The organism is Agrobacterium sp. OT33, assembly GCF_017313365.1.
GTDB lineage: Bacteria > Pseudomonadota > Alphaproteobacteria > Rhizobiales > Rhizobiaceae > Agrobacterium > Agrobacterium rhizogenes_A.
In genome coordinates, this window is the sequence record NZ_JAFLMZ010000010.1 from 57,672 (window position 1) to 173,014 (window position 115,343).

Here is a 115,343-nt window from a genome sequence, read left to right on the forward strand (position 1 = left end):
CGCCCATGATGATGATCGGCAAGGTCTTGAAGGTGATGAGCTCGCCCATGCCGCCATAAACGCTGACATTCACCGGTGCTGTCAGAACACCCGACAGGGCAGCAAGCGCCGCACCGAGGATGAAGGTTCGCAGTACCACCTGCGGCACGTCGATGCCGACCACGCCGCAGCACTGGATGTTCTGCGACACCGCACGCATGGCCATGCCGAGGCGGCTGTAGGTGACCATCAGCTCCAAGCCGATGAAGACCAGAAGGCAGACAACGAGAATTATGATGCGTTGCTGCGCCAGCGAGAAGCCGAGGATGGAAACCGGCTCGATGTAGCCGCCGGCAAAAAACTTGTAGCCGCCACCGAACACGAAGATGACCGTGTTCTGCAGGATGAGGGCAATACCGAGGGTGGCAAGCACGCCGGACTCCGCCGGCGCGCCCACCATCCTGCGCATCACGAGTTGCCCCACCACATAGGCAACGACAATCGTCGACAGGACACCGACGACGATTGAGGCTTCATAGGAAAGACCGAGATAGTCGATGGCAAACCATGCCCCGAACGTCCCCAGCATGTAATATTCGCCGTGAGCGAAATTGATGGCCCGCAGCACGCCGAAGATCATCGTCATGCCGACGGCGACGATCGCATAAACGGAACCGGTGACGATGCCGTTTATGACCTGCTCGATGATTGTCGAGAACATGGTTGGTCTCCCTCCCCGTCTATCAGTTGGCCGGGTACTGGATTTCCGCCGTATAGGCGCCCTTGATGCTCGGCTTGCCGTCTTCGATCTGCAGCAGGATCATCGGCAGGCGCGCCTGGTTGTGATCGTCGAAAGTGACCTCGCCGACAGGGCTCGTATACTTGATCTTGGACAGCGCCTCGCGGACCTTCTCCTTATCCGACGTTCCCGCTTCCTTGATGGCCTGCGCCAACAGGTTGACCGTGTCCCAATGAACATAGGCGTGGTTGTTTGGGGCTTCCTTGTAGGTGGCGTTGAACTTCTCGACGAAAGCCTTGCTGGCCGGGCTGTCATATTGCGGAAGCCAGGCTGCCGCCTCAACCGCACCTTCCATCGCCTTCGGCGCGGACTTGATGGTCTTTTCGGTGTTGAATTCACCGTTGCCGATCAGCGTGACCTTGCCGGCCAGACCAAGTTCCAGCATCTGGCGCGCAATGATCGGGGTCGTATCCGCCAGGCCGTACAGGATGATCGCCTGCGCACCGTTGTCACGGATCTTGGCCAGAACGCTGCGGAAGTCGACCTCGCCTTCCTTGTAATAATCCTCGCTGAGGATTTCGCCCTTGAAGTCGGGGAGATATTTCTTGGTGAAGGTAATCGCCGAGCGACCGTAGTCGCTGTCCACCGAAAGGACCGCGAACTTGGTGAAGCCGCGCTGTTCGGCTGCGTATTTGGCCACGACCAGTGCGCGATTTTCATCGGTCGGATAGTTGCGGAAGGTCCATTTGAACCCACCGACACCTGCCTGATATGTGATCTTGGGGTTTGACGAGGCGGCGTTGAGAAGAAGGACTTCGGCATCTTCCGCCACCGGCTGCATGGCCAGCGTAACCGAACTTGACACGTCGCCGATTACGAAGCTGACACCATCCTGATCGATCAGGCGGCGCGTTGCCGAAACACCTTCGACCGGCGTGCCCTGGCTGTCGGCATTGAAGAGTTCGATCTTTTGGCCATTGATGCCGCCGGCATCGTTGATGTCTTTCACCGCCAGCTCGGCGCCACGCATTGAAAAAGCGCCGTATCGGGCATTGGGACCGCTCATCGGCGCGACGACGCCGACCTTGATGCTATCGGCAGCGCTGGCATGGGCGATCGGCTGAGCGCCGAAGGCCGAGATAGCTGCTGCGGAAATCAGAAGAAACCTGCGTGTAATTCTACGTGTCATGTTCCCACTCCGTTTTTCGGATTTATCTTTCCGGCCCTGATGTCCGGTCGCCTCCTGCCGCTTATGCGGTTCTTGTCGATTAACGTCTCGCTAATCTTTCGGGCAGAGTAGGTTCATGTCAGGACTTTTGGCCAACACAACTCCTTTCTGCCGCTATAGCGTTTCCTTATGCCGCGACTTGACCTCGCCCGCCAGCGGCCGATCGGCACCCCCTCCCCGAAACTGCGATGGCGGACCGAAAGAACATGAAAACAGTTGATTAACCAAGTGTCTTTCCAAAAACACGGATAGCGCGGCGTTGCATGAAGGCCGCAAAGGACCTTCAAGCTGTGCTCCGCAGCAAGCTGCGTAGTCATCTGTTTCGAGCTGACAGCGGAGAAGTTGGGCTTAGTTGAGCTCTTGATGGGATGTGAACCATCGACCCTCAAATAACTCCACGTAAATCATTGATTATCAAAAATCTAAACTGATCTTATCTCTTTTTGCCGAGCAGAACCATTGCTCATGGCTTGACGGCATCCACAAAGGTAACCGCGTCACTTTTTTCACACGGCATTTAAACATGCCGTGTCGCGCTTGAACGAAAAATGCAACCATATGAATGGGGTCGGCGAATCGGCACTCGTGGGGATGCGCATCGAAAATGACACTCAGTTTGGCGGCGACGGATCATGACCAACTATGTCATGGGTGGTCTTGGGAGATCGAAGACGAGGACGAACTTGTCGATCAGGTAGCCCGCGTCACGCTCGGACAGTACCGACACATCTCCAAGGTACTGCAGCGACTGGCCCCAAGGCCGCCAACGACGACCGCCGAGCACGTTGCGGACGCGCTTGACAAGCTCGCACTGGACGCAGATGGCTCTTCATCGAAGCGCGATGGTTGGATTTTCCAAGTAATCTCTTGGATTGCTGCCAATGCTAACCGCGGCAACGCGTTCATTCGAGCCCCCCATATTCGCAAGGCTGACCACGGTTTCGACGGCATGCAGCTGGAGATGTCGGCAGACGGTAGCACGGTGTCGGCGATCGTGATTTTCGAGGACAAGGCCACGACATCACCTCGAGACACGGTACGCAACAAGGTCTGGCCTGAGGTTCAAAAGCTCGAAATCGGACAGCGGATCACGGAACTGACGCATGAAGCGACTTCGATGCTTGAGGCCCTCCATGGCTCCGCATCCGATTTCGCGATCGAGGAAGCCATCGAAAAGATAATCTGGAAAGACGCAAGGCGCTACCGGATAAGCATAACCGTCAAAGACAAGCATCTCGATGACAACGTCCGCAAGGGACTTTTTAAGGGCTACAATGATCTTGTAACCGGCAATGTAAACCGTCGTCGTGCAGAAACAATCTTTATCCCGAATATGAGGGGTTGGATGGAGGCTTTCACCGACAAGGTCGAAACTCGCATATCCGAGCTCGCTCCCCATGTTTGATGCCTCGACTGTATCTCTAATCGCCTCAGGCCCGGAACTGGCGGGCGTCAATCTTGAAGAGCTCCCTAAGGAATTTACCAAGGCGTATGCGGAGATAGTCGCGGCGAGATTGCGGTTTACAGACGATCAGGACGAGAACCTTTCTCCAGCACTGATAGGCACGCTTCGCCGGATGAGACGCCTCTCGGCGACACACGAAGCCCTAGTTGCGTTACTTCCGGACCGTGAGAATCGGGCCGCAGCGGCATTCATTTCGGGAACGGCGCACCAAGTTTATGCCCAAGGTATTGCACTACGGCAGAGTCGACCTCGGCAGAGCTTCATCACCAGATCCTCTGTTTCGCCCGAAGTTTGCGCAACGCTTCTCTTCATGATCGCTGACTCTTTCGCGGACGCGGCCGAGGCTTCCAAAGCGATCCTCCCTGATCAGATAAGAGCTACCAAAATCGAGGATGCTCTGCTTCTCTCCATCCGTTGCCTTGCTAAGGGTGAGCTGAACAATATTCTGGATATGGACGACCCAGCGTTTGACGAAGATGCGCCACTCGATGACCAGGCACAACAGGCACTCCTTCTCCATCTGTTCATTGGAGTTAGGAAGCTAGCCAGGCAGCTCCTCTTGAGAACCGATGATGAAGATTTAACCGAGGGAGAAACTGCTCAGGCGACATTCGCAAAAGTAAAAGCCTTAAGCGTTGATGAAATTGCGGACAACGCGGTCTATAGTCTTTTCTCCGGCCCTCTTCACCTTGCAAACCTCCTCCTTGCCGTTGAGCGGGATCTTATGGTTACAGCGATCGCCCGCACTCCGACCCCAGGCGGCGTCGGAGAGCCGGCTTGGCGGAAAATAGTTAAGAGAATGGCGGCGAAGCGCCCATATCTCTGGCGAAACCACCGGGATGCGATTGATAAGGGCTATCTCGAACAGGGGGTTTCGGCCGCGATCAGCTTCCCGACAGGCGGCGGGAAGTCCACGCTGGCCGAATTGAAGATCGCGGCAGCTCTTTTACGCGGCGAGCAGGTGGTCTTCCTCGCGCCTACCAACGCTCTGGTCGACCAGACTGCAACGGCGCTTGCAAAGACATTCCAGGATTACGAGGTTGTCAGCGAACTTGAGGACGAGGTCACTTTCGCTGACGTCGTGGTGCTACCCTCCGTGATAGTCACCACGCCAGAAAGATGCCTCCTTCTCCATTCGGTCCAGCCCGAGGCATTTGAAGACCTCGGCCTCATTGTTTTCGACGAATGCCATTTGCTCCATCCAAGAGATGACGACAGAAGCCGACGCGCTGTAGACGCGATGCTGACCGTCCTCAATCTAACGGCGACAGCACCATCTGCCGACGTTCTGCTGCTCTCTGCGATGATGAAAAACGCAGGCGAAATAGCGTCGTGGGTGCAGAAACTGACCGGCCGCGATTGCCTTGCTCTGGATTTGACGTGGAAGCCGACACGCCAGATCCGAGGGACCGTCGTTTATCCCGCGAACCGCATATCCGAGCTATTGAAGATTTTGATCCAGGCGCGGCAGGACTATCCGCAGAAAAAAAACGGCGCGCCGGCAAAAATAGAGCGACAGCTGAACGCGCCGCCAGTCGGCCTCTTCTCCTTGCACCAGACTTGGGCCAGTACGGATACGGAAGAATACACCTTATTGAAATTGATCGACAACGCGCCGCATTTCAGTACGGCAGTGGGCAGGCAACGCCAATGGCGACTCACACCCAACGGTAATAAACTGAGTGCTACCATCGCTGCGGCGTCCTCGGCGAGCGGCATCAAGACCTTGGTTTTCGTTCAGACAACTGTACTTGCGAATGCCGCAAGCCGCGATTTCCACAAACTCCATCAGTCTCTGCCTGTGACGCTGACTGAGAGTGAGCGGAAATGGCGAACTATTGTCGTCGAGGAGATGGGCGGATCGGAATACTGCTATCTGCGTCTCGACGAAGACGGGACCTTCAGTGGCGGGGCGGCAAGCCATCACGGCCTCCTTCTCAGGGAGGAACGCCATCTGCATGAATCACTCTTCAAAAGGCCAGACGGCATCGGCGTGCTTTTCGCTACCTCGACCCTTGCGCAGGGTATGAATCTTCCTGCGGAAATCGTGATAATCGCGGGCGATAGCCGCTTCGATCCGGCGGCCAACAGGATGGAAGTCTTGGAAGCGCACGAGGTGCTCAACGCCGCCGGGCGGGCCGGACGGGCCGGCGAGCGCTCTCAAGGACTCGTATTGGTCGTCCCTAGCCGCGTTATCGACTTCGACGAGGCGACCGGCGAAATAGGCGATCACTGGGAAACTTTGCGAAACATCTTCCAGCAGTCGGATCAATGCCTCGAGATCAATGACCCCCTAACAGAGCTGTTGGATCGAATTCATGTCAGTGCGGTGGAAGGTGGCATGGCTTCTTATCTAGTGAGCAAGCTGCCTCTATCTTCTGGTGAAGACGAGTTCGAGGGGGCGAGAACATTGCTCTCTCGCTCTTTTGCGGCGTACAGGGCACGCCGGGACGGCAACGAACAATGGATCGAGAGCCGTATCGAAGCAGCACTAGACGCCAAGGCTCTCATGGGCGAATCGTCAGTACGAGGGTGGATGGACCTCGTTTCTGGATCGACAGGCGTTTCTGTGCAAAATCTGCGTGAGATCCAGACACTGCTCGACAACGGCATTCTCGAAGGAAGCGCGATCGAGATTATGACGAAGTTGCTCAAATGGATCGCGGAAATCCCGGATCGACTGCTCGACTTCGTCAGGCCCGAAAACCTCGAAGGGCTTTTTGGCGAGGCCTACAAGAAACTGCCTTCGGACGAAGAGCGGGGGGAGCAAGGCCTATCTGCGCTTCTAAATATTTTGCCCCTCTGGATGTCTGCGAGACCTCTATGCGAAATCGAGCGGCACTACACGGGTAGCCAAGACGTCGGTAATTGTAAGTTTGCGCGGCAGTTCGCGCTAAGGGTTGTCCAGGATTTGGCATTCATCGCGGGCCTTCCTGCCAGAATCCTGATCGCCCGAAATGTTGCTGGTGATCTCGCAGGAGAACCGACCACACCCATCTCAACTGTATTGTCGACACTCGCTGCGATCGTACGCGAAGGATGCGATAGCCCCGACTCGCTCGCAAGTCGACTGGAAGAGGGCCGCGCCATTTCGCGGGTAAGGGCAATGGCACTTTATCATGCCTGTAGACCGTATATTGAAGATGGCGGCGCATTCGAAGATTTCGACGACACGCGGGACCGGGTGAGGCGCGGAAAAGCATTGTATAACTTCCTAGAATAAAGCGACTGATTTGACGGCCGTGGGTCGAACCTGATTCACTCTTGTCGACGGAGCGATTAACTCCAACCTTCAAAGCTGACCCGTGTCCCTTCACGGGTGCTTTTCTGTTCCGTAGAAATTTTATGCCAATCGCCTGCGATATTTGATGCCTCAGCAACGCCTCAACTTAACCTCGTGGAAATCCGACTCTCTGCACTGGAAATTACTGTATAAATAATACTAAGTTGGCAGTACAAATTCGGGGGGGAGAAAGGCTTGCAATTGGCCAACCAGTACGATGCATCCGGTTCTCTTGCCGGTTATCTTTATCAGTGCAGATTGGCATTACTTCTTGCGATACGCGAAATGAAGGTCAAGCCGAATTGCCATGTCTCGATCGAAAAGTTTGACGATATAGCGTTTCACGAAGAGGATCTGGCGCACTGTGTCGTTCAAGCTAAACACCATATCGGTCCAAAGGATGTCACCGATAATAGCGTCGACATCTGGAAAACCCTCCGGATCTGGATTTCGCAGCTGAAGGCAGGTTCCTTCTCAAATGCCGATACTCGTCGGCTTCTGATCACAACTGCGACGGCGCCGGCTGGGGGGGCGCTGGCAATGCTGCGAACTGGCAGCGGACCTGATGACCGCAACGCAGCACGAGAGCGGCTCTCAGCTGCCGCCCGCGCATCGACCAACAAGACATCGGAGCCGGGCCGTCTCGAGTTCCTGTCCTTGACCGACGAAGAGGCGGACGTGCTACTTGCCTCCATTGTGGTATTGGATGGCGCGCCGGACCTGCACAATGTTTTCGATGAGGTGGAAGGGGAGCTTCGTATCCTGTCGGCCACCTCGGCTGACAAGGTCGCGCAATCGCTTGAAGGTTGGTGGCTGGGGGTGGTTGCGAAGCGTCTCGTAGGGGTGGAGACCTCGGACATCCCGGTTCAGCACATCGCAATAAAGGCACAGGAATTCGCGGCACTTTATGGGCCATCCGGCCTGCCTGTCAGCGATCCTACCGAGTTCGGTGAGCGACCCTACTCAATCGAGGATGAGGGCGAGACCTACGTCAAACAAATGCGTCTGATCCAGCTATCGGACAGGGCGATAAAGCGCGGCATCCAGGATTTCTACCGGTCGAATACCCAACGGTCGAAGTGGGCGCGAGAAAATCTGCTGCTCGACGGTGATGTTGCCCGCTTTGAGAGCAAGCTGCAGGATTCTTGGGAACGCAAATTCGAAGAAGAGTGCGGTGAAGCTCAAACAGCCGACGATGCTTCTAAGAACGCGATGGGTCGCAAGGTCTTCCACTGGGCAAGCCAGCAGCAAATCGAATTTCGCAACGTGATCGAGACTTGGATCACTGCGGGATCGTTCCATGGCTTGGCGGATCGGGTGAAGGTGGGCTGGCATCCCAACTTCCTCGACCATCTCACGGTTGGAGCTGACGATGGCGCGGCTTGACCCATGGATGAGGCGCCCGCCTGAAGAAGCAAACCTCTTCGGTCCTTCATTCCTCTGCGCGCTGTCCCATGAATTTTTGCGCGACTTGACCAAAGATGGCCGCGAGGGCGCGTCGCTCTTTTTGCTGATCCTTGCGTTATCGACTACTCTGCACCGTAGCAGCCGGGAGCGGCTGCCCTATTCAACGGTGACGTCACTTTATGCCTGGGTGCAGGAAAACGAGGATCTGCTCATTGGGTTTGCCTCAAGAGCAAATAACTTAACGCCATATATCAAGGAAGCGATCCTTTTCGGAATCGCGACAAAGACGATCAGTGTCGATGACATGGGAAATCTCCGCCCTGGGGAACGTCGAGCAACCTTTCCCAAATCATTCTTGGACGACACCACCGCAGAAACCAAAGAAATCATAGATAGATCGAAGTTCATGGGTAGATGGCTTGCAAAATCTGGATCTGAAACCTCAGTCGCCGCGGCGCTGGGAGTTCGCCCATGAGTTTCATCATTAAGGCAATCGTCGTTTACAGCCATTCCGGTGATCAGCAGATCGTGACTTTCCGTGAATCTGGATTGAACATTATCACGGGCAAGTCGAAGACCGGTAAATCGGCGATTATTGACATCGTCGATTATTGTCTCGGCCGCGGTAGCTACAATGTCGCCGAAGGGACGATCCGGAAGAAAGTCTCGTGGTTCGGCCTGCACATAGCCAAGGGTGAGGATGAAGTGTTCATCGCTCGCGACAATCCGGGTCCAGGGGCCAGCACTGGGTCTAAGGTTTTCTTCCAGCGCGGCCGGAGCCTAACTTATCCATCACTCGATGAGATTTCGAAAAACACCACTGAGGAAAGTCTCAAGGAGTTCGTCACACGGTTCGCAGGTATTCAAGAGAACGAGCACCGGCCGACCACAGGCTCTCGCCCACCATTGGAAGCTGATATCGGCCACGCTCTTTTTCTCTGCTTTCAAAAACAGAACACCATCGCCAGCCAAGATCAGCTCTTCCATCGAATGAATGAGCAGTTCCTTCCCCAGGCCATGAAGGATACCCTTCCGTACTTCTTAGGGGCCGTTGATGAGGACCACTTCCGGCTCTTCGGGGAGTTGGACGAGTTGCAGAAGAAGCTGCGGCTCCTCGAAGCGCAACAAGCCAAGCATATACAGGCCGTAGACGTCAGCCGGTCACGTTTGACAAGAATCCTCAATGAAGGGAAGAAGGTTGGACTGATCCGCCAAGACTATCAGCCCGTGGACGACAGTGTTTTTGCCTTCCTCGCAAGGGTGAGCGAAAGCGCTATTGATCAACCCGACCTTACCTCCGATTTTGGCGAGACTATCGCGCGCCTCCGCGGTGAACAAAGCACGCTGCAGGAGCGACTAGGCGATCTCAATCAAGACATTCGCGCCGCGCGAGCCTTCTTCTCCGACCAGACCGAGTATTCACGTGAGGTGACCGAACAAAGATCCCGCTTAAAAAGCATCGAGCTGTTTAAGAACGACATCGAAACGCCGGAACAATGCCCCTTCTGCGACTCTCATTTGGAGTCCCCTATTCCCCGCGTTACGCAAGTCAGGGAGTCTTTGCGACGAGTCGGCACACAGCTCGAAGGCCTCTATCGCGACAATCCGCATATTCAACGGCACATCGCTGATCTCGAAGGAAAGATCGGCGAGGCTACTGACAGCTTACGGCTGGTTCAAAGAGAGCTTCAGCGCGCTATTCTCGATGATGAAGCCGCCAAAGCACGTCAGGACCTGATCGTCTCGCGCGGCCGGTTTCTGGGACGACTTGCAGAATTTCTTGAAGCCATGACGCCAGATCGAGACGATCTCGAACTCGCTTCAGACATCGAGCAAGTGAAGAGCCTGATCTCAGCTGTTCGCTCACGCATTAACAGTGACGATATAGAATCGCGCCTGCAAACAATAATGAGCTTCATCAGCCAGAAAATGACGGACTATTCTGGCCAACTCGACCTAGAACACAGCGGTAGCTCGCTGCGCCTGGACGTAAAAAAGCTTACCGTGGTGGCTAATACCGTCGATGGACCGATCCCGCTCAATCGAATGGGGAGTGGTGAAAACTGGGTCGGATATCACGTTCTGAGTCACCTAGCCATTCACTGGTGGCTGCGTGAGCGGGACCGTCCGGTGCCTGCATTCCTTATTTTCGATCAGCCGACACAGGCCTATTATCCACCGGACATATCCGAAGGTGGATTGGATCAAATCGAGAAGGATGCGGACCGCGCCGCTGTAAAGTCGCTGTTCAAACTAATGGCGCATGCATGCCAGGAAATAAAACCTGACTTCCAGCTGATCGTACTCGATCATGCCCACCTCGCTGATGAGTGGTTCGAGGAGGCTATCATCAGGGAATGGCGTGGAGAGGAGGCGCTTGTGCCCTACAACTGGCCGGAGCGATGAGCAATGCTGGAAATCCCTCTGAACTATAGTATCAACCTGTCTGACGACGAAGCTGCTGCTTTGGCGGACACGTTTGGCTGCGCGCTGGAAGATGTCGGCCAGAATCTTCAGCTTTTTGCCAAAGCAGCGCTGAATGAGTATGTCGATATGTTTGCGGGACAAGCATTGATCAACGTTTCGGACATGCGCGAACGCCGCCTTGTCGCTATGCTTCTCGCTTTGCCAGCTGCAAATTTTCCGACCGACGAGCGGATCGCGCGTTTGTTCAATCTGACCATCTCGCAGGGCCGCGCGCTGTTGCGCGCCACGCTCTCTCGACATCGGGCTCGACTCAAAGGAGTAATGGAAGGTGCGGCTCGACGGTTCATTGCCGCATGTCAAGGCGAGGACGGAGCCGAGCGCGATGCTCGATTCCCGAACGTAGTCGTGATCGAAATGCTCAACGCGCAACTGTCTGCGGCAAGCAGTCCTCGTAGCCCAATTCGCCGCAAGCCAGGAACGTTCGACACATATCTGGTCGCGAATGGGGCTTTTATCGAACTCCAGAGCCTCTACCCATGAACCCGTCAGAACATTTACCTGACGTGATTTCGGCAGCAAGTCTCGTGCTAGCTGTCCTTGCGGCTTTTTACACCCTCTGGCTTCCAGCTGTGACAGCAGCGCTCAACGTCAAGCCCGCTACCGACGTAGACGATCGTGGACCTCAAAGAACCCAAATCATGAACGCGCTGTCTACCAAAGCCGTGCCGCTCGCCTTTGCGACGATTGCGTCAACGACCATTCTTGCGCCACGCGGCATCGCAATCATCGCTGAAATATGGCGCCACCACGCCGAATGGTCATTCGATGATGTTAAGGCGATGTTCGTTCTCACTCTCGCACTCATGCTTCTACTTACAATCGTTTCGGTGACTCAGGTCATTCGGCTGTTCGCCAAACGTCGTGAGGTAACTCCTAAGCAGCGAAGAAAATAGCCTCTAACGGCATAGGCATGGCAGAGATGCCCCTCAGATCAAGCCCCATGCCCGAAACCTCCCCCTCCCCGTCATCTCGCGCAGGCCGAGTTCCAAAACGATCCGCCGCGCCGCCTGCGGCGTCACCTCGAGCGTTTTCGCCACCATTTTTGCCGACACCAATGGCTTTGCCATCACCAGTTCCACTAGTTCCGGCAGCTTTGACGACGTCCGCCGCCCCTCAAGCTTTCGCTCAAACATCGTCTTCGCCAATCTAAGCCTGTCGTGTTCTTTCATGCCGATCTCGGGGGCCGCCAAAAGCCCGTGAGCGATGGCGAGCAGCCGGGTTTCACGATCGCGATGCCGGCGCCGATCGACGGGGATGGTTTTGAGGCCGAGATTGATGGCGGCGAGGTGGCCACCGGTGGTGATACCGGCTTCCCGCAGGATCGACGCAGCTAACAGCCTGCCAAGCCAGGGCGCGTGCTGCAGCACCGACAGTTCGTTCCAGGCATCGAGGGCAATGATCGCCTGCAGCACAGCCGGCATCTCCTGGGCGTGGCGCAAGACACCGCGCCATTCGTCGAGCCGGGCATCCTCGTCCCAGTCGAGATCGTAGACGAGAGGGTCTCGTTCGCGGGTGTCGGCGCGTCCTGGCCGCCTCGCTTGCTCGATCGCGGCCTCAGAGCGGGCCAGCACCGCATCGATGGCGGCGTAGTCGACGCCCGGCAGATCTTTGGCGTCATCGACATCGTCCCCCTCCCCTTCCCCGTCGATCCTGACCGCGGTCCGAGAGACGTCGGCCGGTTTGATCACCTCCGTGCCGGTCGGTGCGATCTCCGATGTCTGCCGGAGCGTGCGAATGCCTTCCGGCGATAGCGCCCAGTCCGGCAACTGACCAGAAATCCGCCGGCGGGTGCGCAGCACGTCGCGGGCGATGGTGAGTTCGTGGGTGGGGGTGCGGGTATCGCGAAGGGCGTCGTGGAGGACGAGGTCTTCGAGATGGACGAGCTCGCCGTCGATCCACAGGGAGGCGCAGGCATCCGCGAAATTTTGCCGTTCGAGAAAGCCGGCGCCGACCGGCGAGCGGGCAATGCGCTCGTCGAGACGGGTGAGCGCGATACCGGTGTCGCTTTTACTTTGGAATTTCAAACGGCAAAACGTCATACGTTTGTTAGAGTTAGCGCGCAAAAATAGCCCAGATTTTCGCTAACGACTTCGACGGGGCAGCGCATGCCAAAGCCACTTCAAAATCGTGGAGCCGGCCCTTTTCCTTCCGAGGAAGACTGGTTGAAGGCGCGGAGAACCGCCCGCGAACTCGATCGTGTCTTGGATGCTGGACGAGCCAAGAAAGACGCGATTGCCAGGGCAGCGGCTGAACTTCAGCTAACATCCCGACAAATCTATAATCTCCTTGCCCGGTATCGGGTTGAGCGAACGATAACAGCATTATTGCCTCGGCTGCCTTCCGAGCGGCGCAAGCGGCTATCGGAGAAGGCAGAGGAGATCATCCAAACAACATTGCGCGAGCAGTGGATGACACTTGAAGCGCCGCCTCTTGCGCCGGTTGTTGCCGAGATCCGCGCCCGATGTCAGGAAGCCGGCGTCGTTATCCCTTCCTACGTCACGATTTCCCGGCGAATCCCGTCATTATTCTCCGTGGAAGAGATCGCCAAAAAACGGTCGGCCAATCCTAAGCATCTCATGCGGCTCAAGCCGCGGCCGGGTTATATCCACGCACCGCACCCGCTTGATGTCTGCCAGATCGACCATACTCCGACCGACATAAATTTCGTAGAGGTGGTCAACAACGGCGGCGTATTCATCGGTCGACCGTATCTGACGATCGTCATCGATGTTGCGACCCGCGCCATTCTTGGCTTCTGCCTTACCCTAGAAAAGCCCTCTGTCTTGTCTGTTGCGCTTTGTCTGGCACACGCGATCTGCCGGAAAGACGAATGGCTTACCGCTCGGTCGATACACCATGCATGGCCAATGTTCGGCCGTCCGAAGCTTCTGCTCACCGACTCGGCCAAGGAATTCAAGGGAAATGCTTTTCAGCATGGTTGCGACGACTACGGGATTCGTATTCGCCATCGCGACCGCGGTAGAGTTCATCAGGGCGGCGTTGTCGAGCGGCTTTTGGGCAAGCTCAATGGGGTGCTGTCCACATATCCCGGTTCGTCAGGAAGTTCTGTGGCCGATCGCGACGAATATCCGTCACATCAGCGCGCTTGCCTGAGCTTCTCTGAATTGGAACGCTGCCTGGCGTTGGCAATCCTTGATCATAATAGACAGGAGAATTCCAAAACGCTGAAAGTGCCGGCCGCAGAATGGCTACGCGGTAGCGCGGGGTCGCCCGAACACGAGGACGAGCCGCAACGAGTACTTCTGTCATTCCTGCCCAGCGCTGGCCGACAACTTTCACCACAGGGATTGAGCATGTTCGCATTGCATTACTATTGCTCCTGGCTCGGGTCTTTCGTTCCAGAACGCGACCGGCTCGGTAAGCTTGAGGTTCGATACGATCCCCGTGATATCAGCCATATCTATGTTCGTGATCCAGATACCCGATCGTTTCGACCCGTCGGACGCCGCGATGGCCGCATTGAACCGGTGACCTTGTGGGAGCATGATGCGGAACGCGCTCAATTGCGCGCTATCAACCAGCGCTCAAGCATAGAAAAAGTGGCTCTACGCCGTGAGATATCTGCCATCGCTGATGCTGCCAAGCTCTCCAAACGGGAGCGTCGGGACGCGGTTCGTAGAGCGCATGCCACGGCAGCTAAAAAGCCCTACGCCTCAATCGCTCCAGGCGAAGCACCGGCCAACCGGGCTCACCCCAAGAGACAGAAGAATCGTCTGCCGGTGGAAGACTGGTGAGCGGCATGTCTGATCATTTATTTGACCACGTACGTCCCATTCTCGACCTCGGAGATGACGAACGCGTAGCCTATATGCGGGCGCCGAGGTGGATTGGCCATCAAATCGCGAAGGACACCCAACAACGACTGGCTGACTTGCTGGCCCGACCTGTGTCACTGCGGACCCAAGGGCTAATGCTCATAGGCCCCTATGCAAATGGGAAGACCATGATCGCGGAGCGGTTCGCGGTGGAGCACCTTCGGGCATCGCCGAACCAACGAGTTTGGATTGTTCAGACACGTGAAGGAGCAGGACTTGGCCATTTCTATGCCAGTATTCTTCAGGCGTTTCATGCGCCTGGTGGCGATATATGGAATGTTAGCCGGAAGGCGGAGCAGTTGGATCACTTGCTGGCGAGCATCAAACCCAGGGTGTTGATATTTGACGAATTCCACAATGCTCTACGGGGAAGGTCCCGCGACGTCGAAGGGGTGTTTGCCTTTCTCCGCCGGATCGGCCGGCAGTATGATATCTCGCCTGTGCTCATCGGCGAAGTCGCCATCTACGATTTTCTCAACGCCACAAGCGAGATGGCAACTCGCTTTGACCTCGTTGCAATCCCGAGGTGGCAATATGACGAAAGCTACCTGACCCTCCTCGACAGCCTCGAAGCGGCTTTGCCTCTCGCGAAGGCCTCTGATCTATCGGATGAAACATTGGCTCGACGAATTTTCAGCCTATCGGAAGGTTTGATCGGAGAGATTGTCTCCGTTGTGACCAAAGCTGCCGTGGGGGCGCTTCGTTCTGGAGCGGAACGCATTACCAAAACCGGTATCGATGAGCTTGGCTACACCCCCATTTCGCATCGGCGCAATGCGGCGTTGCGCAAGTGTTTGATATGACCCGCATAGAAATCGACGCACCACTCATCGACATCCAAGAGCGCTACCTGGATACAATTTCCACACGTTGGCCCATCACTGTCATGCCACAGCCAGACGAGCTATTGTCGAGCTGGCTACACAGGCTTGCCTATGCCAACGGTGTACCAGGGCGCTCTTTCGCCCGAGTACTGGGGCTCACACCTGGAATGTGGTCGGCCAGGCTTGATCTAAAGCTTTCCATCACCTTGGCAAAACAGCTGCAGACGTATGCGGTTATCACACCTGAACAGCTAACCGCTATGACACTGCCGGACAACCAAACAAGGCAGCTTTTTTTACCCCTCCGAAACCTTCACCGGCGGCAGGGGTCGACATGGCTACAATTCTGCCCGCGATGCCTGGCCACTGATGCGCACCCATACTTTCGGCGAGAGTGGCGGCTGGCAACACGGCTTACCTGCGAAAAGCATAGCAACAGGTTGCGAGATCGATGCACATCCTGCAATCAGCCCGTGGCAGCCTTTGATCAGAGCGAACTCAAACCGCACCACTATTGTGCCCGGTGTGGTCACGACTTCCGTCGTGCCTCGACCATCTACCTATGCCCGGCGGTGATAAAGCTTGACCAATGCATCCATGAAATCTTTGGCAGCGGTTTCATTGCCGGATCCCCGATCGACAATCTGCTCGTCCGGCGGTTAATGGACATCCCTCAATTGACCGGCGTCCATCAGCGAAAGTTGTTGACTGGTTTGTCCGCGTCATTTCGTGCACGATGCTACGAGCAACTTGTATGCCACCCATACGAAGACGGCACAGTCAGGCGGCATGTTCATGGGGTTGGTCGGGCTCTCGGATCGCCAATCGCGAAAGATGGTGGCAATAATGTCCTAATCCGACTGCTTACGGATGCGCTCGCCCGTCAACCGGGGCGGTCGGCGGTTGGCGGTAGCCGACCATTTGTCGATCTTACGCACTTCCTTGCAACCGCTCAGAAAATGAGCCGGGTTTCGGTGACGTCGCCGTCGCGCAGGAGAGATGCAGCCGCGATCGTCCGTTGCCAGTGTTGAAAATTCACTTCAAAGCCTGTGCCTCGGGAGCATCTTTGAAACGGGCGATGGAATCGATCTCGGCAATTTTCTGGAATTCACCAAGATATTCCAGATGATCTTTTTGAAATCAACGGCTGAACATTGTCAGGAATTTTGGCGACGTACTCGCGCGCGAACGAGATGTAGACGTCGAGCTTGAAGCCTTCCGCCTAACCGTTTCGACAAGATTAGGCGGAAGCTGCGTCAATAGAGTGGGGATACAGGTATCAGTTCAGATTTTTAAAACTCTTCCCAGCTATCGACCTTCGCAGCGGTGTTGCCACGCACGGCGTTAGAAACGCGTGCCATCAGACGTCTTGCCGGAGACGGCGCTGGTGGTGTTTCCAGATCTCTGCGAGGACCGGTGGCTGCATGGGTTGAACCAATCTCGAAACTGGCGATCAGTTGGAATAGTGCCTCCGCTTCCCTGGCCAGCGAATGGCTTGCCGCCGTCGATTCCTCGACCATGGCGGCATTCTGCTGAGTGCCCTGGTCCATGGTGTTGACGGCAGTGTTGATTTCCCGCAGTCCCGTCGCCTGCTCCTTAGCGCCTTCGACAATCGCCGTGACATTGGTGCTGACACCCTGAACTTGCGCGACGATCTGTTCCAGAGCTTTGCCGGTTTCCGTCACCAGTTCGACGCCATTCTTGACCTGCACTCCCGATTTGCCAATCAGCGCCTTGATCTCTTTTGCAGCTTTTGCAGAACGCTGCGCGAGTTCGCGCACTTCCTGTGCAACGACGGCAAAGCCTTTGCCCGCCTCGCCCGCCCTGGCGGCTTCTACGCCGGCATTCAGTGCAAGTAGATTGGTCTGGAAGGCGATCTCGTCGATGACACCGATGATGTTGGAAATCTCATTCGACGAAGTCTCGATCTCGTGCATCGCGGTGACAGCTCTGCTGACCACCGCACCTGAGTGCTCCGCCGATTGGCGCGTCTGCTGGACCATGTTGCCGGCCTCTTCGGCACGCCTGCTTGAGTCGGTGACCGTCGTCGTGATCTGCTCCAGTGCCGCTGCTGTTTGCTCGACCGATGCTGCCTGTTGTTCCGTCCGCTTCGAGAGATCGTCGGCCGCCGCACGGATCTGATTGGACCCGGCTGCAATTGCCTGGGCATTCTGGCCGACGCGCCGCATGGCGTCTTCGAGCTTTGCGACGGCATCATTGAAGTCGAGACGGACCTGATCAAGCCGGTCTGCAAAGGTTTCGGTAATCCTGTAGTTCAACTTGCCTTCAGAGAGACGGCCTAGCGCACTGCCGATGCTATCGACTGCAAAGCGAACTTCCGACGCCTCCTGTGCCTGCAGGCGTTCACGGTCAGCACGCTCCTGCTCGGAAAGCGAACGGTTGGCTGCGGCTTCCTGTTCAAGCCGAACCCTATCACGTGCGTTATCGCGGAAAACACCGACCGTGGACGCCATGGTACCAATTTCGTCAGAGCGTCCTTCGCCATAAATGGTGACGTCGAGATTGCCCTTTGCTAGGGCGTCCATCGCGCCAGTAATGGCGTTTACAGGACGGATAACGCCGGCAATGACAGTCCAGATCGAAAAGGCGGAAACGGCGGCAGCCATTGCTGTCAGCGCTATCATCAAGGTTGTCAGCATAGACTTCAGGGCATTGCCTTCCGCCAGCTTTTCCTTGGCAACACGGATCTGTACCTCGACTAGCTTGGCTATATCTCCACCCAGAGGATCGATTGCCGGATAAAGTTCTTTGTCTGCGAAGCTGGCGAGCGCAGAAGCATCTTTCGACGTGAGGATACCGAGAAGCTTTTGGACGTGGACGTCTGCCTTCCGGCGCGCTTCTTCGAAGTGATCGGCAAGCTCCTTTTCTTCACTTGTCAGGGTGGTACCTGTGTACGCCTTCCAATGATCGTTCACATCAGTCAGTGCGGACTGAACATTCGCTGTCCCCTGCATCGGTGACAGGACCCCGGAACGGGTCTTGTGAACGGTATCGACAATGTTGACCGCATAGCGATCACCGATGATTTTCAAATGTTCCATCGGTTCGACGCGATCAACCACGATGGAGTCAGCAATTTTCGCTTCTTCTTCCATCGCGTAGAAGGAAAAGGCAGCAATCATCATAATTGTAGCGGTGAGCACCGAGATGCAGGCAAGCAGTTTCACACGGATAGTCATTACATCCTCAACCAGGCAATAGAGACGCACGTCTCTGGATAATTCGGCAACTGTTCGGGGCTGTCTGGCAGGATGATGCTTCGCTGAGGATCCCCATCCTCAACTCGCCGAGGATTGGACAATCATGGGCGCACCCGTTAAATCTAGGGTCAATCTGTTTATGAATTATAAATAACTGGATAGAATAGCCTAAAAATTAGCCATCGCGAGTAAATATCCGCCATTCAAGTTAAAGTTGAAGCCGAAAGATGAGCTATGCGCAAACATGCCGGACTAGCATTATTGGGTTTGAGCATAGCCACCACGGCCATAGCGGCGGACGGAGCAAAAGCACCAGGAGTGTTGGTCAATCCCAACGAGCCGGCTTGCCTGAAGGTGCCTGCGGCCGATATGGAGCAGTTCGTTGGCGCTCCGGCACGTGTCCGGGAAACGAACAACGGTCTTTGTTCCTGGGAGGGCAGCAGATCGGGTACTTATGTAAAGGTCATGTACTTCAAGGGCGAAAGCCTTGGTATCCCCGCTGGAGCGGAGCGGGCTTATTTCGATCAGGGTATAGAAATCATGAAGGCCGAAAACAAGCCGGGGGAACTCGTGGAGATTCCTGCGTTAGGAGATAGTGCCTGGGGGTTGAAGATCACCGAAAATCCTATGAATTTTTACTCGGTGGACACGTTCAAGGGCAAAAACAGCATCACCATCATGTCCAATGGCGTCGGTTACGACGCGACCGTCAAGATTGCGCAGCTTGCGGCGTCGCGTATGTGAGATCTCACTATTCGACTATCGGTCGGTTGATGGCGGTGGAACTCTGAATGAATACTGATGGCGCCGATCAAGCTCCGTCACAAAACAACGTGGTGATCAGAATGCTGTGGACGCGTTTGCGCGTAGACTAGGGATAACGGGCGGCAACCGACCAATTGCCTACATGTCTCAGCCATTTGGACAGCTTAACAAGACGACAGTGTGTTATCGACACCACGTCACCCTTGACGACTCAGTTCCGAACGGATGCTCTCAGTGTCAAGTTAAGTGCAGCGGAGGATTATTTATCTACAGCCGGCTTGTTAATCGTCATCGTCACCGTAGCCAATATCGGCTTTTGCATCATTACCAGCCTGTTCCGCAGTTCGCCTGCTCAGAAGCCCTGCATCCTCCAGTGCCTCGATATTTGGAAGATCACGAAGGGTTTCAAATCCGAACACGGACAAAAACAGTTTTGTTGTTACATATGTATACGGCGCACCGGGTGTCGGGCTCCGAGGCCCCGAAACAATAAAGCCGGCATCCCGCAGCCCGGCAATCGTGTCACGGCTAATCTCTCTGCCGAAAATCTTCGACAGCTCCGCCCGGGTGATAGGCTGAAAATAGCCTATGGCAGTCACGACCATCGCCTCGGTTTCAGAAAGCGACGCCGCTATGGACTGTGTCGGGGCGGTCGAGGCGCGAATAGTTTCGGCAAACCGCGGGCGAGTGCGGTGCTGCCATCCGCCAGCCACCGACACCAGCTCGTAGGGACGGTCCCGCAACTCCTCGACAAGGTCATCAATCAACAGGTCGATGCTGCAGTCTGTACCGACCACCCGCGCAAGAAACTCGCGGCCCACCGGTTCAGTTGAGGCAAAAATAACCGCTTCAACCCGCAGCATCCACTCCCGCCAACGCAGATCAGGTGGCAGATCCTCCAACTCGCGATCATACAGGACGTCTTGCTGTCGTCTTGATGGTCGTCTTACGGATTTGGCTGCTGGAGACTTGCTCATTGTCACAACCCAAATATTCGGAATGACGGACGACCTGATAGCTCGTGGACCGCGTCAAAACTCTCCAATCGATCGAACAGACGAGTGGCTGCCCAGCGTGACAGATGACTACCCGGCGCAGATGCCGAAACAGCGTCCTCGCTGAGGAGCTTCTGAATAACTTCATTGGCCCCTTTGGTCCGCACCTTCGGCGCTGCAGCTATCAACCGTGCCGCGCGGCGATCAATGTCGGTACCCGAACGTAACGCCGCCTCCACGCCCGCGACCACTGCCAGGCAGATCGCCCTCGAATAAGCAGGCTCGCCCGGCCGCACACGTCCTCTACCGCCGATCGTGCGGAATGCAGGCCCAAAACGCTCGGGCAGCAGCAGCGGCACAGGTTTGGGCCATTTCAGTTTTTGCGCCAACACCATATCGGCGAGACCCAACGCCAGAACTTCCGCATCGGCACGGGCGGTGCAAATTGTTGCTATCAGATCCGCCGCGACGAAAGGCGGCGCGCGTGCGGACTGGATCGCGGAATCGACCTCATCCGGGATCGAAGCAAGGGCGTCATCCCATCGAAGCTGCAAAAGATCGGCAAGTTCCTTCACGACAAGTGACCCAATCGGGCCGGAACGGCGCACAAGCAATCGTGTGGCGAGAAATATCTTTCCGGCAGGACCTGGATCGTCACCTGCACCAGTGAGCAATACCGCATCGCGAATGGCACTTTCTTCCTCAGCGCGACCAACCATTTTTGCCGCAACCTCAGCCGATTTCAGGGCGAGGCGGTCGCGCCAGCAGCCGAGCCATGGCAGGTCTGCTCGGATCAAATCATCTATTAATTTCAGAGCGATACCGGCAGCAAAGGCAGCGCTTGCTTCATCCGTTTCCCGACCGCGGGCCAGCGCCCAACCGGGCAGGCTGGGCAACCAAACATGAGGGGTCGATAGTGCGGGCGTCGGAAAATCCATGCAGGGATCATAACCGGACTGTGCGGTTTAGGCCAGATAATTGATTTAAAACGCACAGCATGTCGGCATAATATTATGTCCGATAATGTTGCATTATCGGACGTCTTGCTCTTTATATAGAGAATGGCCCAAATCATCGAGCAGAACACCGAAATTCATGTCGAGGACAGCTCAGCGCCGTCTCTCGGCACGGGGGCTGGCCGTGATCTTTCCGAGCCGGAGGTGTCGGGCGAAAGCCCCCTCCCCTCTGTCACCGGCGAGGACCAGACGCCCGCCCATCTTGCAAGCCTTGCTGATCGCGCCCGGGGTTATGTTGAAGCCGCCAGTTCCGCCAATACGCGCAAAGCCTACGCCGCCGACTGGAAGCATTTTGCTGCTTGGTGCCGGCGGTCCAATCTTGCTCCGCTCCCCCCGCACCCGCAAACAGTTGGGCTCTATATCACCGCCTGCGCCTCCGGGACGGCCGAGAGAGGAGCCAAGGCCAATTCCGTTTCCACAATCGAGCGCCGCCTTTCCTCCCTGTCATGGAATTATGCGCAGCGGGGGCTCGCCCTCGATCGTAGGGACCGTCACATCGCAACCGTTATGGCCGGGATTCGCAACAGCCATGCCAGGCCGCCCGTGCAGAAGGAGGCGGTCATGGCAGAGGATATCATCGCCATGGTCGAGACCCTTGATCGCGGTTCTCTGCGTGGCCTGCGCGACCGTGCCATGTTGCTGGTCGGCTTTGCCGGTGGTCTTCGCCGCTCCGAGATCGTTGGCCTTGATCTGAAGGCAGACCAGACCGAAGATGGGCGCGGCTGGATCGAAATCCTCGATAAGGGAATGCTCGTCACCCTGCGCGGCAAAACTGGATGGCGGGAAGTCGAAATTGGCCGCGGTTCTTCAGACTCCACCTGCCCGATCGCGGCAGTCGAGACTTGGGTCAAATTCGCCAAGCTTGCGCACGGTCCCCTCTTCCGTCGCGTGACGGGACAAGGCAAGGCAGTTGGGCCAGAACGGCTGAATGACAAGGAGGTGGCGCGCCTGGTGAAGCGGGCCGCGATGTCGGCCGGCGTTCGCGGCGATCTCAGCGAGATTGAGCGTGCGTTTAAGTTCTCCGGTCACTCCCTTCGTGCTGGCCTCGCCTCTTCTGCCGAAGTCGATGAGCGGTATGTCCAGAAGCAACTGGGGCACGCGTCCGCAGAGATGACCCGCCGATATCAGAGACGACGTGATCGCTTCCGTGTGAATTTGACCAAGGCTTCAGGGCTTTAGCTGGCCCCCTCCCCTGCCGTTCAAGCGCTTGCAGAAAACCCGCTAGCGCATTATAGTCACTATAGTCATTTTGGTTATGGGTGAAGCGATGCAAAAATCAACGCACGACGATATGAGCTGGACGGTCGCAGGCGCGAAGGCAAAGCTTTCAGAAGTCATGGAGCGCGCGCAATTGGTGCCTCAGACGATTACCCGCAATGGAAAGCCTAGCGTCGTGGTTGTTTCCGCAGAAGAATGGCAGAAGAAGACCGCACGCAGGGGTTCGCTAGCGGAGTTTCTGCTGGCATCCCCTCTGCGTGGTGCCGATCTGGAGATCGAGCGGCAACACGACGAGCCGCGTGACTTGTCGTTATGAGATTACTTCTCGATACGAATGTGCTGTCAGAAGTTACCAAACCTTGGCCCGATGAAGGTGTTCTTAAATGGCTCCACGGGCTAGATGAGGACCGCACATTCATCAGCATCATATCGATCGCTGAAATTCGCCGCGGTGTCGCTTTGATGGATAGTGGGAGAAAGCGCGACGCCCTCGCCGAATGGCTCACGTATGATCTGCCTCAACGCTTCGAAAATAGGATTATTCCAGTGGAGGCGCCTGTCGCTTTTGCTTGCGGCAACCTCATGGCGCTTGCCAAGCGTAGCGGTCGAGGGCTTGCCTCGATGGACGGTCTGATTGCCGCCACAGCCGTTGCTCATCAGTTGACGCTTGCGACGCGCAACACCAAGGATTTCGAAGGCTTCGGGATCGATATCATCAACCCATGGGCGGCTTGATCAACCCCATGTTCGTCGACGGAAAGGATTAGTCTGCATGCTTTCATACACCTTGCTCAAAAACCACGCTGGCATCCTGCTCGTCGGAGACCACACGTCTCTTACCTGGTTGCACCAAGTCGTCCACGAGGTGAATGATCGCTCGCCGGTTATTATCGACAAGGAAGGCTCGTTTCTGGGCCTGGCCTACGATGTGCGCAAAGCCCTTGAGCGGCAACGTGAAGTTATCCCGCCGCCAAAGCATTTTGAAGAAGTTGGTGTTCGATACGGTGTCCAGATCCTCTGGCCAGTTCTTCTGCTGCAACAGAGGCTGTTGAGGCAATCCCTCGCGTTCCTCAGCCATACGGCCAAGACCCAAGCGATCACCTACGCCTTGGAGGCCGTCATTGAAGATGCGCTGCGAGAGGATTTTGGTGCACAGGCTGAGCGCATCATCGGTCTCTGGCAGCGCGTTGATCCGGCACAAGCTCAGGTCTTCGACATGATAAATAGCCGCGCAGGGATCTTCTGTTCATGGACAAAGACCCAACGGAAGTCCGGCTTTGCGCAGCTCCTTTCTAGTTTCGATCCGATGTATGACAGCTTCTACTCTATGCGATTGAAGAACGGCGAGAAGAACCTTATCTCCCCGGCAGAATTCGCTGCATGGGAAAATGCGGAATGGCCGGATCCTCGGTGGTAAATTACTGGCGCACCAATAGTCATATCAACCGGATAGGTCCCCCTCCCCTACACTCTGTTGAAACCACAAGCTCAAAACTGAAGGCAGAGTTTTTTGCTTAGCGATTCAATTGAAATCGGGAGCTAAAAGCCACATCGGATCTCGCCTATCTCGAAGCCTGGGGGATGGCGGCGACCGGACGATCGCTGCCCTGGCCGGCGCCCGAGGCGCTGCTGCTGAAATTCGTCGCCCAACACCTCTGGGACCCGCAGCGGCGGGAGACCGATGCCGATCACGGCATGCCGGCCGACGTCGACGACAACCTTCGAAGCCAGGGTTTCCTCAAAACCGTCGGTCCACACGCGCCATCAACGGTACGCCGTCGGCTGGCGAACTGGTCGACGTTGACCAAATGGCGCGGCCTGGAAGGTGTTTTCGCCTCCACTGCCCTCAAATCAGCCATTCGGCTGGCGATCCGAGCCGCGCCAAGACAACGTCTTCGCAAGAGCGCCAAGGCGGTCACCGGTGACGTGCTGGCAAAGCTGCTGGCGACCTGCGCCACCGACAGCCTGCGCGACCTGCGTGACCGGGCGATGCTGATGGTCGCCTTTGCGTCCGGCGGCCGTCGGCGTAGCGAGATCGCCGGGCTTCGTGTGGAACAGTTGACCGTCGAGACACCGATAGACGTGCCGGATGGCCCTCCCCTCCCCTCTCTTGCCATTCATCTGGGGCGCACCAAAACCACCTCCGGCGAAGAAGACGATGTCGTCTATCTCACAGGCCGACCGGTGGAGGCGCTCAACGCCTGGATGACGGCCGCCAAGATCGATAAGGGAAGCGTGTTTCGAGCGATCGGGCGATGGGGCACGGTTTCGCGGCGGGCGATCGATCCGCAGTCGGTCAATGCCATCCTTAAGCAGCGGGCGGAAATGGCGGGGCTGGATGCGGGGGAGTTCTCGGCGCACGGATTGCGATCTGGCTATTTAACCGAGGCTGCCAATCGCGGCATCCCTCTTCCCGAAGCGATGGAGCAATCACGCCACCGGTCAGTGCAGCAGGCCTCGAGCTACTACAACAATGCGACTCGACGAAGCGGGCGGGCGGCGAGGTTAGTCTAAACCGAGCCGAACTTGGGGCCGGCATATATATGAAGTTCGCCTTCAAACCGGCTTAGATCGGCAAGCCCTTGTGCCGCAGGCCCGAGAAACCTCCCTATCGCCCACCTCTACCCTTTGGCTTGGACTCCGTATTGTCACGTTCAGCCGGGCTAGTTTTCGGCTGCTTGGTCGACTTCATATGTCGCAGAGTTTCAGCTTGGATCTTGAAGAACTTCTCGTCCTTCACCTGGAGCCGCGCCTTCTTGTTCGCTTCCAATAGGTTTTCAAAACCGGGACCATCGTTCGTGGTGACGTTCAAAATGTCAGCGACTTCGTACTGTTGAAGCAAGGTCTTCACCGCCGCCTCAGGGTCAGAAAAAACTCTCACGGCGGCTCCGCTCAAGGCTGTTGGGAGATTTGCCGCAAATAGTGCAAAGTCGACGGCCGTTCCGGCGCCGAAGTCGACGCCGTACAGGTCCTTATGAAGATTGCGGCCGAATGTGCCTACGCTGAATTTGCTTAGTCGCTCATCTACGGGACGGTTTAGCGCTACTTCGTCCCAAATCTCGTCCGCAGGGCGTATCGTGCAGGGCACATAGGGATGCCCATCGCCACCGTCATCAGTGTGATAGAAGAGATAGTGACCCATGCCGCTTGACGTGATGCGGTCAAGTTGTAGGTGGTCATCGTCGGGGCGATCGACGCGAGCTGTGCCGCCGGACGTCGTCATCTTCTTTCCTTGAATGAGAGCGACGACATATCGATTTCGTTCGCCAATCACTGCGTGAGCGATGAGACCGAAATCAGCGCCCAGCAACTTTTCCCGCCTCCCAGTTGAGGCGCAAAACGCACTCGCACTGGACTCGAAAGCCACATCGTCTTCTTCGACCGCCCATCGAAGTTGAAGGACGTGGGAAGCTACCGTGCTGCAAATCTGCGCATTGATATCCGGCTCGGTAGCATTCGCGTAGCGCGTCATCAAATGCCGCATGCCGCTGGCAATTCCCGAATAAAGGAGACCAGTCGATAGTCCGAAAAATGCCCAGGGTCTGTGCGAAAATTCTTCCAGGTCCGAATAGGCATTTCCGGATGGTTCGTAATCTCGAGGATCGGCCAGTAAGTCCTTGAGCAGATATTGGTTGCATCGATCGTATGCACCAAACTCTATCCCAGCAGTACCAGGAAAGCTCCTGCCCAGTGTCGAAAGACGTTCAAGGCGTTTCGTGAGCGCACTCGGCCCTTTCTCAAATCCATACATTTCGTTCTTGCTTTTAGGCACCTTCTTCCCCCCGATCGTTGTAGCGGTGGTCATGTCACGCCTCTGCAAATAAACCGATACCGAATTTGGTTAACCGGTCCCAGCGGCACTAATCTCCTCGGGTCTTTTGCCTGCCCATCTCACCTTGCGCAGCGCTACACTGTCGCCCCATGCGTTGTGCGGATTGAAGATCGGCCAAGGCAAGTTTGGGGAACGGCGGATCGTTCGTTCCGTCGAGGTCAATTCCCAGAGATGTATTGAGCACCCGCCTCTTGATCACACCTTTTTCACGCAACCATGGCTTCACCGCGCCAACGTCCAATCGTTCCCCCGGTCATGGTTGCCAACGGGTTCGGGCGACGCCATAGATCACGGCAACTGCAGATCCCACCAGGGCCGAAACCGAGATTGCCGCAATGCCCCAAAACCTACAAAAAGCCGCATACCAAGCGCTGACCTCCTTCGAGGCCGAAGCCGATAAGTTGATGGGGGCTCTCTCGATATGGGGACTGCCCATTCGATCGATTTACTCGAGTGTGATCCTCGGCGCCGACGTCGCTTTTAGCGGCGGGCGGTTCAAGGCAGATCACAAGCCGGATGGGGAGAAAGGTGCTACCATGCTGGCACGTCTAACATATTGGCGTCCATATTTGAGTACGGCTACTGCAGAACTTGGCCGTGACCTCCAAAACGCGTTGGACGTCGTAACACCCGAAATGCACGCGGAGATCAGGCAAGCCCTGATCTACGCACATTTTTGCGAGCTGATGCCGTTTGCCCATCGTGGCGCCTTTAGGATCGAGCAGACGGCGGATGGCTTCCGGTTGTCTTACCCAAATGAGGACGCTGCACACTATGAAGCTTTAGACGTGATCGCCAGCGAGCTCGCCCTGACTGCCTTGGAGAAACACTTCCCGTTCGATCCGGCACCTTATCTGCGCATGATCGAGACGTGGCCGCGTTTAGATGGCGATTTCATCAGCGCCCTACGGGACGCCTATAATTTCCACTTGAAGAATGTCCATGAAGACATCTTTATCGGTGCCGAAGCCTATGAGCGCGTACTCGGCTTTACCCATGAGGAGTTTAAACGCGTCCGGGCGGCACTGATGGCTTATGGGACATGGTGTCTCGGCATGGCGAATGCCGCAGAGGCCGGTGCCATGCAGGATAAAAGTGAGCGGCATACCTATTTTGCCAAGGAGTGCCTAGAATGGCTAGCGCCGCTTCACGTCTCTAAAATGGTGCTCGGGGTGACCGACCAAATTGCCGGAGTGCCGCGCGACCGGGTGGACAAGATCCTCCGATACTTTCAGGAGCCCGCGGTGGCGGGAGCGACGATCTCAGGCGAGGGGTATCTCGCGCCGATCCAGGTCCTTGGCGACTCGTTTCTGCTGTCGCCGCGCGCGCTGCAGCTCATGACGCCGGAGCGCAACATCCTCTACGTCCTCAATCAGGTTGACCGAAAGCAGTTCGACGAGCTGGTGTCCGGCGAGCTAGAACCCTCTTTGCTGGTGCACGCTCGTCCCATATTCGAAGCCCTGCCCGGCGTCGAAATTAAGACCAACGTGGTCTGGGCCGGTCGCGAAATCGATATCGTCGGTTATTGCCCCAAGACCAACTCTGCCGTTCAGGTCCAAGCAAAAGCAGCAATTCCTGCAAATGGCGCCCGTATGACGCGGCAGCTGGAAACCAATACACTGAAAGCCGTCGAGCAATTGGAGGCGTTCGAGAAACTTGCGCCGGCCGAAAAGGATGAAATGATTCGCGCGACTTTCAAGGTCGATGCCGAGAATGTTCGATGGTCGTCGGCGGTCCTGTCACGCTCCTCCTTTGGAACCGTGCGTGCTTGGGAGGCGATGCAGGGGCGCGGCGCTCTCAATCTGCAACTGCTACAGGGCATCGTGAACGATGTCTCGGCCGAGGACGCCTTTGATCTTGCGACCCTCCCGGACCGCGCAATGAAGACGATGAGCAATATTGCCGGTAGAAGCTTCAAATCCTGGCGGGAAGAAACGCTCGACGTTTTCGGAACGAAGATCACCATCCCGCTTCTCGATCTCGACGAACCCGAGATCGGCCGCATCCGGGCCGCGTTGTTGCGCCGCTAAACCCGCGGCAGGCGGGTCCGCGGCCTGCCGTTTCGCGTCAACACATCACCCGGCCGAGGTGGCCAGGGCGACGCAGCTGGGCGATCTCTCCCCACGGGGTAGCAACCCGAAGCAGAGGAGCGTTGTCTATTGAGTGACTTGAGTGGCTAATAGCGGAGAACTTTGAGATTTACGTTGGCCAAATGACCTGAAATCCGATGTCTTCCTCTGGCCACGCCAAACCGAACCCGTTTCCTAAAGCCAAAGCGCGATCGTCGGCCCCGGTTACCGGGGTCTCGACAACGATCAGTTTTCTACCCGTCCATTGCTGGTGTTGTTGATAGTCCAACAGCTGGCCCATTGCTGTTCGGATTGCGTACCTTACCGTAGCTGCTTCGGTCGGTTTGATCTCCACCATGACGACACCGCCCTTCCCGTCGTCGTAACGCAGATCGTCGCAAAACGTTGGTGGGAAAGTTACGGACGGGTGACCTTTGCGAAGGTAAGACTCGAACCTCTTGTGCAGGTCGTTATGCCGTGGACTGATAACGGCCTCGTGCGCTTTCACGTAGCGCCGGTAGCCGTCTGCCGTCGCAGCCCCTGCCCTCTTTTTGCCTTTGCGTTTGTTCGGGTTGTGCGCCGGTGTCTGCTGCCGCCCGTCGAGAAGCTTTCGGATTGACCGAACAAAGCGTCTGGCTTCAGGGTCTTGCGTATCATCTGCGTACCACCAACTTGCTTGCCCGCTCCACCCCGGTCCACGCTCGAGCATCAGTGAACTCGCCCTGTCTTTCGGGTCGAGTAAGTACGCGTTCTCGATACGTGTCCTGCATCGAAAATTGTCCATCTCGTCTCGCTGGTGCTGCTCGGAGGGGTAGACCCCGTTGAAGAACTGCCGCTTGCGATAAAGGCGGGCGTGTCGATACCAGCCAATGACGCATCGCGGGTCGTTGCCCTCTACAGGGGCAGTCCAGACTATGTCGACGTCGTCTACGTAGTCATCCGTCCGGCTCACTCCCAATTTCTCGATGGCGACCTTGCGGTCGATTTCGCCTTTGATTGTTTCGAAGTGCCCGTAAACGCATCCGTCGTCACAAGGAACGAAGTTGAGCTCCTCCCCGCAATAGCCCTGCTTTCGCGGAAAGCCGCCTCCACCCTTGGGTGGATCCTTCGGATCTCGTCCAGCGTAATGTTTCATCCAAGATATATTGCAAAACAGAAGAGGCATTCTGATATCCATCGCGAGAAGTAATCACATCAATCTTCACTCCCTTCATCGTTCCCGCAAGGGACTGAACCATTCGGAAACACCATGATCCAGATTTTCATCGACGACAGCGGAAAATCCGATCAGTCACCCGTTCTTGTTCTTGCAGGATATCTTGCCTCAAAGGAGAAGTGGCAGGTCTTTAATATCGGCTGGAATGCGATTTTGGCCAAGCACGGGATGACCAGTTTTCATGCCGTGGATGTATGGCGGTTAGGTTATTCCTCTGGGGTCAAGAGCCCCCTCGTCCGAGGCAGTGTTTTCGTGCAGCTGATCGATTGCATAGCCAATCATGTGGAGCATGCCTTTACTGTCTCTATACCGTTTGAAAGTCATGAGCACTGGTTCGCGCCAAAGCAGTTTCCCGACTTACCCTCACTTCGGGCTTACAACATGGCGTTCAACGTGTTGCTTACGCAAATCCACCAACACATGTTCAAACGACGCTTTGACAAAGAACTTGAGATAATCTTCGACGAACAAGGCGGCGAGTCGATCGCAAGTGTCCTTAGTGGAATGCAGGAGTTCTCTCGCCTTGCCGCCAAGGATTTCCCGGGCCTCACCGTTGCCACACCCAGGTTTATGTCGGACGACAACTGTCCCGGTCTGCAAGCGGCGGAGATGCTTGCATGGCTTTTGAGAAGAGACGCGCTCAACGCTCATCGTCAGGTAGATCGCTCACAGACCGCTGAAGCATTGATGTTGGCTCAGGCCCTGTCGATGCCCTCCTCGCTGAAGATATGGACGGACGACGATATGAGAAAAGCCTCCGAGAAGGTCACCAGATCGTTAAACCTGCTGCATAGCGGCGCCAATTAGATCCTGTTTGGCGATCCCATGCCCTTTCCCTCAAATTCGATAAGCCCCGTCAGGCAGTTGCTTTAAAATCAACGAGTTAGTTTGTCGTCAGCTGACTACATTGGGTACCAGCCGCCAAAGTCTGGCGCTTGGTACAATCCGAGGGTGGTTAGGCTCGCATCGCTCCGCCGGAGTTCGCCTTCAGCAGGGCCATAAGCATCGGTCCAAGCGAAAACTCGCCGCGACGCGTTCGTGACGTTAGGTCACGGAGATATCCGCCAGCCGAATTGATGTGGCCCGCTCGCTCGAGTATCGCTGCCATGGCAACTGCAGCGTTTTCGGCCCCCATCGCCTCGCAAGCATCCTGATAGGCCGACGCACTCACTCCCAAAGCCGAGCGGACAACCACGGCGGCCGACATAAGGTCCTTCCAATTTCGGATCTCACCTCCCGGGCCATAGGACGCTATCTCCGGGCACGCTCGCATAACCAATCCAATTGGGAATGCTTTAAGCGTTTCGGCCTGACGGCTAAGATTTTGCATCGCCGTTTCACCCTGCTCTTTTTCAGAGCGAGGTTCAAGTTCAGTTATAGATTCGGTATTTGAATTCTGTATGTGCTGACGGATTTCGTCACCATTGGTGTCGGATTCTGTAGAAAAAACGTGGCATTCCAACACATTGAGTACTCCTTCGCGCAAGAGCGCTATCTCGTCGAGGATTGCTTCGAAGTCAGCCGTCAATTTAGCGTACCGGAGCTTTGCCACTGCAGCGACATACATCGACTCCATCATCTGCCAATCGCCAGGAGCGCCATCTTCTATAGCCGCTGTAATGAGTTTGCGAACGTCCCTGCGAGCGATCGTCGTCCGTTCCTTGATGACCTTCAGTCGTCTCGCATCTTCAGTCACTTGCTGCGCCATGAGAGCAAGCTCGTCTGATTTGGCAAGTAAGGGAGCGAGACTGAAGCCGTACGCTGTTTGCACGGCGCCGTCCTTGGTGCGCCTCACGTAACGCTTGCCGTTGGGACTGTCGTTGCGGTTGATCAGCCCCGCATCCACCAGCACAGCCAGGTTCTCTCGCAGGGTTGTTCCTGCAATCCCGTTTGCACGGGCGATCAGTTGAGCGTTGGACGGAAAGACAATGAGATTCTCATCTTCACTAAGTTCGGTCTCTGGATAAAAAGACAGAAGCGCGTTGAGAACGGCAAGCGCACGATCACGCAACCCGAGGAGCGAGCGCGCATCACACGCATCACGGTACACTTTCCATTTGTCGACAGATTTTCCTTCGCGGATATCTGCTACTTCGAACTGGGCCTTGACTAACGCAAGCGTCATCGGCCGCCGCCCAAATGGCGTCGTTACACTTCCACTTTGCATTTTTCTCTCACCTTTCGATCGGCAAAAGAAATCCACTCACCAAAACGGTGCCAAAGACTCTTGACTGGGATTCATGGAAATGCGATTCTCAGGTTGCTGAGACCAATGAGAGAGGCTTCCACGACGGCGTCGTTTGGGGGCCTTTTTCTTTTGCTGTTACGTCCTTTTCTAGCTTTCGGATTCCGAGTGCCTGAAGTTCGCGTATAGACTAGGGATCTGGTCCATCACGAATTTGGCAAATGCCTCGTCACGATCTCTGTTAATCTGAATTTTGCAAACCTTTCCGGAGATCGCCATCTTGGCAATCTCGACACCGTCAGTGGACTTTGCAACCAGCGCATCGGCTGTCATCTTGGCAGGTTTATCGATGGCCTTGATAGCTCGAACGACCGCAATAAACCTGTCATCCGAAGACTTGTGAGCGAACGACTTATCCTCAGTGGCCTTGCGCGCTTTGTTTTCCGAGCCCTCGTCTTTCAGCAGGTCGGCAAGTTCCTGCCACCGCGGCCGGCCGATTTTTGGTGCTCGACCGATTACCTCAACCAGCCAGCCCGGTATCGCCCGCGCCACAATGATGAGCTTTGAAGCTTCTTGCCGATCGACACTTAGAGCTGTTTGAATAAGCGACCTTTGAAAGCCACCTTCTTCGAGCTTCAGGGAAAAAGCCGCCCGTTCGATGAAAGTAAGATCTTCTCTCGCGGAATTTTCAATGCCCTGTGCAACGACAAGACGATCGTCGCTGAGATCTCGCACATAAGCCTTCACCGGGACAGCGAGCTCTTTCGCAGCTCTTACTCGACGGTGCCCATAGGCGATCTGGTATCGACCTGGCTCGGATGGATGTGCGCGTACCAGGATTGGAATTTCCTGGCCATGCTCCAGGAAAGAGGCCTTAAGTGCCTCGACGGCAGTGACATCCTGATCGGCAAACCGGTCAGCAAAAGGGGAGGGGTCCACAAGTGTCGGATCGAGGTCCAGCGGCAGCGCCCCGTCAGCTACTCTTTGCTTTAGTTCTTCGTAGTCGCGTTCGACCTCTGAAAATGTATCCTTAAGCGACCGAACTGCGCCTGAAGCCACCCGCTGCATCGGTTGGCGCGACTCTGCGGTCGGTGCAACGTCGGGACCTGCGGCAAAAAGATTGCGAACGGATTGGGTGCGCTTGCTCATCTATAGTCTCCCGGATCAGAACGTTTCTCGTCTCGCAGGATTAACGAGGTGTCGTCAGCTGACAACAAGTTAAACGCTTGATTCCATTGAGTGAGAAGCATGATCATCTGCCCCACACTTCGTTAATGAGGCCGACTGCTTCATGGTTGACGGCATTGATGGATTCCATCGCGCGATCATAGGTGGTTCTACCCACCGCCCCGCGCGACAATTCGTAAAGTGATTGCTTCGTCAAACCGGCATTCGCTATCGCGGTCGACTTCCATGCTGCGGCAGCCATGACATCGCTGCCGAAGACATCGCGAAGTAAGCCAACGATCTCCTGTTCCGGAACATCACGAGGATCATGACGCGTAACCAGAAACCTCAAGAAATCATAGTCAAGCCGCCCGCCCGCTTCTTCGATAACCGAGACAAGATCGGACGTCATAAGGAGGAACTGGCTCATCGACGCCACGTCCACCATCTGTGGGTGGACGGTTACAATCATTCCTGTCGCCGCATTGAGGGCGCCCATCGTCAGGAAGCCCAACTGCGGAGGGCAGTCCACAACAACGATATCGTAGTCGTCTTCAACTTGCTGGATTGCGCTGGCAACGCGCCTGAAGAACAGGTCCTCTGGCCGCCCACGGTTCTGAATCATGAAGCGCGGCGTCTGATGCTCGAACTCCATTAGCTCGAGATTGCCGGGAACGATGCTGATCCCGGTGAAATAGGTTGGACGGATCACATCCCTCATCGCCACGCGCTGGTCATCATATCTAATCGCGCCGTAGATGGTGGTGTTCTCGGCAACGTCAAATTCAGGCTGATATCCGAACATTGCGGACAACGAGGCCTGGGGATCGAGATCTATTGCGAGAACCCTGTATCCCTGAAGCGCCAATCCCTGCGCAAGATAAAGGGATGTCGTCGTTTTCGCCGATCCGCCCTTGAAGTTGGCAACGGTGATGATCTGGAGTTTGTCGCCGTCTTTTCGGCGGGGCCAGAAGCGCGCTGCTTCCTTCGGGCGCGCTTCCGCCAAATACTGTCGCAATCCATTAATCTGCTCAAGGGTATAGGAGCGCCGCCCACCAGTCCCGATATCGGGTGAAGGGCCAAGCCCGTCCAATGACAGTTGACGGAGGTAACCGTCCGATACTCCAACGATCTCTGCGACCTCGCCTGACGTGAACGAGCGAAGCGACTTCTGCGCCGTTGGAGGAAACGCTCGCTCTCCAACTGCACGAAGTCGCGCAGAAAGCGCTTCTGCGCGCTGCGTGATATGTGCAGACGTAGCTGCTCTGTTGAAGTGTCTATCGATCACGTTCACTGTAGCCTCAAGTTCAAGACGGTTTAATGGCGTCAGACGCGCTATTGCCGTCTCAAGATAGCGCACGATTCCCACCTCGCCGCAAGAGAAATAAGGTTAACAAGGAGTTAACGCATTTGATCCAGATTTTGGACCACGACTGATTCATCGTTGAATCGTAATCGTTTAGCCCACGACATTACCAAAAAGCAAAAAGGCTGTAGGTGCAGATTTGCACATGAAATCAACGGTGCCAGATAGCGATTGGGCTCGAAAATCGCTCGTTGAACACCCGACTCAGGAGAATCACCGAGTGCAGATCTGCACATAGCCACACGCTGAACGAGATGTTTTCTCTCCGCATCGTTTGTTGTTGCGGAGATCAACATGCTGATTCTGACCGTCTCGCCCGGCCAATATGAACATCAGATCCACTACCTGAAGCAAATGCACCGGCTTCGCGCCGAGGTGTTCAGAAATCGTCTGGAGTGGGATGTCGCAATCGAGGAGGGCGGCGAACGGGATCAGTACGACGACCTCAGCCCGACCTACATTCTCGCGACGCTCAGTGGGCAGAGGGTGGTCGGCTGCGCGCGGCTTTTACCCGCATCAGGCCCGACCATGCTGGAGAGGACGTTCCCGCAATTGCTGGCAGCCGGCTCTCTCAGCGCCACCACGGCAATGGTCGAAAGCTCACGCTTCTGCGTCGACACGACATTGCCGACGAGGAGGGCAGGGGGCCAACTGCATCTCGCGACGCTCACTATGTTCGCCGGCATCATCGAATGGTCGATGGCAAACGGCTACGACGAAATCGTCACGGCAACCGATCTTCGCTTCGAGCGCATCCTGAAGCGCGCCGGTTGGCCGATGACGCGACTGGGCGAAGCCGTCGCGATCGGCAACACCGTCGCCGTCGCCGGACATTTGCCCGCCGACCGAACGAGTTTCGACCGGGTCTGCCCTCCGGGATACCGTTCGATCATCGCCGATGGTAACGGCCGCCCGTTCAGGAGTGCCGCGTGACCCAGCTTCGCTCCCATCCGCGCCTTGTCCGCAAACTCCAGGACGCGCTCGGCGACCAGCTTTGCGTCGCCCTTGATGACGCGACAGTCGTCGAGATCATGCTCAATCCCGACGGTCGACTGTTTATCGAGCGGCTCGGTCATGGTGTAGCACCAGCCGGCGCAATGACGCCTGCCGCGGCCGAAGTCGTGATCGGCAGTGTTGCCCATGCCCTGCAGTCAGAGGCTGACGATGAGCGGCCTATCATCTCCGGCGAACTTCCTATCGGAGGACACAGGTTCGAGGGCCTGTTGCCACCGGTCGTATCCGGGCCGGCATTTACAATCCGGCGGAGGGCGTCGCGCCTCATACCTCTCGACGATTATGTGAAGTCCAGAGTGATGACCGAAGCCCAAGCGTCCGCCATCCGCAGCGCGATCGATTCCCGCATGAACATTGTCATCTCAGGCGGGACGGGCTCCGGCAAGACGACGCTCGCCAATGCGATCATTGGCGAGATCGTCGCGGCCGCTCCGGACGATCGCATGGTCATTCTCGAAGACACCACTGAGCTCCAATGCGCCGCCAAGAACGCTGTCTCACTGCATACCAGCGATACGGTCGACATGGCCCGCCTCCTCAAAAGCACGATGCGCCTGCGTCCCGACCGCATCATCGTCGGCGAGGTTCGTGACGGCGCGGCCCTAACGCTGCTGAAAGCGTGGAACACCGGCCATCCCGGCGGTGTGACCACGATCCATTCCAACACCGCCATGTCGGCGCTGCGTCGGCTTGAGCAGCTGACGGCCGAAGCAAGTCAGCAACCGATGCAGGAGGTGATCGGCGAAGCCGTCGATCTCGTCGTCTCCATCGAACGCACGGGGAAGGGGAGGCGGGTCCGCGAGGTCATCCATATCGAAGGATACCGCAACAATCACTACCAGACCGAACATTACGCCCAGATCGACGAGGACAGCCATGTCGCGTAAGACCCATCTTATTCTCACAGTCACAGCACTGGCCCTCGTCTCGCTCGGCTCCCTGGATGGGGCACTGGCATCTTCCGGTGGCGGCAGCCTTCCCTGGGAATCCCCACTGCAGCAGATCCAGCAGTCGATCACCGGTCCTGTCGCTGGCTTCATCGCGCTTGCGGCCGTCGCCATCGCCGGTGCGATGCTGATCTTCGGCGGGGAGCTAAACGACTTTGCCCGACGGCTTTGCTACGTCGCGCTGGTCGGTGGCGTGCTGCTCGGCGCCACGCAGATCGTTGCCCTGTTCGGTGCAACCGGTGCCTCGATCGGCGAGGTACATTCACAGATAGATCAGACCAGTGTTCGCTCATCGCTGGCTTCCGTCAAAAGAGGGGAGCGGGCTCATGGCTGAGGCTGGTTCCTCTCTCGTACGGTCGCGGGTTCATCGCGCCTTGTCGCGCCCAAACCTGTTGATGGGTGCCGATCGCGAACTTGTGTTGCTGACAGCGCTTGCTGCCATCATCCTCATATTCGTGGTGCTGACCTGGTACGCGGCTTTGTTCGGGATCGGGATCTGGCTGGTCGCGGTCGCGGCCCTTCGCATGATGGCGAAGGCCGATCCGCTGATGCGGCGCGTTTATGTCCGCCACATCTCCTACAAGACATTCTACCGCGCGACATCGTCGCCGTGGCGCAAGTTCTGAAAGGGCCAAGATGGTTGCCCTCAAATCCTTCCGTCATTCCGGGCCATCCTTCGCCGATCTCGTGCCCTACGCTGGTCTGGTCGACAACGGCGTCATCCTGCTGAAGGACGGCTCGCTGATGGCCGGCTGGTATTTTGCTGGCCCTGACAGCGAAAGCTCGACCGACGCCGAGCGCAACGAGGTGTCGCGACAGATCAATGCCATCCTGTCGCGGCTCGGTTCCGGTTGGATGATCCAGGTCGAGGCCGTGCGAGTGCCGACCGGTGACTACCCGGCTGAAGCCGACTGCCATTTCCCCGATCTTGTCACCCGCGCGATCGATGCGGAACGGCGGGCACATTTTCAGAAGGAAAGAGGGCATTTCGAAAGCCGGCATGCGCTGATCCTGACCTGGCGGCCGCCGGAACCGCGGCGCTCAGGCATGACGCGCTATATCTATTCAGACCCCGCCAGCCGGTCCGCTACCTATGCCGACAAGGCGCTGGACAGCTTCCTCACCTCGATCCGCGAGGTCGAACAGTACCTCGCCAATGTCGTATCGATACGCCGGATGATGACGCGCGAGACGTCGGAGCGCGGCGGCTTCCGCATCGCCCGATATGACGAGCTTTTCCAGTTCATTCGCTTCTGCGTCACCGGCGAGAACCATCCGGTTCGCCTGCCTGATATCCCCATGTATCTCGACTGGCTGGTGACGGCGGAACTCCAGCACGGGCTGACGCCGCTCATCGAGAATCGCTTTCTTGGCGTCGTCGCGATCGATGGCTTGCCGGCGGAAAGCTGGCCCGGCATCCTCAACGCGCTCGATCTGATGCCGCTGACCTATCGATGGTCGTCGCGTTTCGTCTTCCTGGACGCGGAGGAAGCGCGGGCAAAACTCGAGCGCACGCGCAAGAAGTGGCAGCAGAAGGTCAGGCCTTTTTTCGACCAGCTATTCCAGACCCAATCGCGATCGCTTGATCAGGACGCCATGATGATGGTGGCCGAGACCGAAGACGCTATCGCCGAAGCGTCATCGCAACTCGTCGCCTATGGATACTACACGCCGGTCATCGTCCTGTTTGATGAGCAGCAACCACGGCTTCAGGAAAAGTGCGAGGCGATCCGCCGTCTCATCCAGGCCGAAGGGTTCGGTGCCCGGATCGAGACGCTCAACGCGACCGACGCTTTCCTCGGCAGCTTGCCGGGCGTGTCATACGCCAACATCCGCGAGCCGCTGATCAACACCCGCAATCTCGCTGACCTCATCCCGCTGAACTCGGTCTGGTCGGGGAGCCCCATCGCACCTTGCCCGTTCTATCCGCCGGGATCGCCGCCGCTGATGCAGGTGGCCAGCGGCTCGACACCGTTCCGGCTGAACCTGCATGTGGATGATTTAGGCCACACACTCGTTTTCGGCCCGACAGGCTCCGGCAAATCGACATTATTGTCTTTGATCGCCGCACAGTTCCGACGCTATACGGCTGCGCAGATTTTTGCCTTTGACAAGGGTCGATCGATGCTGCCGCTGACGCTCGCCTGCGGCGGTGATCACTACGAGATCGGCGGGGAGGCGCCTAAAGGAGGGGAGGGGGGCTCGCCGCAGCTGGCCTTCTGCCCGCTCGCACAGCTTTCGACAGACGGCGACCGCGCCTGGGCGGCCGAGTGGATCGAGACGCTCGTCGCCCTGCAGGGCGTCACTGTCACGCCCGACTATCGCAACGCCATCTCCAGGCAGCTGGCACTGATGGCGGAATCGCGCGGCCGCTCGCTTTCGGACTTCGTCTCCGGCGTGCAGATGCGTGAGATCAAGGATGCTTTGCACCATTATACCGTCGACGGGCCGATGGGTCAGTTACTCGATGCTGAAGAGGACGGACTGGCGCTCAGCGCCTTCCAGTGCTTCGAGGTCGAGGAGCTGATGAACTTGGGCGAGCGTAATCTTGTCCCGGTCCTGCTCTACATGTTCCGGCGTGTGGAGAAGCGGCTGACGGGCGCGCCCAGCCTCATCGTCCTCGACGAAGCCTGGCTGATGCTGGGCCATCCGACGTTCCGCGACAAGATCAGGGAATGGCTGAAGGTCCTGCGCAAGGCGAATTGCGCGGTCGTGCTCGCCACGCAGTCGATATCCGACGCAGAGCGCTCCGGTATCATCGACGTGCTCAACGAGTCCTGCCCAACCAAGATTTGCCTGCCCAACGGCGCGGCTCGAGAACCAGGTACGCGGGAGTTCTATGAACGCATCGGCTTCAACGAGCGTCAGATCGAGATCGTCGCGACGGCCACGCCGAAGCGCGAATACTACGTCGCCTCGCCGGAGGGCCGCAGGCTCTTCGACATGTCGCTCGGGCCTGTTGCGCTCTCCTTTGTCGGCGCCTCCGGCAAGGAGGATCTGAAGCGCATCCGCGCGCTTCATTCCGAACACGGGGCAGATTGGCCCCAGCACTGGCTCCAGCAAAGGGGGATCGCCTATGCCGATACACTTTTCCCACCCGCTTGAAGCGGCGCGCGCCGCCATGATCACGGCCATCGTGATCCCGGTCGCTCTACCGTTTCCCGCCTATGCCGGTGGTGTGACAGGCCAGGCCACAGAGTGGACGCAGATCGCCAACAATGCGGAGCTCATCAGTCTCGTCGGCAAGTCGGCCGAGCAGGTGAACAATCAGATCACCCAGATCAGCCAGCTTGCAGAGCAAATCCAGAACCAGATCAACATCTACAAGAACCTGTTGCAGAACACCGCGCAGCTGCCGAACCATATATGGGGTCAGGTCGAGAACGACCTCAACAAGCTCCAGACCATCGTTGAGCAGGGACAGGGCGTCGCATTTTCGATGGGCAACATCGACGACGTCCTGAAGCAGCGCTTCCAGAGTTTTGCCGACATGAAGAGCAATCTGCCTGATGGCACGAGCTTTTCGTCGACCTATCAGAACTGGTCCGACACCAATCGCGATACCATCGCCGGCACGCTGAAGGCGGCAAACCTGACGGCCGAGCAGTTCTCCAGCGAGGAATCCACCATGTCCTCGCTGCGCTCGATATCAGAGAGCGCCGACGGCCAGATGAAGGCCCTACAGGTCGGGCATCAGATCGCCACCCAGCAGGTGGCGCAGATGCAGAAGTTACGCGGGCTCGTCTCCCAGCAGATGACGATGATGGGGACATGGTTCCAGTCGGAACAGGCACAGAAGGATCTCGCCCAGGCCCGGCGCGAGAAATTCTTCAACGCACCCACCAATGACATCCGCGGTGGCCAGACGATGGAGCCACGATGGTGAGTGCGCGTATCCTCATCGCCCTCGGCGTGGCGGGTGCGGTCGCCTTCGGAAGCGGCATGATCGTCTGGGTGCTCGTCCAGCCGGGCGCCACGACTGAGACATCGACGGGGACGTCGGGCTCGGATGCGGCGCAGCGCGAGCATCGGGAGCGCTTTTTCGGCGGCGATCCGGATGGGGACGTGCACGGTGGACAGGAGATGAAGCCACGATGGTAGTCGTCCGTCCCTCCCACAAGCTCGAAATCGCCTTCATCGTCATCGCAATCGTGGTCATGGCCACCGCGCCAGCTTTCGCCCAGCAAGGGTCCGTGCTGACCACGCTTGAGAACCAGGTCGTCACCGCCGCCAAAGGCTGGGAGACGACAATCATGAATGCCGCTCGCTCTCTGTTCTGGATCCTCGCCGGTATCGAGATCGGTATCGCCGCCGTGTGGCTGGCGATCAATGCGGCGAGCCTCGACGCCTGGTTCGCCGAGCTTGTGCGCCGGATCATGTTCATCGGCCTCTTCGCCTTCATTCTCGATCGCGGGCCGGCGCTCGCCAAGGCCGTCGTCGATAGCCTGTACGCGATCGGCGCCGGCGGCGGTTCGGCTTCTCCCGCCAACATCTTTGACGCCGGCATTCGCGTTGCGTCGAAGATGGCTGAACAGGCGAAGTTTGGACTGTGGGAGGACAATGCGCTGGCTATCGCCGCGGTCTTTGCGATGATCGTGGTCGTCGTCGCGTTCTCTCTCGTGGCAGCGATCTTCGTCGCTGTCATGGTTGAGATGTATGTTGGCTTGCTCGCCGGCATGATCATGCTTGGCCTGGGCGGAAGCTCGTACACGAAAGATTTCGCGATCCGCTATCTCATCTATGCCTTCTCCGTCGGCATGAAACTGATGGCGCTGGTCATGATTGCCAAGATCGGCTCCGACATCCTTATCGGGCTGGCGGAAGCGCCGACGGCGACCTCCGACCAGTTTATCACGACGATCGCCATCGCCGGCATCTCGGTCGTTGTCTTCATCATCGCCATGTATGTGCCGCCGATCATCCAAGGCGTGGTGCAGGGCGCATCGATCGCTGGCGGTATGGAGGCGATCCGCCACGGCGGTCAGGCTGCAACCTTCGCCGCAGGGGGAGCGTTCCTCGGCGCAAGTGCAGCCATGAAGGGCGCGCAGTCAGCAAGTTCCGCGAGGGCAGGAGGCTCTTCGATGGCGGGAGCAGCCCTGCGCGGCATGGCGTCGGGGATCGGCAATGCCGGGTGGGCCGCAGCCTCAGCCGCGAAGGAAAAGTCGATAGCCTCTCCAGGAGCTTATGCAGGCTCGTTACTCGGCCTCGCCAATTCCAAGCTCGACCAGACCCGGCAATCCGGCAGGCCTTCGACGCCTTCCCCGGCCCCACCCATCAACGAAAACAAGTAAAAGGCTGACCCGCAAATGGCTGGACGCATCCCGCCCGACAATCCCTATATCGCTGCGAGAACGGAATGGAACGAGCGCTACGGCTCCTATGTGAAGTCGGCGGCTGCATGGCGCCTGGTCGGCGTCACCGGGATGACCATGGCGGTGATCGGCTTTTCCTACGCGCTCTTCCAGAGCACGCAGATCAAGCTGGTGCCATACATCGTGGAGGTGGACAAGCTCGGCACGGCCTCAAGCGCGGGATATCCGCAGCAGATCGAATATGCCGATCCGCGAGTGGTGCGCGCCACGCTTGGGAGCTTCGTCTCCAACTTCCGGTCGGTGACGCCGGACGCGGTCGTGCAAAAGCAATATATTGATCGGACCTATGCGCTGCTCCGGACTTCGGATCCCGCGACCGAGAAGGTCAACGCCTGGTTCCGCTCATCCTCACCCTTCGAGAAAGCACGGAACGCCACCGTCGCCATCGAGGTCAACAACATCGTGGCGCTGTCGAACCAGTCCTACCAGATCGACTGGACGGAGTTTGAGCGCGATCGCCGTGGCAAGGAGACCGCCGTGCGCCGCTTTCGCGGTATCGCAACCGTGACGCTCACCCCGCCACAGGACGAGGGTATCATCAGACTGAACCCGATTGGTCTCTATCTCCGGGATCTCGAATGGACCGCGCAGCTTTGAAAGGCATGAGCCCTCATATGATTATCAGAACCAGAACGAACAGGCCCGCGCTGATCCTCACTATTGCCGCAGGCATCGCCGCGAGCCCAGGATTGCTCCCGGACGCACGTGCGAGCAGCGTCACCGCCAACGAGGCGAAGGGCATGGGTATCTCCGGCCAGTGGCGCGGCAAACGCGGTCTTGTGACGAAAGGACCTGATGGGAAAGTCATCTTTCTCTACGGCGAGGTCCAACCGTCCGTGGTATGCTCGCCCTTGCAGGTTTGCGACATCGAGCTTCAAGGCGGTGAGGTCGTCCGTGACGTGCTCGTCGGCGACACCGTGCGCTGGAAGGTCGAGCCCGCGACGTCGGGCGCGGCAGGCGGGCAGGCGATTCACCTGATCGTCAAGCCGTCAGAACCGAACCTCGTTACATCTATGGTCGTGACAACGTCGCGACGCACCTATCACATCCAGCTCAAATCGCATCAGACCCAGTACATGGCACGCGTTGGCTTCGAGTATCCGGAGGACGTGTCGGCCAAACTGGCAGATGTCAACGCCCGGATGGAGGCCAGTACCATCCCGGGTGCCGGGATCCCGGCTGAGCAACTCAATTTCAGCTATTCGGTCTCCGGCCGCGCCAGCTGGCGGCCGACGCGGGTCTATAGTGACGGGCAGAAGACCTACATCCAATTCCCGCGCTCGATGTCCGGGCAGGACGCTCCAGTCCTCTTTGTCGTCTCCGGCGGTCAGAACCGCGTCGTCAACTACCGGATGAAGGGAGAAATGATGGTGGTCGATTATCAGGTCGACCGTGCGGTCCTCGTCTCGGGCGTCGGCTGGAAACAGGAGAAGGTGACAATCCGGCGGGGAGGGCGGTGATGCGAGGCTTCCCGACCCACTCGCGCCGTTCGCCGCCGCGCCGCAACCTAACTACCGCCTGCGCTCTCGCGCTTCTCCTTTCCGGATGTCAATCGCTCGGAACGGATGGCCTGGCCACCAGTGATGCGCCAGCTGATATCTCTGCGCCTGCGGCGAGTGCGATAGCCGGGGACATGGTGAGCCGCCTCGCCGAGCAGATCGGTCCCGGATCCGCGACAGTTTCGCTGAAGCAGGACAGTTCTCCCTTCGGGCAAGCGCTGGAAGCGGCCGTGAGAGGTTGGGGCTATGCCGTCGTGACCGACCAGAAGACCGATGCTGCTGCGCGCCCTGTGCCGCTCGCCTATGTCGTCATTCCGTTCGAGGGAGAAGTGCTGGCGCGCCTGTCGACCAACAGTGTCGAACTCGGCCGCGCCTATACTGTCACCACGACAGGCGCGAAACCGGTGAGTGCGCTCTCTGTCATGAAGCGTGGTTAGGGGAGGGCGGTCATGGTTCAATCGCTCAAGCTCGGTGGCACGTCGAACGAGGAGGCCGGCTCTGATATGCGCCGGATCAACCGCCTGCCGGTTATTATTATGGTGGTTCTGGTTGTCGCCTTCCTCGCCGTCATCTTTTATGGCCTGACCTCACGCGGACTGTATTTCCGGGGGGACACAGGGCCGGACACAAGCTCCGGCAATCCGGCCTCGACCTTCGCCGACCAAATCAAGCGGGGCGTGTCGGACGGCATCATCGGAGAGCCGCAGCAGGTGACGACATTGCAACCGACGCCTGTTGAAATGACGGAGGAGAAGCGCTCCGTCAATCCGTTCACACCCCAGCCCGGTCAAAGGGAAGAGGTACGGCCGACCGATGATCTGGAGGCCGAACAGGTCTGGCGCGCTCGGTTAGCACGCGAGCAAGAAGAGCAGGTTCTCCGCGAGCGCCAGCGTCAAAGAATGGCCCGGCTCCAAGCCAATGACGCCGCCTATGACTCTCCGATCGCTATCGACCGAGGCAAATTTGGGGTCCGCGAAACGGATACGTCGGACACTCCAGCCCGAACCACGAACGGAAGCTCCACGGCGTCCACAGCTGGCGCATCCGACCTTTACGCAGCGGCGCTTCGTGCAGGCCTCGGTGGACAGAATCTTGATCCGAATGGCCAAAAATCCAAGGAGGATTTTTTCAACGCAGATCTCAAAGACCTCGGCTATCTGCCCAACCGTGTTGTGCCGCAGCAGTCCCCATACGAACTCAAACGTGGATCAGTCATTCCCGCGACACTGATAACCGGCATCAATTCCGACCTTCCCGGTCGCATCACCGCACAAGTGAGCCAGAACGTCTATGATTCAGCAACAGGACATCGCCTCCTAATCCCTCAGGGAACGAAGCTTTTCGGCCGGTACGACAGTAAGGTCTCGTTCGGCCAAAGCCGTGTTCTGGTGGTCTGGACAGACATAACTTTCCCAAACGGCTCGACGCTTCAGATCGGAGGGATGGCCGGAACCGATGCGCAAGGCTACAGCGGTTTCCGTGACAAGATCGATCGGAAGTGGCTGCAGACTTTCGGCTCAGCGATCCTCGTTGCGATGATCGGGACTGGGATCGATATGGCTGTTCCAGAGAGTTCAAATCTATCCACGCAGGACACAGCGTCGGACGCGGCCAGAAGGAATTTCGCCGAGACCTTTGGGCGCGTGGCCGACCGAACGATCCAGCGCAACATGGATGTCCAGCCAACGCTAGAGATCCGTCCGGGATACAAGTTCAATATCCTTGTCGATCAAGACATCGTTTTCCCGGGCATTTACACAGCAGGCTTCGTGGCTCCGTAATTCACAGTCAACCGCAGCTTCAACGTACTTCGTGCTGAAAAGGGGGGCCTTCACATTTAGCATGAGCAACGAGTCGACGGGCGGGGGACGACGATGCGGCCTAATGGCTGCTCCATACGGAAAACGACACTACGAATACACCCCCGAGCAGGCCGAGAACCATGGCCCTTGCACATCCTCTTTTGTGAACGGAGCACGATTGCTCCCGGCCAGTCGATCTTTCATGCATCCGGCCTCGTGTCGTGCATGTGAAGCGAACCTATGCCGACGGGCACCCTATGGTATTCGACGTTGTTGATACAGATAGCGGTCGCCCGTCAAACTCCGGAAGACTGTCCCGGGTAAAGTGCGCAAACGAGGCTGCCGAAAAAGGACCGGAGGTCATAAGAGAGAAATCGAATGGGGCAGGCCGGTCAGCATCGAGAACATACTGGCGGTGTACGCGCAGAAAGTCCCGTCGAATTCTCCGATAGCGATCCGGAAAGAGCATGTGCTTTATTCGAATGAATACAATGCGCGCCTGAGGGGCAATTGGATGCCCCGAAAGCGCCACCACTGGTGCTTTGTAGAAGTTGATCGCATCCGTTAGGCACTGAACATCCAGCCAGAATATCTCCTTCTTACGCGCGACTACGCCTACACGATCCCGTAACACCCTCGCGGATCGCAGTAGAGCACATTGCAGTACCGCTCCTCCAAGGGTGACAAAGACGACACGCTTCCCGTTCACTAATTCCGGCTCCCTGGCCAGCAGCATGCCGACGACATGCACGGCGACATTGGAGCCCATGCTGTGGGAACTAATAACGTATTCATCAGCTTCCTCGGCAAGCGCCGTCCTCGCCGATGCTGCGCAGTCCTCCAACCAATCAAGCAAATAGTGCTGGTCGAGACGGGCGATAGCGACTGCCATCTCCCAATCAGAAAACAAATGCAAAGTGTGAAGTCGATCTGACCATGGAAGGAACACGGTGAAGAAGAAGAAATGAGCCAAGGCCATGGCAAGAGGATAGTGCCACAAATCCATGCCTAGCCAGTATGGGCATGAGGCGATTGCCAGGCTTGCTGTCATAACCAGTCCGACCAGCAGGAACGGAAAGACAAAGAAGAGGCCGAAGCGCCAGGCGTGCCTGAAATAGCCCAAGGCTCCACCCTCCACAACGACGCGGGCGGCGCTCAGGTAACCGTTCAACAAACGTCTGGCAAACGGCCTCTTGGTGAGCCTCTCTACCAAATCGTTGTGGTCGAAAATATGAATCCGTGTCGACGTTCGCCAAGCTTCACCTTCGCTGTCGACGTCGAAATACAGTCCGCCCTTGTTACAATTCAGCGCACTGACATCCGCTGTGAAGTTCCAGAGCTTTGACGTCTTCAGCACTGATCGTTCGTACCGCGCCCTATGCTTGCGCGCGTTCAGCGGCTCGAAGCCGGGAAAGTGCAGGACGACACGTCGCGTGACAGGCCTTGATGGTATGGTCCCGGGCATCGGGATACCCTTTCGCAATAGAGAAATTACACGCCGCTCGGCAAAAGAGACGGTATGTTCGCGGCGGCGACCGAGATCTGTTCCACGAATGCCGCCCGGTCGAACAAACAGGTGCGCTGGCCCGTTTCCTCATCCGTCCACTCTCGAATGAACTCCCGGATGTTAACGAGCGGCAACGCCGAGATATGGCGAATGGGCTCGATTGCTTCTGTCACTGTAACAATCGCGCAAAAGCCATCAAACCGCATTGCATCCTCCAGCTCCCTCAGAGTGCTTGTGGTCGTAACGGCAAAGCCCTCTCGAGTGAGCGCTTGGCTCACAAGCACAAGCGCCCTCTGATTGGACAGGCAGACCAGGACTTGCAACCTCACTGTGGCGGCGGGGCGAGCATGCTTCATAGGTATTTCCTTCTCTAGTCGACTACCTTCCTGAATAGTCCGTTCGATGTCAGATGTTGTTCTTTTGTGTTGTGATTTGTTGCGGGCGCGCGGCAGGTCGATCCCAGCCCGGGGGACGCTTAGGGCGCACCTTTGCCAGTTACGTTGCCGGCAATGATTTGCCTCTCTAGGCCGACCACAGCCGTTTGAGGCTTTGCGTGAAAGCGACCAAGTGTGGCGGGTGTTTGCCATAGCCTCTGCCAGTGGCGTTGTTCGAGCCACACAGTCCGCCTGGCCGATGGTCAAACGTCATCAATACCTTGCCCGCCGACGGGCACCTTGGTCTCGGCGCGGTCGTACAGGCTAACCTTCCGGAGACCAGGCTTACTGCATGAAGCGTACGCGACGAGCGCGACCCCATGCGCCTTAGCCCCGCGCCTCCATCACCGTGTACTATGTGATTAGGACGCCGGTGCGCGAGCCCCGCGTCGTACCGGCTGAGAAGTGAGAGAGATTTGGCGGGTATTTCACCTGATCACTTTGTCGTCGCAATATTTCGCAATATTTCCAGACAAAAAAGAACACAACCACAGCTTGATTAACGATACTTGTATTAGTGAAGTGTTCGCTTATTCAATAGCTCACCGGGGGGTGCGGTTTTGCAATTTTTGCGGGTATATTTTCACCATCAGGAAAATCATATCCTGAAAAGTGGTGTTCGACGATGAGGAAACCCTACGTCTGGACTCGCCAACGCTGGTAAATCCAACAACGCGACCATGCGTCCGCCGCCCTCGGATATAAAACCGTAGGCTGCAAAGAAAAGGTGTGTCGCCTGGGATGCCAGGTTAGCGCCTTGGTAGACAGTAACAAAGTGAACGCAAGGGAGGTTTGCTCGAACCGCAAACCCGACGTCCCGCCGGCATTTGCGCGAAAGCGCAATCAAGCCCGCGTCCCTTTTCCGTGGAGCGTTGAATGCAGCATTGGCTCGATAAGCTGACAGACCTCGCCGCAATTCCATTCGACGAGAGTAGCTTTAAGGACGCACTTGCGGCTATCTCAGAACAGAGCGGTTACTCTGGCTACGCCTTTCTCCACATCGAAGCTGGCCACATCTTCGCTGCTTCAAATTATCACCAAGACTGGTGCTCAATCTACTTCGAGCGGAAATATGCTGCCCTCGACCCCGTCGTCAAACGCGCGAAATCGGTTCAACGTATCTTCACATGGAGTGGTGAGCAGGACACGCAAAGGCTCTCAAAAGCTGAGCGTTCGTTCTTCTCGCAAGCAGCCGATTTTGGAATCCGGTCCGGTGTTACTATTCCGGTGAGGACTGCGAATGGTTCTATATCAATGTTTACGCTGGCTTCGCAGGCGCCAACTATTGAACTGCAGCGGGAAATCGACCCCATTGCGGCGGCAGCCGCTGTAGCGCAACTCCATGCCCGTGTGTTGTTTCTAGACATGAAGCCAAGTGTCGAAGAAACGACAAGGCTTGATCCCAAGGAAGCGATCTATCTACGCTGGATGGCCGTCGGTAAGACCATGGAAGAGGTCGCTGACCTGGAGGGCGTAAAATACAACAGCGTACGTGTGAAGCTGGCCGAGGCGAAAAAACGCTTCAATGTTCACACCACCACTCATCTCGCCGCAGTAGCGATCCGAAGGAAGCTGATTTAGGAACTTGCGACCGCTCCTGCCGACCGGTTGGAGTGTGCGTGCCGAAGCAGTGCCTTGTCATCTCACAGACGCCGCCGGGGTTGCAAACCATTGCCAACCTCCCTTTGCCTCTCTCTTCACACGGTAAAGCGCCTCATCGGCTCGCTTTAAAAGCTCCATCAGATCCTGGCCATCTTGGGGAAACAGACTGGCACCTATGCTTGCACCGACTGTATAGCTGCCTTTACCGCCTCGTATGGGGCGCGCTAACGACGCTTCGATCCTCCAGCAGATTTGCGGGATTCGTTCGTGGCTTGCATTTTCATGAATCAGAACGACAAACTCGTCGCCGCCCAGGCGGCACACGAGGTCCTCTATCCTTACATTTTTCCTTAGACGTTTAGCGACCGCGACAAGAACGTCGTCGCCTGCATCATGTCCGAACCGGTCATTGATCGCCTTGAACCCGTCGAGATCGATCAGGAGCAAGCCCGAAATCCGTTGGCTCGATTCTACCGATGCCAAGCGTTCGTTCCAGAATTTCTGCAGCATTCGCCTGTTGGCGAGCCCGGTCAAAGTATCTTCGAACGCGAAACGGTGGAGCTTCTCCTCCATAATTTTACGTTCAGAAATATCGTCAAATGTGGCGATGGCGATATTGATTTCATGCAGCAGCATGCCGCGGTGCTGGACAGTCCTGATGTCTCCGTACGAACACCGTACTTCGATCTCGAACGAATCGATTTCGCTGATACCCGAAGACTTCGCCGTCCAGAGACTTTTCCACTGTTTACGCGCCTCAATGCGGTCCTCGTGGCGAACATAAGCATTTTCGATCCAATCTTCGACTGTTGCGAAAGCATCTTCCGGATAACCGAACAGTGTCACAAACGCACGATTGACAAACTGGATTTTCCCATCCGGAACAGTGGCCCAGGACAATGGTATAGGCAGGGCGTCAAGTATTATGTGCAGATCGCGGTATGAAAGGTTTTCGGCGTTCGCTCTTTCAAGAAATTCTCTCATGCCGTCCAGCCCAGTGTTGTTGCCTTCCTACCTTCACTAGCGACCATCTATTCCTATCCGGTTGCAGCCTTAGAGATATCTCCTTTAGCATGCAAATCTTTTCCCTGCGTTACCGCGAGGTGAGCTTGCGGACCTCTCACTTAGATCGAGTAGTGCGCAGGCTGTCACGTATTATTGGAATAAGCGAAATCTCGATGACCATTCATGTCGAATAGATAACATTTGCATTGCGCCTCGCGCGTTTTTCTACTCTCCAAGCGCTGGCTTATCCAGGGGAATGCCGTTCCCTTCAGGAGCCTGGCTTGAGCGGTTTCTCTGTGTCAAACCAATGACGAACACGAAAAACACCGGTACGAAGAAGACGGCAAGAACCGTGGCTGAAATCATTCCTCCCATGACGCCCGTGCCGATGGCCGTCTGACTACCAGAGCCAGCACCGCTGGCAACGACAAGCGGCACTACGCCCAGCGTAAAAGCGAGTGATGTCATAAGGATCGGACGAAACCGAAGGTGGGCTGCTTCAACGGCTGCCTCGAACAGAGGCTTCCCCTCCGCTCTCAGATCTTTGGCAAACTCAATGATCAGAATAGCATTCTTCGCCGACAATCCGATGATCGTGATCAGTCCCACCTTGAAGTAGACGTCATTCGGCATGTCGCGCAGCATCACCGCCGCGAGAGAGCCAATGATGCCAAGCGGGATGACCAACATGACGGAAAGAGGAATTGCCCAACTTTCATACAGCGCGGCAAGGCAGAGAAAGACCAGCAGGCACGATAGCCCCAACAGCATCGGCACTTGAGCACCTGACTGGATTTCCTGCAACGACTGGCCGCTCCACTCATAACCGAACCCTGTAGGAAGAAGCGATGCGATCCGCTCGATCTCCGCGATGGCATCACCGGAAGAATATCCGTCCGCCGCCTGACCGCTGATGCGTATCGCTGGGAAGCCATTATAACCGACGAGCTGTGCGGCACCTTTCGACCATGTGTAGCTGGCAAACGCCGAGATCGGTACCATTCCGCCTTCGGAATTTCGAACGTTCATATTCATGATGTCAAAAATGTCGCCACGCTTTTCGGGATCAGCCTGCACAGTCACCCTTTGCATCCGCCCCGAGTTGGGGAAATCGTTAGCATAGGCGGAGCCAATATTGGTGCTGATGGTCTGGTTGATCTCGGCAAATGTGACGCCGAACGCATTTGCCTTTTCCCGATCGATGGTCAGGACTGTCTGGGGAGCGTCAGCCAAACCCTCTTCACGTACACCGACCAGTACAGGGCTCTTACGCGCCTCGGCCAGAAACTGATCGCGCGCAGCAGCAAGGGCGCCGATGCCACGTTGACCTCTGTCCTGAAGGCGGAACGCAAAACCGTTTGTCGTTCCCAAACCAGAAATGGCCGGAGGTGAGGTTGCAAACGCCATCGCGTCCTTGATGGACTGGAATGCGCCGTTCAGCGTTTGCGCAAGGGCAGGGGCAGCCTGCTCGGCTGATCGCTCACCCCAGTCCTTCAACGTCATGAACACAAGAGCGGCATTTTCACCAGCGCCGGCAAAGCTGAAGCCGTTGATCGCGACGACGCGGGTAACAGCGTCATTGTCCATGACGATCTTTTCCATAGCCTCAACCGATTCCGCCGTGCGCGAGGCCGTGGCATCGGCTGGCGCCTGAACCTGAGCAAGCAGCGTGCCCTGATCTTCGACAGGCAGGAAGTCAGTCGGCAGCCTCAGGAACATGTAGCCGGTCGCACCGACGACGACGAGATAGACAAGCATGACCCGGCCACTTTTGCGAAGCAGCTTGCCCACCCAGTTGCTGTATCCACGGGAGGAGGCATCGAATTTGCGATTGAACCACCCAAAGAAACCGGCCTTGGCATGGCCGTGACCCTTCTTAACCGGTTTTAGAAATGTCGCGCAGAGCGCTGGTGTCAGCGACAGAGCCAGGAACGCCGAGAACAGGATTGACGCGACCATCGTCAGTGCGAACTGTTTGTAGATCACACCCACGGCGCCCGGGAAGAACGCCATGGGAATAAACACGGATGTCAAAACAAGCGTAATACCGACCACCGCGCCGGTGATCTGCGTCATCGCTTTTTTGGTTGCCTCCTTCGGAGACAATCCTTCCTCCATCATGATACGTTCGACATTTTCGACGACGACGATTGCATCATCGACCAGAATTCCAATCGCCAGGACCATGCCGAACATGGTCAATACGTTGATGGAAAATCCAAGAACAAGCATGACGGCACATGCGCCAAGAAGGGCAATCGGAACAACGATCGTCGGGATTATGGTGTAGCGAATATTCTGCAGGAACAGAAACATCACAGCGAACACAAGGACCACAGCTTCCAGAAGGGTGTAGATGACCTTCTCGATGGAGATCGAGACAAATGGTGTGGTGTCGTAGGGAATCGAGTATTCGATATCCTGCGGGAAAGACGGTGAAAGCTCTTCCATCCGCTCGCGTATCGCGGTTGCTGCCGAAAGCGCATTGCCGCCAGGGGCAAGTTCTATCGAAGCTCCAGTCGCCGGCTTGCCATTGATCCGCACCGATGTGTTGTAACTTTCCGCGCCCATCTCGACGCGCGCCACATCGCGCAACCTTACCGTCGAGCCGTCGGCCTGCGCCCGTAGCACGATCGCGCCAAACTCGTCGGGCGACGTCAACTGGCCCTTGATGAGGAGCGAGCCTGTTGTGCGACGATCCGCTCCGGCAGGAGCTGCGCCAATTCGACCAGCTGCTACTTGCGCATTTTGAGACTGGATTGCCGTCGTGACGTCCGATGGCGACAGGTTGAATCCGAGGAGCTTGTCCGGATCGACCCAGACGCGCATTGCGCGTTCGCTTCCGAATTGCTGTACATTACCAACGCCCGGGATCCGGCGGAGCTCACTTGCGATGTTCCGGCTCATATAGTCGCCAAGAGCAATGCCGTCTGTGGATCCGGACTTGGACGTCAAGGCGACAAGCAACAATGTTCCGGCGCTTGCGGCATCGACGCTGATACCTTGCTGGACGATAGATGCCGGCAGTCGCGCCTCCACCCGCCTGACCCTGTTCTGGACCTCGACCGCTGCCGTATCGACATTGGTCCCGGCTTCGAAGGTCACATTGATGGTGATGGCGCCGGAAGCATCGGATGTCGACTCGTAATACAGCATCCCAGGAACGCCATTCAGCTCGTCCTCGATGAGACGCGTAACACCCTCGTAAGTGTCTTCAGGCGACGCGCCCGGATAGGTCGCAGCGATCCTGATTTGAGGCGGAGCAACGTTTGGGTACTGCGAAATTGGCAGCATCGTCACCGATATTGCGCCCGCCAGCATAATGGCAATCGCTAGAACCCAGGCGAACACCGGTCGGTCAATAAAAAAAGCAGCCATTAGGTTCAGCCCTCTTCTGGAGTGTCGCCAACAGCTACGGGGCTGATCCATGGCTCAGCTTCGACAGTTGCGCCCGGCGCTGTGCGTTGAAAGCCCTCAACGATGACCCGATCTCCGGCAGCAATGCCCTTGACGACAACCCACCGCCCATCAAGCAACCATCCCAAAGATACGGGACGGATTTCGACCTTGTTCTCAGCACCGACAACAAAAACTTGAGCAATCCCTGCGGTATCACGCTGTATGGCCTGCTCCGGGACAGCGAGCGCATTATCGAGTGCCGCCTGCTCCAGCCGGCCACGCACGTACATTCCCGGAAGGAGGTTCATTTCGGGATTTGGAAACTCCCCTCGCAAGATAACCTGACCTGTCGCCGCGCTTACGGTCGCTTCGGAAAACAACAGCTTACCGTCATGGGGGTAAAGACGTCCTTCGGCGGAAACGAGCTTCAGGTGTGCACTGCCTGATGCGTCTGCCTCGAGTTTCCCCTCTGCAACAGCATTCTTGAGCCGGATCATGTTATCAGCGGGCTGAGTGAAATCTGCATAAACCGGGTCGATCTGCTGAATGGTCGCCATCACGTCTGATGTCGGGCTGACGAGCGATCCCTCGGTCACCAGGGCCCGGCCAATACTGCCGCTGATCGGTGCCCGAATTTCAGTATACTGCAGCTCAAGTTGCGCCGTTCTCAAGTCAGCTTTTGCACGCTCCACATCCGCGTTGCTCTGTGCGAACTCTGCGACAGCTGTCTCGCGATTTTCCAGACTGGCGACACCGTTTTGTGACAATTGTGTCTGGCGGTCGGCTTTCTGCTGCGCCAATTTTTGCGCGGCAATCGCGGAATCAAGTGTCGCCTGTGCAGACGCCACCTTTGCTCGGAAAGGTTCCGGGTCAATGACGTAGAGGATATCGCCCTCTTTGACCGAGGTGCCTTGTTCGAAAACTCGCTTCAGCACCATACCCGTGACACGCGGCCTCACGTCAGCCGTGACCATTGGAGCGACGCGTCCGGGCAGTTCCGTCACCACCGGCAGCTTTTCGGCCCTGACTTCGATGACGGCCACTTTGACAGCAGGCGCGACAGGCGACTGCGCCTGTTTTTCGTCCGAGCAACTCGCCAGCGACACAGAAAGGCTAATCACGAGTAGGTAAACTGCACTCTTTCTGGCGCGAAGCATTTATAGTTCCTTGATTGTTTAGGTGATCCGGGCTGACCGTATTTTGATCGGTTCCGCCCGCACTGGATTTTTGCCGACGCCAAGTCGCAGCCCAGTCGCTTTCGCCACCGGACCGCCGGGAGCATTCAGCGGCAGTTAAAGATAGGGGGAGATGCATTCTGCTCGTTCGCCAGCGCGAACGATGAACGTGTTGTCGTACGGCCGATAAGAGCGATATCGAGACGAGCACCAGTCACGGTGGCGGGCATTGGTGCCTGATCGAAACTCTCGGTGAGTAGCGGAAGGGTGTCTCCCGATTACTGAACCACCACCAAACGCTGTCGGGGGATACCACCATCCATCGCTGTGTCGCCTGTAGCCCCGGCGCTGCTCCCGATAGCCTTGATGGCCATTATACCAACCGTGGCGTGGGGGGTGACGGCGAACCTCAGAGTTCCGACGATCCTCTCGATACTGAACCGGGATCAGCCCATTTGCGAAAACGATGCTGTTCGAGGCAAAGGTCGCTGGGGCAGCAATTGATGGGGAATTCCCCATTACCGCCGTCAAAGCCGCAATGGCCACGGCAACAAATTTTCGCAAAGTCATCCTCCTCGAGTTCCTATTCGAACTGCTGAGGATGCATGAGCTTGGATACTGTGTCAACAGGTGTTGACACAGCTCTTCACGCGGAAATATTTAGAAATGTTGCGGCAGTTTATATCTGACCCGTGAAGACATCTTCGACTTCAACCTTGCACCTGCCCGGCTGGCTACCGGGAAAGCAATACAGGGACGACCGGCGCGCTCAACAACGTCTGTGTTCCACTGCCAAAGACAAACTCCGTGATCTTCGGTTGGCCGTACGCACCCACCACAAGCATATCAGCTCCAGTTTGTTCCACTTTTGAAAAAAGCAGGTCTGCTGCATTTCCACCGTCCAGACGATCGAGAACAACCGGGATGTCATATCTGGCTAGGTGCCGGGCAATGTCGGAACCCGGATCCTCACCAAGCAGACGAGCAATTTTGGGTTCTGGCACGACGACGAGATGAACCTCCTCAGCCATCTTCAGGAACGGCATCGCGTCCGAAACCGCCCGGGTTGCTTCACTGCTGGCGTTCCACCCAATCACGATCTTCTTCGGGAACGGTTCACTGGACCAGTCGACCGGCAGAAGAACAGAGGGACGGCCTGATGCAAATATGACGTCTTCGGACATTGTCAGGGCAGTGACCTGGCGTTCGGGTTCTCGAGAGGATCCGAGGACTGCAATGGCCGAATGGCGAGCATGCAGCATTAGTGTCTCGCCACGCTCGCCTTCGCATAAACGGAACTCCCAGCTGATATCAAATTTTGTCCCCGCGGCCTGAAGGAGCTTGCGAGCGAGTTCCTCGGTTTCCGATCGCCGTCGCTCGAAAGCCGTTAACATGCTGATGGTGGCTGCGCCGCGGGTAAAACCTGCATGCAGGTTTAGAGAAAGATCCTCTGGTGCGAAAGCGACGACCAGATGTGCGCCCCACCCATGAGCAAGCGCCGCAGCGTACTCAATCCTGGAGCGGAAGGCTTCCTGAGCGGTACTATCAATATAGACCACGATATCCTTAGGGCTTTGCATGACGAAACTCCGGTAAGTTTTGCTTGGCTGAGATTGCCAGCCAAATGTGCTGCATAAATTTGGATTTCGACGCTGGGGCATCATCGTTCAACCCCACGCAAGAAATGTTGAGATCAGCAGGGCGTTGACGATGTCGATGAAGAAACCGCAGACCAGCGGGACAATGATGAAGGCTCTGTGTGCGGCTCCATATTGCTGCGTCACCGCCGTCATGTTGGCGATCGCGGTGGCGGTCGATCCCAGCGTAATGCCACCGAAGCCCGCCGACACGACAACCGCTTCATAATTGCGGCCCATCAGGGGAAACACGGCAAGTCTGATATAAGCTACGGTGAGCAAGACCTGCGCGGCGAGCACAGTCGTTATGAACAGAACCACACCCTGCAACTCCCAAAGCTGCAGGCTCATAAGCGCCATCGTCAAAAACAACCCCAGAGAGATGTCCGACAGAAGCGTAAGGCCCTCGCCAACACCCGGCCAGAATTTCAGCACGGTCCTGCCAACAGCGAAAGGCACGACGTTGCGAATGAGGATCCCAGCCATCAGGCAACTCACAAATGCAGGCAGAGTGAAACTGGATTGCTCGATGATCGCGTGGATGCCAAGGCCCAGCATGACCGTCACATTCAATGTAAGAATTGCCCAGAGAACCGAAAAGTAATCCATCCTGGGATTTGGGTCGTCGTGGGTCGTTCCAACATCGAGATTGTCACTGCCCGACGCTTCGATCGCGTAACGTCGTATCAGATAAGCGGCCACAGGCCCCCCAATTGTGCAAGCCGTGATCAGACCGATCGTATTGGCGGCCACGCCCAGTTCCAGTGCGTTTCCGACGCCATGCTCGCTCACCAGGATCGGAGCCCATGCAAGCGTCGTTCCGACGCCGCCTGTCAGGGCGATCGACCCCGTTATGAGGCCGGCATTCGGGTCTAGGCCGAATGCTGATGCAATCCCCATTCCGGTAAAATTCTGGAGGAGAATGAATAACGCAGCGAGAACGACGAGGAGAGCCAGCGGGGCGCCACCTCTCAAGAGCGTGCGAACATCGGACTTCAGCCCGATACACGCGAAGAACAGAAGGAGCAGGAAATCACGCAGATCAAGCTGGAAGCTAACTTTTACCCCTGACACCAGATAGACGATCCCGATGAAGCCAGCACAGAGAAATCCACCGGCGACTGGCTCAGGTATGGAATATTTGCGAAGAAGCGAGACGTTCATCGTCAGGATCTTGCCGGAAAGCAACAATACGACTGCAATGGTGAAGGACACGAACGGATCAATCGTCATCTGGTGCGATCCGCCATGTCGATTGCCTCGCGCAGGATCATCGCGCTGCGGCGGAGCGCTTCTTCCTCGTCCGGGTCAAGCGAGGGAATGAAGGGTTGAGACGCTCCAGATGCGTCGACGATCTGCGGCAACGAAATGCAGGTGTTCTCGACGCCGAGAACGTTATCCATGTATGTCGAGACGCTAAAGACAACGTCCTCGTCATTGACGATAGCGCGGGTGAGCCGTGCGATACATCCACCAATACCGAAGTTGGAAACGCCCTTGCCCTGTTTGATACGGTAGGCGGACGTGCGAACCTCACGCGCGATCATCTCATAATCATCGGGCGCCATCGGTCTGCCACGCTTGATCGCGAATTCCGCGAGGGGCATCCCGGCAATCTGCACTCCACTCCAGTGCAGCACTTCGGAATCACCATGCTCTCCGAGCACATAGCCATGAATGGAGCGTGGCGACATATCGAAGTGACGGGCCAGACGGTCACGAAACCGGGCGGTGTCGAGCGCGCACCCGGTTGCTATTGCTCGCCCTCTTGGAAATCCAAAATGCCGAACCGCCAGGGCCGGCATAACATCGACCGGATTGGTGGCGAAAAGTAGGATCGCGTCGGACGCCACCGCTGAGACTTTTTCCAGCACTGTGGAAACCACGCTCACATTCTTCGACAGGAGATCGAGACGGGTTTGCCCATGTTCGAGGCTACTGCCGGCGGTGATGACAATGACATGAGCTCCTGTCAGATCGGAATAAGAGCCAGCTGTGATCTCTGCCGGCGTTCCAAACGCGGCGGCATGAGCGATGTCTGCCGCCTGAGCATTGGCGCGATCCGTGTCGGCATCAACGAGAACAATTTCTCGAACGCCGGGAACGGTCGCGAGCAGAAAAGCCGAGGTCGCACCAACCTGGCCAACACCTATGATGCCTATTTTGCCTGGCATCATAGCAAACCCATCATCGGCCATATCGTCGCTGAAAACAGGACAAGCAACAGCAGCCCGGCGACGGTGACAGCTAGCCCGACCTTTGCAAATTGCCCCGTCGTAAACGCACCCGTCGCGTAGCACAGCATGTTTTGCGGGGCATTTGTCGGCAGGATGAAGCCGAAGGAGACAACGAGGCTCTGGATCATCACGATGCCGAACGCCACCTGTTCACCGTGCGGGATGGTCTGAGCAAAGGCGATCATGATCGGGATAAGTGTACTGGCCAAGCCGGTCGCTGACGCAAAACCCAGATGCAGCACAATACTGAAGGTCGAGAGCACACCGATCACAAGAAACACGGGCATGGCCGAGATGCCCAGATTGTTGAGCGTGATCCCGGCGAGCCAACTGGCCGCTCCGGTTCTAGACAGCAACATACCAAGCGATATGCCGACCGCGAACAACACGACCGTCCCCCAGGGAATGTGCTTTTCGGCTTGCGCCCAAGTCATGACACCGATGCGCGGCATCAGGAGAAGCGCGATACCAAGCTGTGTTGAGGTTGCAGTATCGAGCGGATTGATCCATCCCTCGGTTGCCCAGAGGGCGAGAAGAAGGGCTGCGACCAGCATCAGCCGCTTCTCTGGGGGCGTAACCGGGCCGAGCGTTGCGAGCTCAGCCGCCAGCCGACTGTTTGCTTCCTCGGTCGGCGGCACCTGCGGTCGAAGCAACACAAGTGACACGATGAATAGCACGATGCACATCGACACGGTGAAGGGCAGGGCGGTGATAAACCATTCGCCCCATGTCACCGACCTCCCAAACGCTTCTTCCATGAAGCCCAAGCTGATCAGGTTCTGTGCTGCACCCGTCTTGACGGCCATGTTGAAAATCGAGCAGGCCTGAGCCGTCACGATCATCAGGGTGGCACCGAGGCTGCTGGTGACCGGTAGGCCGAGTGCGGTGACGACACCGACCATGATAGGGATAATTGCGCCCACCCTTGCAGTGGCGGAGGGAATGAAAAGGGCCAGTACGAAGCCGACGATCATCGCCCCGACCGTCAGGCGGGCAGGTGATACACCGATCTTGCTCATCACCAACAACGCCACACGTCTGTCCAGCCCGGTCAGTTTGAGGGCAACTGCCAGGAAAAGTGCGCCTGCCACCAGCAAGACTGCCGATGAGGAAAAACCTGTGAGCATTGTTGTGAGTGCGTCAGCTGACGTCATGGGACGCGCGTTGCCGGTGAGCGGCTTGCCGATCAAGCCGATAACGGCAGCACCGGTCAAAACGATAGCGCTTGCCGCTGGCGAAACGCATTCGCTGACCCACAGAATGACGGCCAGGATCAGCAAGCCGAGCGCGACTTGTCCTGACGACGACAGATCTGCGGGCGTCGGTAGAATGAGGATCAGGCCATAGGCTGCGAGTGCCGCGATGAACAGGACAAGCTTTCGGTTGGAGGTTGGCTCCGCCGGGGACGATAAAAGTGCCATATAGACGCTCCTCAATGCACGTAAAAATTCATTTCAGAAATGCTCGAAAACGTTTGAGAGAATAGGCGAACAGCGCGGCCCCGATCAGAAGCAGCATCAGGAGTTGCGGCCAGACGACCTCAAGCCCCGCACCCCGGAACAGTACGGACTGGGAAAGGATGACGAAGTGGGTGTTTGGGGCTGCAAGCATGATGTTCTGGACAATATCAGGCATGCTTTCGCGCGGAGTCTGCGCACCTGAGAGTACCTGCAGCGGCAGAAGTACAAGCATCAACAGCAAACCGAATTGCGGCATCGAGCCAGCGATCGTCGCCAGAAATATCCCAAGCGTTGCTGTTGCAAACAGGTGCAGAGCGGCTCCGCACAGAAATAAAACGACGGACCCCTGGACCGGGATCTGCAACAGGCCCTGTACGATTACGATCAGCGAGAACGACGACGCAAGCAACACGACCAATGCCGTTGACCAGATCTTGCTCACCATGATTTCAAAGGGTGTCACCGGCATGACCAGCAGATGCTCGATCGTTCCGTGCTCGCGCTCGCGGATCAGCGCAGCACCTGCGAGCACGATCGACAGCATGGTAATGCTGTTGACGATACTCATGATCGCGGCAAACCACCCCTTGTTGAGTTCAGCGTTGAAGCGGGCGCGCAGCATCAGATCGACAGGGACCGCGGTTGATGCCCGATAACGGTTGAGAAACTCACTGACTTCGCCGCTGACGATGTTTTGGACGTAACCGCCACCACTGAAGGCCTGTGTCATGCGCGTCGCATCCACGTTCAGCTGGATCGTCGGCGACTTCTGCGCCAGCAAATCTCGCTGGAAGTTCGGGGGTATGTCGAGAGCGAAGGTATCGAGCCCGTTGTCCATCCGCCGATCCATGTCAGCGATCGTGATCGTTTCGGGTTTGGTGAAATACGGTGCGTAGAACGACGTCGCGATGCGGCCAGACAGCGGAGATTGATCTTCGTCTACGATCGCGATCGTTGCTCGGTTGAGCGTCTCAGGCGAACCGGTCGCCGATGTGTAGACCGAAAAAGTGAAGGAGAAGATGATCAGAATGAGCATCACCGGGTCACGAAGCAGGCCGCGAATTTCCTTGATGCCCAACTGTACGATGTTTGATGACAGCATCTTCACGTCTCCTGCTTCTTCATGAGAAGGGAGCCGATCCCGAGCAGAACCGGAACCGAGAGCATCAGCGGCAGAAGCGTCCCTGACAGTTCCTCAAAACCGAGGCCCTTTGAAAACACGCCTCTGGAAACGGTCATGAAATAGGTTGTGGGATAGATGTTGGCGATGAGTGCCCCAACCCCGTCGAGTGAAGAGACCGGATCCGTGAAGCCCGAATACTGGATCGCCGGGAGCAGCGTGATCAGCGATGTCGCAAAGACTGCAGCCAACTGGCTTTTCATAAAAGACGAGATGACGAGCCCGATTGCTGTGGCAGCCGCCACATAGAAAAGCCCGGCGATCGTGAAGATAAGGAAACTTCCGGTGAACGGCACCTGGAAAAGAAAAATGGCAGCGCCAGCCAGCAGGAAGAAGTTCACCATGGCCAGCACCACATAGGGTATCTGTTTTCCGACAAGAAACTCCAACCTCGTCACCGGCGTGACGTAGAGATTGGTGATGGAGCCAAGTTCCTTTTCCCGCACGACGCTGAGCGCTGCCAGCATTGACGGAATGAGGAGAAGTAGAAGCGGAATGACACCGGGCACCATCGCGACCAGGCTTTTGATGTCGGGATTGTAGCGATAACGGATTTCGAGATTGAAATCGGGCTGCGTGGCGCGACTGCCGAGGGCCTCGCGTGCGATCGACGTCAGCCAGCTTGCATGCACGCCCTGAACATAGCCGCTGACCGTCTCGGCCCGCTGCGGATTTGATCCATCGATCCACCCGCCGACCTGGACATTTGTGCCCCTCAGAATATCACGTCCAAAACCGGGCGGTATTTCGAGAGCGAGATTGAGCTCACCGTTGCGCATGCGCCGGTCGAGATCGTCGTAGCTGGTAATGGGCTCTTTCTCGACAAAGTAACGCGACCCGGCGATTTCCAGAGCATAGCTGCGACTGATCGTCGAATCGTCTCGATCCAGAACCGCAAAGGTCAGATCCTCGACATCGAGATTGATGCCGAAGCCGATCACGAACATTAAGACGACGGTTCCGATGACCGCGAGCGTCGCGCGGATCGGATCGCGTTGTAGCTCAAGCGTCTCTCGCTTTGTGTAGCTGAACATCCGCTGGAAATCGAAGATGGGGTAGACGGATGGTGCCGGCGTCAGTGGGGGCGTAGCGTCGGCACCATCCGCCATGTCAGTCTGCCCGGGTTTGGTTTGGGGGGCAGACTGATTGGCTGCATCTCCTATTGCTTCCTCAAGATAGGAAATAAAAGCGTCTTCAAGCGAAACCGCCTTACGGGTCTGGGCTATAGCCGAAGGCGTATCGCTGATCAGCACCTTGCCGGCATGCATCAGCGAAATGCGGTCGCAAAGCTCGGCTTCGTTCATGAAATGGGTAGAGACAAAAATGGTGACACCGTCTTTGCGGGACAGGTCGGCAAGAATTTGCCAGAAACGGTCGCGAGCAACGGGGTCCACACCCGAGGTGGGCTCGTCTAGGATGAGTATATCTGGCGAATGGATCATCGCAACGGCTAGCGACAGACGCTGGCGTACACCGAGCGGCAGGGAAGCTGGCAGAAGGTCCATCTCGCGGTCCAGATCAAAGCGACTGGCCATGTCACGGACACGCTCAGGAATTGCGGTCTCATCAAGTTTGAACAGTCGGGCGTGTAGTTCGAGGTTTTGTCTGACTGTCAGCTCATTGTAGAGCGAGAACGCTTGGGACATGTAGCCAACACGTTTTCGAACAGCCATGTCATTCGCATCGACCGTCTTTCCGAACAGCCGCGCCTCTCCCTCGCTCGCCGCAAGAAGTCCCGTCAGCATTTTCATTGTTGTAGACTTGCCGCAACCGTTTGAGCCCAGGAAACCAAAGATTTCACCGCGGGGAATGCTGAAGCTGACATTGTCGACGGCAGTGAAGTCGCCAAAACGCATGGTCAGGTTTGTGGCTTCTATGGCGGGTTGGCCATCGAAGCTTGCGTCGCGGGGAGGGATGATGACGTTCTGATGCCCTTGCCTGTCCTGTTCGGGAAGAAGCGCGATGAATGCAGCGTCGAGGTTGTCGGCACCCGTTTGACGTAAAAGTTCGTCAGGACGCCCGGAAGCGAGAATTTTTCCCGCGTTCATTGCCACCAGCCAGTCGAACCGCGCGGCCTCCTCCATGTAGGCGGTGGCGACAAGCACGCTCATGCCTGGACGGCTTACTCTGATCCGGTCGATCAGTTCCCAGAACTGCCGTCGCGACAGCGGGTCCACCCCCGTTGTGGGTTCATCGAGGATCAACAGGTCGGGATCATGGATGAGAGCACAACAAAGACCGAGCTTCTGCTTCATGCCTCCCGAAAGCTTACCAGCCGGCCGGTCACGAAACGGCGCAAGGCCCGTGCTTTCGAGAAGATCCGTGACGCGCTCTTCGTGCTCCTTACCGCTCTGATTGAACAGGCCGGCAAAAAAGGCGATGTTCTCGGCGATGGAGAGGTTGGGATAAAGGTTCTTGCCGAGCCCCTGCGGCATGTAGGCAAATCTCGGGCAGATGAGGCGCCGGTGGCTGGCCTTGCGCATATCCCCGTCGAACACCGAAAGGGTGCCCTGTTGCATCGAGCGGGCGCCGGAGATCAGAGCCAGCAGGCTTGATTTACCGACACCATCAGGTCCGATCAGGCCAACCATCAGACCTGCGGGGATATCGAGCGAAATGTTGTCCAGAGCTGTTGTTTTGCCGTAGACGAGCTCGAGTTGATCAAAGGATACGATCGAAGCACTGGAATCCGGGCTCATCGCACCATCTTCTCTTCCAGGAAGATGGGCCACTCCGTACTCGGGTCGAGGCGCACATAGGCCATGCCCGGCAAGCCGGTTTTTACCTGCTGAATGTATTTCTGAAGGAGCTCCGGTGCGATCCGTGCCCGGATCCGGAAGGTCAGTTTTTGGCGCTCGTCGTCGGTCTCAACGGTTTTTGGCGTGAACTGTGCAACGTCGGCGACGAAGGAGACTGTGGCCGGGACCACGACCTCAGGCGCGGCATCCAGCACCAACCGGACTTCCGTTCCCATCGCGATACGGCCAGCCTGCTGGGTCGGCAGGAAAAAGGTCATGTAGACATCCGGAACGTCGACCATGTTGATGACCCGGCCACCGCTGGATAGCACCTCACCCGGTTGGGCGACACGATACTGAATGCGTCCATCCCTCGGCGCTTTCAATGTACTGTCGGCAATATCGGCATCTATACTCTCGATCGCTGCCTTGGCAGCTTCCACGGACGCTTGCGCATCAACCACCTGCGCCTTTGCGGAGTTGATCGCCGCGTCGGATGCCGCAAGCGATGCCTGTGCAGCACCAACTGTCGCCTGCGCACCGCGCTCGGTGGCCCTGTCGTCGTCCAGCGACTGCTGAGAGATTGTGTTGCCGCGCGCAAGCTGTTCGGATCGTGTCAGCTTTTGTTTGGCGGCATCGAGCTCTGCCTCGCGTTGCTGGATGACGGCTTCTGCCGCCCTGCGTTCTGCTTCTCTCTGAGCAACCAGACTTTGTGCCGTATCGATGCCGATCTCCGCACGCCGCAGCTCGGCTTCAGCCTGCCGTTTTTTTGCAACAAGCTGACTGGTGTCCATCTGCGCCAGAGTCTGACCGGCTTTTACGAACTCGCCTTCTCCAGCGAGTATGTCTTTCAGGCGCCCAGCCGTCTTGGCGGAAATGTCAATCTCAACTGCCTCCAGTCGGCCATTACCGCTGGCGATACCGTCGGGCAAGGCCGCGTCATTTGTCTTTTGCCATGCGTAAAATGCTGCGCCACCAATGACCACGACTGCTCCAGCCGTTAGCCACTTTCTCTTTTGAAACGCCACCTGAAATCCCCTTCGCACTACAGTCGCGAACCCGCCTTCACCGGATTGCTCCGATTTTTGCCCATCTTCCTTCAGTCTGGAAAATCGTCGCCCGCGATTTCTGTGGTAACAATGTGACGAACAGTCACGAAGAGTCAACACGTGTTGACGCATTAGCGAAATGGGGTCATTCTTGCCAAACAAAAAACAAGCAGAGGGTCGAATGCCGAAACGCAATGTCGTGCGAGGCGAAGGTGAAACGCGTCAGCGCATACTCGACGCCGCGATCCGGAGTTTCGCGGAGGCTTCCTATGACGAGGTCAGCCTGCGGGAAATCGCAACGGATGTAGGGGTTGATGTCGCCTATGTGCACCGTAGTTTCGGATCCAAGGAGCAACTGTTTCAGGAGGCGCTTGATGTTGCGGGCGCGGATTCAGGTGTGTCCGAAGACGCACGCGACGAACTTGTGAAGTCGCTGACGGATAAACTGTTTGACCGCCCACATTCGACAACGTCTCACGGCGTTGAACCACTCCTGCTATTGATACGCTCGCTCACCAGTCAAAAGGCTGGACAGCTTTCAGGTGCGCAGATCGAACGGGAGTTCATCGAGCCGATCCGTACCAAGCTTGGTGACGCGAACGGGTTTCGCTCTACGGTGATTATGTCGCTGCTGATTGGTTTAAGCATCATGCGAAATCTACTCGAGCTTCCCGGCGCGACCGAAACAGACGTCGAACAGGCACGAGCCTTTGTTGCGACAGTGCTACAGGGGATTATCGACCTTAAAACCGGGCAAGGCGAAGCCTGATTCATGGTGCGGATTGGTTGGTCAGGATGACGCCGGCAGTCGCCAGAATTACAGTCGTCGCTTTGCTACTTTTGGGGTCTGGATGTGCGGGACGCCCGCAAACCGAAATCTTGCCCACCGTCAAAACTGCAATCTCACCTGACACAAAAATCGTAGAAGTGCTTTCCGCGACGAACCGCACCAGAATGCCCGGTGAGACGGAAGCCTTCACTGCCATGCGCGCCACTCAGACCAGCTACAACCGCTTGGAGGTCTCCCTCCCTCCGAATCATCGGGCCGGGGAGATCGAGTGGCCGCAGTCGAAGCCCGATCCTCGTAGGAGCTTTGCCATTGTAGATCAGCAGGCGCTTAGCGAAGACGCGTTCTTCAAGAAAATATCGTCTTCCTCCCGCGGCAGCGAATTGGGGCTGTTCATCCATGGCTACAATGTAAGCTACCAGGAATCGATATACCGTCTTGCCCAAATGACCGCCGATTCCGGAGCAGAAGGCACAGCTGTGCTGTTTGGCTGGCCATCGCGTTCCTCTGTCTCAGCTTATGGGGTAGACAAGGAGGCTGTCACGAGCTCTCGCGATCAACTCGCGGCCCTGCTTGTAGGAGTAACGGCGTCCCGGAAATCAGGTGAAGTGCGGGTTCTTGCTCATAGCATGGGCTGCTGGCTGCTCATGGAAGCGTTGCGCCAGCTAAAGCTGGAAAAGCGCGGTGACGTGCTGAAGCGGCTTGATGTCTATCTGGCCTCTCCCGACATCGACGAAGATGTCTTCAGAACCCAATTGGCCGTCGTTGGCAAAATGCAAAATCCGCTAACTATCTTTGTATCGAAGGATGATACCGCGCTCACTGTTTCGGGCCTTCTGACGGGAGACACACCCAGACTGGGCGCTCTCGACGTCAGCGATCCCGTCGTCATACAGGCAGCGCGAGAAAAAGGAGTTCGTGTCATCGATATCTCGTCGATCAAGGCCCCTGACCAGTTTCGTCACGGACGCTATGCGGCTCTTGCCGTCAGCGCCGCGGCACTCGGCAAAGATGGAAAGCCGCAACGTCCGACCCTCGGCGAGGCGGGAGCTTACATCTTCGACGCTGCGGGTGCGGCGGTTTCCAGTCCGTTTCGTCTCGCCAGCCAGATTATCAATCCTTAACCAGACATGTTTAGCCCAGAGGATAGGTGTTCTTTCATCATTCCCGGTGCGAACGACGAGCGATTGCGAAGTCGCAATGCGGAGTTATTAGCTGCGCTGAAGCGGTCATCCATCAAGGAAAATTGTTGGGATCAGAATCGGTTTGCTGCTTGGGCTCAGGAAACGGGTAGTAGCGCGAGCAGATCGCTCCGTGATCGATGGTCAGCCGATACGATCTTTAAGTGCGACGGGGACGACAGAGCGTAGGGTACAAAGCGAACGGGCTTAACGACGGGTGGCCACGAAACAGGTTCCTTGCAGAAAAGACAAGGTCTCGAACGCGGACAGCCTTTGAAAAGATCCAGCCTGGCGCCAGTCTTCCACGAGCGGCTGAATATCAATGATTGGAAGTTCCGAGAATTTCCTGATTTCGTCAATGCAGCAAGAGACGGTCACGATCGCCGTGTAGTGCTGGTTCTGAATAGCCTTTCGAAATTCGGCCGGTGTCGTCACACTTGCAGCAGCCAGGCCCTCCGCGCCCAGGATGTGCTCCAGCAAAGTTGCAGCTCGTGCGTCTGGCAGATAGAGGCAGATTTTTCTGAGCGCGGAAAGCGCGACGAGATTGAACATTGGAAAACTCCTCGAATCCGGCGCAGGTTAGACTGCCGAAGTGTGCCGTAGGTTTCAGTTATGTTCTATTTTGTTGTGACCGCGCCTGCTGCGCATAAATCCGAATAAATCCCAACACAGTGCTGCACATGGACGAGATAAGTTTCCTCCCATCTGGACGAGGAAAAGGGCCAATGCGTCAGACAGCCAGTCAATCGAAGATACTTGTTTTTCTACCACAGGCTGCCGCGGCGATGGTTGTCGGCAAGCTGGCAGAGTGTGGATATGCCTCGCTCGCTGTATCGACGGTACCACAAGCCTTCGATGCTCTTCGCTCCGAAGAATTCGCCTTTGCTGTCACGACCAGACCCGAGATTGATCTGGTCCGCAACATTCGCGCCATACCGGTCGTCAATCTCGAAGTCTTTTTTCACGGCAGCACATCAGGCAACGGCGCATCGAAGCGGTTTGACGGCAGGGCATTTCTCGAACGGGTTAAATTTCTTGCCAATCCAGCTCCCGCGAGACCGGATCCCGCTATTGGGCGGGGAGCATCTGCCCAGATAGCCGACCCGCGGAAACCTCGCTGGTGGAGCATTGCCGCAAATGCGCTCCGGCTCTCGCGTCACCGCAAAGGCCTGATGGATGTTCAGTCCTGATCCAACGCAGGGTTCTGCCGTGCCTCTACCAGCTTCGCTTGTTTTTCTAAGGATCGCGGGACGCAGGCTGGCTGAAACGGCTCTGGGAGCCGAGAGTACGGATGAAAAATCGAATAGATGGTCGGGCGCCGCTGAGTTTTGGCGGGTTGCTGCTCCAAAAAAGGAACGGCTATTCTTCGGAGGGTGTTACTTGATGTTCTGGTTGATAGATGCCGCGTCACTCAGCGGATATGTCATCCTGGCCATATTCATACTCGTGGCGCTCGGGCGTTTCGCCAAACACTCAGTCACTGCGTTGGCAGAGAGACTGCCGCGTCGGTCACGATCCAGACACTATGTGATAGCCTGTGCCTCGGCAGCCTTCTTCTCGCTGCTGACGGTGAGGGGATGCTACATAGCCGCCATAATCGTCGACAGCCATTTTTCGCACCGACCCCTGGCGCGTTGTTCCTTGAGCATTGCCGGCGTACCTTTTGCGAGGTCGAGGTAGCCGAAAAGTTTCCTGACTGGGTGAATGTAGCAGTTCCGCCCTTCCGGACGGATGGCATTCCTTTGGGAGGTACGCTACTGCATTGAGCCAGCGCAAGGCCTCGCGTATTATGGGTACAAATCCGGTACCTATAATTCCTAGAACGGTCCATCTCAACTGAAAGGCCGGAAAACTGGTGGAAGGTGACGTTGAAGCAAACTGTCCGCGACCAAGGCGCGGACGACCCAAGACCTTGACCGAGGAGCAGCGCCGCAGCGCCGTTACTAAGGCGGCACACGAAGCATTCGTCGAACTTGGATTTGGAAAAACGACCACAGCAGTAATCGCAGCGAAGGCCAAGGTATCAAAGCGCGCGATCTACGAATTCTTCTCCGACAGGACCGAACTCTTCGCCGCGGTCATCTGTGAGCACAGGCATCTGATCCTTGACTTGCCACGCCCGGATGGCGAGGAGCTTCCGGTACTTGACGCGCTGGTGAAAATCTTCCGATTGGATATCGATGATGAGGCCGAACTCGGGCGGGAAGCCATCCTCAACCTGATCGTCCGGGAGTCCGTTCAGTTTCCGGAATTGTCCGATTACCTTTACGAGAACGAAATCCTCAGATCCCGCGAGGAGCTCGTCGATTGGCTCCAGGGGCAGGAAAGGAATAACAGAATGATTGTCGAAGACCCGCTTATATGCGCGGGTATGCTGATGGACATCGTCTTCGGCGCTCTCCTGCCCAGAAGAAGGCTCAAGCATCGCCCGGACCGAGCGCACAGGACGGTAGAAATAAAAAAACGGCTGGAGATTTTTCTGCGTGGCACTCAAACTACTTGAAGGCTGTTCCTCGAAAGCGCTACCAGCAGCTTTGGGATCAACGCTCGCGGAGCTGATAGTCTCCCAGCTTGGACGGCCAGCTAAGGATCGAAATGAATCCGCTATTCGAACAGCGACGGCGACCCGACAAAATGGAATCCATTTATGCCCATCGTTCCGCCAATTTTGCACCCCGATTCTCACCCCTTTGCGCGTTGCATCCGTCGCGATGCCCAGCAGGCAAATACCGCTTTCGTTCTCGTCCGTTAGCCGCCTCGGGGACGTCGGCGAGTTCGATCATTATCGCGGCCGGCGGGCTGTCATCCGCAGGCATCAAGGGCGCTCTTCGGCCGCGTGGAGCGGTAAGTCGCCATGCATGTGCGGGCGCGAGAATAGTTTCGAGCCCGACAAAAGCGAGTATGGATTTGCAGAGCCGTCGATCCTCGAGCGCCTTTCACTTGCTGTGTTGCAGAAGCCAATTGCGCACGCCAGGTCCAGACGTGACCGGCTCCGCCACCACTGTCCTCGCCCTCGGGGATAACCGTGCCTTTACGGAAGGCGACGTAGAAGACATCGTTGTCCGCTCCATCCTCTAACATGCTCTCGAACGCGGTCTGGAACCCGGCAGCGTCCGAGCGGCCATCCCAGACCGCGCGGGCCACTTTGGACCCGCTTTTTTCCAGCACTTCCGTGATGGCATTCATGCCCGGATATGCTTTGGGGTCGTCCTGTGAGACTATGATCCAGAGCTTCTTCTTCGCCATCGGCGCGACCTGCGCCGGGTCCCATTGGCCTGCTACGAGAAGCGAGGCAGCAAAGAGGTCAGGATACTTTATGTTGAGGGCGATAGAGGCCATACAGCCGCCCGATTGGCCCGTCGTGTAGAGCCGGCCTCCATCGAGGCTGTAGCGTGTCATCAGGTCGCGGATCAGACGGATGGTGATGTCCGGATAGTCGCTGATCTGCCAGGCGTCGTTGGCGATAGCCACGGGGTATTGTGGTGCCAGAACGAAGGCGGGCTGCTTTGCCTGATCCAGAGGGCTCGCAAAGGATATTGCCCCCAGCCCCTGTTGCAGCGTGCGCAGTGGGTTGGTGCCGGTCACGCCGGCGTCGTGCATGAACAGCACCAACGGATACGATCTGGAGTGGTCATAATCCTTTGGAACATAGAGATTGTAGGTGAGTGAGAGCCGGTTCCGGGATCGACGAACCTGAACTGCCTGAAATCGTCGACGATCAGATTGGCCTGCCGAGTGTTGATGATCGCCGTCGACGTCGGCTCAAAGGTGTGACCGGAAACCGCCTGTATCGGCGCGACCTGCGAGATCACAACCGTCGCCGGTTCCTCCACACCGGGCGCGAAGTTCACAGCACTCTCGTCTTCGGGATCGAGTTCTAGGGCGACGAAGCGGCCATCATACTGCATCAGGAGTAGTAAACCGCAATTTTCTTACCCCCGATATCTTGCACCTCGAAATCGCAATCGTAGATTTGCCTCAGCCGATCCGCCCGGATCACTTCCGCTGCCGGGCCCTGCAGCAGCACCCGTCCGTCCCGCATAGCAACAATGTGGTCGGAGTAGCTGGAGGCGAAATTGATGTCGTGCAACACCACAACCGCGGTCTTGGCGAAGTCGGTAGCCGCTCGGCGCACGAGCTTCATCATCGACACCGCATGGCGGATGTCGAGACTGTTGAGCGGCTCGTCGAACAGCATGTATTCGGTGTCCTGGCAGAGCACCATGGCGACGTAGGCGCGCTGCCGCTGGCCCCCCGAGAGCTCGTCCAGGAACCTGTCGCGCAGATCTTCCAGACCGAGATAGGCGAGCGCGCGGTTGATGTGCTCGCCGTCTGCCACGGTCAGTCGCCCCTTGCTGTAGGGATAGCGGCCGAAGGCCACGAGGTCGCGGACTGTCAGCCGGGCGGTCATGTGATTATCCTGGCGCAGGACCGACAGCCGCTTCGCCAGGACGTCGCCGGGCGTCGTCATGACGTTCAGGCCGTCGACGTGGATGGCTCCTCTGTTTACGGCAATCAGCCGTGCGACCATAGAAAGGAGTGTCGATTTACCGGCCCCGTTTGGCCCGATGATCGACGTCACGCCGCCGCCGGGCAGTGTCAGCGACACGCCGTCGACGACGACGGTCTCGCCATAGGTCTTGGTCACGGCAGAGATTTCGATCATCGAGCGGATCCTCTCATGATGAACAGAATGAAGAAGAGGCCGCCCGCGAACTCGATGATGATCGACAGCGCTGTATCGAAGGCGAGCAGCCGTTCCAGGATCGTCTGCCCCCCGACGAGGCAGATGACGGCAATCAGCGTCGCCGCCGGCAGCAGATAGCGGTGCTTGCCCGACGGCACGAGGAGATAAGCGAGATTGGCGATCAGGAGGCCGAAGAAGGTGACGGGCCCGACGAGCGCTGTCGACACCGAGACGAGGATCGTCACTATCACGAGTATCGCTCGCGTCACGCGAGGGTGATCGACGCCTAGCGCGACCGCCGTTTCCCGTCCGAGCGACATGACGTCGAAGGTGTGGAAGATGCGGAAAGCCGCAAGCGATACGATGGCGATCAGAAGCACGGACACGCCGAGCAGGTTGCCGTCGACCGAATTGAAGCTGGCGAACAGGCGGTCCTGAAGCACCACGAAGTCGTTGGGATCGATGATGCGCTGGAGGAAGCCCGAGAGGCTGCGGAAAAGGATGCCGAATATAATACCGATCAGCATCAGCAGGTGAAGCCCTTTCACGGAGCCTGAGAACAGGAAGCTGTAGAGGACCAGCGAGAAACCGACCATGATCGCGACCTCGATACAGAACATCAGCCTCGGGTCGATGGCAGAGACCGTTTGGGCTCCGAGGAAGAAAACCAGTAGTGTCTGGAGCAGGACATAAAGGGCGTCGAAACCCATGATCGAGGGCGTCAGGATACGGTTGTTCGTGATTGTCTGGAAAAGGACGGTCGAGATTGCGATTGCATACGCAACGAGTACGAGACTCGCGACTTTCACCCCGCGAAACGCCAGGATGAACGACCAGTCGCCGGTTGCTCCAAGCGTCATGAAGGCGCAGATTCCGGCCAGAGCGAGAACAGCAAGCAGCGCGAGAACGATGGATGCCTGGCGGCGGACGACGTCATACTGCACGGGAGCGCTTTCTTAAAAGCAGGTACAAAAAAAAGACGCCGCCGACGATGCCAAGAACCGAGCCGACAGGTATCTCGAAGGGTGCGTTGACCACCCGTCCGACGATGTCGCAGCCCAGCACCAGGATTGCGCCGCACAGCGCGATCCAGGGAAGAGTACGACGTAGGCTGTCTCCTGCTACCAAGCCGATCACATTGGGCACAATAAGCCCGACGAATGGCACGACCCCGGCCGTCACCACGACGGACGCGGTAACCAGCGAAACAATTATGAGGCCGAGTGTGAGTACGCGACGATAGTTGAGCCCGAGATTGGTCGCGAGTTCCTCACCCATGCCCGCGAGCGTGAACCGATCGGCGGCGATGTAAGCGGCTGCCGTTAGTCCGAAGGCGACCCAAAGGATCTCGTAACGCCCGCGCAGAACGGTGGAAAAATCGCCACTCGTCCAAGCTCCCATGGTCTGCATCATGTCGAAGCGATAGGCGATAAAGGCGGTGATGGCGCTGATCACGCCGCCGAGCATGATCCCGATGAGCGGCACCATCAGAACCGATCGCAATGGAATGCGTCTGAGGATCGCGAGGAACAGAGTTGTCCCTGCTAGAGCGAAGGCGGCTGCGACCAGCATTTTCAGGAAGACGGGTAGATCTGGCGCGAGGAGGAGAACGGTGAGCATGCCAAGGGCCGCCGATTCCACGGTACCCGCCGTAGAGGGCTCGACGAACTTGTTACGGGCAAGCATTTGCATGATGGTTCCGGCAACCGCCATTCCCGCGCCGGCTATCAGCAGCGCCAGCGTTCGTGGCAGTCGGCTGGCGCCAAGGAGCATCAGGGCCCTGTCATCCGCGTGCCCAAACAGGACCGCCAAAGGCGATATGCTGCTCACGCCGATGAACAGGCTGGCGACCGCAAGCGCGATGAGCAAAAGGATTGGCACCAAGAGTCTCACGATCGATCCAGCTTCACAAAAACAAGCAGATGGGCTGCTACGCGGCTACCCATCTGCGGTGCCAAGATTTCACTTGGCGTCGAAAGCTTGCGAAAGCTGGTTTACGGTGCTCTGCATGGAGGTCAAACCACCGCCGACCAGATACCAGGCTGTCGCGTCCATATAGACAACTTGCTTTTCCTTCCAAGCCGTCGTTTGCGACACGATCTCGTTGTCCAGCAGCTTGGACGCTGCATCGCCCTCACGACCAATCGCAGCATCGCGGTCGATCACGAAGATCCAATCCGGGTTTGTCTCGAGAATGTATTCAAATGAAGCCGGCTGTCCGTGCATTCCAACCTTGATGTTTTCGTCCGCGACCTGAACTCCGTAATCGGAAAACAGAGAACCGAAACGGGAGCCGACACCGAACGTACTCATCTTTCCGCCAGTCGTCAGGATCAGCATCCCTTTTCCAGAATGAGCCGCCTTTTTCTTCAATGCCATGGTAGATGTCTCGAGTTTCGCCAGCAGGGTCTCGGCTTCCCGCTGCTTGCCGAAGATTGAGGCCAGGGTACGAATGTTTTTCCTTGAACTTTCGATGAAGTGTTTGGAATCCGCCGTTAGATCGATCGTCGGTGCAATCTTGGCCAGATCTCCATACTTGGAAGAAGATCGGCCGGCCACGATGATCAAATCAGGTTTCGCAGCGTTTATCGCCTCGTAATCCGGTTCGAAGAGCGTTCCAACTTTGACCACTTCCCGAGCCTCGTATTGAGAAAGGTAGGCCGGTTTGCGCCCGCCCGGCACTCCGGCGACCTCGACGCCGAGCGCAGTCAGCGTATCGAGGCTTGCCAAATCGAATACGAAGACCTTCTTTGGTATTCCAGACAACGAGATTTCACCCTTCGTGTGCTTGATTGTTACCTCCGCTTGAGCCGTGCCGACCAGTGCATTCACACTTAAAAACAGGCTGGCTATGGCTAGTACAAACCGCGAGAGATTGCCTGATCGTTTCATTTCACGCTCCGTGGGGAAGGCTCATAACGGCTGCCAAAAGTGGATAATTGCGGTATACTTATTGCGAGGTTTTTCGAAGGGTCAACACCGCTGACTTCGAAGCCCTCTAATTTCTCAATTTTGTCAAATGACGACGGCTGATCACTTAACTCGTCAGGCGGCAGGCGTGATGCAAAGCGGGCCGAACAAACGCTCGTTTTCCGCCCTTTCCGCAGCTTCGACAGGATTTCGCGAAACGACGAAATTCATCATCATACCGTGATCCTCGTGTTCAAGCTTATGACAATGCAGAAGATACCGTCCTTCATATTGGTCGAAGGCGACGAGAACCTCGATCGACTCCTGTGCCCACATAAGAACCGTGTCTTTCCACCCTTTTTCCCAGGGCATGATCCGGTTGCGACCGCCCTGCCGCGACTGGACTTGAAAATGTGTTCCATGCACGTGGATCGGGTGAGGTGCTCCGCCCGAGCTTTCGAAACGCCATCGCTCCACCTTCCCGAACGGCACGACGAAATCCGTTAGCGCCATGTTGTACTCCCGGCCATTAATGCGTTGATCATTCTCGAACCGGAAAACGCGATCCGGCGCGCCAGAATGTTCCAGGCGCGTGATCTGCGAGAGTTGCTTGGGTGGCTGCCAGGGATCCCGGGTAGTTTCAACGATATCGATCTGTAAAAGCCGCCAGCCCGAGGCGTCGCAGTCAAGGCCGATCGTTCGACCGGGCTTGATAGTGCGAAGATCCAACAAAACGTCTATGCGTTCTGCCGGACCGATCTCTATCACATCCAACTCGCTCGGTTGATCCAGCAGCCCTCCATCGTTACCGATCAGGATCAGAGGTGCCTGGGAATACAAGCGAAACACGCGGGCATTCGCAGCGTTCAAAATCCGCAGACGGTAGAACTGATTTCCTAAACGCGCGCGCGGCCACGGAACGCCGTTGATGACCGGGAAATCGCCTTCGCTGCCAGCGAGCACATTCGGATAGAAGAAGTCGCCGCTTGCGTTTATCTGCGCATCGCGAATAGCAAGAAGAAGTTCGCGGTCGCCCCCTGGAAGACGCAGGGCGTCTTCTTCATCATCTTCAACGACGAAGAATCCTGCCAGTCCCCCCCACGCTTGGGCGCCGGTACTTTCATGCGGATGGGGGTGATACCAATTCAACGCCGCTCGCTGGACGAGCGGAAAACTGATCCGCTTTTCAAAGCCGGGCGCTAAAGTATCAGCCGGATGGCCGTCAGCGTCCGACGGCAGAACAAGACCGTGCCAATGAACTGTCGTCACCGCATCCAGTTCATTACTAATCGTCTTATCGAACGTCTCTCCACGGCGGACGCGAATGGTCGGACCTGGGCTTGATCCATTGTAACCGAAGCCTGGATACTTCAATCCAGACGCGAACTCGTGATAAACACGCGCCGGAATAAGAGGATCACTCTTCAAAGCAGGTACCGGTGATTTTAGAAGCGGACGCTCCGCAGGCACAGGCAAAGACGAAGGTGCGGATCGCCGGACCCCATAGAGATATCCTCCTCCCGCACAAACGACTCCAGTGCCTAAAGCGGCCAGTGTTTGCCGCCGAGAAAAACAGCGCATTTCCATTATTCCCGTTTTTTGATTGCGCTCACAGCAATGATAAAGATAAGTTGAGTTTTTAGGACAAGTTATGTACCCGGGGCGACGGCGTCAACAGCCGTCCCTTTAAGCAAATCCAATTTGCGGAAATTGGTAAGAGACCTATTGAAATGAAAGAAGTGTGACTGAGACCATGAACGACATGAAAACAGCCAAGCGACCGCAGGGTGGATTACTTCACCTTAACCGGGTCAAGTTGCTGTTCATTCTCGACACGCTGCTTAGAGAAGGGAGCGTAGGTGCAGCCGCTCAAAGCATGGGAGTTCAGATTTCTGCGATGAGCCGAATGTTGGCGGAGCTGCGAGAACATTACGGCGATCCCATATTAAGCCGAACTGGTCGAGGCATGCGACCGACGGAGTTTGCGGAATCCTTGCGCCTGAGGGTCCGTGGGCTGGCTGAGGAAGCCGACAAACTCCTTCTCCGTCAGATGATTCTGGAGGAAGCTGAAGGTGCCACCCATGAGGCAAGTCGGGAATGGCTGCAGCAAGCTTTGATTTCTCCCCCTCCGCTCGCTGTGACACATGGCGAGCGTCTTGAAGCAACGCCGACACCGCGCGGAACCGCGCATCGGTTGGCAACGATTGGTCACAATGCGGAACCACACCGGCGCCTGGCAAAGTACATCGCCACCACAGCGCCAGGGCAGGGTCGAAGCCGACCCCTCGGGATGAACGAAGCGGAGGATGCGCTTGGCATAATTTTGCGAGGTGAAGCCGATCCAATTCAGATTGGCGCGCTATTGATGACGATGCAATATCGAGGCTTGACGGCACTTGAGCTTGCGGGTTTCGTTCGTGCCATTCGTAAGCAAATCCTCATCGGAGTGCCAGCGAGCCTTAAGCCCGATCTGGATTGGCCGGCCTATCTTTCCCCGAAATGGCGAGAGCCGCTTTGGTTCATTCATTCGATCCGTCTCGTCGCAATGGCAGGATTTCGGGTCGTGATCCACGGAAATTTCGGAAGTGGCTCAGAGGGTGGCAAACTGGAGGCAGCGGCCAGAGATGCAGATATTCCAGTCTGCCTGACCTCGAAGGATGCAGTTAAGGCATTTACCGATGGCAACCTTGCCTACGTGCCACTCGGCGCTCTATCTCATCAGGCTCAAGCGCAACTCGCTCTCTACCCTCTGTTCGAAATGCGCACGCCCCTTCACAGCGCGGTACATCTGATGAATCCGCTGGGTGCAAAAACCACGCTGGTTGGAGCTGCAGATAACGCCAGTCGTGATCTTTATCGGCAAGTGGCGCAACTCTTGGAAATGGAAAGGGTGTCGGTCATCGGTTCGACCCGCGACTTCGCTCAGGTTCCGCCAGGACGGGCGACGCAAATTTTCCGCCTTGTACACGGGCGTGATGTTGATGTCCGTGTCGAGGCCCGTCGGACGACCAGATCTGTCTCCCCCAAATTGCTGACACAAAGGGAATATTGGGCGGCAATTTGGTCAGGTGGCGCACGAGACCAAGCGGCAGAGGATAGTATCCTCCATACCGCTGCGGTCGCCCTCATGAGCCTGTCTGAAAATCCCGACTCCGGCTTCGGCGATGCTCTGGAGCGGGCGAAAACTCTTTGGCTTCGGCGCAAGGGCTGACACGTGGCTTGTCAGCCTCTGTTGTCATGACTTGGTAGCGACGGAAAGAAATTGCACCGTGCCGGTTGGACCGGAACGGTGCAGCGAGGCACTGAAGAGGACGTTTTGCTCTTCGTCCGTCAAAACTTGCTTGTCAGGGAGATGAAGTAAGCCCGGCCATTTTCTTTATAGTTCGACGAGCTCTCTGGCTGGGAATCGAAGACATTGTTGACTCCGGCCTTCATCGTGAAGTTGTCATTGATGTCGTATTTCGTGGAAAGGTTGACACTGGAGTATGGTTTGACGTTCTGTGCCGTCAACGTTTCGGTCACTTCCACATAGTCAACCTGCTTGCCGTACCAGTCCAGCGATGCGGTAAAACTCAGGTTTTCCCGGGCCTGCCACGTCATCTCCGTATGGATCGCGTATTCAGGATCTGCAGACAAGGGCATCCCGGTCTCGAGGTTCTTTGACTCCAGCAGGTACGTGAAAGCGTTTGTCCAGGTTAAATCTGGATGTATCGGTATGGTAAGGCTGCCCTCGATACCTTGAGAGCGGGCTCGGTCTACGTTGATCTGCTGTACGTATTTCGTGCCGTCATCGAGGATGAGAGAAGCGACCCGAGCGGACGTGATCTTATTCTTGACGTCGTTGAAGAAGTAGGTGGCGCTCGCCTGCCAGGCACCATTATCGTAATAGAAGCCAGCCTCGAAACTGTTGCTGGTTTCCGGTTCGAGATCGGGGTTCCCGACCATTTCGCATGGACCTCCAACCGCTCCGCAACCGCGACCGCGGGAACTGGTGACCCAGTTGGGATCGAGTTGTCTCAGGTTAGGCGCCTTGAAGGCCTGCGCCCAGCCCGTTTTGAATGTCAGGGCGTCCGTCAAGTCGTAAGTGAAGTATGTTCGCGGGCTGAAATGCGAACCGAAATGTTCATTGTAGTCGTACCGTAATCCGGCGGTCATGCGGAAGGCATCGGTAAATTCGATCTCGTCTTCGGCAAAAAGTGCCCCTGTGAAAACACTCGCTTCTGCCTTGCCGCTGGAACCAGTCAACGAGTTCTCCTGCCCAAGGTTGACCGGATCATCGAGCTCCTCATACCGCAGTTCTCCACCCACGATCACGTTATGAGTCCAGAAATAGTCGAACGGTGTGAGAGCTAGCTTGCTGTCGAACGTGTAGTTGCGTGAGGTGATTTCCTCACTCGAAACTCGGTTGTTGTTCGTGGCCTGTTCAAAAAAGCCGGTGGTCGTCGACGTGCCGATGTCCCACTCGCCGACATGACGGAGAGAGGCCGTCGTACGTTCGATTTCGGTCTTGCTCGTGTCAGTTTCACCGTCGGCAAGATAGGGCTTATAGCGTTCTCGGCCATGACCAATTTCCAGGTCGAATGTTTGATCCGCCGAGGGCGTAAATGTGAGGCGCCCTGTCAGATCGAAATTATCGTTGCCGTCCGGCACGGATATGTCACCGGATGCCGCGCTATCATCGGAGTCCTTCTTGCTGATGTTCCCGAACGCCGTAAAGTTTAGAGTGTCGGGAATGATCGGACCACTAATATAGCCGTTCAAGCGTCGTGTCTGACCGGTGGCGTCACTGTCCGGCAAAAGAAACTCGGTCGTCAACGAGCCGGTCCAGCGATCGCTGCCCTTTTTGGTGATGATGTTCACCACGCCACCAAGCGCATCTGAGCCATAGAGTGTGGACATCGGACCTCGAACGACTTCGATTCTCTCGATTGCCTCTATCGGCACCCAGTCGAGATCGCCGTTATAGTGACGAAGTGTGGTTGCGCTGGCATTGACACGCTTGCCATCAATAAGGATGAGAGTGTATCCGGTTCCCAGGCCGCGCATGCTGATCCCACGCGTGCCATCGCTACCGAACCCGACATTGACCCCCGGTACGGTTCGAATCGCTTCAGATATATCCGCGATCGCCTTCTTTTTCAGCTGATCTTCGCTGACGATGGAGATGCTGGCCGGTGCGTGTTTGATGTCCTGTTCGTATCCGCCAGCCGTTATGACGATCGTTTCCAGCAATGTGGATGTTTCGTCGGTCGCCGGCTCCTGAGCGTATAGGGGCGAATAGAACGTTGTCCCCGCTAGCAATACCAGCAGCGTAGACTTCAACGAAATTTTGGATCTCCTTATATCCCGTCGTGCGGCGAACACACCGGCTCCAGTTGCAAAATGATAAAATTGCCCCACTATCATAACTGTCACACCCAATAACCTGACTATCTTTGTCATGTTATTGGGTGTGATTAAGAGAGCGTCAACGGCGATGATTTCGAACAATTCCAAATTAATAAAATTGGAATGCGTCAACCTCACTAGGGGCGTGCGGCGAACGATTGTCAGCTGAAGACAGAAGGACTACGTCGACGATATCGTCGGTGCGACAACGCCATTCGGATCTCATGCGATATCTCCTCCAATACCTTTCCCGCTTTTGGCCAGCAGCATCATGTGAAGGTCGAAATAGCTAAGCGGGAATTCGTCCTTGTCGGGGCGCGACATCGGCGCTCCTCAATCTCGGGTCAGACCGTACAATCCGACGGGGTAGGCATATACGGTTCGAGCAAGTCGCAGCTCCAGGATATTGCAGTCAATCCCAACATAGAACCAGGGAGCATTTCCCCGGTAAGGGCGCCCTCGGAGATCAAAGCGCCCGCTTCACGATCGAAAATACCGATACCAGGCCGAAGTTAACACCTAGAAGCGCCATTGAGTATGGGCAGCGCCGGCGGACCGGCAGAGCCGCAACAAATTGCAACATATCCGAATAAAGTTTTGCAGGAGATAATGTAGAGGTAAGGTAGAATGCGGCGCGTAGGCTGCGGACAAATCAGCACCCAAACAGGTCCGACCCGACAAGAGTTGACAGCCATGGCACTATCCCCACAGCAACACGGAAACAGCACTCATCTCAAAGCGGTCTCACAGACCCAGGCGCGCATCCTCATCGTTGAAGACGACGAAGCTATTGCAAGCATGCTGGTCGATCTTGTCACCGCTCACGGCTTCCAGGCTGCATCGGCGGCCAATGGCAGGGAAATGGATAGTGCGCTGTCGCGTCATGACTTTGACCTGATCCTCCTTGATGGCATGCTTCCTGGAGAAGACGGGTTTAGCATCTGCCGACGACTGCGGGCGACGGGGAAGACGCCAATCTTGATGCTAACGGCCTTGCGGGAAGATATCGACCGCATCCTGGGTCTTGAGCTTGGTGCGGATGATTACGTCACCAAGCCGTTCAATTCTCGCGAGTTGTTGGCCCGCATCAAGAACATTCTTCGGCGAGCCGCGGATCGACAGCAAGAGCCTGAGGCCGAGCTTGAACCAATGACTTTTTCAGGGTGGACCATCGACCCGCGCAGTCGGCAATTATTCGATGCCGACGGCGCACAGGTTTCCATGACAACAGCCGAGTTTGACCTGCTTTGGGCTTTCTGCTCACATCCAAACAAAGTTCTCACACGCGAGCAGCTTCTGGCGATGACCCACGCGGGCTCAGCGGGGCCAATCGAGCGTAGCATCGATGCCCATATCAGCCGTGTTCGCCAAAAGATCGAGCCTAATTTAAAGGATCCGACGTTTATCAAGACCGTTCGGTTGGGTGGATACCTGTTCGCCTCGAAAGTGGAACGTGTTTCATGAGGGGGCTGCGCACTGCCTCGATCCGCAAACAGCTTTTTTTCCTTGCCCTCTTGCTGGTCGTACTTGTTTCAACCGTTGCGGCGTTGTCGGAGCCGTTTATCTACGGCCGACACGATAAGGGAATTGAGATCGGCCTGTTCGCTGGTCGCGTCGAGACCATCCTCGAACAGTTCTCGAATAGCCGAGATGCAGTAGAAGAAGTCGCCGCGTTTCAACTTGCCGAGCGTATGGGTATTGCAGTAAAGCGCGCCTCGCCCTCACATGCCACAATTTCCTATCAGCCCGGCACACCGACACCGCAGGTTCTGCAGCAAGTCAAAGACCTCATCAACGACGGGATTTGGACTTCGATCCGCAACGCGGTTCGTGCAAACAGCGGTCCCGCTGTATTGACCGTTAAACTTCACGACAACAGGGCTCTCTCGTTTACGCTACCGCAGTTTCCAACCAGCGTCTGGTTGGCGCCGGCCATGGCGAGCGGCCTCCTGAAAATCGTCATCCCTCTCATTTTGCTCGCCTATATCGGCAGCTGGCTGATAACAGAACCTCTTGTCCGCTTCGCCGCGGCCGCGCAAAGGGTGAGCATGGATGACCACTCGGAGGAGCCCTTCAAAGCTGAGGGCGCATCCGAAATTCGCAGCCTCGCAGCCTCCCTCAATGTCATGCAAGGCAGAATCCAGAAGATGCTGCGAGAGCGAACGAGGGTGCTCCGCGCTATAAGCCACGACCTTCGAACCCCACTGACACGATTACGAATGCGGATCGATCGTTCGTCCGAACCTGAGCTCAAGGAGCTGATGCTTGCCGATATCACGACGCTGTCGTCACTGATCGATGCAAGCTTGAGCTTTCTCGACAACCGGTTTGAACCCCCACGCAAAGTCGACCTGTCGAGTTTACTCCAGACAATCTCCAACGACTTTGCGGATACAGGCGTCGAGGTCCGCTTCGTCGGTCCGCGCAGACTTAAATACACTTGCATGCCGCAGGGCCTGACGCGAGCTGTCTCCAACCTGGTTGATAACGCTTCGAGATTTGCCGAGCACATCGAAATCGAACTGATTAGCAACGAGGACGGCGGCGTGCTGATCTGTGTTTCGGACGACGGGCCGGGGTTGCCTGACGACTTGAAGCATCGTGTTCTTGAGCCCTTCTTCAAGGCTGATGAATCCCGCCAGACAGGGGGGAAGAGCGGCGGCTTCGGTTTGGGGCTTTCTATTGCTCAGGGCATCGTAACGATAGGTCACAAGGGTACGTTCCGGTTGCTCGACAGGGATCCTAACGGACTTCTGGTGGAGATCGCGCTACCTCCTGCCGAAGGTGCGCAAGCTTCAGCATCTCAGTTCAATGGGCCAAAGCCTAGTGGATCGATTCCAACACTTGGTGCCCACGTTTCACGGCGGCGATGATATCGTCAGGGTCAGCTTTCCAGATGAACGGCCGTGGTTCGTGATTTTGTTCCTCGATGAAGCGATTGATGGCGGCCCGCAGGTCAACAACGGAGTGGAAGACGCCGTGCTTCAGCCGCCGGCGTGTCAGGACAGCGTTCAGCCATGAACATGATGTCGGAACGAAGTGGAACGTCCATCGCGGATGCCTTGCTAACCAAGCGCGAACCTTCTGCTGCTTATGGGTGGCGTAGTTGTCGAGAATGACGTGAACGGCTTTATCCTGCGGTAGTTCGGCTTCAATCGCGTTGAGGAAACGGGTGAACTCCTGATGTTGGTGACGCTGCATGTTGCGGCCAATCACCGAGCCGTCGAGGACATTGAGGGCGGCAAACAAGGTTGTGGAATCGTGGCGTTTATAATCATTGGTCATCGTGCCGCCCCGGCCCTTCTCCAGGGGGAGATCCGGTTGCGTCCGGTCGAGCGCTTGGATCTGGCTCTTCTCATCGACCGACAACACGATGGCATTGGCCGGCGGTGAGACGTAGAGGCCGACCACATCGTGCAGTTTCTCGGCAAAAGCTTTGTCCTACTACTACAGATCCGACGGGCTATACCGGTCTCGCATTCGCCCAGCACCTGAACGCTGATTTGAGTGACCGTAACGGTCGTATTCCTTACCGGTACAACAGCGGAGCGAATTGGAGACAATTTGACAAGGTCATCGTTGATCCTGTCACGGTCTATCATGGGCAGGACAATCAGTTCGGCAAAGTCAGCGAGCAGGACAAGAATACCCGCGTAAGCTACATGCAGTCCCAGTTCACCCAGAAGCTGCGAGCACGTTTTTCCGTTGTGGATTCGCCTGTACCCGGAACCTTGCGTATCCATCTGACGCTGACAGGAGCGAAGGCGACCACGCCGGTCTTGGCCCGTTCTCACATCTCGATATCGGGGGCGGTGTCTACAACGCCGCGCGAAAAGGAAGGGTCGATGACCGGATCGGTGGCCTACGCTGTCGAGATCTATGACACAACGAGCAACACGCTGCAGTCAGCCTATGTCTCCAAGCAGTACCCGAACGCAATGAATGTCGGTACGAGCTCTGGGGCTCTGAGCCTTCCAGCTGGCAATCGACACGGGGGCCGATGCACTGCTGGCACAGTTGCGTCCGTAAAGCGGTTGCAACATTTTGCAATAACAAACGACACACGGCAACGTCAGCCAGGCGCATGATGTCGTCGTGCTTCGTATTGCCCCCACACATCGCTCCGACTGGATCCCAAATAAAGCCGGGCAGCGTTCAATTAAGGAGAGTTTCATGAGACGTTATGTCATCGCGTTCAGTGCGACCGCTGCTCTTAGCGCCATCGCTGCCGTACCGGCGTTCCCGCAGGTGGTTATCTACGATGACCAGCCTTCAGGTCCTTACTCGGTCGACGGGAACGCGGAATCCAACTTTTTACATTCGTGGAACCGCAATCATGACAATCAGAACCGGTGGTCCGGGGGACGGTCCAGCTTTGGACCGGACGATGTCATCACCTTGCTTGTAGATCGTGGCTACCGAGTGAGAAATGTTCAGGATATCGGAGTACGTTATTTGGTGAAGGCAACCCGCGGCGGCGACAACCTGCTTGTGAGTGTTTCGCGCTCCGGCGATATTATGGGTGTCGTCCACGAACAATATTGACGTGCGAAACCAGCGCCGAATCCTCAACCTATTCACAGTCTTGCTCGCCACTTCGGTGGGCCAAGCTTGCACTCGAGCATCGTCAAGCGCAAAAAGAAAGGTATCCAATGTCCGATCGTCTCGAAGGCGATATCATTTTCCCACCGGAGGCGCCCAATGGGGGTGTGATCCGTGTCGAGCGTGTGTGGCAGCATCGCCATGATCTCGAGATGCGGGTCCCAAAGCGGCGTCACAATCGTTCAGCGTTGCTCAAGCTTGCGGCTGGCGGGATAGTGCTCGTCGCAATCTGTATGCTTTCCTACGGCGATCTGGCTCCAACACAGACCCCTGTTTTGAAAGAGGCCACTGCCGCCTATCCCGTCGGTTGGGAAGCGGCAGCCGTTTCAACAAAACTCCGAGACATCATCGACGTTGCGCCAGCACCAATAATGGCGAACATCACCGAGACGCAAACTGCTTCCATACCCTACACTGTTATTCCAACCAAACGTCCGGTCTTTGAAACATTCAAACCCAGTGGCGCCGGGCGGGCTAACCCTGTGATATCTACCAGTAGCTCGGCCAAAGTTCCCCGCTACGATCGATGCAACCCGAGTTGCAAGACCCGCCATCCTCTGGTCGTTGGCACGATACCACCCAAAAATTCTGCACTCTCGCCTGACAGTGGCGCCGAAAAAACTGAAATTGGGCGCTCGAACCAAGCCGTCAAAGTGGGGACAGCCGTATTCAACGGCGCAGGATTTGTGCTTGTTCAGACGGCGGCTTTGCCATTCACGACGCTAAAGCTGGGTCGAGATGCCGTAACCAAGTTGTCCGAGCTGGACTGATGGCGACTTTGGCATTGGTCAATTCAGCTGATCCGCGTCGGTTGAATATTGAGGCTCTTCAATCGGCGAGGATTAGAAACCATGAAATAGCAGTTATTCAGTACGGTCGCTCTACCAACGTCGATTAGAAGACGGCAATGGGCGCAAGGTTCTGATCAATGACGGTTAATATTTGCTCTTCAACGCCCCACGCCGCACGTCAGTAAATATCGTTCTCCGGCATCTCATCATAAACTGCAATCTAACCGCACATCCCGCCTTGGTATTGGCTTGCTTTCGACATCGTGAGGCGATCTGCAGCGCGCATACTTCTCCACACAAAGGAGATCAGTATGTTCGAAGGCGAATTGACAATTCATGACGTTCTCAACGATCCGCTGGTTAGGCAGATGATGGATGCTGACGGCATATCTTCGGCTCAATTGCGTCGCCTATTGCTTGAAGCCCGCCAGCAGCATCTGACAACCAATCCCAGGGACGCGCGGCGACCAAGCACGGTTCCGCAATTTCGACAATGCGCCGTCGTGAGTACACAGGCGGCGGAAATTCCGCGTCGCAACAAAACATAATCTGAAAAGATACTCTGCAACATGCCCCTGGGCCATAGTCAGCCTCATGGGCAGGGCTGAGCCGCTGGCGATATCCCTGTTCCGCAACTCGACATAGGAACCATGCCATGAAACTTAGACTTTTGGCCTTCGTGCAACAGACGTCTTAACGATCTCAACTGGGACTGCCCCAGCGGAGATCAACGGATCCGATGTGTCGTACCTAATGGCCGTGCAATGAACCGGCCGCAAACAAGGTTGCGATAAACATCAACGTCGGGCCGCGATGGAACATGTTTTCAAGCCCTCAAGCCGTGATCGCTTGCAGCTGTCCAATTACGCGGACAGTCCGGCTACCAAGGAGAAAAAATGAAAAGAAACCTGATTGCGCTCGCTTCCGCCGCGTTCCTGATGACTGGCGTTTACTCGGCCCAAGCCCAAGACGCGCATCTCGTCCAGGCACAAGATCGGTATGTTCGCGACCGACACGAAAGACGTCATGAACGCCGTGAGCTTCATCAGCGAGATGTCATTAGCATGCTCGAGGGGCATGGATATCGCATTCGCGACGTCAAAATGGAACGCGGCCATTATTCAGTCAGGGCCTCCCGCCGTGGCGAACGGCTCCTCGTCGTCGTGTCCCGATACGGCGAGATACTTGAGACACGGCGCATCACCTCCGATCGCTTCTGACATGAGGCGTAGGGTCTGGCCGCCTATGGGTCACTCGGAGTGGGTGCCCCGCCGGGCGGCCAAGTTATCAGCTAAGGTAGGCGGATTTTTTCCTTCAATCGCGTGATAGGATTTTCAGTTGCTTCTCGATAGTCTTCACAATCGGTCGCGGATCGAGCCCCTTCTGCAGTCTGAAGCTGCCGAATGCGGACTTGCGTGTCTGGCGATGGTGGCGGCTTATCACGGCCATCGCGTGACGCTGTCCGAACTCAGACGACGCCATGCCGTGTCCGCGAAAGGCACGACGCTGAAAAGCCTCATCTCGGTTGCTGACGATCTCGGTTTTACCAGCCGGGCCCTGAAACTCGAGATGGAGGATATCGGCAAGCTGAAGATGCCTTGCATCCTGCACTGGGACATGTCGCATTATGTCGTGTTGAGCCGGGTAACGCCGAGCCGGATCGAGATGCATGATCCTGCGATCGGCCAGCGGAGATTGTCCCATGCGGAAGCATCCAGGCATTTTACAGGCGTAGCGCTGGAACTGACGCCGGCCGCCACTTTCCGCAAGCGCAAGGTGGTTGAGCGGGTGCGCTTGGCCGATTTGTGGTCGAAGAGCGCCGGCTTCATCCCGAGCCTGCTGCAGATCCTGGCCCTCTCTGCCTTGCTACAGTTCTTCGCTCTGCTGTCGCCGCTCGTCAACCAGATGATCGTTGACGAGGCGATATCCAAGGGTGATCTCAGCCTTCTGAACGTGATTGTTATCGGTGCCGGATTGTTACTGCTGGTTCAGAGCGCCACGACTCTGCTGCGCGGTTACGTGCAGATGCATTTCAGCACGCTTTTGACCTTCCAAATGCGCGGCAATCTGTTGCGCCATGCGCTGCGCCTGCCGGTGCCGTGGTTCGAAAAGCGGCGCCTCGGCGACATCCTCTCCCGCTTCAACTCCCTGCAGCCGGTACAGGACCTTCTGACCGGCGGGCTTGTCTCCGGCGCCTTGGACGGGCTCATGGCCATCATCACCCTGGCGGTTATGCTGATCTATGCCCCTCATCTGGCAAGCGTGGTGCTTGTGTCGCTCGCGCTCGTCATCTGCATCCGGCTCGGTACCTTTCCTTGGCTGCGGAGCCTGACCAATGAGGGCATCCAGTACCAGGCCAAGGTGGACGGCGTCTTCCTCGAGACCATCCGGGGTGCGAGGGCCTTCAAGCTGTTCGGCCGGGAGCTCGAGCGCCACGGCGTCTGGCAGAATGCCTATGCCGACAGCATCAACAACAATGTGCGTCTCCAGAAAGTCAGCCTCAAGGGTTCGGCTGGACTGTCCTTCCTGACGGGAGCGGAGATGCTGCTGGTGTTCTATCTGGGTGCCGGTGCCATCATCCAGGGAGATATGACGCTCGGCATGCTGCTGGCGTTCCTGTCCTATCGCGGCCAGTTCAGCACCGCCGCCCTGTCGCTCGTCGATCAATATTTCAAGTTTCGGATGACGGGTCTGCATCTGGAGCGCCTGGCCGATGCCGTGCACCAGGACCCTGAGCCGGACCTGGATGCCGAGGCGCGCAAGGATCGCCCGCTCGCCGGCGCGCTCGACGTGCGCAATCTTTCCTTCCGCTATGCCGAGCGCGAAGCCTGGGTGCTGAAGGATGTGTCGCTGACCATTGAACCGGGACAATCCGTGGTGTTTGTCGGGCCTTCGGGTGGTGGCAAGTCCACGCTCCTGAAGCTGCTGATGGGCCTCTATCCGCCGAGTGAAGGTGAAGTGCTGGTCGATGGGCTGCCATTCAGCGCTCTGGGCATGCGGGCTTACCGTGCGCAGATCGGCGTGGTGATGCAGGACGACCAGCTGTTCGCGGGCACGATCGCCGACAATATCGCCTTCTTCGATCCCGACATGGATCTGGCACGAGTCGAAGCGGTCGCGGGGCTTGTCGGCCTTCATGACGAGATTCTGCGCATGCCGATGGGCTATATGACCCTGGTGGGCGATCTAGGATCGACCCTGTCGGGCGGCCAGCAACAGCGTGCGCTGCTGGCGCGGGCGCTCTACCGAAAGCCCTCCATATTGTTCCTCGACGAGGGGACGGCTAATCTCGACGTCCTTGCGGAACGTCGCGTCATGCAGGCGCTGAGCAGACTCGGCATTACCCAGGTGATGGTCGCCCATCGCCCCGGAGCTATCGAGGGTGCAGCGCGTGTCTTCGCCGTGGAGAACGGCCATGTGCGTGAGCTGATGCGGGATGTGCCGGCACAGCCTTTGCAGGTGGTGCCATGAGCGAGACGTTGTTCCGCACGGAAGCCATCGAACACCGCCGCCGTCTCCGTGGCGAGGTAATGATCGCACAACCCGTCAGCCACGGTGTCATGACGGCGATCCTCGGCGTCTTCGTGGTCGTCGGTGCGACCTATCTCATGACCGGCACCTATGCCCGCAAGGAGACCGTGCAGGGCTACATCGCCCCGACCGGCGGCCTGGCGCAGCTCTACGCTACCAAGGGCGGTATCGTAACGCGGGTGCTCGTCCATGAAGGCGACGTGGTGACCCAAAGCCAGCCGATGGTGGAGCTGTCGCTGGAAACGACCGGCGCCGACGGTCAGGTCGGCGAAAAGCTGCGCTTAGAGACCCAAGCCCGTATCCAGTCGATCGACACACAGATGACGGCAACGAAAGCCCGCTTCGACGAGGAGGGGCGGCGCCTGTCGGCCCGCGTCGAAGGGCTTGGCGGAGAGCTGGCGAGCCAGGAACAGCGCCTGGAATCGGAACGCCGCCTGCAAGCCCTGCAAACCGACGATGCCGGCCGTTATGCCCAGCTTCAGATCAAGGGCAGCGGCACGCGCTTCGAGCTGTCGCGCCGCCAGCAGCAGATCCTCGCACAGGAAAGCGTCATCCACGAGCTGGAGCGGCAGAAGGAGCAGCGGCAGGGCGACCTAAACGATGCCCGTTCGCAACTGGCGAACCTGCCGGCTGAGCGGGATGACAAGCTGGCGCAACTGCAAGGCCTTCGCAGCGAGCTGGAGCAATCCCTGGCGCAATTGCAGGTCAACCGCGCCTACGTCATGGTCGCGCCGGTAGCCGGTCGGGTCGCGGCTCTTCAGGCGCAGCCGGGGCAGACGGCGGTGGCGCAGTCGCCGCTTGCGGCCCTGGTACCGGCCGGCAGCAATCTCGAGGCCAACCTTTTGGTGCCACCGCGCGCGGCCGGCATGATCCAGCCGGGGCAGGAAGTGCGGCTCCGGGTCGACGCCTTTCCGTATCAGCGCTTCGGCGTGGTGTCGGGCCATGTCGTGCAGGTATCCCGCGCCACCTATCGTGAGGGTGAGCTTCTGGCTCCCATCGCATTCAAAGATCCCGTCTACCGCGTAACCGTCAGTCTGGAGCGCACCAGCATCGCCGCCTACGGCGAAGAGCGCCCGCTGACCCCCGGTATGACCCTCATCGGCGATGTCATAACGGATCGCCGGCACTTCACCGACTGGGTATTGGACCCCCTGAAGGCCATAGGCAGCCGGTGACGACAAGAAGAGGGGAGGACCATCCCGGTCGATCCCTCAAACCTAACCCAATAGGAGACTAACATGAGCAACATCACTGAAATCAATGCCGACATGCTCGATCTCGTCAGCGGCGGCGCCACGACTCTCGCTTCGACGGTCACCATTGGCGCCGATGGCGCCGTCAGCGGCAGCTATACCTTCGGCAGCCGCTCCGGCACCTTCTCGGCAACGCTGCCAGCAGAAGTCGTGCAGAAGGCTGGGACGTTCTCGTTCAGCAACGCCTCCGGCTCGTTCAGCTTTGACAGCTCGTTTGCCGCTTAACTCGGCTTAAAAACATCACGCCGGCAGCTGGAAACAGCTGCCGGTTCGGTCTGAAGGCTCTTGCCAGTACATCTGGCGTTGATCCGCCGTGACTTCGGACTTGCAAGGCACGGCTCCGCATCAGTGACCACTCCGCGCCGGTTAAAAGCCGCATGAGAGGTAGGGACGACCTACGTTTCAATCAGCCCACAATTTGCGCTCAGATAGATCGGCACGGCGCGACGGGTGGTTTAAACATAAGCAAACCAGATGGATGGTCGGCAGGGATAACGAAGCCTATGGTTCGTTTCCTATCAAAAGTTGGGCTTGGCTGATGTCTTTCTGGGTATCAAGGTCGGAGCCGAAACGCGTATCCCGTCGCCTGCCGAAACAACGCCGCCTGTCAGCAGATCCAACGCGTTTGATGCGATCTCCTCAAAGGAAACCGCAGTGTCGTCAGCGGGGTTGGAAGATGGCTGACGATGGGGATGTCATTATACCCGACGAGGCCACGTGGTTCTGCGCCTATATGGTCGCCAATGGCACGATAACCAGTCTTCCGACCTTTTATCGCCAGACGTTCAACTTGCCGCTTGCAATCAGTATTTTCTACGGCTTCGTCACCTCGGTCGGTGGCGTAGTTGCGGCCGTTATCTGCGCATTGCTCATCGACAAGGTCGGCCGTAAGCGTTGGTATGCAGGCGCCCTTTTGATAGCGCTGATCCCGCTTGTCATCCTCGCCTGGTTGGGTGCGACGTCGGCAACCCAAGTTCTCGTCCTTGCCGGTCTCGCCGATCCGGTTATCCGTCAGCTACTGCATGCTGATCGTGTATCCTCCCCGCAACTTCGACAGCTGCTGCACAATGCACGTGAGAGGTACCGCGCTGCGGCCCACCGTGATCGACCAAAGCCTGCCCCAGTTTATCCTCTTCTTGTGCCAGCAGAAACAACTTCATGGCACTCATCCGGGATAAGTGCCGCATCGCAACAAAACATAATCTGAAAAGACACTCTGCAACACACCCTTGCGCCATAGTCGAGTGCATGAGCAGGGCGAGCCGACCGGCGCGAACTTCGCTCTGCACATTTAACATAGGGACGTTGACATGCAGTTCAGACTTTTGGCCTTCGCAGCGCTTGCGCTATCTTCCGCGGCCCCCGTTCTAGCGGCCGATCTCGTTTACGAGCAACCTGCACCTCCGAGCGAGCAGCAGGTCTACACCGCTTACGACTGGTCCGGTTTTTATCTCGGCGCACAGGGCGGTTACAATTGGAACCAGGCCACCATTTTCGGATCTGACGTTGATCTCGACAGTGGCTCCTTCGGAGCCCATGCCGGTTACAATTTCCAGCATGGAAACATTGTTTATGGTATCGAGAACGACTTCAACTACAATTTTGAAGACGGCAGCGACGCAACTGTGGAGTGGGATGCGTCGGGCCGCGGCCGTGTCGGCTATGCCTGGGACAGGACCTTGTTCTTCGCGACGGCAGGTGTGGCCGCGGCAGGTGCCAAAGTCGATGTTCCGGGCGCCGGCAAGAAGGACGACATCCTTATCGGCTGGACCGCTGGTGGTGGTGTAGAGCACGCCGTCACAGACAACATCCTGGTGCGCGGAGAATATCGTTACTCGGACTTCGGCAGCAAAGACTTCGGCTCGAGCATCGGAGATTTCGGTGCTACCCAGCACAAGGTGCTCGTTGGTGCCAGCTACAAGTTCTGATCAGTAGCGACCGATCACTCGATAGCTGCTTCTCAGATGCTGACTGCCGCCCTCGCCTCCCCCCCCCCGCGAGGGTGGCAGCTCCGTCGTAACGCAATAAGCTCCACAACATATCGTAATAAGTTCGAACATAAGATCACACGAATATGGTCTATCGTTCCGCTAGAGATTGTGAGGGATGGTGGTGATGAGCTCAGAGTTAGATGACAGCGGTAAACGCGAAGCTGATTTTCTAAAGCAACTTGCAAATCCAAAGAGACTTCTGATCTGTTCGCACCTGGTTCGCCACGAGGAAGATGTGAACAGCTTGGCCCGAAAAGTTGGCCTTTCACAGTCTGCTTTGAGCCAGCACCTAACACGCCTCCAAAACTCGGGCCTCATCACTTTCAGGAAGGAGGCCCAGTTCCGGTACTATAGCTGTCACCATCGAGGTGTCACATTGGTCATCGATCTTCTTAAAGGCATCTTTAACCAGGTCGATGAGCTGGAAACCTGCATTTCGTCAACGTCGTGCGTCCCCCTGGCATCAATAGGAAGCGCCGGGTCAAACGCCCCCCAAACTGCTGGCCGTTAGACATTTCACGCCTGTCATTCCCTGAATCACAGTCGCACCAGATCCCGCACCGCAGTATACTAGACGCATCCGGATGGCCGATGTGCATCGATGAAAGAGTCGCTACCAGTCCGTTGATCCGCCTGTTGCGTCGTGCGCAGCCGTCCATCTGGTCAACCTGTCGCGGTGTTTTGGGCTTCTCTCATGCCGAAATCGGCACCATGACGTTATCGTAACCGCCGGCATCGATCAGCGCTGTGCCTGCGAGCGCGGTGACGTTCGAACCTCGCAAGCCCTGCTGCCAGGCCGTGCGAGGCTCGGCGTCCAGAAGCCGACTGAGCTTTCGGGAAGAACCACGAAACGGGTCCCCTCACCCACCGCCGCGCGCAACGTTGCGATCAGGTCACGGTGATGGTCGAGCGAACCGTCCCGTCCAAGGATCTGTCCATGTTCAAGGTCGATGCCCTCCCATCCTTCCTGTAACAAGGGATGCGTCCACGTGGCGGCGGACCCGAGCCAGAATCCTGCCAGGGCGATGACTGAAACCAGCCAGAGCCTCGTCGTCATGGCGAGGAGTTCGGCTGCGGCTGCGATCAATCCTCACCATCCCCATTCCGAAAACAGCACGTCCGCCGCCGTCAACGGATGCGCCCAGCCGGTGATGCCGAAGGGCGGCAACCCCGTAAGCAGCGCCGCTGCCAGATACCGCAACACCCCTCCCCTTTTCGGAAGCGCCTCTTCCGATAGCCCTGGCCAAAGTGCCGCATGGATACCGACGAAGTAGGCCGAGGCCGCCAGCCAGAGCAGGAGGCCGGGCCAGAGATCGGCGCTGTAGAAGTTCGCGACGACCCGCGGCAGGCCGCGCGAGGCGGCAAGGAAATATCCGGCCGACACCATGCCGGCGACCAGGCGAGAGGGTGACAGCGTCCGGAGCAACGGGAAGAGCATCGCGACTGGAAGGAGGAGGACCAACGCCGGGTCATGTACGGATGCCCCCGTTCATGCAAGCAGTTCATCGAATGGTGTTGAACGTGTGATCGGCTGCGGTCATGTATCAGGCCTGTTTTGCGGCTCGAGTACAACCGCTGGCCGGTATGGAGCTACGCGGACCTGGTGCAAAATCAGCTCTACGAGCTAGTGGCTCACGAACCCGGATGCATTCTCAGACCCACTCTCACCGATCTTTGTCCTTACCGTTCGCTGACCTCCTCACACGCCGACGATCCGTCCTGACCTTAACTCAGCACTTGCCTACACTGCAGGCAGAACGGAATCCTTGTAATCTTCGTTCTTGCTCATCATTGCCCAGACGGATCGAGCCATCTTGTTGGCGAGGGCGATCGCGACGAGCATGCAAGGTTTGCAAGCCAGCATTCGTGCCGGCCACGAGTTCTCTGGTGGAGCTTTCCGGCATGCTCATCGAATGACGGTCATCGCGCCAATGATGAGAAGCCGGCGGATGTCGCGTTGTCCCATCTTCGATGTTCTGCCGAGAACCTGCTTTCCTCCGCTCGAGTGCTGCTTTGGCACCAAGCCGAGCCAGGCCGCAAAGTCCCGCCCCCTGCGGAAGGTCGCCGTTGTGGCCGCCAAAGCCTCGCCCCGTCTCTACAACGATGACGTCGAGCCGGCCTCATGATCTTCAATAATTTCCGCCAACCGGGCCAGATTCGCGATGCCATGAGGTGCAAGGACACCATGCTCGGCCACATGTGCTCGAAGGGCATTGATAAGCTGCGTTCGCTGACGGACGAAGAGGTCCCGCGTCCGGAAGAGCATGGAGCAGGCCTGCTGGGATTCAGTCTTCGGAGCGACGAACCGCATCGACGGCCGGGTCGTTGCTTCAACGACCGCTTCTGCGTCGGCCGCATCATTCTTCTGCCGTTTGACAAACGGCTTCACGTAAGCCGGCGGGATCAAGCAAACATCGTGGCCAAGTTTACCGATCTCACGCGCCCAATAGTACGCTGTGGCACAGGTTTCCATCGCGACAATGCATTTGGGCAGTTCCGTAAAGAAGGACCACTTGGCCGCGAGACAGCTTTCTGCGCAAGACCACACTTCCATCAATTTCTGCGGCATGAACCTGCAACACCCGCTTTGCAAGGTCCAGGCCGACGATGCTAACTTCCTTCATGGATGCTCTCTCCCCTAAGTGACGTTCTGGCGAACATCACTCTAGCACATTGCGATGCCGTCGGGAGGGGGCATCCACTCCATAAGTTCTCAGTGTCAATCAACACACTGCCAATCGAAAGCTGCAGACGACTTCTCTGCAAACGCGAGACCTGCGCAAACCAGTTGCGCGTCTGACCATGACAATGCGGTGGCAGAGCGGTTTTCAATCCTCTGAAGCGAGAGCGATTGCGTCCCAGATCTACTGTTCACGCGATGAAGCTCGCCAGGACGTGTTCGACTACATCGAAATATTCTACAACCTGAAACGCAAACAAGTTAGGGACGATTGCTGTCACCCGTCGAGTCGAGAAGCAGCGAAAATCTAACTGAGGGTATCTACGAATTTTGAGGCTGTCCAAGACCGAGATCATTTAGGTCCAGTAGATCCGCATCGGATTCTCGATGAGAAGTTTATGCTGGAGAATCTCCGTGGGCGCGATACGGGGAATGATATCGACTAGATGGCCGTCATTCGGCATGTGGTTTGTCATATTTGGGTGCGGCCAATCTGTGCCCCAAAGGACGCGATCGGGAAAGCGTTCCACCAAAGTACGAGCGAAGGGGACTACATCGTCGTAATTCGGCGCTCCGACTTCTGACAGACGCTCTGGGCAACTAACCTTGCTGACGACATTATCGTGTTCCGCCATAAATTTGATGAAGCGTCCGAATTCCGGTCCGTCAACGGCCTTGGTGACGTCCGGCCGGCCCATGTGATCCACCACAACGGTCGTCGGCAGCGACGTGAAAAAGTCCCACCGCTCATCCAGATCCGCCGCTTCGAAATAGATAACAATGTGCCATCCGAGCGGTGCGATCTTGTCAATAATGGCGTGGTAGTAGGCGTCAGGTTTCGGATCGACGAGCCGGCGCACAAAATTGAAGCGCACACCGCGCACACCAGCCTCATGCAACTCGTTCAGCTCCTCGTCAGACACAGTGTCGCGAACGGTCGCAACCCCGCGTGCCCTACCGTTCGAAGAGCGAAGGGCATCGACCAGTGCACGGTTGTCAGCGCCATGGCAGGTTGCCTGGACTATGACATTGCGTTCAAAGCCAAGATAGTCCCGCAGGGCGAACAGCTTGTCCTTACCCGCGTCACAAGGGGTGTATTTCCGCTCAGGAGCGTAAGGAAATTTGTCGCCAGGTCCGAACACATGGCAATGCGCATCGACGGCGCCGGCAGGTGGGCAATAGGTGGGTTTGCTTGGATTGGGATCAAAGCACATCCAGTTCGGGTCCATCTTAAATTCGGCCATTACAATCCCCTTGCCTTAAGCTGAGCGTCAAGTCGCGGATAAACTCGGCGGGCATTGAGCTCGAATACCTTTCGCTTGTCCGTCTCCGAAATCTCCAAAGCATCGACGTAACGTTTGGTGTCATCGAAATAATGCCCAGTCTGCGGATCGATACCACGGACAGCACCGACCATTTCGGAGCCGAACAGGATGTTATCGATGTCGATGACTTCGAATAGCAGATCAATTCCGGGCTGGTGATAAACGCAGGTATCAAAGAACACGTTCTTCATGACATGTTGACCCAGCGGTGGTCGCTTTAGCATGTCTGCAAGACCGCGAAAACGGCCCCAGTGATAGGGAACTGCGCCGCCTCCATGTGGAATGATGAAACGCAGATCGGGAAAATCCTTGAAAAGATCGCCTTCGAGGAACTGCATGAAAGCGATCGTGTCAGCGGCAAGATAATAAGCGCCCGTGGCATGCATGGCGCAGTTGCAGCTTCCCGACACATGGATCATGGCCGGGACGTCGAGTTCGACCATTTTCTCAAAAAAGGGATACCAGTCTTTATCCGTTAAAGGTGGCGAATCGAAACGACCGCCGGAGGGATCAGGGTTCAGGTTGCAGCCAATAAATCCCAGTTCGGAAACGCAACGCTCAAGCTCGTCGATTGACGTGGATATCGAAATGCCCGGTGTCTGAGGCAACTGGCAAACGCCGACAAATGTCTCAGGATAGAGATCAACTACACGTTTAATGAGATCGTTGGATCGTCGTGCCCAAACCTTGGCCGCCGATTGATCTCCAACGTGCGGTGCCATCGCTGAGGCTCGGGGTGAGAAGATCGTCATGTCCGCACCCCGTTCGCGCAACAGCCGCAACTGGTTGGCTTCGATCGTTTCGCGGATCTCGTCATCCGAGATCTCGGGATAGGCGGGATCGATATCACCGCCATTCGCGATGGCGTCTTCCTGCTGGCCCCGCCACCTAGTGTGGGAGGCAGGCGCGGTGGTGTAATGGCCGTGGCAGTCAATAATCATGGCGTTGTGGTCCTCCAACATTTCCAATCAACCGCAAGCGTCGGCTTCGGCAGCGTCAATGATCAACGGAGGGCCCAGACGCGGCCAAGCTTGGCGAGCGGTTCTCCTCCCTCGTCGTAAACGCTTTATACGCGTTCGGTCGCCGCTAGGCATATCGGAACGAGTTTCGCGCCATTAGTTTTTCTGAAGTCCAGTCGCTGCATGCCCGTCGGAATTCTGCCACGAACGCGGCCTGGAGGCGTGTCGGCCGCCAATCGTCACGAACCGTCAGCCCGATTTTTCGCTGAGACGAAAAGGCACTCGGCACTTCGACCAACAGTCCGGCTCGACGCTCAAGGATGAACTGATCGCGCGACATCAAGGTCAGCCAGTCATCGCTGAGCATCAAACCTCTGCTGATCGTGACCGAATTGCTCTCGATGCGCATCCCAGGCGGATCTATGCCGCGCCCGGAAAACATTTCATCCCAACGCACCCGCATGGGGGCCTTGCTGGCCGCGATGATCCATGGGAAATCCCTCAACCGTTCATAGTCGAAATCGTGCTCCATGGTCAGCGGGTGGTCAGCCCGTGCAACAATTACCAGATCATCATCAAACAATTCCTCCTGAACGACATCCTTGGAGGGCGCTGGCTCGCGGATTGCACCAATCAGGACATCCATCTGGCCAGTGCGCAGATTTGTCAGCAGGTCAGGATAGGGCCCCTCAAGCACGGTGATTTTCGCAGCCGGATAAGCGCTGGAGAACCTGGCAAGCGCCCTCGGCAGCAGGATTGCCTGCGCCATTGGCAACGTTCCGATGGTGATGCGCCCGGCACCCTCCAGCTTCAATGCCGCCAGTTCGTCGAAGCCGGCCTCCAATTCCGCAAAGGCTAATCGCGCGAAACGCAGAAGATGGGCCGCAGCAGGGGTCGGCTGAACCGTGCGTCCATGGCGTGTAAGAAGCAATATTCCCAAAAGTTGCTCAAGCTCTCGGGCCGAGCGATGGAGGGCTGGTTCTGATAAACCGGTCACCTTCGACGCAAGTGCGAAACTTCCGGCCTGCTCGACGGCCGTCAGCGCTCTCAGTTGGCTGAGAGTAATGCGGCGCTCGATATTCGGCATCGCCGACAAACGGGCAGAACGCCGAACGCCTTGGCCACCCTTGACGATATAGGCAAGCGCTCTTTCGATACGTTCCGTCATCAACGCGCCCGCTGCGGTCATGACCACTCCGCCGGGCTGACGCTCGAGAAGATTGCAGCCAACCTGCGCTTCGACCTTTGCCACAGCCTGCGTGACGGCCGGCTGCGACAGGTTCATCGCAAGCGCAGCATTGCTGATGCTGCCGGTCCGCCCGGCAATGGCGACCGCCTCGAAGTGGCGGAGATTGATTTCACGATGCGTGTACATTGCCAGACTTAACCAGAACTTATGGAAGGTGCGCAATTCCATTTTGCTTTTTCCAGCGGCTCGCCGCTTAATTTCGCAAGGAGGACGAGGAGGAAGTGTTCCGAAAATCTGACTGACTGCGCCTTTGCCGTGGCTCGTCCGCGGTTTCGAAACGTGTGGGTCGGATCGATTTCTCCTGACGTGCTGCTGTTCGGACCGGGGTGGGATTTCAAGGTCTCGCTTCCGAACGACCGCACCGTCCGCATACGTGATTCAGGGAGGAGACCAACACGTGGCTTATTCAAGCGCAACTAATCCCTCGCCAACTAAGGCGAGTGCCCGCAGCACATTTGGAATTTTCGGGCAGCTCTGGTTCCAGGTGCTCGCCGGAACCATACTTGGCATTCTTCTGGGACATTTCGCACCGGGCATCGCCATTGCGATGAAGCCATTTGGCGATGCCTTTATCAAGATGATCCGCATGATGATAGGACCGATCATCTTCGTTACGGTTGTTCATGGCATTGCCGGCATGAACGACATGAAAAGTGTCGGGCGCGTTGCGCTCAAGTCGATTATCTATTTCGAGGTCGTCACGACGATCGCGTTGGTTTTCGGGCTTGTCGCCGTCAATCTCTGGAAGCCCGGAGCAGGCATGAACATCGATCCGGCGACACTGGATGCATCGTCGATCAAATCCTACGTAGCGACGGCTCACGACCAGTCGATGACCGCGTACTTCATGGGCATCATTCCTGATAGCTTCGTCAGTGCCTTTACCCAGGGACACGTCCTCCAGGTTCTGTTCATCTCGGTTCTTTTCGGGATCGCACTGGCGTCGATCGGCGAGCGCGGCAAGCCGGTCTTTCATGTGATCGAGAGTGCCTCGCAGGGCTTTTTCAAGATCATCGGTTACATCATGTATTTCGCGCCGCTTGGCGCGTTCGGGGCAATCGCGTTCACCATCGGCCAGTTCGGGACGTCATCGCTGTGGTCTTTGGGTTCTTTGATTATCGAGTTTTTTGTCATCTGTGCCCTGTTCACAGCGATTGTTTTCGGCGGGATTGCCCACTGGTGTGGCGTCAGCCTGTTGCGACTATTCAGCTATCTGTGGGACGAGATCATTATAGTTGCCGCCACGACGTCAACCGAGACCGTCCTGCCACGGCTCATTCAAAAGATGGGCAAGGTGGGCTGCGAGGAATCTGTCGTAGGCTTCGTGGTCCCTGCGGGCTACTCCTTCAATCTCGATGGCACATGCCTCTATTTGACGACGGTCGCCGTTTTTCTCGCCCAGGCAACAAACACGCCTTTGACCATCTGGCACGAGCTTAGCCTGATCGGCGTGCTTCTTTTGACATCCAAGGGAGCGGCAGGTGTTGCAGGTGCGGCTTTTGTCGTTCTCGCGGCCACTTTGAGCACAACGGGTGCTATCCCTGTTGCCAGCATCGCGCTGATCCTTGGTATCCATCGCATTCTGGCCGAAGGCTTAACCTTCGTGAACCTGATCGGCAACGCGCTCGCTTCGATTGTCATTGCCAAATGGGAAGGCAAACTCAACGAGCGGATGTTGGCGGAAACCGTCGGAAATGCGCGTTTGAGACGCGCGCACGGCGTAGCCTAAGACCGGATCCGAAAGCTTTTACACAAAGGAAAACAGAGACATGGGTATAGTTGTTCAAAATATCGAACGGGTTGCAGCCGACATCCTCGACCGGCTCGCCACTGCTGGTGTGGCGACCGTTCACGAGGCGCAGGGGCGCAAGGGGATGCTCGCCAGCTACATGCGTCCAATCTACGCGGGCGCGCAAATTGCAGGTTCGGCAGTGACAATCTCGTCCCCGCCTGGCGACAACTGGATGCTTCACGTGGCAATCGAACAGCTTAAGAACGGCGACATCCTCGTCCTCGCACCGACCTCACCTTGTGACAACGGCTATTTTGGAGACCTTTTGGCAACGTCGGCGGTAGCACGCGGCTGCAAAGGGCTTGTGATCGACGCGGGTGTGCGTGATATCCGCGACCTGACCGCCATGGGCTTTCCGGTATGGTCGAAGGCGATCTCTGCACAAGGTACGGTTAAGGAGACTGTTGGTTCAGTCAATGTGCCGATTGTTTGCGCCGGTGCCCATATCGAGGCGGGCGATATTATCATTGCCGATGACGACGGCGTCTGCGTCGTCAAACGCACGGAAGCCGCGGACGTCCTTGCGGCGGCCGAAAAGCGCCTTGCCAATGAAGAGGCCAAGCGTAGCCGTCTTGCCGCAGGCGAGTTGGGTCTGGATATCTATGACATGCGCCCGACCCTGGAGAAGAAAGGTCTGCGCTATGTATGAGGACGGTATACCCTGCCTTTGGATGCGCGGCGGCACGTCTAAAGGGGCGTATTTTCTGGCCGAGCACCTGCCCGTCGATCCGCCTGAACGCGATGCGCTTTTGCTCCGCATCATGGGCTCGCCGAATCCGCGCCAGATTGACGGTATCGGCGGGGCCGACCCCTTGACGTCCAAGGTCGCCATCCTCTCGCCCTCCAGCCGCGCGGATGCCGATGTCAATTATCTGTTTCTGCAGGTCTTCGTCGATCAGGCGCTGGTCAGTGACGCACAAGGATGCGGCAACATCCTCGCCGGGGTCGGTCCAGCAGCGATCGAGCGCGGTCTGGTGGCGGCGGAGAACGGCCTCACGCAGGTCAGGATCCATATGGTGAATACGGGTGAAGTGGCCGTTGCCAAGGTCGCGACGCCAGACGGACGCGTCACTTATGCCGGCAATACCGAGATCGCCGGTGTGCCCGGGCGACACGCGGCTGTCCCGCTTCTGTTCGAAAACATAGCTGGGTCAATGTGCGGCGCTCTCTTGCCGACCGGAAACGAGGTCGATGTCATCGACGAGATCCCCGCGACATTGATCGATAATGGCATGCCCTGCGTCGTGATGCGGGCGGCAGATTTTGGCCTGAGCGGTTCAGAAAAGCGCGAGGAAATCGAGGCAAATGAAGCGATTAAGTCGCGTATCGAAGCCATCCGATTGAAGGCCGGCCCGATGATGAACCTAGGTGACGTGACGACAGCCTCTGTCCCCAAGATGACACTGGTTTCTGCGGCACAGAATGGCGGTGCGATTTCCACACGCAGCTTCATACCCCATCGTGTCCACGCATCCGTTGGCGTGCTGGCTGCAGTGACAGTAGCCACGGCGACACGTCTCGCGAATAGTCCGGCGGCGGATCTCGCGACGCAGCCGTCAGACGGACGATATCTGATTGAGCATCCGACCGGTGCCATGGAGGTGTTCCTTGATGCTGGACAGGATGGGAAAATCCAAGCGGCTGGCACTGTGCGGACCGCACGTAAGCTATTCGAAGGATTGGTGTTTCCCGCACCTGCCAGCTGAGGCGGAATGGTGTTGTGGCGTCCCCTCGAGGAGGAGCTTTGGGTGATGCTGCAACTAAGATGATAACGATCTTTGAGACGCCCGCCATGTGGGACAAGATAAATGGGAGGAGTAGACATGAGCAGTTTGACAGGATGGATTTGCCGGTACGTTATAATCATGACGATGGTCGGTTCGGCCCTCGGATCCTCCCTTACGCGCACAGCGGCGGCAGAGAACTACCCCAGCCGTGATATCACTTTGGTCCTGCCCTTCGGCCCGGGCGGCATCGCGGACATCACCGCGCGTATCGTCGCAAATGCGCTGGGCAAAAAGCTCGGCCAACAGATCATCATTCTTAACCAACCTGGTGCATCAGGTGCGACGGCTGCCCGAGCCGTTCTCAATGCCGAGCCAGATGGCTACACTCTGGCACTGTTTTCGAATGGCACGGCAATAAGCGTTCCGCTGTTCAAGAAACTGCCGTTTGATCCGGTTGCAGAGTTTGTACCGGTTTCGAGCCTTGCCTATTTCGATTTTGTCTTTGTCACTAAGGCCGACAGCAAGTTCAAAACGCTTGAAGATGTGCTTGATGCCGCCAAGGCTGAGCCGGGTGCACTGAACGTCGGAACGATCAATACGGGGAGCAGCCAGAATCTGGCAGCTGAACTGTTCAAGTCAGTGACAGGCGTTGATTTCACCATTGTCCCGTACAAGGCGACGCCAGATCTGCAGGTCGCACTTCTCGGCGGTGAGCTCGATATGATCATCGACAGCCAGACTGCACTCAAGTCTGCCTTGCAGCAAAACCAGGCCATTGCGATCGCATCGTCTGGGCCGCAGCGGTCCATTCTTACCGTAGATGTGCCGACCGCAACGGAATTGGGTGTGAGCGGCTTCGACGTCACATCGTGGAACGCAATTTTTGCCCCGCAAGGAACCCCGCCAGACATTGTATCGGCGCTGAACGCCGCGCTGATCGAAGTGCTTTCGGATGAGACGGTGCGAAAGCGTTTTGCCGAACTTGGTGTTGAGGCGCGGTCGAGCACCCCGCAAGAGATCGGCAAACGTCTGGCTGATGACATCGCCAAGTGGGGAGCCGTAATCGAGACGGCCAACATCCCAAAGCAGTAAGAACACGCGTGGTTGGTGGTAAGTCGTTTGCATGCGCGTTGCCAGCATGAACATGTTTGGGGTTCGAGCGCCTACGAGCGCGATGTGTCGCTCTTAGACAGCCTTATGGGTTAGAGCGAAAGCTGCCTGCTGTTCCCGGTCCAGTGACCGGGAACAGTGTGAAGGGACAAGTGATCGGATGGAAAGAAACATGGAACCATGCTTTGACATAGCGCATCTGGCGCATGTCGAGATGTATTCGGACAGGTTCGAAGACAGTCTCGATTTCTTCATCAACGTCTATGGTCTAACCCTGACCAACAGGGACGAAAACTCAGCCTATCTGCGGGCGTGGGATGACTATGAATTTCACACGTTAAAACTCACCCGGCACACCACAACCGGTGTCGGTCACATCGCCTACCGGACCTCATCTCCGGAGGCGCTGGCCCGGAGGGTCAAAGTGATCGAAGCAAGCGGGTACCCGGTGATCGGTTGGGTCGATGGTGATCGCGGCCACGGCAAAGCCTTCCGCTTCGCGGACCCGTTCGGGCATGTCTTCGAAATCTACTTTGATACGGTACGCTACCAACCCCCGGTGACGGAAAAACCCAGACTGAAAAATTTGGCGCAACGGTTCCACGGTCGCGGATGCCATCCACGCCGGCTCGATCACCTCAACCTGTTGGCAAGTGACGTTACGGAATTCCGCCGTTTCATGGAAACATGCCTGGGCTCGCGTGTGACAGAAATGATCCAGCTCGACAACGGTCGGCTTGGCGGCTGCTGGTTCACCATCAACAACAAGACCTACGATCTTGCCTGCACCGAGGAGCACGGACGCGGCGATGGTCGGCTGCATCATGTTACCTACGCGACGGATACGCGCGAGGATATTCTAAGGGCAGCGGATATCTTTCTGGAAAACGGGGTCCATATCGAAACCGGGCCACACAAGCATGCCATTCAGGGTACATTCTTCCTGTATGTCTGGGAGCCGGCTGGAAACCGCGTCGAACTCGCCAATTCCGGTGCCCGCTTGATCCTCGCCCCCGACTGGGAACCGGTTGTCTGGACAGAAACGGAGCGCAAGAAAGGCCAGGCATGGGGCCTGAAAACAATCGAGACATTCCATACGCACGGCACGCCACCAGCCGTTTAGTAAGACGCATGATTTCGGTTGGCGGCAACATGATATTGGGGCGCACTCGACGCAAAAAGGTGCTGCAGCGCGAAGGCGCGTCTGAGATTTATGAAATGTCGTCGGGAAAGCAAGTCCCCAACGCCTTACCGGTAGATTTACCGCGCCATCGGGCATAGCCGCCAGGAGCGATAGATCTCGGTGGGTGACTCACAATCTGAACCGCCCCCACGAGGCTGTATACCCGGAAATATCGGAAGGCCCAGGGGGTGGCAGGAATAGCCCTCAAACACGCAGCTTAGATTTTGCGATCAACGAGATGCCGCGCGTTGAAATTGTTTCGGTGAGAGGATCCGGGCGCTCACGGCCGTTGCGTGATCGGAGTGCCTGGGTCGCGCAATTGCGGCAACGTCACGAAGATATGCCAAAACGGCATTTCTGAAAGGCGCATTACGAAACTGGTGATATCTTAGAGTGCTGATATGGTTGCTGGGCGATCTAAGGAGAGCGGTCGCAAGGGAGTTTCCAGGTTTAGGCAATCAAGAATGCAGCGATGCACGGGTCGCACAATGGTGGCGAGGCGGCAGCACGTGCAGGAGGTTATTATGGTATCATCTCGGAATTGGAAAGTTAGTCTGGCCGGGGAAGTCATGGTGAGCAGGCCGTTCAGCATGCATGACGAACCGGAGTTTCAAAAGGTCTGGGAATTGCTGAAAGACGCCGACGTGACTTATGGTCACCTCGAAATGAATTTTGCCGAATATGATGAATTGAAATGGCCTGCACGCGGACAGGGCATCGGCAGCTTCATGATGTCCGACCCTGAAATCGCCAAGGACCTGAAGTGGGCTGGCTTCGACATCATGTCGACGGCACACAATCACAGTTTTGATTTCGGTGCAGAAGGTCTATTCGCCACGAAAAAGCACATGAAGGCGGCCGGCATCGTTACCGCAGGCACGGGTGCCGATCTCGAACTTGCCAGCGAACCCGGATATGTCGAGAAGAAAAACGGACGTGTCGCGCTTGTCTCGACCAGCTCCGGCAACCAGCATTTCATGTGGGCGGGTCATTCCAAAGGCGCACTTCGTGGCCGGCCTGGCGTCAATCCGCAGCGTCTCACGTTCGAGTTCATGCTCGACCAGGAGACGGCCGATCAACTCAAGGCCTTTGGCGATAAGCTCAATATTGCCAAAAAGCCAAAGCACGGCCGGGAGGGCTCCTTCGGGATACAGATCCCGGGTGCACAGCAATGGGGCGATCCGGAATCGTTCTTTGTCGGCGACCACTGCGAAATCATCAGCCGTTGTCACAAGCGCGATCTCGAGCGCAATCTGCGCTCTGTCCATGAAGCGAGGGAAATGGCCGATCTGGTCATCGTCGCGCATCATTTCAGCGTTTCCGACGGTCCGCGTGGCGATACTCCGCCAGGTTTTGTGAAAGAGTTCGCTCGGGCTGTCATCGATGGTGGTGCCGACATTTACGTCGGCCATGGCTGGCACCGGACGCTCGGCATTGAAATCTACAATGGCAAGCCGATTTTCTACGGTGTCGGCAATTTCTTCGCACAGTCGGAATTCATCCAGCGCGTGCCCTATGACAGCTACGATGCATGGGGACACGATGTCGACCGCCTGCAGACACTGACGCCAGCCGCTTATCCACTGCATCCGGGCCTCGATATTCCGGTCGATACATGGTGGAGCTCGGCGATAATCCAACTCGAAATGCAGGACGAAAAGCTGAAACGCATCCTGTTGCATCCGGTCGAAATGGGCCGCGATACGACACCTGACGTTAAGCAGACCCGCCGCACCGGAAACGGCGAACATCACAACACGGAAGGTCGTCCGATCCTGGCAAAGGGAGATGACGCTGTCCGAATTCTTGATCGCTATCGCCGTCTGTCCGAGCCGTTTGGAACGACGATTGTCATCCGGGACGGTGTCGGTGTGATCGAGCTGTAGACAGAAAGACCGAATTGCGGCGGAGGAGGATGCCGCCGCAATTCGACAAGCACGACCAGATTGGCCGGATGAACAACGGCCATGGACACGTAGGGAGGTAAAGAATGCAACAAGCGATCCAATCGGATTTTGATGCGAGCTTTTCGCAGGCGACGGTCGGCTCGCGCGCATTGCTCGACGTTCGCGATCTTACCGTCAGCTTCCCGAATGGTGCCGGTACCACCCAGATCGTCAGGGGCCTCGACTATTCCATCGCCAGGGGCGAGACACTTGGGATCGTCGGCGAAAGCGGTTGCGGCAAGACGATGACATCGCTGGCATTGCTTGGGCTCATTGCTGGAAATGGCAAGGTCGGTGGTACGATCGGTTTTGATGGCCAAAACCTCGCGGCCTTCAGCCAGAAGCAATGGCAGAGACTGCGCGGCCGGCGCATTGCGATGATCTTCCAGGAGCCGATGACGGCGATGAACCCGGTGATGTCGGTAGGCCGCCAGATTAGCGAAGTCCTGGTCAAGCATGAGAATATTTCCAGCAAGGAAGCTGCCAGCCGCGCCGTAGACCTTCTGGATCAGGTGGGTATTCCGTCGCCGGCGCGCAGGGCAGAGGATTATCCGCATCAGTTGTCCGGCGGGATGCGGCAACGCGCCATGATCGCCATGGCGCTGGCGTGTAAACCCGACCTTCTTATTGCTGATGAACCGACGACCGCGTTGGACGTCACCATCCAGGCGCAGATCCTCGACCTGATGCTGACGCTTCAGGACGAGGCAAGGATGTCGATCCAGTTCATCAGCCACAATCTCGCGGTGGTCTCGGAGGTCGCCCACGCGATCATGGTGATGTATGCGGGAAAGGCCGTGGAACACGCACCCTCCCAGGCACTGTTTGAAAATCCACTTCATCCCTATACCCAGGGACTGATCGCGACCCTTCCCGATCCGGACAGACCGGTCAAGCGCCTTTATGTCATTCCCGGGCGGGTCACCTCGGAAGCCATCCCGGGATGTCGCTTTGCCAGGCGCTGTCCACTTGCCGACGATCACTGTCGCGCGGTTGAGCCAGCGCTTCTTGACGTCATTCCCGGCCATCGCGTTGCATGTCACAAGGCAAATCCATGACCAACCTTCTCACGCTCGATCGCATCAATGTCGACATTCCACTAGGCGGCGGCTTTATGAAGCCCAAACTGTGGCTGCAGGCGGTTAACGACGTCTCTCTGACCGTTGCAAAGGGCGAAACCTTGGCACTGGTCGGCGAAAGCGGCAGCGGCAAGAGCACGCTTGGGTTCGTCGTGGCGGGACTGCGAAAGCAGACTGCCGGGTCGGTGACCTTCAACAGCAGCAGGCCAACGCCAGACGGCAGGCCGCCGGTTCAGGTCATCTTTCAAGACCCGTTCTCGGCACTTGATCCACGGATGATGGTCGAAGATATCGTCGCGGAGCCATTGAGGCTGGCGGGCGTCCCTGCGGCAACGCGTAGCGCCCGCGCCATTGAAGTTCTCGGGCAGGTAGGCTTGCCGCCGGAAGCGGCCCGTCGGTATCCGCATCAGTTCTCCGGCGGCCAGCGCCAGCGCATCGCCATTGCGCGTGCCCTGATCGCGGAACCCGAGATGATCGTCGCCGACGAACCGCTCTCGGCGCTGGACGTTTCCATCCAGAGCCAGGTCCTCAACCTGCTCGACGACATAAAGCAGCAGCACGGCATCAGCTATCTTTTCATCAGCCACGATCTTGGCGTCGTTCGCCATCTTGCCGACCGGGTGGCGGTTCTCTATCTGGGCCGTGTGATGGAAATCGCAAGTCGAGATGATCTCTTCGAGACCCCCAGTCATCCTTACACACAAGCTTTGCTTGCTGCCGTGCCGCGGATCGGCAGGGGCAGGCGAAAGCGCGAGCAGCTTCTCAAGGGTGAAATGCCGTCTCCGCTAGCGCCGCCATCGGGCTGCGTCTTCCATACACGCTGTCCCAAGGCTCAGGATATCTGCCGAACGGAAAAACCGCTGCTTTCGCCGGCACCCGGTCGACCCAAGCAACTCTCCGCCTGCCACTTCAAGGATTGAACCGATGTTGAGATATACGATATCGCGTCTTCTCCAAGCGGTCCTCGTCATTTTGGTGATGTCGCTGCTTCTCTTCATGCTGATCGGCCTGATGCCGGGCGATCCGGTCGAAAACATGCTGGAGGGCAACCCCTCGCTGACACCGGAATCCATGGCCCAGATGCGCGCGCTTTACGGCGTCGATCAACCGATCTGGACGCGTTACGGCCACTGGCTGGTTTCGGCCCTTCACGGTGATCTGGGCTATTCGAGCGTTTATTTCCGTCCTGTGATGGATGTCCTGGGCCCAGCCGTCATCCAGACGGCAAAGCTGTTGATCCTGACGGAACTGATCAGCATTCCTCTGGCGATGCTGCTGGGTGCGATCGCTGCGCGCAAGCCCGGTGGCTGGACCGACAGCCTCGTCAGCCTGTTTGCCTTTGCTAGCATTTCGCTGCCGGGCTTCTGGACATCTTTGATCCTGATCATCGTGTTTTCCGTCAAGCTCGGCTGGTTGCCGGCAAGCGGCACGCCGCTGCTGGGTGATGCTTCGCTTGCCGAGCAGCTCTATCACCTGATCCTGCCGGTCACGGTGCTTACCTTCTTCCACGTAGGACCGCTCGTTCGATATGTGCGCGCGTCGATGATCGAGACGCTGAACTCGGACTTTGTCCGCACGGCACGGGCAAAGGGACTATCGGAAACCACGGTCGTCATGCGCCATGCTCTACGCAACGCACTCATTCCTATGGTGACAGTGCTGGCCCTTGGCTTTGGCTCCCTTTTTTCAGGAGCGCTCGTGGTCGAGACCATCTTCGGCATGCTCGGAATGGGCAAGGTCATTTACGACTCGATTAGCAATATCGATTTCAACCTGGCTCTCGTCGGCCTTCTTCTGGCAACCATCGTCACGCTAGTGTCGAGCTTGCTTGCCGACCTTGCCTATGCCTGGCTCGATCCGAGGATTTCGCTGACATGAGTACTGTTACCATTGAAAGCCGGCCGCTGAAGGCCGAGAAGAACTCCGTCTGGAGCATGCGCTGGGATCGTTTTCGGCACAACAAGCTGGCGATGATTTCACTTGTTTTCCTGCTCGTCCTGACAATTGCCTGCGCAATGGCCGGCCCGATCGAATATTTCAGTGGCATTGATGCGAACGCGACCAATCTGCTGAGGCGCTTCAAACCACCGTCAGTCCAGCACTGGCTTGGAACTGACGAAATTGGACGCGATGTGCTGCTCCGTCTGCTGTATGGTGGACAGGTGTCGATCGCGGTCGGGCTGCTGGCTACGCTCATCACCGCAGCCATCGGCATCGCGATCGGCGTCACTGCCGGCTATATCGGTGGTCAGTTCGACAATATCCTGATGCGGATGACAGACTGCATCATAGCGCTTCCGCTGATCCCCGTTCTGATCGTGCTTGGCGCGGTTGATCTCACCAAGCTCGGCCTCAGCCCGGATGCCGCGACCTCGCCAACTGCGGTCTTCCTACGGATTGTCATCATTATCGCCCTGGTAGACTGGACCACCATCGCCAGGATAGGTCGGGCTGGAGCGATCGGCCTGCGGGATGTCGACTATGTCAGGGCGGCGAGCGTCAGCGGTGCCAAGGGTCGCTACAACGTCTTCGTCCATGTGCTGCCCAACATCGCCACGCCGTTGATCGTTGCGATGACGCTTTCGGTCGGACGTATCATCCTGTTTGAATCGACGCTCAGCTTCCTTGGTTTCGGTATCATTCCGCCGACGCCCACCTGGGGCAACATGCTGACCAATGCTCAACAGTTGATAATTTCCGCGCCAATGCTCGCCGTCTATCCCGGTCTGTTGATCTTCGCCACCGTGATGGCGGTCAATTTTGTCGGAGATGGCGTTCGGTCGGCCTTCGATCCACGGGCTGATTCCGGTTCGTCGGGGCATTAAACGTTTAAAACAGAAATCTAGGGAGGAGAACACGATGACGTCTGTGAGATCAACCATCAAGAGATTTGCAAAGGCTGCGCTGACCGGGGTGGCGATAGCGGTTGCCGGCACTTCGAGCGCATCAGCGCAGGCAAACAAGAGCCAGCTTGTCGTTGGGCAGCTCCAGTTTCTGACTAATTTCCACCCGTTGATCCAGGTCAACAACACCAAAAGGCTGGTTGTCACCTATTCGCTTCGGCCGATGACCGCGTTCGATCAGGATGTCGTCAATCAATGCATTCTTTGCGAGACGTTGCCAACCATCGAAAATGGGCTCGCAAAGATCGTTGATTTGCCCGATGGCAACAAGGGCATGAAGGTGACTCTGAAACTGAAGAAGGGGCTGGCCTGGGGAGATGGCCAACCGGTGACGTCAAAGGATATCGTATTCACCTGGAAAATGGCTCGCGACCCGAAGATCGGCTTTTCGAATTATAATTCCTGGGACCGCGCCTCGGCAGTGGATGTTGTCGACGAAAGCACCGTGATCCTGACGCTGCCGCAAATCCTGTCAAGCTACAACTCCTGGGACCAGGTCATTCCCGAGCATCTCGAAGGGCCGGTCTACGCCGCCAATCCGACACTCGAAAGCTACGTGAAGCAGTCTCTTTACAACACTCAGCCGACCAATCCGGGCCTTTGGAATGGCTCCTACCTGTTGAGCGACTATCAGATAGGCACCCGCATCGTCTTCACTCCAAATCCGCATTGGGTCGGTTCAAAGCCGCATCTGCAGCGCATCGTTTTGAGTTATCGCGACAACTCTTCCTCACTCTTGCAGAACCTGCTGGCTGGTTCCGTCGATGCGGTTCCTGTCAGCCCCGGCGGTATTAGCTTTTCGCAAATGCTCGATTTGAGGACACAGCAGCCGACCAAGTTCAATTACCATCTGGACTACGGGACAAACGTCGAGCGCATCGCCGTCAACTTCGAAAATCCAATCCTCAAGATCAAGGCCGTTCGCCAGGCTCTGCTATATGCGATTGACCGCCAGGCCATCAGCGACGAACTTTTCGGCGGCCTGCAACCCGTGGCCAATGGCATTTTGAGTGATCAGAACGTTTATTACAACAAGGACATGACCGTTTATAAATACGACGCGGAGAAGGCGAAAGCCCTTTTGGCGGAGGCGGGATGGAAGCCCGGGGCCGGTGGCATCTGCGTCAACGACAAGGGCGAGCGGCTATCCTTGGAACTGGTTTCGACGGCAGGAAACCAGACGCGTGAACAGATCGCCCAGGTCCTGCAGAGCCAGATGAAGGAGGTCTGCATCGAGATAAAGCCCAACTTCGTTCCACTGCAGGAATTCAATGGCGATATGGCGAGAAAGCGCAAGTTCAAGGCGCTGATCATGTCTTCGATCGACTTTTCGCCCTCCGTCTCCCCGCGTATCGCGCTCGGCTCCGACACCGTGCCCAAGCCTGAAAACAACTTCGTCGGCAACAACTTCTCTGCCTATGCCAGCCCGGAGATGGACAAGGCCATTTCCCAACTTGAAGTCGCGCTTGATCCCCAGGCGACGAAGGATGGATGGGCCGAGGTCCAGAAGATCTTCGCCGAAGATCTGCCGATGCTACCGCTCTACTTTTACCCACGTGCCTATGTTGCCGTTCCGGATCTCGTCAATTTCCGGCAGGGCACGCTCGACCCGCTGCAGATCTGGGCTGAAGAATGGGAGCGGAAATAACGCTGGCACCTGAGAGCTTGTCTGTCGAGCAACACATAAAGCAGGGACTTTCTATGCGGATGAATATAGCCATCCTTGACGATTATATCGGTGTTTCGCAGCAGGTCGCCGATTGGACATCGTTGACCTTCCGTGCCAATGTTGTGGTGTTCGACAGACCGCTCGCCGTTCCGGACGAGGCCGCACGAGCGCTTGCGGACTTCGATGTGATCTGCACTCTGAGAGAGAGAATGCCGATCCCGGCGGACCTTATCACTTGCTTGCCGCGCCTCAAATATATCGTGGTGACCGGAAAGAGATATGACACGGTGGATGTTGCAGCGGCGGCTGCGCGTGGCATTCCCGTTTCCAATACCCCCGTCGTAGGCGCCGGTGCCGGGGGTGTTGCAGAACTCACCTGGGGTCTTATTCTGGCGGCCACGCGGCATATCGCTTCCGAAGATCGGATGATGCGAGATGGCGGATGGCAGCATCAGGCAGGCACGACGATCGGCGGGAAGACGCTCGGCATCCTCGGGCTCGGCGGGCTTGGCCGCCGCGTTGCGGAAATCGGCAAGGTGTTTGGCATGGATCTCGTGGCCTGGAGCCAGAACATGACTGACGAGCAGGCGACTGCGTGCGGCGCGCGGCGCGTGACCAAGGAAGAGTTGTTCGCAACCTCCGACATCATCACGGTACATTTGGCATTGAGCGAGCGTACCCACCGTATCGTTGGCCCGAACGAATTGCGGATGATGAAGAAATCCGCCTATCTCATCAACACGGCGCGCGGTGCAATCATCGACGAGCAAGCGCTCATCGATGTCCTGGCGTCCGGTGCAATCGCCGGTGCTGGACTCGATGTCTTCGAAAACGAGCCGTTACCGATCGACCATCCGTTCCGAAATCTTCCCAATGTGGTGATCACGCCGCATCTTGGCTATTTCACCCGCGAAATGCTGGGAACCTATTACGGCGATGCGATCCGGCTGATCGGATGTTTTCTCGACGGCAAGCCCGACCGCGTGGTCAACATGGTCAAGCCGGAGACCGCGGCGTGAACAATCCTGAAATGTCGATAAAAGTTCGCACATGTCGCTGATACGGCTACTGTCGCGGGGGCAGTTTGCGGTCTATACCGCCGGCAACTGCATTTCGCTTGTCGGAACCTGGATGCAACGGATTGCCTGCAGCCTGGTTGTTTGGGATATGACGCAGTCAGCGGCATGGCTGGGAGTGCTAGCTACAGCTGATCTTCTGCCGACGATCGTTGTTGGACCGCTCGGCGGAGCTGCAGCCGACAGGTGGAATGTTCTCAAACTGAACCAACTTTGCCAGTTCATCCTCGCGGTGATCGCGACACTTGTGGCTGCGCTCATTTATTTCGATCTTTTGTCTCTGTGGAGCCTGATCGGAGCGATCCTGTTTCAGGGCTGCATCATTGCCCTTGGACAACCGGCACGCATGACGATCGTCCAGGAGCTGGTCAGTCGGGACGACGTCCCGAGAGCTGTCGCCATCAATTCGATGAACGTCAATCTCGCCCGACTAATCGGCCCGGCCTTGGCCGGCCTTCTTATTGTACAGTTTGATGTCGTCTGGGTGTTTGTTCTGAATGCCATCGCCACCATCGTCTTTGTTCTGGTCTTGCACCGAATAAAAGCGCCTACAGCGGGCGTTAGGCACCAGCCAGCTGGAAATTTTCTGGTCGAGATCGTTGAGGGCTTCCGATATGTTGCTTCCAATAGCGGCATGCGCCGGATTTTACTCTTGCTTCTCGCAGGAGGAATATTCGTTCGCGCGATTGCGGAAATGCTTCCGGCATTTGCCGCCGGCGTTTCCGCTCCGGCGGCAACCGGCCTCGCCGTGTTGACATCGTCCATGGCATTCGGGTCGGTCACTGCCGGTCTGACCATGAATTCATATATTGTCCCTTCGAAACTGCCGATCCAGGTCACGATGGCATGGCTGTTCGCTGCCCTTACAGCGATCGCCTTTGCTCTCAGCCATTCCTTATGGCTCATGGCGCTCTTTGCCATGGCAATGGGTTATCTAAGCTCGGTCAGCCTTGTGGCGACACAGACCTACATACAACTAGCAGCACCAGCCGGGTTGCGAGGCCGAGCGCTGAGCATTCACGGCCTGATTTTCCGGGCAAGTCCTTCATTGGGTGCTATGATCCTTGGCTTTGCTTCGGATGTCTTTGGCTTGACCATGCCGGTCCTCGCCAGTGCAACAGTCATGATCGTCATCGTGGGGCTGATCGGGCTTTCCTCGGGCAGTTCAAAGTGATGAAGCCTTTACACTCATGATTCTTGCAGCAGACGAAGGCTCAAATCTCGCAATATCCGAAATGCCGCCTCGTGCAATTTGTTGGAAAGCCGGCGCGACGGCAGTACAAGCTGGACGGAAAGAATAAGCTCGGGGCCGATGATCTTGCGCAGGGCCAGACCGTGTCCCGCATCAGGGCCCTTCGATGCGAGAGTGCGTTTAGATGCGACAGTGAAGCCATATCCGTCCCTGGCGAGGTCGAACATCGTGTCGAGAGGATCGAGTTCAAAGACGATATTGAGCTTCTGTCCCATCCGCGCTAGCTCAGAATCGAGTAGCACCCTGGTGCTGTTCGGCCGGCAGGCGATCACCATCGGGAGTGAAGCAAGCGATTCCAGCATGACGGGATCGGTGTCATTGAAAGCACCCTCGCGGCCAATTAGAAAAAGATTTTCGTCCACCAGATCATGGATCTCCAGCATGGCAGACGAGGGGGCGTCATACATGATCGCCATGTCTAGTCGGCCCGATAGGATCCATTCCTGCAACTGGTTAGATCGGCCGTGGACAAGCATCACCTGTGCGTCGGACAACTCGTCCCGAAGCTTGCGAATCAAGGCCGTCGCGATCGCAGTCGAAATCGTGGCGGGCAACCCAATCGCCACCTTGCCGGACTTTCCGGTCCGGGAGTTTTCGATATCTTCATAGGTACGCTCGATCTGTCGCAGAATGCCGCGAGCATTGTCCAGAAGACGCTCGCCGGCTTCGGTAAGTTCAACACCGCGTCCATTGCGGATCAGCAGCCTTTCCTTGAGCTCCGTTTCCAGGTTCTGGACCTGTCTGCTCAGCGCGGGTTGGGCGACGTGTAAAAACGCAGAGGCCCGGCTGAAGCTGCCAAGTTCCGCGACACGTACGAAATAACTGAGCTGCCGAATATCCACGCCGCTGCCTCCGCCAGATATGCCGAAATGATATGTCTGATAGTTATCCAGAACGTCTAGCGATATCAAGCATCCCGTAATAGTTTCTATCATCACGTCAATTCTGGAGGAGATGCGGTGTCGGTTACAGATGACCTTTCGCAACGGGGCGATTTTAAAATTTGGCAGTGTATTTTGTGTGCCTATGTCTACGACGAGGCACTTGGCGATCCCGACGGCGGCGTAGCTCCAGGGACGAAATGGGAGGACGTCCCGGACGACTGGGTCTGTCCTGAATGCGGTGCTCGCAAGAGCGAGTTCGACATGATCGTCGTTGGTTGACGACACAGGGATACGGTGGTTCTCGTTATGGCAGGCATATTGATCCTAGGCGCATCCCATTCAGGCGTCGCTACTGCAGCAGCGCTGCGTGTCGCTGGTTGCGAAGACGCCGTCACATTGGTGACCCAGGAAAGCGCGTTGCCCTATCATCGACCACCTCTTTCCAAGGATGGGCTGACAAAACAGGACTTCGCGCCGCCTCTTCTGCGCCCAGAGAGCTTCTACGCCGCCAATCGCATCGAACTGAAGCAGGGCGTGATGGTCGAGAGCATTCACCCTGCGGAAAAATACGTCTTCTCTACCGACGGAACACGTTACCCTTATCATAGGCTGATCCTTGCCTGTGGCGCAGAGTCCCGCCGCCTGCCGCGGACAATCGATCCAGATGGGATCGCACACTATTTGCGCACTCATGATGACCTTCAAGCATTGAAAGCCCGTCTTTCCCAAGCCGGATCTATCGCGATCATCGGCGGTGGACTGATCGGGGTGGAAATAGCCGCGATTGCTGTTGAGAATGGGCTTCGCGCTACCATTATCGAGGCAGGCAACCGGCTGATGGAGCGAACCGTCAGCAAGTCGATCGCCAACTACGTGCTGGATCGGCACGAAGCCAGGGGGCTCAGCGTCAGGTTCGGTGTGACGCTGACAGCTCTCCATCATGACAGCCGTCGTGGTGCCGATATAGTGACGCTCGAGGGCGGTGAAACGATCGCGGCCGACCTGGTCGTGGCAGCAATCGGAGCGGTACCGC

Annotated in this window: 100 protein-coding genes and 5 pseudogenes (2 of these 105 cut by a window edge); 65 read left to right on the forward strand and 40 right to left on the reverse strand. The window is 57.0% G+C overall.

Features of this window, described 5'->3' with window-relative positions:
* Together JZX88_RS22330 and JZX88_RS22335 are read right to left on the reverse strand one after the other, a co-directional pair.
* Nucleotides 1–700 carry the 5' portion of a branched-chain amino acid ABC transporter permease gene (locus JZX88_RS22330; RefSeq protein ID WP_206914754.1) on the reverse strand. The gene continues 173 nt to the left of window position 1, outside the view, so 700 of the gene's 873 nt are visible here — the first part of the coding sequence; its start codon is at nt 698–700; its stop codon lies off the left edge, out of view.
* Nucleotides 701–722: 22 nt separating this feature from the next.
* Nucleotides 723–1,907, reverse strand: a complete 1,185-nt coding sequence (locus JZX88_RS22335; protein ID WP_206914755.1) for an ABC transporter substrate-binding protein — start codon at nt 1,905–1,907, stop codon at nt 723–725.
* Between the two features lie 643 nt (nt 1,908–2,550).
* Here JZX88_RS22335 and JZX88_RS22340 point away from each other — a divergent pair.
* The 7 genes from JZX88_RS22340 (at nt 2,551) to JZX88_RS22370 (ending at nt 11,481) form a co-directional block, all read left to right on the forward strand.
* Entirely contained in the window at nt 2,551–3,351 is an 801-nt protein-coding gene (locus tag JZX88_RS22340; protein ID WP_206914756.1) for a hypothetical protein, read from the forward strand.
* Entirely contained in the window at nt 3,344–6,634 is a 3,291-nt protein-coding gene (locus JZX88_RS22345) for a DEAD/DEAH box helicase (protein WP_206914757.1), read from the forward strand. The genes JZX88_RS22340 and JZX88_RS22345 overlap by 8 nt, the downstream gene beginning before the upstream one ends.
* 255 nt (nt 6,635–6,889) lie before the next feature.
* The gene (locus tag JZX88_RS22350; protein WP_206914758.1) at nt 6,890–8,080 is read left to right on the forward strand and encodes an ABC-three component system protein; all 1,191 of its coding nucleotides are present in this window, start codon (nt 6,890–6,892) and stop codon (nt 8,078–8,080) included.
* Nucleotides 8,067–8,576 (forward strand): three component ABC system middle component, encoded by a 510-nt coding sequence (locus JZX88_RS22355; protein ID WP_206914759.1) that lies wholly within the window; start codon nt 8,067–8,069, stop codon nt 8,574–8,576. The genes JZX88_RS22350 and JZX88_RS22355 overlap by 14 nt, the downstream gene beginning before the upstream one ends.
* Nucleotides 8,573–10,507 (forward strand): DUF3732 domain-containing protein, encoded by a 1,935-nt coding sequence (locus JZX88_RS22360; RefSeq protein ID WP_206914760.1) that lies wholly within the window; start codon nt 8,573–8,575, stop codon nt 10,505–10,507. The genes JZX88_RS22355 and JZX88_RS22360 overlap by 4 nt, the downstream gene beginning before the upstream one ends.
* A 3-nt stretch (nt 10,508–10,510) precedes the next feature.
* Complete coding sequence (locus JZX88_RS22365) at nt 10,511–11,068, forward strand: hypothetical protein (RefSeq protein WP_206914761.1); 558 nt, start codon at nt 10,511–10,513, stop codon at nt 11,066–11,068.
* Nucleotides 11,065–11,481 (forward strand): hypothetical protein, encoded by a 417-nt coding sequence (locus JZX88_RS22370; RefSeq protein ID WP_206914762.1) that lies wholly within the window; start codon nt 11,065–11,067, stop codon nt 11,479–11,481. The genes JZX88_RS22365 and JZX88_RS22370 overlap by 4 nt, the downstream gene beginning before the upstream one ends.
* A 33-nt stretch (nt 11,482–11,514) precedes the next feature.
* On the opposite strand, the gene JZX88_RS22375 is transcribed toward JZX88_RS22370, so the two are convergent.
* Nucleotides 11,515–12,627: an RHE_PE00001 family protein gene (locus JZX88_RS22375; RefSeq protein ID WP_206914763.1), complete on the reverse strand. Its 1,113-nt coding sequence runs from the start codon at nt 12,625–12,627 to the stop codon at nt 11,515–11,517.
* 66 nt (nt 12,628–12,693) lie between these two features.
* Between JZX88_RS22375 and JZX88_RS22380 the strand changes: the two genes are divergently transcribed.
* The 3 genes from JZX88_RS22380 to JZX88_RS22390 all read left to right on the forward strand — a co-directional run bounded on the left by JZX88_RS22380 (nt 12,694) and on the right by JZX88_RS22390 (nt 16,279).
* Nucleotides 12,694–14,343, forward strand: coding sequence for a Mu transposase C-terminal domain-containing protein (locus JZX88_RS22380; protein WP_206914764.1), 1,650 nt, complete (start codon nt 12,694–12,696; stop codon nt 14,341–14,343).
* A gap of 5 nt (nt 14,344–14,348) precedes the next feature.
* Entirely contained in the window at nt 14,349–15,227 is an 879-nt protein-coding gene (locus JZX88_RS22385; protein ID WP_206914765.1) for a TniB family NTP-binding protein, read from the forward strand.
* An 83-nt stretch (nt 15,228–15,310) separates the two neighbouring features.
* Nucleotides 15,311–16,279, forward strand: a complete 969-nt coding sequence (locus JZX88_RS22390) for a TniQ family protein (RefSeq protein WP_246753536.1) — start codon at nt 15,311–15,313, stop codon at nt 16,277–16,279.
* 261 nt (nt 16,280–16,540) lie between these two features.
* On the opposite strand, the gene JZX88_RS22395 is transcribed toward JZX88_RS22390, so the two are convergent.
* Nucleotides 16,541–18,448, reverse strand: coding sequence for a methyl-accepting chemotaxis protein (locus JZX88_RS22395; protein ID WP_206914767.1), 1,908 nt, complete (start codon nt 18,446–18,448; stop codon nt 16,541–16,543).
* Nucleotides 18,449–18,703: 255 nt separating this feature from the next.
* Between JZX88_RS22395 and JZX88_RS22400 the strand changes: the two genes are divergently transcribed.
* A complete protein-coding gene (locus tag JZX88_RS22400) occupies nt 18,704–19,213 on the forward strand; it encodes a hypothetical protein (protein ID WP_206914768.1) in 510 nt (169 codons plus the stop codon).
* A 302-nt stretch (nt 19,214–19,515) separates the two neighbouring features.
* On the opposite strand, the gene JZX88_RS22405 is transcribed toward JZX88_RS22400, so the two are convergent.
* Both JZX88_RS22405 and JZX88_RS22410 read right to left on the reverse strand, forming a co-directional pair.
* Nucleotides 19,516–20,211 (reverse strand): SMC-Scp complex subunit ScpB, encoded by a 696-nt coding sequence (locus JZX88_RS22405; RefSeq protein WP_206914769.1) that lies wholly within the window; start codon nt 20,209–20,211, stop codon nt 19,516–19,518.
* Nucleotides 20,212–20,213: 2 nt separating this feature from the next.
* Nucleotides 20,214–21,167, reverse strand: coding sequence for a DUF1403 family protein (locus JZX88_RS22410; RefSeq protein ID WP_206914770.1), 954 nt, complete (start codon nt 21,165–21,167; stop codon nt 20,214–20,216).
* 123 nt (nt 21,168–21,290) lie between these two features.
* Between JZX88_RS22410 and JZX88_RS22415 the strand changes: the two genes are divergently transcribed.
* From JZX88_RS22415 to JZX88_RS22435, 5 genes and pseudogenes are all read left to right on the forward strand, one after another.
* Nucleotides 21,291–22,424: a tyrosine-type recombinase/integrase gene (locus tag JZX88_RS22415; RefSeq protein ID WP_206914771.1), complete on the forward strand. Its 1,134-nt coding sequence runs from the start codon at nt 21,291–21,293 to the stop codon at nt 22,422–22,424.
* Nucleotides 22,425–22,512: 88 nt separating this feature from the next.
* Nucleotides 22,513–22,779, forward strand: coding sequence for a type II toxin-antitoxin system prevent-host-death family antitoxin (locus JZX88_RS22420; protein ID WP_206914772.1), 267 nt, complete (start codon nt 22,513–22,515; stop codon nt 22,777–22,779).
* Nucleotides 22,776–23,198, forward strand: a complete 423-nt coding sequence (locus JZX88_RS22425) for a type II toxin-antitoxin system VapC family toxin (protein ID WP_206914773.1) — start codon at nt 22,776–22,778, stop codon at nt 23,196–23,198. The genes JZX88_RS22420 and JZX88_RS22425 overlap by 4 nt, the downstream gene beginning before the upstream one ends.
* Before the next feature lie 37 nt (nt 23,199–23,235).
* The gene (locus JZX88_RS22430) at nt 23,236–23,880 is read left to right on the forward strand and encodes a hypothetical protein (protein ID WP_206914774.1); all 645 of its coding nucleotides are present in this window, start codon (nt 23,236–23,238) and stop codon (nt 23,878–23,880) included.
* A gap of 131 nt (nt 23,881–24,011) precedes the next feature.
* A pseudogene (locus JZX88_RS22435) lies at nt 24,012–24,977 on the forward strand (site-specific integrase); the annotation flags it as partial.
* Nucleotides 24,978–25,071: 94 nt separating this feature from the next.
* Here the strand turns inward: JZX88_RS22435 and JZX88_RS22440 are convergent.
* Entirely contained in the window at nt 25,072–26,268 is a 1,197-nt protein-coding gene (locus JZX88_RS22440; protein WP_128287318.1) for a hypothetical protein, read from the reverse strand.
* Nucleotides 26,269–26,630: 362 nt separating this feature from the next.
* Between JZX88_RS22440 and JZX88_RS22445 the strand changes: the two genes are divergently transcribed.
* Entirely contained in the window at nt 26,631–28,325 is a 1,695-nt protein-coding gene (locus JZX88_RS22445; protein ID WP_206914776.1) for a hypothetical protein, read from the forward strand.
* Nucleotides 28,326–28,494: 169 nt separating this feature from the next.
* Here the strand turns inward: JZX88_RS22445 and JZX88_RS22450 are convergent, their stop codons facing one another.
* Nucleotides 28,495–29,529: a hypothetical protein gene (locus JZX88_RS22450; protein ID WP_246753523.1), complete on the reverse strand. Its 1,035-nt coding sequence runs from the start codon at nt 29,527–29,529 to the stop codon at nt 28,495–28,497.
* 84 nt (nt 29,530–29,613) lie between these two features.
* Between JZX88_RS22450 and JZX88_RS22455 the strand changes: the two genes are divergently transcribed.
* On the forward strand, nt 29,614–30,387 hold the full coding sequence (locus tag JZX88_RS22455; RefSeq protein ID WP_206914778.1) for a DUF3800 domain-containing protein: 774 nt from the start codon (nt 29,614–29,616) through the stop codon (nt 30,385–30,387).
* Nucleotides 30,388–30,535: 148 nt separating this feature from the next.
* Here the strand turns inward: JZX88_RS22455 and repC are convergent, their stop codons facing one another.
* The 3 genes from repC to repA form a co-directional block, all read right to left on the reverse strand.
* Nucleotides 30,536–31,747: a plasmid replication protein RepC gene (gene repC / locus JZX88_RS22460; RefSeq protein ID WP_206914779.1), complete on the reverse strand. Its 1,212-nt coding sequence runs from the start codon at nt 31,745–31,747 to the stop codon at nt 30,536–30,538.
* A gap of 168 nt (nt 31,748–31,915) precedes the next feature.
* Nucleotides 31,916–32,914 (reverse strand): plasmid partitioning protein RepB, encoded by a 999-nt coding sequence (gene repB, locus JZX88_RS22465; protein WP_128287323.1) that lies wholly within the window; start codon nt 32,912–32,914, stop codon nt 31,916–31,918.
* Between the two features lie 103 nt (nt 32,915–33,017).
* Nucleotides 33,018–34,220: a plasmid partitioning protein RepA gene (gene repA / locus JZX88_RS22470; protein WP_371741238.1), complete on the reverse strand. Its 1,203-nt coding sequence runs from the start codon at nt 34,218–34,220 to the stop codon at nt 33,018–33,020.
* A 372-nt stretch (nt 34,221–34,592) separates the two neighbouring features.
* On the opposite strand from repA, the gene JZX88_RS22475 reads away from it, so the two are divergent.
* From JZX88_RS22475 to trbI, 12 genes are read left to right on the forward strand one after another with little or no spacing between them, the layout of a single operon-like run.
* Nucleotides 34,593–35,231 carry an acyl-homoserine-lactone synthase gene (locus JZX88_RS22475; protein WP_206914780.1) on the forward strand — a complete coding sequence of 213 codons (639 nt, stop codon included), beginning with the start codon at nt 34,593–34,595 and terminating at the stop codon, nt 35,229–35,231.
* Complete coding sequence (trbB, locus tag JZX88_RS22480; protein ID WP_206914781.1) at nt 35,228–36,199, forward strand: P-type conjugative transfer ATPase TrbB; 972 nt, start codon at nt 35,228–35,230, stop codon at nt 36,197–36,199. The genes JZX88_RS22475 and trbB overlap by 4 nt, the downstream gene beginning before the upstream one ends.
* The gene (trbC, locus tag JZX88_RS22485; protein ID WP_206914782.1) at nt 36,189–36,593 is read left to right on the forward strand and encodes a conjugal transfer pilin TrbC; all 405 of its coding nucleotides are present in this window, start codon (nt 36,189–36,191) and stop codon (nt 36,591–36,593) included. The genes trbB and trbC overlap by 11 nt, the downstream gene beginning before the upstream one ends.
* A complete protein-coding gene (locus JZX88_RS22490; protein ID WP_206914783.1) occupies nt 36,586–36,885 on the forward strand; it encodes a conjugal transfer protein TrbD in 300 nt (99 codons plus the stop codon). The genes trbC and JZX88_RS22490 overlap by 8 nt, the downstream gene beginning before the upstream one ends.
* A 10-nt stretch (nt 36,886–36,895) precedes the next feature.
* The gene (locus JZX88_RS22495) at nt 36,896–39,364 is read left to right on the forward strand and encodes a conjugal transfer protein TrbE (protein ID WP_206914784.1); all 2,469 of its coding nucleotides are present in this window, start codon (nt 36,896–36,898) and stop codon (nt 39,362–39,364) included.
* 16 nt (nt 39,365–39,380) lie between these two features.
* On the forward strand, nt 39,381–40,145 hold the full coding sequence (gene trbJ, locus JZX88_RS22500; protein WP_371741239.1) for a P-type conjugative transfer protein TrbJ: 765 nt from the start codon (nt 39,381–39,383) through the stop codon (nt 40,143–40,145).
* Entirely contained in the window at nt 40,142–40,360 is a 219-nt protein-coding gene (gene trbK, locus JZX88_RS22505) for an entry exclusion protein TrbK (RefSeq protein WP_206914852.1), read from the forward strand. Before trbJ ends, trbK begins: the two co-directional genes overlap by 4 nt.
* A complete protein-coding gene (gene trbL / locus JZX88_RS22510) occupies nt 40,354–41,550 on the forward strand; it encodes a P-type conjugative transfer protein TrbL (RefSeq protein WP_206914786.1) in 1,197 nt (398 codons plus the stop codon). The genes trbK and trbL overlap by 7 nt, the downstream gene beginning before the upstream one ends.
* Before the next feature lie 15 nt (nt 41,551–41,565).
* Nucleotides 41,566–42,228, forward strand: a complete 663-nt coding sequence (locus JZX88_RS22515; RefSeq protein WP_206914787.1) for a conjugal transfer protein TrbF — start codon at nt 41,566–41,568, stop codon at nt 42,226–42,228.
* 17 nt (nt 42,229–42,245) lie between these two features.
* Nucleotides 42,246–43,091, forward strand: coding sequence for a P-type conjugative transfer protein TrbG (trbG, locus tag JZX88_RS22520; RefSeq protein WP_206914788.1), 846 nt, complete (start codon nt 42,246–42,248; stop codon nt 43,089–43,091).
* Entirely contained in the window at nt 43,091–43,567 is a 477-nt protein-coding gene (trbH, locus tag JZX88_RS22525) for a conjugal transfer protein TrbH (protein ID WP_206914789.1), read from the forward strand. The genes trbG and trbH overlap by 1 nt, the downstream gene beginning before the upstream one ends.
* Before the next feature lie 12 nt (nt 43,568–43,579).
* The gene (gene trbI / locus JZX88_RS22530) at nt 43,580–44,911 is read left to right on the forward strand and encodes an IncP-type conjugal transfer protein TrbI (protein ID WP_206914790.1); all 1,332 of its coding nucleotides are present in this window, start codon (nt 43,580–43,582) and stop codon (nt 44,909–44,911) included.
* Nucleotides 44,912–45,170: 259 nt separating this feature from the next.
* Here the strand turns inward: trbI and JZX88_RS22535 are convergent, their stop codons facing one another.
* A complete protein-coding gene (locus tag JZX88_RS22535) occupies nt 45,171–46,289 on the reverse strand; it encodes a hypothetical protein (RefSeq protein WP_371741227.1) in 1,119 nt (372 codons plus the stop codon).
* Between the two features lie 134 nt (nt 46,290–46,423).
* Nucleotides 46,424–46,795, reverse strand: a complete 372-nt coding sequence (locus JZX88_RS22540; protein WP_206914791.1) for a hypothetical protein — start codon at nt 46,793–46,795, stop codon at nt 46,424–46,426.
* A gap of 954 nt (nt 46,796–47,749) precedes the next feature.
* Between JZX88_RS22540 and traR the strand changes: the two genes are divergently transcribed.
* On the forward strand, nt 47,750–48,454 hold the full coding sequence (gene traR, locus JZX88_RS22545; protein WP_149901664.1) for a transcriptional regulator TraR: 705 nt from the start codon (nt 47,750–47,752) through the stop codon (nt 48,452–48,454).
* Nucleotides 48,455–48,511: 57 nt separating this feature from the next.
* On the opposite strand, the gene JZX88_RS26385 is transcribed toward traR, so the two are convergent.
* From JZX88_RS26385 to JZX88_RS22600, 11 genes are all read right to left on the reverse strand, one after another.
* Nucleotides 48,512–49,459: a sensor domain-containing diguanylate cyclase gene (locus JZX88_RS26385; protein ID WP_206914792.1), complete on the reverse strand. Its 948-nt coding sequence runs from the start codon at nt 49,457–49,459 to the stop codon at nt 48,512–48,514.
* A gap of 246 nt (nt 49,460–49,705) precedes the next feature.
* Entirely contained in the window at nt 49,706–52,858 is a 3,153-nt protein-coding gene (locus JZX88_RS22555; protein ID WP_206914793.1) for an efflux RND transporter permease subunit, read from the reverse strand.
* Nucleotides 52,859–52,863: 5 nt separating this feature from the next.
* On the reverse strand, nt 52,864–54,036 hold the full coding sequence (locus JZX88_RS22560) for an efflux RND transporter periplasmic adaptor subunit (RefSeq protein ID WP_206914794.1): 1,173 nt from the start codon (nt 54,034–54,036) through the stop codon (nt 52,864–52,866).
* Between the two features lie 135 nt (nt 54,037–54,171).
* Entirely contained in the window at nt 54,172–54,624 is a 453-nt protein-coding gene (locus JZX88_RS26335; protein ID WP_371741229.1) for a BA14K family protein, read from the reverse strand.
* 164 nt (nt 54,625–54,788) lie between these two features.
* Nucleotides 54,789–55,634: a universal stress protein gene (locus tag JZX88_RS22570; protein WP_206914795.1), complete on the reverse strand. Its 846-nt coding sequence runs from the start codon at nt 55,632–55,634 to the stop codon at nt 54,789–54,791.
* Nucleotides 55,635–55,721: 87 nt separating this feature from the next.
* Nucleotides 55,722–56,924, reverse strand: coding sequence for a sodium/glutamate symporter (gene gltS / locus JZX88_RS22575; RefSeq protein ID WP_206914796.1), 1,203 nt, complete (start codon nt 56,922–56,924; stop codon nt 55,722–55,724).
* Complete coding sequence (locus tag JZX88_RS22580) at nt 56,921–57,865, reverse strand: L-lactate dehydrogenase (RefSeq protein ID WP_206914797.1); 945 nt, start codon at nt 57,863–57,865, stop codon at nt 56,921–56,923. The genes gltS and JZX88_RS22580 overlap by 4 nt, the downstream gene beginning before the upstream one ends.
* Complete coding sequence (locus JZX88_RS22585; RefSeq protein WP_206914798.1) at nt 57,865–59,349, reverse strand: DASS family sodium-coupled anion symporter; 1,485 nt, start codon at nt 59,347–59,349, stop codon at nt 57,865–57,867. Before JZX88_RS22585 ends, JZX88_RS22580 begins: the two co-directional genes overlap by 1 nt.
* A gap of 28 nt (nt 59,350–59,377) precedes the next feature.
* Entirely contained in the window at nt 59,378–60,490 is a 1,113-nt protein-coding gene (locus tag JZX88_RS22590; protein WP_206914799.1) for an ABC transporter permease, read from the reverse strand.
* A 2-nt stretch (nt 60,491–60,492) separates the two neighbouring features.
* Nucleotides 60,493–63,267, reverse strand: a complete 2,775-nt coding sequence (rbbA, locus tag JZX88_RS22595; RefSeq protein WP_206914800.1) for a ribosome-associated ATPase/putative transporter RbbA — start codon at nt 63,265–63,267, stop codon at nt 60,493–60,495.
* Nucleotides 63,264–64,334 carry an HlyD family efflux transporter periplasmic adaptor subunit gene (locus JZX88_RS22600; protein ID WP_206914801.1) on the reverse strand — a complete coding sequence of 357 codons (1,071 nt, stop codon included), beginning with the start codon at nt 64,332–64,334 and terminating at the stop codon, nt 63,264–63,266. The genes rbbA and JZX88_RS22600 overlap by 4 nt, the downstream gene beginning before the upstream one ends.
* Nucleotides 64,335–64,536: 202 nt before the next feature.
* Here JZX88_RS22600 and JZX88_RS22605 point away from each other — a divergent pair, with 202 nt between their 5' ends.
* A complete protein-coding gene (locus JZX88_RS22605) occupies nt 64,537–65,124 on the forward strand; it encodes a TetR/AcrR family transcriptional regulator (RefSeq protein ID WP_206914802.1) in 588 nt (195 codons plus the stop codon).
* Between the two features lie 110 nt (nt 65,125–65,234).
* Nucleotides 65,235–66,266, forward strand: a complete 1,032-nt coding sequence (locus JZX88_RS22610) for an alpha/beta hydrolase (protein WP_206914803.1) — start codon at nt 65,235–65,237, stop codon at nt 66,264–66,266.
* Nucleotides 66,267–66,530: 264 nt separating this feature from the next.
* Here JZX88_RS22610 and JZX88_RS22615 read toward each other — a convergent pair whose 3' ends face one another.
* Nucleotides 66,531–66,875, reverse strand: a complete 345-nt coding sequence (locus JZX88_RS22615; protein WP_206914804.1) for a hypothetical protein — start codon at nt 66,873–66,875, stop codon at nt 66,531–66,533.
* Nucleotides 66,876–67,048: 173 nt separating this feature from the next.
* Between JZX88_RS22615 and JZX88_RS22620 the strand changes: the two genes are divergently transcribed.
* Both JZX88_RS22620 and JZX88_RS22625 read left to right on the forward strand, forming a co-directional pair.
* Complete coding sequence (locus tag JZX88_RS22620; RefSeq protein WP_206914805.1) at nt 67,049–67,513, forward strand: hypothetical protein; 465 nt, start codon at nt 67,049–67,051, stop codon at nt 67,511–67,513.
* 722 nt (nt 67,514–68,235) lie between these two features.
* Nucleotides 68,236–68,826, forward strand: a complete 591-nt coding sequence (locus JZX88_RS22625) for a TetR/AcrR family transcriptional regulator (protein ID WP_206914806.1) — start codon at nt 68,236–68,238, stop codon at nt 68,824–68,826.
* Between the two features lie 299 nt (nt 68,827–69,125).
* Here the strand turns inward: JZX88_RS22625 and JZX88_RS22630 are convergent, their stop codons facing one another.
* The 7 genes from JZX88_RS22630 to JZX88_RS22660 form a co-directional block, all read right to left on the reverse strand.
* Nucleotides 69,126–69,923: a hypothetical protein gene (locus tag JZX88_RS22630; protein ID WP_206914807.1), complete on the reverse strand. Its 798-nt coding sequence runs from the start codon at nt 69,921–69,923 to the stop codon at nt 69,126–69,128.
* Nucleotides 69,905–70,231 (reverse strand): hypothetical protein, encoded by a 327-nt coding sequence (locus tag JZX88_RS22635; protein ID WP_206914808.1) that lies wholly within the window; start codon nt 70,229–70,231, stop codon nt 69,905–69,907. The genes JZX88_RS22630 and JZX88_RS22635 overlap by 19 nt, the downstream gene beginning before the upstream one ends.
* Entirely contained in the window at nt 70,231–70,989 is a 759-nt protein-coding gene (locus JZX88_RS22640) for an ABC transporter ATP-binding protein (protein ID WP_206914809.1), read from the reverse strand. The genes JZX88_RS22635 and JZX88_RS22640 overlap by 1 nt, the downstream gene beginning before the upstream one ends.
* Complete coding sequence (locus tag JZX88_RS22645) at nt 70,986–71,954, reverse strand: iron chelate uptake ABC transporter family permease subunit (RefSeq protein ID WP_371741233.1); 969 nt, start codon at nt 71,952–71,954, stop codon at nt 70,986–70,988. Before JZX88_RS22645 ends, JZX88_RS22640 begins: the two co-directional genes overlap by 4 nt.
* Nucleotides 71,944–72,906 carry an ABC transporter permease gene (locus JZX88_RS22650; protein ID WP_371741240.1) on the reverse strand — a complete coding sequence of 321 codons (963 nt, stop codon included), beginning with the start codon at nt 72,904–72,906 and terminating at the stop codon, nt 71,944–71,946. Before JZX88_RS22650 ends, JZX88_RS22645 begins: the two co-directional genes overlap by 11 nt.
* A gap of 66 nt (nt 72,907–72,972) precedes the next feature.
* The gene (locus JZX88_RS22655) at nt 72,973–73,902 is read right to left on the reverse strand and encodes a siderophore ABC transporter substrate-binding protein (protein ID WP_206914811.1); all 930 of its coding nucleotides are present in this window, start codon (nt 73,900–73,902) and stop codon (nt 72,973–72,975) included.
* A 153-nt stretch (nt 73,903–74,055) separates the two neighbouring features.
* Entirely contained in the window at nt 74,056–75,348 is a 1,293-nt protein-coding gene (locus JZX88_RS22660) for a multicopper oxidase family protein (RefSeq protein WP_206914812.1), read from the reverse strand.
* Between the two features lie 325 nt (nt 75,349–75,673).
* On the opposite strand from JZX88_RS22660, the gene JZX88_RS22665 reads away from it, so the two are divergent.
* A complete protein-coding gene (locus tag JZX88_RS22665) occupies nt 75,674–77,131 on the forward strand; it encodes a glycosyl transferase family protein (RefSeq protein WP_206914813.1) in 1,458 nt (485 codons plus the stop codon).
* Nucleotides 77,132–77,250: 119 nt separating this feature from the next.
* On the opposite strand, the gene JZX88_RS22670 is transcribed toward JZX88_RS22665, so the two are convergent.
* Nucleotides 77,251–79,242: a TonB-dependent receptor domain-containing protein gene (locus JZX88_RS22670; RefSeq protein WP_305853153.1), complete on the reverse strand. Its 1,992-nt coding sequence runs from the start codon at nt 79,240–79,242 to the stop codon at nt 77,251–77,253.
* Nucleotides 79,243–80,001: 759 nt separating this feature from the next.
* On the opposite strand from JZX88_RS22670, the gene JZX88_RS22675 reads away from it, so the two are divergent.
* Together JZX88_RS22675 and JZX88_RS22680 are read left to right on the forward strand one after the other, a co-directional pair.
* A complete protein-coding gene (locus JZX88_RS22675) occupies nt 80,002–80,772 on the forward strand; it encodes a response regulator (RefSeq protein ID WP_206914814.1) in 771 nt (256 codons plus the stop codon).
* Nucleotides 80,769–82,181, forward strand: coding sequence for an ATP-binding protein (locus JZX88_RS22680; protein WP_246753525.1), 1,413 nt, complete (start codon nt 80,769–80,771; stop codon nt 82,179–82,181). Before JZX88_RS22675 ends, JZX88_RS22680 begins: the two co-directional genes overlap by 4 nt.
* Here the strand turns inward: JZX88_RS22680 and JZX88_RS22685 are convergent.
* A pseudogene (locus JZX88_RS22685) lies at nt 82,132–82,749 on the reverse strand (IS630 family transposase); the annotation flags it as partial. The gene JZX88_RS22680 and the pseudogene JZX88_RS22685 sit on opposite strands and share 50 nt — an antisense overlap.
* Nucleotides 82,750–82,811: 62 nt before the next feature.
* On the opposite strand from JZX88_RS22685, the gene JZX88_RS22690 reads away from it, so the two are divergent.
* The 11 genes and pseudogenes from JZX88_RS22690 (at nt 82,812) to JZX88_RS22740 (ending at nt 91,987) form a co-directional block, all read left to right on the forward strand.
* Nucleotides 82,812–83,396 carry a DUF3313 domain-containing protein gene (locus JZX88_RS22690; protein ID WP_246753526.1) on the forward strand — a complete coding sequence of 195 codons (585 nt, stop codon included), beginning with the start codon at nt 82,812–82,814 and terminating at the stop codon, nt 83,394–83,396.
* Nucleotides 83,397–83,481: 85 nt separating this feature from the next.
* Entirely contained in the window at nt 83,482–83,853 is a 372-nt protein-coding gene (locus JZX88_RS22695; protein WP_206914815.1) for a hypothetical protein, read from the forward strand.
* Nucleotides 83,854–83,960: 107 nt separating this feature from the next.
* Entirely contained in the window at nt 83,961–84,680 is a 720-nt protein-coding gene (locus tag JZX88_RS22700) for a hypothetical protein (RefSeq protein ID WP_206914816.1), read from the forward strand.
* A gap of 332 nt (nt 84,681–85,012) precedes the next feature.
* Nucleotides 85,013–85,249, forward strand: a complete 237-nt coding sequence (locus tag JZX88_RS22705; RefSeq protein ID WP_206914817.1) for a hypothetical protein — start codon at nt 85,013–85,015, stop codon at nt 85,247–85,249.
* Between the two features lie 348 nt (nt 85,250–85,597).
* Nucleotides 85,598–85,921: a hypothetical protein gene (locus JZX88_RS22710; RefSeq protein WP_206914818.1), complete on the forward strand. Its 324-nt coding sequence runs from the start codon at nt 85,598–85,600 to the stop codon at nt 85,919–85,921.
* Between the two features lie 118 nt (nt 85,922–86,039).
* Nucleotides 86,040–88,172 carry a peptidase domain-containing ABC transporter gene (locus JZX88_RS22715; protein WP_206914819.1) on the forward strand — a complete coding sequence of 711 codons (2,133 nt, stop codon included), beginning with the start codon at nt 86,040–86,042 and terminating at the stop codon, nt 88,170–88,172.
* Nucleotides 88,169–89,407 (forward strand): HlyD family secretion protein, encoded by a 1,239-nt coding sequence (locus JZX88_RS22720; RefSeq protein WP_206914820.1) that lies wholly within the window; start codon nt 88,169–88,171, stop codon nt 89,405–89,407. The genes JZX88_RS22715 and JZX88_RS22720 overlap by 4 nt, the downstream gene beginning before the upstream one ends.
* A gap of 63 nt (nt 89,408–89,470) precedes the next feature.
* On the forward strand, nt 89,471–89,710 hold the full coding sequence (locus tag JZX88_RS22725; protein WP_206914821.1) for a flagellar hook protein: 240 nt from the start codon (nt 89,471–89,473) through the stop codon (nt 89,708–89,710).
* A 313-nt stretch (nt 89,711–90,023) separates the two neighbouring features.
* A pseudogene (locus JZX88_RS26210) lies at nt 90,024–90,486 on the forward strand (MFS transporter); the annotation flags it as partial.
* Between the two features lie 309 nt (nt 90,487–90,795).
* Nucleotides 90,796–91,413, forward strand: coding sequence for an outer membrane protein (locus JZX88_RS22735; RefSeq protein ID WP_206914822.1), 618 nt, complete (start codon nt 90,796–90,798; stop codon nt 91,411–91,413).
* A 187-nt stretch (nt 91,414–91,600) separates the two neighbouring features.
* Nucleotides 91,601–91,987, forward strand: coding sequence for a helix-turn-helix transcriptional regulator (locus JZX88_RS22740; protein ID WP_305853155.1), 387 nt, complete (start codon nt 91,601–91,603; stop codon nt 91,985–91,987).
* A gap of 579 nt (nt 91,988–92,566) precedes the next feature.
* On the opposite strand, the gene JZX88_RS26465 is transcribed toward JZX88_RS22740, so the two are convergent.
* The gene (locus tag JZX88_RS26465; protein WP_371741236.1) at nt 92,567–92,863 is read right to left on the reverse strand and encodes a nitrilase-related carbon-nitrogen hydrolase; all 297 of its coding nucleotides are present in this window, start codon (nt 92,861–92,863) and stop codon (nt 92,567–92,569) included.
* Nucleotides 92,864–93,217: 354 nt separating this feature from the next.
* Nucleotides 93,218–94,100, reverse strand: a pseudogene (locus JZX88_RS22750) (IS110 family transposase).
* Nucleotides 94,101–94,277: 177 nt separating this feature from the next.
* Between JZX88_RS22750 and JZX88_RS26215 the strand changes: the two are divergent.
* Nucleotides 94,278–94,490, forward strand: a pseudogene (locus tag JZX88_RS26215) (IS3 family transposase); the annotation flags it as partial.
* Nucleotides 94,491–94,512: 22 nt separating this feature from the next.
* Here the strand turns inward: JZX88_RS26215 and JZX88_RS22755 are convergent.
* From JZX88_RS22755 to JZX88_RS22765, 3 genes are all read right to left on the reverse strand, one after another.
* Nucleotides 94,513–95,400 (reverse strand): amidohydrolase family protein, encoded by an 888-nt coding sequence (locus JZX88_RS22755; protein ID WP_206914824.1) that lies wholly within the window; start codon nt 95,398–95,400, stop codon nt 94,513–94,515.
* Nucleotides 95,400–96,422 (reverse strand): amidohydrolase family protein, encoded by a 1,023-nt coding sequence (locus JZX88_RS22760; RefSeq protein WP_206914825.1) that lies wholly within the window; start codon nt 96,420–96,422, stop codon nt 95,400–95,402. The genes JZX88_RS22755 and JZX88_RS22760 overlap by 1 nt, the downstream gene beginning before the upstream one ends.
* A 145-nt stretch (nt 96,423–96,567) precedes the next feature.
* Entirely contained in the window at nt 96,568–97,857 is a 1,290-nt protein-coding gene (locus JZX88_RS22765) for a LysR family transcriptional regulator (protein ID WP_246753527.1), read from the reverse strand.
* Nucleotides 97,858–98,086: 229 nt separating this feature from the next.
* Here JZX88_RS22765 and dctA point away from each other — a divergent pair, with 229 nt between their 5' ends.
* The 13 genes from dctA to JZX88_RS22830 all read left to right on the forward strand — a co-directional run bounded on the left by dctA (nt 98,087) and on the right by JZX88_RS22830 (nt 113,348).
* On the forward strand, nt 98,087–99,418 hold the full coding sequence (gene dctA, locus JZX88_RS22770; protein ID WP_284183938.1) for a C4-dicarboxylate transporter DctA: 1,332 nt from the start codon (nt 98,087–98,089) through the stop codon (nt 99,416–99,418).
* A gap of 40 nt (nt 99,419–99,458) precedes the next feature.
* A complete protein-coding gene (locus tag JZX88_RS22775; protein WP_206914826.1) occupies nt 99,459–100,130 on the forward strand; it encodes a 4-carboxy-4-hydroxy-2-oxoadipate aldolase/oxaloacetate decarboxylase in 672 nt (223 codons plus the stop codon).
* The gene (locus tag JZX88_RS22780) at nt 100,123–101,187 is read left to right on the forward strand and encodes a 4-oxalomesaconate tautomerase (protein ID WP_206914827.1); all 1,065 of its coding nucleotides are present in this window, start codon (nt 100,123–100,125) and stop codon (nt 101,185–101,187) included. The genes JZX88_RS22775 and JZX88_RS22780 overlap by 8 nt, the downstream gene beginning before the upstream one ends.
* A gap of 117 nt (nt 101,188–101,304) precedes the next feature.
* Entirely contained in the window at nt 101,305–102,300 is a 996-nt protein-coding gene (locus tag JZX88_RS22785) for a tripartite tricarboxylate transporter substrate binding protein (protein ID WP_246753528.1), read from the forward strand.
* Between the two features lie 190 nt (nt 102,301–102,490).
* Entirely contained in the window at nt 102,491–103,441 is a 951-nt protein-coding gene (locus JZX88_RS22790; protein WP_206914829.1) for a VOC family protein, read from the forward strand.
* 548 nt (nt 103,442–103,989) lie between these two features.
* Nucleotides 103,990–105,387, forward strand: a complete 1,398-nt coding sequence (locus tag JZX88_RS22795) for a CapA family protein (protein WP_246753529.1) — start codon at nt 103,990–103,992, stop codon at nt 105,385–105,387.
* Between the two features lie 104 nt (nt 105,388–105,491).
* The gene (locus tag JZX88_RS22800) at nt 105,492–106,505 is read left to right on the forward strand and encodes an ABC transporter ATP-binding protein (RefSeq protein ID WP_206914830.1); all 1,014 of its coding nucleotides are present in this window, start codon (nt 105,492–105,494) and stop codon (nt 106,503–106,505) included.
* On the forward strand, nt 106,502–107,446 hold the full coding sequence (locus tag JZX88_RS22805) for an ABC transporter ATP-binding protein (RefSeq protein ID WP_206914831.1): 945 nt from the start codon (nt 106,502–106,504) through the stop codon (nt 107,444–107,446). The genes JZX88_RS22800 and JZX88_RS22805 overlap by 4 nt, the downstream gene beginning before the upstream one ends.
* Before the next feature lie 4 nt (nt 107,447–107,450).
* Entirely contained in the window at nt 107,451–108,404 is a 954-nt protein-coding gene (locus JZX88_RS22810; RefSeq protein ID WP_103660241.1) for an ABC transporter permease, read from the forward strand.
* Nucleotides 108,401–109,351 carry an ABC transporter permease gene (locus JZX88_RS22815; RefSeq protein ID WP_206914832.1) on the forward strand — a complete coding sequence of 317 codons (951 nt, stop codon included), beginning with the start codon at nt 108,401–108,403 and terminating at the stop codon, nt 109,349–109,351. Before JZX88_RS22810 ends, JZX88_RS22815 begins: the two co-directional genes overlap by 4 nt.
* Nucleotides 109,296–111,077, forward strand: coding sequence for a peptide ABC transporter substrate-binding protein (locus tag JZX88_RS22820; RefSeq protein ID WP_246753540.1), 1,782 nt, complete (start codon nt 109,296–109,298; stop codon nt 111,075–111,077). The genes JZX88_RS22815 and JZX88_RS22820 overlap by 56 nt, the downstream gene beginning before the upstream one ends.
* 53 nt (nt 111,078–111,130) lie before the next feature.
* A complete protein-coding gene (locus tag JZX88_RS22825; RefSeq protein ID WP_206914833.1) occupies nt 111,131–112,117 on the forward strand; it encodes a D-2-hydroxyacid dehydrogenase family protein in 987 nt (328 codons plus the stop codon).
* 31 nt (nt 112,118–112,148) lie between these two features.
* On the forward strand, nt 112,149–113,348 hold the full coding sequence (locus JZX88_RS22830) for an MFS transporter (protein WP_206914834.1): 1,200 nt from the start codon (nt 112,149–112,151) through the stop codon (nt 113,346–113,348).
* 14 nt (nt 113,349–113,362) lie between these two features.
* Here the strand turns inward: JZX88_RS22830 and JZX88_RS22835 are convergent, their stop codons facing one another.
* On the reverse strand, nt 113,363–114,268 hold the full coding sequence (locus tag JZX88_RS22835) for a LysR family transcriptional regulator (protein ID WP_149895998.1): 906 nt from the start codon (nt 114,266–114,268) through the stop codon (nt 113,363–113,365).
* A gap of 117 nt (nt 114,269–114,385) precedes the next feature.
* Between JZX88_RS22835 and JZX88_RS22840 the strand changes: the two genes are divergently transcribed.
* Together JZX88_RS22840 and JZX88_RS22845 are read left to right on the forward strand one after the other, a co-directional pair.
* Nucleotides 114,386–114,589, forward strand: coding sequence for a rubredoxin (locus tag JZX88_RS22840; protein WP_173995455.1), 204 nt, complete (start codon nt 114,386–114,388; stop codon nt 114,587–114,589).
* A 27-nt stretch (nt 114,590–114,616) separates the two neighbouring features.
* On the forward strand, nt 114,617–115,343 hold the 5' portion of the coding sequence (locus JZX88_RS22845; RefSeq protein WP_206914835.1) for an NAD(P)/FAD-dependent oxidoreductase. Its footprint extends 485 nt past the window's final position; 727 of the gene's 1,212 nt are visible here — the first part of the coding sequence; it begins with the start codon at nt 114,617–114,619; the stop codon falls past the right edge of the window.

Excerpts from the sequence above, each read along its gene's own strand:
- JZX88_RS22705 (WP_206914817.1), top strand. The coding sequence starts at position 85,013 with ATGTTCGAAGGCGAATTGACAATTCATGACGTTCTCAACGATCCGCTG.
- trbG (WP_206914788.1), top strand. The coding sequence starts at position 42,246 with ATGATTATCAGAACCAGAACGAACAGGCCCGCGCTGATCCTCACTATT.
- JZX88_RS22515 (WP_206914787.1), top strand. The coding sequence starts at position 41,566 with ATGGCTGGACGCATCCCGCCCGACAATCCCTATATCGCTGCGAGAACG.
- JZX88_RS22775 (WP_206914826.1), top strand. The coding sequence starts at position 99,459 with ATGGGTATAGTTGTTCAAAATATCGAACGGGTTGCAGCCGACATCCTC.
- JZX88_RS22560 (WP_206914794.1), bottom strand. The coding sequence starts at position 54,036 with ATGCTTCGCGCCAGAAAGAGTGCAGTTTACCTACTCGTGATTAGCCTT.
- JZX88_RS22800 (WP_206914830.1), top strand. The coding sequence starts at position 105,492 with ATGCAACAAGCGATCCAATCGGATTTTGATGCGAGCTTTTCGCAGGCG.
- JZX88_RS26385 (WP_206914792.1), bottom strand. The coding sequence starts at position 49,459 with ATGAGAGAATTTCTTGAAAGAGCGAACGCCGAAAACCTTTCATACCGC.
- JZX88_RS22640 (WP_206914809.1), bottom strand. The coding sequence starts at position 70,989 with ATGATCGAAATCTCTGCCGTGACCAAGACCTATGGCGAGACCGTCGTC.
- repB (WP_128287323.1), bottom strand. The coding sequence starts at position 32,914 with ATGAGCAAGCGCACCCAATCCGTTCGCAATCTTTTTGCCGCAGGTCCC.
- JZX88_RS22345 (WP_206914757.1), top strand. The coding sequence starts at position 3,344 with ATGTTTGATGCCTCGACTGTATCTCTAATCGCCTCAGGCCCGGAACTG.
- JZX88_RS22820 (WP_246753540.1), top strand. The coding sequence starts at position 109,296 with ATGGCGTTCGGTCGGCCTTCGATCCACGGGCTGATTCCGGTTCGTCGG.
- JZX88_RS22780 (WP_206914827.1), top strand. The coding sequence starts at position 100,123 with ATGTATGAGGACGGTATACCCTGCCTTTGGATGCGCGGCGGCACGTCT.
- JZX88_RS22815 (WP_206914832.1), top strand. The coding sequence starts at position 108,401 with ATGAGTACTGTTACCATTGAAAGCCGGCCGCTGAAGGCCGAGAAGAAC.
- trbJ (WP_371741239.1), top strand. The coding sequence starts at position 39,381 with ATGATCACGGCCATCGTGATCCCGGTCGCTCTACCGTTTCCCGCCTAT.
- JZX88_RS22655 (WP_206914811.1), bottom strand. The coding sequence starts at position 73,902 with ATGAAACGATCAGGCAATCTCTCGCGGTTTGTACTAGCCATAGCCAGC.
- gltS (WP_206914796.1), bottom strand. The coding sequence starts at position 56,924 with ATGACGATTGATCCGTTCGTGTCCTTCACCATTGCAGTCGTATTGTTG.
- JZX88_RS22380 (WP_206914764.1), top strand. The coding sequence starts at position 12,694 with ATGCCAAAGCCACTTCAAAATCGTGGAGCCGGCCCTTTTCCTTCCGAG.
- JZX88_RS22590 (WP_206914799.1), bottom strand. The coding sequence starts at position 60,490 with ATGCTGTCATCAAACATCGTACAGTTGGGCATCAAGGAAATTCGCGGC.
- JZX88_RS22830 (WP_206914834.1), top strand. The coding sequence starts at position 112,149 with ATGTCGCTGATACGGCTACTGTCGCGGGGGCAGTTTGCGGTCTATACC.
- JZX88_RS22725 (WP_206914821.1), top strand. The coding sequence starts at position 89,471 with ATGAGCAACATCACTGAAATCAATGCCGACATGCTCGATCTCGTCAGC.
- traR (WP_149901664.1), top strand. The coding sequence starts at position 47,750 with ATGCAGCATTGGCTCGATAAGCTGACAGACCTCGCCGCAATTCCATTC.
- JZX88_RS22355 (WP_206914759.1), top strand. The coding sequence starts at position 8,067 with ATGGCGCGGCTTGACCCATGGATGAGGCGCCCGCCTGAAGAAGCAAAC.
- trbI (WP_206914790.1), top strand. The coding sequence starts at position 43,580 with ATGGTTCAATCGCTCAAGCTCGGTGGCACGTCGAACGAGGAGGCCGGC.
- JZX88_RS22375 (WP_206914763.1), bottom strand. The coding sequence starts at position 12,627 with ATGACGTTTTGCCGTTTGAAATTCCAAAGTAAAAGCGACACCGGTATC.
- JZX88_RS22615 (WP_206914804.1), bottom strand. The coding sequence starts at position 66,875 with ATGTTCAATCTCGTCGCGCTTTCCGCGCTCAGAAAAATCTGCCTCTAT.
- JZX88_RS22420 (WP_206914772.1), top strand. The coding sequence starts at position 22,513 with ATGCAAAAATCAACGCACGACGATATGAGCTGGACGGTCGCAGGCGCG.
- JZX88_RS22495 (WP_206914784.1), top strand. The coding sequence starts at position 36,896 with ATGGTTGCCCTCAAATCCTTCCGTCATTCCGGGCCATCCTTCGCCGAT.
- JZX88_RS22695 (WP_206914815.1), top strand. The coding sequence starts at position 83,482 with ATGAGACGTTATGTCATCGCGTTCAGTGCGACCGCTGCTCTTAGCGCC.
- JZX88_RS22635 (WP_206914808.1), bottom strand. The coding sequence starts at position 70,231 with ATGCAGTATGATGGCCGCTTCGTCGCCCTAGAACTCGATCCCGAAGAC.
- JZX88_RS22390 (WP_246753536.1), top strand. The coding sequence starts at position 15,311 with ATGCCACAGCCAGACGAGCTATTGTCGAGCTGGCTACACAGGCTTGCC.
- JZX88_RS22340 (WP_206914756.1), top strand. The coding sequence starts at position 2,551 with ATGACACTCAGTTTGGCGGCGACGGATCATGACCAACTATGTCATGGG.
- JZX88_RS22605 (WP_206914802.1), top strand. The coding sequence starts at position 64,537 with ATGCCGAAACGCAATGTCGTGCGAGGCGAAGGTGAAACGCGTCAGCGC.
- JZX88_RS22740 (WP_305853155.1), top strand. The coding sequence starts at position 91,601 with ATGAGCTCAGAGTTAGATGACAGCGGTAAACGCGAAGCTGATTTTCTA.
- JZX88_RS22395 (WP_206914767.1), bottom strand. The coding sequence starts at position 18,448 with ATGACTATCCGTGTGAAACTGCTTGCCTGCATCTCGGTGCTCACCGCT.
- JZX88_RS22755 (WP_206914824.1), bottom strand. The coding sequence starts at position 95,400 with ATGGCCGAATTTAAGATGGACCCGAACTGGATGTGCTTTGATCCCAAT.
- JZX88_RS22580 (WP_206914797.1), bottom strand. The coding sequence starts at position 57,865 with ATGCCAGGCAAAATAGGCATCATAGGTGTTGGCCAGGTTGGTGCGACC.
- JZX88_RS22790 (WP_206914829.1), top strand. The coding sequence starts at position 102,491 with ATGGAACCATGCTTTGACATAGCGCATCTGGCGCATGTCGAGATGTAT.
- repC (WP_206914779.1), bottom strand. The coding sequence starts at position 31,747 with ATGCAAAGTGGAAGTGTAACGACGCCATTTGGGCGGCGGCCGATGACG.
- JZX88_RS22455 (WP_206914778.1), top strand. The coding sequence starts at position 29,614 with ATGATCCAGATTTTCATCGACGACAGCGGAAAATCCGATCAGTCACCC.
- JZX88_RS22450 (WP_246753523.1), bottom strand. The coding sequence starts at position 29,529 with ATGCCTCTTCTGTTTTGCAATATATCTTGGATGAAACATTACGCTGGA.
- JZX88_RS22825 (WP_206914833.1), top strand. The coding sequence starts at position 111,131 with ATGCGGATGAATATAGCCATCCTTGACGATTATATCGGTGTTTCGCAG.
- JZX88_RS22620 (WP_206914805.1), top strand. The coding sequence starts at position 67,049 with ATGCGTCAGACAGCCAGTCAATCGAAGATACTTGTTTTTCTACCACAG.
- JZX88_RS22540 (WP_206914791.1), bottom strand. The coding sequence starts at position 46,795 with ATGAAGCATGCTCGCCCCGCCGCCACAGTGAGGTTGCAAGTCCTGGTC.
- JZX88_RS22700 (WP_206914816.1), top strand. The coding sequence starts at position 83,961 with ATGTCCGATCGTCTCGAAGGCGATATCATTTTCCCACCGGAGGCGCCC.
- JZX88_RS22425 (WP_206914773.1), top strand. The coding sequence starts at position 22,776 with ATGAGATTACTTCTCGATACGAATGTGCTGTCAGAAGTTACCAAACCT.
- JZX88_RS22665 (WP_206914813.1), top strand. The coding sequence starts at position 75,674 with ATGAACGACATGAAAACAGCCAAGCGACCGCAGGGTGGATTACTTCAC.
- JZX88_RS22720 (WP_206914820.1), top strand. The coding sequence starts at position 88,169 with ATGAGCGAGACGTTGTTCCGCACGGAAGCCATCGAACACCGCCGCCGT.
- trbC (WP_206914782.1), top strand. The coding sequence starts at position 36,189 with ATGTCGCGTAAGACCCATCTTATTCTCACAGTCACAGCACTGGCCCTC.
- JZX88_RS26465 (WP_371741236.1), bottom strand. The coding sequence starts at position 92,863 with ATGGTGTCGGCCGGATATTTCCTTGCCGCCTCGCGCGGCCTGCCGCGG.
- JZX88_RS22675 (WP_206914814.1), top strand. The coding sequence starts at position 80,002 with ATGGCACTATCCCCACAGCAACACGGAAACAGCACTCATCTCAAAGCG.
- JZX88_RS22805 (WP_206914831.1), top strand. The coding sequence starts at position 106,502 with ATGACCAACCTTCTCACGCTCGATCGCATCAATGTCGACATTCCACTA.
- JZX88_RS22410 (WP_206914770.1), bottom strand. The coding sequence starts at position 21,167 with ATGGATTTTCCGACGCCCGCACTATCGACCCCTCATGTTTGGTTGCCC.
- JZX88_RS22405 (WP_206914769.1), bottom strand. The coding sequence starts at position 20,211 with ATGAGCAAGTCTCCAGCAGCCAAATCCGTAAGACGACCATCAAGACGA.
- trbH (WP_206914789.1), top strand. The coding sequence starts at position 43,091 with ATGCGAGGCTTCCCGACCCACTCGCGCCGTTCGCCGCCGCGCCGCAAC.
- JZX88_RS22630 (WP_206914807.1), bottom strand. The coding sequence starts at position 69,923 with ATGCACGACGCCGGCGTGACCGGCACCAACCCACTGCGCACGCTGCAA.
- JZX88_RS22810 (WP_103660241.1), top strand. The coding sequence starts at position 107,451 with ATGTTGAGATATACGATATCGCGTCTTCTCCAAGCGGTCCTCGTCATT.
- JZX88_RS22555 (WP_206914793.1), bottom strand. The coding sequence starts at position 52,858 with ATGGCTGCTTTTTTTATTGACCGACCGGTGTTCGCCTGGGTTCTAGCG.
- trbL (WP_206914786.1), top strand. The coding sequence starts at position 40,354 with ATGGTAGTCGTCCGTCCCTCCCACAAGCTCGAAATCGCCTTCATCGTC.
- JZX88_RS22360 (WP_206914760.1), top strand. The coding sequence starts at position 8,573 with ATGAGTTTCATCATTAAGGCAATCGTCGTTTACAGCCATTCCGGTGAT.
- JZX88_RS22490 (WP_206914783.1), top strand. The coding sequence starts at position 36,586 with ATGGCTGAGGCTGGTTCCTCTCTCGTACGGTCGCGGGTTCATCGCGCC.
- JZX88_RS22445 (WP_206914776.1), top strand. The coding sequence starts at position 26,631 with ATGCCCCAAAACCTACAAAAAGCCGCATACCAAGCGCTGACCTCCTTC.
- JZX88_RS22385 (WP_206914765.1), top strand. The coding sequence starts at position 14,349 with ATGTCTGATCATTTATTTGACCACGTACGTCCCATTCTCGACCTCGGA.
- JZX88_RS22415 (WP_206914771.1), top strand. The coding sequence starts at position 21,291 with ATGGCCCAAATCATCGAGCAGAACACCGAAATTCATGTCGAGGACAGC.
- JZX88_RS22475 (WP_206914780.1), top strand. The coding sequence starts at position 34,593 with ATGCTGATTCTGACCGTCTCGCCCGGCCAATATGAACATCAGATCCAC.
- JZX88_RS22785 (WP_246753528.1), top strand. The coding sequence starts at position 101,305 with ATGAGCAGTTTGACAGGATGGATTTGCCGGTACGTTATAATCATGACG.
- JZX88_RS22365 (WP_206914761.1), top strand. The coding sequence starts at position 10,511 with ATGCTGGAAATCCCTCTGAACTATAGTATCAACCTGTCTGACGACGAA.
- JZX88_RS22680 (WP_246753525.1), top strand. The coding sequence starts at position 80,769 with ATGAGGGGGCTGCGCACTGCCTCGATCCGCAAACAGCTTTTTTTCCTT.
- rbbA (WP_206914800.1), bottom strand. The coding sequence starts at position 63,267 with ATGAGCCCGGATTCCAGTGCTTCGATCGTATCCTTTGATCAACTCGAG.
- JZX88_RS22585 (WP_206914798.1), bottom strand. The coding sequence starts at position 59,349 with ATGGCACTTTTATCGTCCCCGGCGGAGCCAACCTCCAACCGAAAGCTT.
- JZX88_RS22735 (WP_206914822.1), top strand. The coding sequence starts at position 90,796 with ATGCAGTTCAGACTTTTGGCCTTCGCAGCGCTTGCGCTATCTTCCGCG.
- JZX88_RS22430 (WP_206914774.1), top strand. The coding sequence starts at position 23,236 with ATGCTTTCATACACCTTGCTCAAAAACCACGCTGGCATCCTGCTCGTC.
- JZX88_RS22760 (WP_206914825.1), bottom strand. The coding sequence starts at position 96,422 with ATGATTATTGACTGCCACGGCCATTACACCACCGCGCCTGCCTCCCAC.
- JZX88_RS22570 (WP_206914795.1), bottom strand. The coding sequence starts at position 55,634 with ATGCAAAGCCCTAAGGATATCGTGGTCTATATTGATAGTACCGCTCAG.
- JZX88_RS22400 (WP_206914768.1), top strand. The coding sequence starts at position 18,704 with ATGCGCAAACATGCCGGACTAGCATTATTGGGTTTGAGCATAGCCACC.
- JZX88_RS22710 (WP_206914818.1), top strand. The coding sequence starts at position 85,598 with ATGAAAAGAAACCTGATTGCGCTCGCTTCCGCCGCGTTCCTGATGACT.
- JZX88_RS22335 (WP_206914755.1), bottom strand. The coding sequence starts at position 1,907 with ATGACACGTAGAATTACACGCAGGTTTCTTCTGATTTCCGCAGCAGCT.
- JZX88_RS22440 (WP_128287318.1), bottom strand. The coding sequence starts at position 26,268 with ATGACCACCGCTACAACGATCGGGGGGAAGAAGGTGCCTAAAAGCAAG.
- JZX88_RS22370 (WP_206914762.1), top strand. The coding sequence starts at position 11,065 with ATGAACCCGTCAGAACATTTACCTGACGTGATTTCGGCAGCAAGTCTC.
- JZX88_RS26335 (WP_371741229.1), bottom strand. The coding sequence starts at position 54,624 with ATGACTTTGCGAAAATTTGTTGCCGTGGCCATTGCGGCTTTGACGGCG.
- JZX88_RS22795 (WP_246753529.1), top strand. The coding sequence starts at position 103,990 with ATGGTGGCGAGGCGGCAGCACGTGCAGGAGGTTATTATGGTATCATCT.
- JZX88_RS22765 (WP_246753527.1), bottom strand. The coding sequence starts at position 97,857 with ATGGAATTGCGCACCTTCCATAAGTTCTGGTTAAGTCTGGCAATGTAC.